The following is a 115,343-nucleotide window of genomic DNA, read 5'->3' as shown; positions in this document are numbered from 1 at the left end:
CAGTTTCCCGCGCGGGTGGAAGCCTCTACGCGCAGCAATTTGTCATTCCGTATGGCCGGGGAATTATTGGAGCTCAATGTGAGCCCCGGCCAACGGGTGAGTGAGGGTGAGGTGATTGCGCGCATTGATGATCGGAATGTCCAAAGTGAATTGGACAGCGCTCGTTCGCGCCTGCAGCTAGCTGAGGCAACGCTGGAACGCATGCGCTATACCCTGCAGCGTGGAGCGGTCAGCCAATCTCAGTTTGACCAGTCAGAAAGTGAGTGGCGGGCTGCTCGGGCTACCTTTGAGCAGGCCCAAGAGCAGGTCGAGCACACAAAGTTACGCGCTCCTTACGATGGTGTGATTGCCCAAGTACCTGTGGATAACCGTCAGATTGTTCAGGTGCAAGAAACGGTTGCGGTGATTCAGCAACCAGGGCAGTTAGACGTGGTGTTTCATCTGCCCGAACAGATCGTGCAGCGCATACCGCGAAGTAATGGAGCCCCCTTCGGTGATGCGTTGGCATTTGAAGTACGTTTTGGCAAGAGCGACAAGCCTTATCTCGCCCAGCTAGCGTCTTACACCACCCAAGCCAGCGCACAGAGTTTGGCGTATGAAGTCACTTTAACGCTTCCCCAGCCGGACGATATCACTCTTTTAGACGGTATGAGCGCCAACGTGCGCTTGGATTTGAGCGCGCTGCAAACCGCTCAAACTGCCCCGCTTTGGCGCCTTCCTCCGGATGCCGTGAGCTATTCTGGCGACAATCCCGAACAGGCCCAAGTATGGCGCTTCATTGAACCCCATCGGGTAGAGGCGGTGCCTGTTGAAGTAGGTACCTTAACCTCCCAGGGGCTTGAAGTGACCGGTGATTTATCTGCAGGTGACCGTATTGTGGCGGCCGGCGCCCACCGTTTAACCACGGAAACCAGGGTAACCCCGTGGGAAAAAGAGCAGGGGCTTTAAAATGGTCGACTACTTTCTACGCCATCGAGCGGCCAGCTACTTAATGACCGTGGTACTGCTGGCGGGCGGCGCGCTGTCTTTTTTAGGCATGGGGCAACTGGAGTTTCCCGAATTTACCATCCGTAATGCGCTAATCACCACGCAGTACCCCGGTGCGACGCCTGAAGAAGTCGAGCAGGAAGTTACCTCGACCCTGGAAGAGTCGATCCAGGCGATGCCATCGATCAAGCGGGTAAGCTCGGTGAGTTCTGATGGTCTATCGCAGATCACCGTTGAGCTCGAAAGCACGGTGCAGAACGAGGAGTTGGAGCAATTATGGGATTCGCTGCGCCGTAAAGTACAGGATGCCCAGGCCGCGCTTCCGCCAGGGGCGAGTCAATCCCGCGTTAATGACGACTTTGGCGATGTTTTTGGCTTTATGGTCAACCTGACGGGCGATGGCTATAGCATGCCGGATCTGGCTGACCACGCTGACTTTCTCAAGCGTGAGCTTGCTTTGGTGGATGGCGTCGCGAAGGTATCGTTAAGCGGTGAGCATGAAGAGCGCATCTATATCGAAGTTGATCGCGAACGCCTGCGCGCGCTCAATATTCCGCTAAACCGGCTACAGCAGCTGCTGGATACACAAAATGCGGTGGCGGATTCTGGGCATCTCAAACAGGATGGTCGTCGCTTCCGCATCACGCCGACGGGCAGTGCAGCGAACATTGACGATCTGCGCGCCCTGATTGTCAGCGAGGGTGATGGAGAGCTGGTGCGGTTGAGCGATATTGCCGATGTGAGCCGCGAGCTGGCGGAGCAGCCCCAGCAGCTTTACCGCGATATGGGCAGGCCAGCCATCTCGCTGGGCGTCTCCTTTGAAAGCGGTGTGAATGTGGTCGAAGTGGGCGAACGGCTACAGCAGCGTCTGGATGAACTGCAAACCCGCACGCCACTGGGCATGGAGTTAAACGTCGTTTATAACCAGCCCCAGGTGGTCGATGACGCGGTATCCGGTTTTCTGGTCAGCTTGATCCAGGCGGTGGCCATCGTGATCGTAGTGCTGATGCTGTTTATGGGTTGGCGCAGCGGTCTGTTAATGGGCTTTATACTGCTAATCACCATTATCGGCACCTTTATGCTGATGCGCTTTCACGGTTTGCAGCTGGAGAAAATCTCGCTGGGAGCACTGATTATTGCTCTCGGCATGCTGGTGGATAACGCCATTGTGGTTACCGAAGGCATGCTGGTGGGGTTAAAGCGCGGCGGCACTATTCGTGATTCTGCGCACCAAGTGATTCGCCAAAACGCCTGGCCGTTGCTGGCGGCCACGCTGATTGCGATTGCCGCCTTTGCGCCCATCGGTTTATCGCCAGACACCACTGGTGAGTTTATCGGCTCGCTATTTTTCGTGCTGCTCTACTCGCTGCTGTTGAGCTGGATCACGGCGCTGACGCTAACGCCGTTCTACTTCAAAATGTTTTTCCGTAACGTCGCCCCCGGCGATGGACAGGATGATCCCTATAAAGGCGTAGTTTATCGTTTTGTAGGCCGCGTCATTATCGCCGGTATTCGTTGGCGCTGGTTAACCTTGGCGCTGATGGTGGCAATATTGGCCAGCGCGGTGGTCGGCTTTGGTTCGGTCAAAAATGCCTTTTTCCCAGCCTCGAATACGCCGATCTTTTTTGTCGATTACCGCACGCCGGAAGGGACCGATATTCTCGAAACCCAACGTCGCATTAGCGAGCTTGAAGAGAGCGTGATGGCGATGGAGGGCGTTCGCCACCTGACCACTACCGTGGGCGGCGGGGCGCAGCGCTTTACTCTCACCTACTCACCGGAAGACCGCTACGCAAGCTATGCGCAGTTAATTGTCGAAACCGACAATAAAGCGATCCAGCAAGCGCGTATGGCCGACGTTGAGCAAGTGCTTGAGCGCGACCACAGCGATATTGACTTTAAAATCGCCCCGTTGGAGGTCGGCCCTGCGCCCAAAGCCAAGCTAGAGGCGCGCTTCTACGGCAGCGACCCGGCGGTACTGCGCCAGTTGGGCGATCAGGTTGAGGCCATGTTCCGCGATACACCGAATATGACCAGCGTGCGCACCAGTTGGCGTAACCGCGTGCAGGTGATTGAGCCCGTCTTTCTTGAGGATACCGCGCGTAGGTTGGGCGTAACCCGCGAAGACCTGGCCAGCACCCTTGCGCTGAGCACCAGTGGCAGCCAGGTGGGCGTTTACCGCGACGGCAGCGATCTGATTCCGATAGTGGCGCGGGCGATTTCTGAGCAGCGCCACGATGTGGATAACCTTGGCTCACTTAACGTATGGAGCGCAGAGCAAAACCGCTACATTACCGCCGACCAAGTCATCAGCGATATTACCTCACAGGTGGCGGATCCGCTGATTATGCGCCGCAACCGCGAACGTATGCTGGCGGTGTACGGTGAGCCCGACCCGCTAAGTGGGGTGACCGCAGCCAGTGTATTGACCGACATTCGCCCAAGGGTGGAAGCCTTGGATCTACCTTCAGGCTATCGGTTGGAGTGGGGCGGTGAGTTTGAGACCGCTGGCGAAGCGCAGAGTGGACTCTTTTCCTCACTGCCGCTGGGCATAGTGATGATGTTTATTCTCACGGTGGTGTTGTTCAATAACTTCCGCCAGCCGCTGGCCATTTGGTCGCTGGTACCGCTAACGATTATTGGCGTAGTTGGCGCGTTGTTGGTTACCGGGATGCCCTTCTCATTCATGGCGCTGCTGGGCACGTTGAGCTTGATCGGTATGGTGATCAAAAATGCCATCGTACTGGTGGAGGAGATCAACGTGCAGTTGCCGCTGCACCAAGACCGCTACCATGCGGTAGTGCGAGCGGCCGTCAGCCGCGTGCGTCCGGTCGCTATGGCTGCGTTAACCACCATGTTGGGCATGATCCCGCTGATCAGCGATGCCTTCTTCGCCAGCATGGCGGTCGCGCTGATCGGCGGCCTGGGCGTCGCCACGCTGTTAACTCTGATCGTGCTGCCGGTGGTTTACTGCGTGCTGTACCGGATTCGCATACACCCCGATAAATAATCAAACGCCTTCCTTCGTGTTCGCCGTGGCTTGGTCAAGCCGCGGCGAGGGCGCGCTTCAACTATACCCAAAACGTCCGCTGGTTACTGCCGCTTGCAAATCATTTCTATTCTCACGATTGAAAATAATTTCCATTCTAGACTAAAGTCTACGCCTCCCAGGCCGATAGAAATTCTCGTAAAGAATATTGGTCGATTTAATCTAAAGCCGCTGGAAGTGCTCTAGCTAGATTCTATAAATTGCCAATAGCTAATAGAACTGGCCTGGAGGCTTTCCCGCACTATGAAACGACTACTTAATAATCTATCAGTAAAACTAGGTTTAACCCTTGTCTTAGCCATTTTTGCATTATTAATCATCATCATTGCTTTTCTTGGCTATCAGGCAGGCGAAGAGGGTAGCTCTTCGCTTAGAGAGGTTGACCGTGCGGCAGATCAAATGCGCTCGGTCAACCGAGGGCAGCTGTCAATTGCAAACGCACAGCTTTTTTACGTCAATAGCTTTGTCGCGGATTATGAAGGCGATGCCAGTTCGGCCCGTGATTACCTGGTCGCAGCACAGGGCATGCAGGAGGACGCTCAAGAGTATTTCTCGGCGTTTGAGTCAATCGCTACACAGACGGTCCTTGTGGAAGCCTTGATGGCCAGCTTTCAGCGTTTGATGGAGCAGGGGCTGAGGCCCCAGGAAGCGGCGTTGGTCGCCGGTGATGAAGACGCATTTCGCAACGTAAGAGAGGCGGCAAGCGATTTAAATCAGCAATTCATAGAAGCGAGTACTGCCTACAACGATTACATGGCAGAACAAAACGGGCTCATGATTGCCGATTATGAAAATGATATGCAACTGATTGGTTACATCGATATCGCCGTGTTGATACTGGCGGCGTTAATGGTGTTGTTCGTACGCATTGCCATGGTGGGGTCGATTGTAAAACCGCTGAACGAGGCGGTAGGGCACTTCGAACGTATCGCCCAAAATGATCTTTCAGGTAAAGTTGACTCACGTGGCCAAAATGAAATTGGCAAGCTGTTTAGCGCCATGCAGCACATGCAGGGCAACCTGGCTAAAACCGTCTCTGAAGTACGCAACAGCAGCGGCTCCATTCATATTGGCGCGCGTGAAATTGCCTCCGGCAATGCAGACCTTTCATCGCGGACCGAGCAGCAGGCTGCCTCGTTACAAGAGACCGCTGCTAGTATGGAGCAGTTAACCGCTACCGTTAAACAGAACGCGGATAATGCTCGTCAGGCTAGCCAGTTAGCGAACGATGCCTCAAGCACGGCAACTAACGGTGGTGAAGTGGTTGAGCAGGTGATTACCACTATGCACGGTATCTCCAACAGCTCACAAAAAGTGACGGATATTATTACTGTTATTGACTCTATCGCCTTCCAAACCAATATCCTGGCGCTTAATGCCTCGGTGGAAGCAGCGCGGGCAGGTGAACAAGGGCGTGGCTTTGCCGTAGTGGCCAGCGAAGTGCGTAACCTGGCGAGCCGCAGTGCGGATGCCGCTAAAGAGATCAAAGCATTGATTGAGGCGTCATCAACCCAGGTAAAAGAGGGCTCGGTGCTCGTTGAAAGCGCCGGCGAGACGATGCGTGAAGTGGTTGCCTCTGTGCGTCGCGTGACTGACATTATGGATGAAATCTCTGCGGCTTCTCAGGAGCAGAGTTCGGGGATCGAGCAGGTGAACCAGGCCATTACCCAGATGGATGAGGTGACGCAGCAGAACGCCGCGCTGGTCCAAGAGGCATCTTCGGCGGCGAGCTCGCTGGAAGAGCAGGCGGCCAAGCTGGAAAGCGTCGTTTCGACATTTCGTCTGGCGGAAGGTGAAACCCGTACCCAGTATGCCCCGCTGACAACGCCCCAAACGCAACCGGCGCTTATGCGACCTGCCACCCTGACGGATAAAAAGTCGAAGGCAGCGGTAACCGCTGATCAAGAGTGGGAAGAATTTTAAGGATCAAGCCCGCAGGCTGCCTGATGCAGTCTTCGATTAAGGCGCCTCGCGCTGGATAACGATTCACGGCGACAAAAACGCCACCGCCCTCACTCTGTGGGGGCGGTGGCGTTTTATAGGGCGTTAATCAAGAAGCCGCGCGGAAAGGATTGCGCGGATCGTCATCCCAGGCCAGGAAGGGCTTGCCGGTTTCCTGCGGCACCATGGTGATGCAGTTTTCCACCGGGCAGGTGATCTGGCACAGGTTGCAGCCCACGCACTCTTCCTCGATCACTTCGTAGCGGCGCGCGCCGTCCTTTTCGGTGAGCTTGGCGATCGACTGATGGGAGGTATCCTCGCAGGCGATATAGCAGCGGCCGCACTCGATACACAGGTCCTGGTCGATCTTGGCGATGGTCTTGAAGTTGATATCCAGATGTTTCCAATCGGTGGTCTGGGGGATCGCCTTGCGCGAGAACGCCTCGATCGAGTCGTAGCCCTTTTCCGCCATCCAGCGGGAAAGCCCATCTTTCATCTCCTCCACAATGCGAAAGCCGTTGAGCATCGCTGCTGTGCATACCTGCACGCTGCCCGCCCCCAGGGCGATAAACTCCGCCGCATCCCGCCAGGTGGAAATGCCGCCAATGCCGGAAATGGGCAGCGTTGGCGTGGCCGGGTCGCGGGCAATTTCTGCCACCATGTTCATCGCGATGGGTTTGACGGCGCTGCCACAGTAGCCGCCGTGAGTGCTCAGGTGGCCGACGGTGGGTTTGGCGACCATATTATCCAGATCAATACTGGTGATCGAATTGATGGTATTAATCAGCGACACCGCGTCGGCCCCGCCGCGCAGCGCTGCCTGGGCGCCCACGCGAATATCGGTGATGTTGGGCGTGAGTTTGACGATCACGGGCTTGGAGTAGTGCTTCTTGCACCAGTAGGTGACTTTCTCGATCAGGTCCGGGTTCTGCCCTACCGCCGCGCCCATGCCGCGCTCCGGCATGCCGTGGGGGCAGCCCAGATTGAGTTCAATGCCGTCGGCGCCGGTGGCTTCCACTAGTGGCAGAATGTACGCCCAGGCTTCTTCGTTGCAGGGCACCATAATGGAAACGATCAGCGCTCGGTCGGGCCAATCCTTCTTCACCTGGGTGATCTCTTTAAGATTGACCTCCAGCGAACGGTCGGTAATCAGCTCGATATTATTAAAGCCAATCACTTCGCGGTTTTTGCCGTAGTGGGCCGAGTAGCGGGAGGAGACGTTCACCGCGGGCGGCTCTTCGCCAAGGGTTTTCCACACCACGCCGCCCCAGCCGGCTTCATAGGCGCGTACCACATTGTAGGCTTTGTCGGTGGGCGGGGCGGACGCCAGCCAGAAGGGATTAGGGGCTTTGATACCGGCAAAGTTCACCGATAGGTCAACACCGTTGACCACGCTATCGCCGCTGTTGTGCTTGCCCGGTGGGGTAAAGTTGAGGGTGTTCATGCGGCCTCCTGCTTGGCGACGAGCGCCTGATGAATGGCGTGGGCGGCAAGCTTGCCGTGCTGCACGGCCTGAACAGTAAGGTCCTGGCCGGGTTTTACACAGTCACCGCCGGCGTAAACGTTAGGCAGCGAGGTGCGCAGCATGTTATCCACCTGGATACGCTCGCCGTCGCGGGCGAGCTCGGTGGCTGTGGCGTCGCGAAGGCTTGCTTCCTCAAAGCCCTGACCAATCGCCTTGAAGATGGCGTCGGCGGCAATCTCGAAGGTGTCGCCGGTAGCCGTCAATTGCCCCGCTTGTTCCCGGGTCTTGGCAAAGCGCATGCCAGCCACCCGGCCTTGGCTGTCCAGCAGGATGTCGTCGGGCTGCGCCCAGGTGATCATGCGTACGCCGTTGGCTTTGGCAATCTCTTGTTCATGGTCGGTGGCGGACATCTCCTCGACACCGCGGCGGTAGACCAGCGTCACCTCGGTGGCACCCAAGCGAGCCATCTGGGTCGCCATGTCGATGGCGGTATTACCTGCGCCAATTACGATACAGCGCTTGGCGACCGCAAGGCTGCCCAGATCATCGGTTTGGCGCAGAGTCTTGATGTAGTCCACGGCGGGCATCAGACCTGGGGCTTCATCACCGGTAAGCCCCAGGGCGCGGCTGGCGCCCAGGCCCAGGCCGAGAAATACGCTGTCGTACTGCTGGTGCAGGGCGGCCAGTTCCAGGTTGTCGCCCAAGCGCTGGCCGTACTGAATGTCGATGCCACCGATCTCCAGTAAAAACTCGACTTCCTTGCGGGCGAAGTCATCGGTCATCTTGTAGCGGGCGATGCCGTATTCGTTCAGCCCGCCGGGCTTTTGCTCGGCCTCGAAGATGGTCACCTGATGGCCGAGCATCGCCAAGCGGTGGGCGCAGGAGAGCCCCGCGGGGCCTGCGCCGACCACGGCCACATGACGGCCGGTGGAGGCCGCGCGTGTGAAGGGGTGGCTATCGAACTGCATATGGTCGGTGGCGTGACGCTGCAGCAAACCGATCAGTACCGGCTGGCATTCGGCGTCGTGGTTGCGCACACAGCTGCGCTCGCAAAGGATTTCCGTTGGGCATACCCGAGCGCAGCTGCCGCCCAGGATGTTGGCTTCCAGGATGGTTTCCGCCGCGCCGTTGATGTTGTTTTCGCTGATCTGGCGAATGAAACTGGGGATGTCGATCTCCGACGGGCAGGCCTCCACGCAGGGCGCATCGAAGCAGTAGAGACAGCGCTGGCTTTCGATCATCGCCTGGCGATGGGTCAGTGGCGGGTGTAGATCGCTAAAGTTGCTTGCCAGCGTATCCGGGTCGTAGGTGCCGACCTCTTTTGCGCTGGGTAGGTGATTCAGTGGGCTAGTCACAGTAGAGCCTCCGCTGTTGTTATGGGCACAGCTGTTATCTTTTTACGGCCATCGGCGCATTCAGCTCGGCGCGCTTGGCCAGCAATTCGAAGACACCGGGGTAGGCGGGGCGCTCCAGGTAGCGGCCTGCGCCACGCTCGGCGCGTAGGTCGCCGTCGCGCCATACCCATTTGCCGTGGCTGATGGTGTGGCGGGCGATACCGCGCACCGTCTTGCCTTCGAAGATATTGAAGTCGACGTTCTGGTGGTGGGTCTTGGCGGAAATCGTCCGCGTGCCGTTGGGGTCCCACACCACGATATCGGCGTCGGCACCCACCTGAATGGCGCCCTTGCGGGGATAAAGGTTGAATATCTTGGCGGTGTTGGTCGACGTCAGTGCGACAAATTCCTGGGGAGATAGCTTGCCGGTGTTGACGCCTTCATCCCACAGCACGGCCAGACGGTCCTCGACCCCGGCGGTGCCGTTGGGAATCTTGGTGAAGTCATCCTTGCCCGCGGCTTTTTGATCGGCGCAGAAGCAGCAGTGGTCGGTGGCGGTGGTTTGCAGGTTACCTGACTGTAGCCCGTGCCAGAGCGCTTCCTGATGGCTTTTGGGGCGGAAGGGCGGGCTCATCACGTGGGCGGCGGCTCGCCCCCAGTCGGTATCCTGGTAGACGCTGTCGTCGATCAGCAGGTGGCCGGCCAAGCATTCGCCGTAAACCGGGTGGCCCTGCTGGCGGGCGTAGGCGATCTCATCCACCGCATCCTTGGTGGATACGTGAACCAGATAGATCGGCGCGCCCAAAGTGCTGGCAATGCGGATCGCTCGGCTGGCGGCTTCGCCTTCCACCTGGGGCGGGCGCGAAAGTGGGTGGGCTTCAGGCCCGGTCATGCCTTGGGCGAGCAGTTTCTGCTGCATGTGATAGACCAGCTCGCCGTTTTCCGCGTGTACCGTGGGAATCGCCCCCAGCTCCAGGCAGCGCGAAAAGCTTTCCACCAGAATGTCATCGGTGGCCATGATGGCGCCCTTGTAGGCCATGAAATGCTTGAAGCTGTTAACCCCGTGTTCATGCACCAGGGTGCCCATTTCTTCCCGCACGCTATCGTCCCACCAAGTGATCGCCACATGGAAGGCAAAGTCGGTGGCGGCTTTTTCCGCCCAGCCCTGCCATGTCTCGAAGGCTTCCAGTAGTGACTGGCCGGGCTGCGGGATCACGAAGTCGATGATCGAGGTGGTGCCCCCAGCCAGGGCTGCGGCGGTGCCGGTATAGAAATCCTCGCTGGCCACGGTACCCATGAAGGGCAACTGCATGTGGGTGTGAGGGTCAATGCCGCCGGGCATCACCAGCTGGTCGCTGGCATCGACGATTTCACACCCATCCGGGGCCTCTAGGTCGGTGCCAATCGCTTGGATTTTGCCGTCCACACACAGCACGTCGGCGCGGTAAGTGTCGGCGTGGGTGACGACGGTGCCGCCCTTGATTAATAAGCTCATCATTCGCTCCTGTTATTTTTTAACCAGCAGAATCATTCACCATCGGTGAGGCGGGTATAGGTTTCCGGGCGGCGGTCGCGGAAGAACTGCCAGTTGTTGCGCACCTCGCGCACCATGTCCAAATCGATCTCGTGTACCAGCAATTCGTCTTCGGTTTCGCTGGCCTGGGCCTCGATCTTGCCGCGCGGATTGACGATATAGCTGGAGCCATAGAAATCCCCGATATTCCAAGGCGCTTCAGTACCTACACGATTGATCGCAGCGATAAAGCAGCCGTTGGCGGCGGCGGAGGCGGGCTGCTCAAGCTCCCACAGATACTGGGAAAGCCCGGCCACGGTGGCAGAGGGATTGAAGATCACTTCGGCACCATTGAGTGCCAGCGCCCTCCAGCCTTCGGGGAAGTGACGGTCGTAGCAGATGTACACGCCGATCTTGCCGTAGGCGGTATCGAACACCGGCCAGTTGGATTTACCCGGCTTGAAGAAGAACTTCTCCCAAAAACCGGCCACTTGGGGAATATGGGTTTTGTGATACTTGCCCAGGTAGCTGCCGTCGGCGTCGAAAACTGCAGCGGTGTTGTAGTAAACGCCGGTTTCGGTCTCTTCGTACACGGGCACGATGATCACCATGCGGTGCTCGGCGGCCAGTTTCTGCATCATCTGGCAGGTAGGACCTTCCGGCACCCGCTCGGCGGCGGCGTACCATTTGCCGTCTTGGCTGGGGCAGAAATAGGGTTGATTAAACACTTCCTGGAAACAGAGCACCTGCACACCTTGGTCAGCCGCTTGCTGAATCATCGGCAGGTGCGCCTCGTTCATGGCGTCGCGAATAGCCTCAGGTTCAAGATCGGTGCTGGTTTTAAGGCCCATCTGAATAAGCCCAATTTTCATCTTCTGCATGAGACGCTCCCACTGATTGTTGGTGTGTGGTGCATATTTGTAATGTGTTCAGAATGAGTTTTGTAAAGCTGACGAAATAGACAGCTTTTGTTGAAAGTAGCGCTGGGCAGGTGGTTTTAGCAAGTCTTTAATGGCGATTTTTAAAACTGCATTTAACTCTTTGAGTTTGTTTGGTTTTATTATTCTAAGAAGCGGCTTTCACTCTTTTGGTGAGTCTTTGCACTATTTTGGATGTATTTTTTATCCTTTTAAAATCATATATTTGATGTATTTTTAGTGAATTAGTTTGGTTATTTTTTGTTTTATATTGGTGCAAATATTTTTTTTGGCCTAGCTTTGTTTAATTGGTTTTTGTTTGAGGGGAAAATGATCTAAAGGTAACAAGCTAACAATAATATTGTTGTCTAGAAAGGCAGCTTTTTAATCAATGAGTTAATTGCCCTGATTTTATAAGTAGGCACACTTATTGCTTTAATTCTGTCTGGGAAGCTCCATTGGCCGTGGAAGTTAGCTTTCAGATATAGCCTAGATGGGCAACACAATGCTGAGGAGATAAAAAATGACCGAAACAACCTCTCAGATGGTAGATCGAGGTGGGCTGATAGAGCTTGATGTAGGGGACGATGTACGCAGTAGTGCGCGCTTTAATGAGGATATTGCGCCTACCCAGGCCAGCGAGCGTACTTGGAGTAAGTGGAATATTGCGGCACTGTGGGTAGGCATGTCGATCTGCGTACCCACCTACACGCTAGGTGGAGTATTAACCGCCTACTTTGGGTTGAGCGTAGGGGAAGCGCTGTTTGCCATTCTCTTGGCCAACGTGATCGTGTTGATTCCACTTACCTTAAACGCCTTTCCCGGAACTAAGTTTGGTATTCCATTTCCGGTGGTTTTACGCTCTTCGTTCGGTATTTTAGGTTCCAATGTACCCTGTCTGGTGCGCGCCTTAGTCGGCTGCGGCTGGTTTGGTATTCAAACCATGTTTGGCGGTTTGGCCATTCACCTGTTGCTCTCCGAGTTGATTCCCGCTTGGGCTGCGATAGGAGGTGTTGGTGAAGTGATTGGCTTTTTTGTCTTCGGTGCGATGAATCTCTATGTGGTGATTCGTGGGGCAGAGTCGATTAAATGGCTGGAAACCCTCGCCGCACCTTTGCTGCTAGCCGTTGGTGTGGGGCTAATGATATGGGCGTGGCCAAACATGTCGATGACCGAGCTATTGGCCCAGCCGCCGTCGCGGCCTGAAGGGGCGTCGGTGTACGGCTACTTCTTCGCGGGTTTAACCGCCATGGTGGGCTTTTGGGCCACACTGTCGCTGAATATTCCCGATTTCAGCCGCTTTGCCAAAAGCCAAAAAGATCAGATCGTTGGTCAGGTGATCGGTTTGCCGCTAACGATGTTCTTCTTTGCCGCGTTGGGTGTGGTGTTAACTGCTGCTTCTGAGACGTTGGTAGGTCAAACGATTGCTGATCCTGTGAATCTGATTGGGATGATCAATAGCCCTTTCTGGGTAGTGCTAGCGATGCTGTTGATCATCATTGCTACTCTCTCTACGAATACTGCCGCTAATATTGTCTCTCCCACCAACGATTTTCAGAATATTGCCCCTAAGTTAATTAACCAGACCCGCGGCGTGCTGCTGACCGGCGCGGTAGGCGTGCTGCTAATGGGCTACGATTTGCTGCAAAAAGCGGGTGTTATTCCGCCAGGGGTTTCCCTTGAGCAGATGTACTCCAACTGGTTGTTAGGCTATTCAAGCTTGCTAGGGCCAATCGCGGGCATAATGGCGGTGGATTACTTCCTGATTAAAAAGCAGCGCCTGGATGTGCCCAGCCTGTATATGGATAACCATGCTTATCCTGCGGTGAACATTGCCGGTTTTATCGCCTTTGGGGTGCCGGTAGCGCTTACTTTGTTGTCGCTGTTAACCGGCACTATGGACTGGTTCTATGACTACGGCTGGTTCACCGGCTCGGCGCTGGGGGCAATTGTTTACTACGTGGCAAGTAAAGTGTTGGCGTCATCGCCCCAGGCAGGGCCAGCGCCGATAATGGCCAATGAGGCAACGGAGCAGCGTTAAACAGTAAAAACCCGGCATTTATGCCGGGTTTTTTACCTTAGCTGCTTTTGATTAAGCGCAGAAATGCATCAACGACGCGGTTAGGGCGTCGGTCATGGCGGGTAATGAGTACAAACGGAATGCGGTAGTGCTGCGTGGCGGTATGCAGCGCTCGCATCTTGCCCGCTGATACCCACTGAGCAGCTACGTGTTCGGGCAGAAAGCCGATAAAACGCCCGGTAAGAATCAAAAAAGCGGCGCCTTCGCGGTCGGATGCTGAAGCCCGCAGGCTTAGCGCATCATGCGCCTGGCGCGCCTCAACCGGTAGCGGATAGCGCGGCGCAATAGCGGAGTGTAAGGCGATATCTGCACCACTGAGCGTGTCATCGTCCTCTGTAAACAGTGGATGGTCAGCCGCGCAGTAAAGGTACGAGGGCTCATCATAAAGGTGCCGCGCTTCCAAGCTGGTGGGCAAATTCACTGAAGGCACTACGCCGACGTGCAAGTGACCGTCCATCACCCCACGAATTACCGCGTCAGAAGGCTCCATATGAATATGCAGCGTGACCTCATGCTCCGGCGCGCTAAGCTCAGCCAATGCATTGGTCACGTGCATGGCGGGGAGCGTTACCAGGTTATCGGTGATGCCGATATTCAGCTCGCCCTTGATCGTCTGATGCAGAGCGTTAACGTCGCTTTTGAAGGTTTCAAGCGCGGTTAGTAACGTCAATCCTGCCTGATAAATCTCTTTGCCCTCTTCGGTTAAACTAAAACCGCCACGCCCCCGCTGGCAGAGCGAGAAGCCCAACCTCCCCTCCAAATCGTTCATGTGCTGGCTAATCGCCGAGCGGCTAATACCCAGCGTGGTTTCCGCAGCGGTAAAGCCGCCGCACTCAACGACCGTCTTGAAAATACGGATGAGACGTATCTCGTAGTCGCTCATTTGGCCCAGCGATGCCATAACAATTTCCTGGTAAGTTGGCTATCAATGCTTAACATGACGTTTTTCAACGCATTAACGGCGATAAAAACTGTTATATATCACAAAAGCACCGCGGTACTATCGGATAAAGACGCGTGTTAGCACGTGCCAAGTATTATTTATGGTTACTTTTTACACTGTATCAGGTGCACCTGTGGGTTACCTGAATAAGGCTTCTGCGCGATGTCCGCTACCTCGAATGACGTAAATGATGATGTATTGAAAACTACCAAGACTTACCACCAACAACGCCGTCAGGTAATTGCGTTATATCTGTTAGCACTGTTAGTCATGGCGGTCCTGTTTGGTTGGCTGCTGAGCGAACAGTACGAGCAAGAAATTGAGGCCGCCGAGTCGCGGATTACCGCCCGCGCTAATGTGGTCACTGAGTGGGCGAAAGGCGTGTTCGCACAAAGCGGGCAAGCGCTGTTTGGGCTTGCGGAGTTGGTAGCGTTGCAAGGAGCGCCAGAGAGAGGCGGTGTCCAGGCGCTTCAGCGCGCATTAGAAAACGTGACCCTGTATGTCTCTATAGTGGACGAAATCGCTGTTGTGGGCTCTGATGGGCGTTTACTGGCGAGCGGTCGCAGCAACCGAAGAGCGAATGTGGATATCAGCGAGTCAGCGTTTTTTAATGCCTTCAAGCAAGCCGGGCAGAAGGAGCTGATTACCCCGCTTTACTGGTCTGACATGGATCAGCGCTACTATCTGTACCATGGCCGACGATTAGAGACCTCGGGCGGCGAATTTGCAGGGGTGGTCATTTCTAGCATTGTTCCTGAGGTATTTGCTGACGCGCTTGAGCAGATGCATGTGTATGAGGGCGAGAGCATTGCGTTGATCGATTCTGATTCTAAGTTAATTGCTAGGCATCCCACTCCAGAAGAGCAATTTCCTATCGGTATGAGAGTTGAGAGCGCGCAAGCTTCTCAGGAGGAGGCAAGAGAGCTGGCGAACGGGGAGGTTGCCTGGTCATTAAAAGCGCTCTCGCCCATTGATGGTCGTGAGCGCCTCTTTCGCATGCAAAGGGTAGGTGAGTATCCCATGCTGGCCGTGGTCGGCGTTGATTTGCACCAATTGCTGGCTGCTTGGCGCCAGCGTGCTTTGATTTTAACGCTGGTGATGGCCGTTATTGCCCTGCTGGGTGCCTGGGGGGCGCGTCACTACTTGAACCGTTTAGCGTTGGCGCATCAATTGCGCCAGCGTATCGAAGAGCGTGAACAGGCGCGCGCCGAGGCGCAAATCGCTGCTGCCGCCTTCCAGACTCACTTGGGCATTCTGATTACCGATCCACGGGGCACCATTCTCAAGGTTAATGAGACCTTCAGCCGCATTACCGGCTATAACGAAGCCGAGATAGTGGGTAATAACCCGCGTATGTTTAGCTCTGGCCTACAAAATGCCACCTTTTATCGCCGCTTATGGAAGCGTGTTAGCAAAACCGGCAGTTGGGAAGGCGAGATTTGGAACCAGCGTAAGAATGGTGAACTGTTTCCCGAGTGGCTAACCATCAGCGCGGTGTACGGCGCAGATGGCATATTAACTCACTACGTGGCCACCATGAGCGATATCAGCGAGCGCAAAGTTGCTGAGCAAGAGATTCATCAACTGGCGTTTTATGACACCTTAACCGGATTGGCAAACCGACGGCTGTTTATGGATCGCATCGGTACTGCCCTCAAAGAGCTTCAGCGTCATCAGCGTTGTGGTGCGCTGCTATTTATTGATATCGATAACTTCAAACAGATTAATGACACTTTGGGTCACTATGCGGGTGACCTGGTGTTACAGAGCGTTGCCCGCCGGATGGGCCAGATGCTGCGCGATACCGATACCTTAGCGCGGCTGGGGAGCGATGAATTTGCGGTATTAATTGAGGGCGTGGATAGCAATTACGCTCAAACCACTCGGCTGGCGGAGCGTATCGCGCATAAGTTGCTGGCAGTGCTTAACGAACCAATCACCCTGGCTGAAGAGAGCATCACTGTGACGGGGAGTATTGGTATTGCGATTATGGCGAGCAATGAGTACGGCGTTGATGACTATCTGCAGCAGGTCGATATGGCGCTCTTTCAGGCTAAGAGCAACGGTCGCCATGGTATGTGCTTTTTTGACCCTTCAATGCAGGCGGCGCTACTGGCTCATGTGAAACTAGAGGCTGATCTGCGCCAAGCGCAGGCAAGTCAACAGTGGCAGCTCTATTACCAGCCCCAGGTGGATCACTACGGTACGATCACAGGTGTAGAGGCGTTGCTGCGCTGGCATCATCCTGAGCGCGGCATGGTCTCTCCAGGCGATTTCATTCCACTGTTGGAAAGCAGTGAGCTGATAAACGATGTGGGCGAATGGGCTCTGGAAGATGCCTGCTATCAATTGGCTCGCTGGGCGCAGCACCAAAGGCTTAGCAAATTGTCCGTCTCGGTGAATATCAGTCCGCTACAGTTTCGCGATGAGCACTTTCTGACCCGTGTAGAGGGGGTATTTGCGCGTACCCAGGCGCCGCTTCAACGGCTAAAGCTGGAAGTGACAGAGTCGTTGTTTGTGGAAGCGCGAGATGACGCTAGGGAGAAAATGCTCGCCCTTAAAGCGCGCGGCGTACGCTTCTCTTTGGATGATTTTGGTACCGGCTACTCGTCCCTGGCTTATTTAGCTCACTTGCCGCTGGATCAGCTAAAAATCGACCAATCCTTTGTGCAGCAGGTGCTCGAAAGCCAGGCCAACGCGGCGATTGTCGAGAGTACCATTGCCCTGGCAGAGAGCCTCAATCTAGAGGTCATTGCGGAAGGGGTAGAGACCAAAGCGCAGCAGGCGTGGTTACTGGCGCACGAATGCTACGCGTATCAAGGTTATCTGTTTGGGCGTCCGGTCACCGTAGAGGCCATTGAGAAATTGGTGACGGGCGATTAATCCAGTATCAGCGAGCGGATTCGGCCTTCGATATTGATATCGAGAGCGGGACTCGTATCGGGAATGATCACTTCCAGCCGGGAGTCTTGACGCCATGCGCTGCTTTCAACGCTAAGCGTACCGCCGGCGCGGTTAAGGCGTTTCCAGCCGCTATCGGTATGAAACACGCCTTTAATGCGCGCCTCGCTGGGAAACTCTCCCAAACAGGCGGCCAAGTTATCCAGTTCGAAGCGCTCGCTTGGATGCCAACGTAGTCCCGTGCTGGTGTAGCCCAGCGAGGTGGCGGTTTCACGCTGGGGCTGGCCGGGCGGGGGTGGGAAGTCAAAAAACGCCCCGGCTATGCTGGGCGCTGCCGCCAGCTGTTGATGGTTGGCGGGCATGCTTATATCGCTTGCTTCGGCGCTTCCGCTTTGGGTCAACAACGCTATCGGTAGTTCGCCCTGCAGGGCTTCCTGCACCCATTTACGCGGCGGCCAGCGCTGCGCCACAAAGGTGTGGGCGGCGCTGAGCTGTTCGGGTGTGCTCTGGTCGAGCATGGTGAGCGCTACGGCGTCGGCCATATCGAGCTGATCACGGAAGGTGTCGTGCTGTCGCGCGCGGGCGTCATCTAATCGGCGGGGGTCGAGGGTGGCAATAATATCGCGTACCTCGACCACCTCAAGAAAGGCTTCGCCACGCAGTAGATCCAACAGACCCGCCGGGTGTCCAAGGCCTGAGGGTTCGATGATGACGCGATCAGGCTTGCTGCGCGCGAGTAAATTCACCAGTGCCGCTTGCAGTACAAAGGCGAGCTGGCAGCACAGACAGCCGCCGGGCAGGCCTTTCACCACCACATCGTCACGGGCGTCAAACATGGCCTGATCGATGCCGATTTGACCAAACTCGTTGACCAAAATGGCCCAGGTTTCATCCACAGGCTTCTGCTCGATGAGGCTGTGGATAAGCGTGGTTTTGCCGCTGCCAAGAAAGCCGGTAATGATATGCACCGGCACTTTTGCCAAGCCTGCCAACCTCTAGCCCCCCGTCATATTCATAAAGCGTACTACCTGGACATCGCCATCGGTGGTGAAGTGGTGGCGCTCGGGCTTAAGCGGCAGAGCATTGATGATCGCCTCTTTGAGTGCCTGCATATTGCCGGGGTGGCGGCGCAGCACGGCGCGCAGATCCACCGAGTGTTCGTTGCCTAGGCAAAGCAGCAAACGGCCTTCCACGGTCACGCGCACCCGGTTACAGGTATCGCAAAAGTTGTGGCTATGGGGGGAAATAAACCCAACCCGGCTGTCGCTGTCGGCCATTTTGAAGTAGCGCGATGGGCCGGGGGTGGTTTCGGTCGTAGGGATCAGCGGATAGCGCGTTTCGATCAATGCTTGAACATCGTCACTGGAGTAGAAGGTTTCCGCCCGCGAATGGTCGGAAACATCGCCCAGCGGCATCTCTTCGATAAAGCTAATATCGAGATTTTCCTGGCGGGCAAAGGTGACCAGGTCGATCACTTCGTCGTCGTTGCGACCTTTTAAGATCACCGCGTTGAGCTTGATGCGTTTAAAGCCTGCTTCTTTAGCAGCACGAATGCCGTCGATGACTTTGGCCAAATCACCGGTGCGGGTGAGCTGCTTGAAGCGCTCCGCATTCAGCGAATCCAGGCTGATGTTCAGCCGCCGCAGACCGCTGGCGTAAAGCTGCTTAGCGTGCTTGCGTAGGCTGGCACCATTGGTGGTCATGGTGAAGTCGTTAAGGCCTGGCATCGCACCGATCTCATCAACCAGTTGCTCAATGCCACGGCGCACCAGCGGTTCGCCGCCCGTCAGGCGAATCTTTTCAACCCCAAGCTCGGTGAAGGCGCGCGCCACCATGGCGATCTCTTCAAGTGTCAGTACCTGGGCGCGGGGCAGAAACGTCATCTCCTCGCTCATGCAGTACACGCAGCGGAAATCGCAGCGATCGGTGACCGAGATGCGCACGTAGCTAATGCGCCGACCAAAGTCGTCGATCAATTGCTGGTCAGCCTCTGGCTGGACAGATCGCTGTTGATTAGCGTGTGGTTGTGCGGGTCGTTGCTCGGTCATAGCCATCCCGTTAGTGGTTGTATGCTGACTACCTCGCCCGGTTGCGCGCCTGCCTGGTCGTCGGCAAGCTCAATCAAACAGTTCGCAGCCACCATCGAGGTTAAAATGCCAGAACCCTGGGCACCGGTACTGCGCACGAGTAACCGTCCTTCGCTATCAGTATGGTAAACGCCGCGGATAAAATCAGTACGCTTCAAGCGGCTTTTTAAGAGACTTTCGGTAACGGCATAAAGACGGTGTGGTGGCGCCAATGGTTGCCCATTAAGCCGATCCAACAGCGGCGAAACAAACTGTAGAAAGGTTACCATGACCGCTACCGGATTGCCGGGCAAGCCAACAAACGGTGTGCGCTTTTTACCCAGCCAACCGCAGGCCATCGGGCGGCCAGGTCGCAGCGCTACCCGCCAAAAGGCCAGTCGGCCCAGTTGTTCAAGGGCGTCGCGGGTAAAGTCAGCCTGGCCGACGGAAACGCCGCCGCTAGTGATCACCAAGTCGCTTTGCGCCGCAGCGTCTTCAAGGGCCGTTTTAATAGCGTTTAAATCGTCTGGCAGGATGCCCAGGTCAATGACGTCGGCGCCGTGTTCGGCCAGCAAACCCATAAGGGTGAAACGATTGGCATCATAAATGCCTGCCTGGGGCAGCGGTTCGCCGGGGGCGGTCACTTCATTGCCAGTGGAAAAAATCGCGACCTTTGGGCGCTGGTTCACGCTGATCTCGGCATAACCCAGTGACGCCAAAAGCCCCAGCGAGGCGGCATCGAGCCGTGCTCCCGCAGAAAAGGCTGTGTCACCGAGGGCAATATCCTCACCGGCCTGGCGGACATGTTGGCCGTGCTTGAGGAGCTCTGGAGACTCGATGGTCACATGCGCAGGCTTATCATCTTCTATCGGTTCGCGCAGTTGTTCACTCATTACCACTGTATCGGTGCCCGGCGGCAAGGGGGCGCCGGTGGTGATGCGCACGCAGTGACCGGCAGGTACTAATTCGCGACGATACTGCCCGGCCAATACCTCACCGGCAAGCGGCCAGTGGGTTTGCTTGGCCCCAACACCTTCTCTAGGCAAGGCTAGTGCTACGCCGTCCATGGCCGCATTGGTATTTTGTGGCACGTTAATGGGTGCCTGGACGGCGGCGGCCAAGCGGCGGCCGAGAGCCTGCGCCAGCGGAATCTGCTCGCTGCCCAGCGGGCGTTCAATCAAGGTGGCGAGCGCCTGGCGCGCTTCATCCACGCTAAGCATCTGCTCGCCAAGATCAAAGCAGGAGAGGGTCATCGGGCCTCCTTGGCTGAGGAGTTAAACAGCGTCGTTTCCAGACGAAGCTTCTCCTCCTCAGTATTAAGATTGGCAAACGCATCGGTGCAGTCCGACATATCGACTCGGCACCAGTCGTGGCGGGCATACCAACGGTCGATTTTACGTTCGCCCTCGGCCAGGGTGGCGGCCAAATCATCGGCTAGAGACGTGCGCAGCAGCGCAACCACCGGGTGCAGCCGTTCGCCGTCAAAGGCCACGGCGATATCATGATGGCCAATACCTTTTATCATGCGCGCCACTAAATCGTCTGGCAGGGCGGGGGAGTCGCAGGGCGCGACCAGCAACCATGGCGTTTTTGCAGCCCTTAGTCCGCTATAGATCCCCATCAGCGGGCCTTTAAAGCCGCCTTCAGCGCCGTCCATTACAAGATCCGCTATAACGCGATCTGCGAAAAAACGGTAGGCGTCAGCATTGCGATTGGCGTTGATCAGCAGCTCGCCCACCTGGCCTTCAAGGCGCTTCACCACATGGCCGACGAGGGGCAGGCCTGCGAAAGGTTCAAGCCCTTTGTCACGGCCACCCATTCGGCGCCCTTCGCCGCCCGCGAGAATCATGCCGGTGAGTTCGTGAGTGGGGATCATGAGCTTGCCTCTTTAGATGAACGGGCATGGGATGGCCGCGGTGGAATAGCGTCCAGGACTAAACGGTTTTGGGTGTTGATCGCTTGGAAATGGCGCCCTTTGGCGCGGGCGATTAGCATCACGCCAAAGCGTTCGGCCAGTTCGACGCCTTTTTGGGTGACGCCCGAGCGAGAGACCAGCACGCTAATGCCCATTTGCGCCACTTTGAGCACCATCTCGGACGTCAGTCGGCCAGTGGTGTAGAAAATGTCCGCATTAGCGCTGTCGGCCTGTTGTAGCCATTGACGCCCCGCCAAGGTATCGACTGCATTATGTCGTCCTACGTCTTCTACAAAGTCGAGCACGTCGGTTTGCTGGCACAGCGCGCAGCCGTGAACGGCGCCAGCGCTGCGGTAAGTCTCGTTGTACGCATTGAGGTTTTGCAGCAATTGATAGAGCGTGGATTGTGCCAGTTGAGTATTAGGCAGCGCCGTTAGCGCGGTTTGGTCGAGCAGTTTGCCAAAGACCGTGCCTTGGCCGCAGCCGGTGGTGACCGTGCGGGTGCTTAGACGTACTTCTAAATCTTCGGGCAGATGGCGTGTAATCACGACCGCCGCTTCTACTTCCCAATCGACTTGGACGGCTTCTAAATCAGCCGCGGCGCTTAGCAGCCCTTGGTTGCGCAGATAGCCGACCACCAGTGCCTCTGGGTCGTCGCCCAAGGTCATTAAAGTGACAATTTCGCGCTTGTTGAGGTAGACCGTCAACGCTCTTTCAGCGGCGATCGCCTGCTGGCGTGCATCGCCGTACTCATCGACGATACTGATCTCGGTGGTGGCCGGTAAGCGGGCTCGGCTTAACTGAAGAGCGTGCATCCGCAATCCTCGCTACTAAAATAAAATACCTGAGTAAAAAAGTCTGAGTTGACGATGATGGCGCTGGAAAGGCTTACTTGTCTAGCTATTCAGGGCTATCCGTTCAAGGCCTACGTTATTTCGCTAGGGGCTAATGCAATGTCTGATAATTTACGTGCACTGAGCATCACCCTGGTCGCCGAACCGAAGCAGGTGAAAAACTTTACGCTAACCCAGTGGCGTATAGCCGAGCTTACCCTGGGTGACCAAGGTCCTATCGTGCTTAATCTGCAGCTGTCGATGACCGAACGTGCGGCCTACCGTTTCAACCTAACGTCTACTACCCCAAGGCTATTTGTGCGGTCGGGTTTTACCGGACAAACACCCAAACCAGATGCGATCACCGCCAGCCAGGACGTGGCGGCTGGGTGGATGGATGGCGAGCAGCAGGTGCTCGAAGCGCCGATGCCTATGGCTATTCAGGTCTGGATTGAGAGCTACCTCGCACGTCATGGCGAGGCGCCGATGGAGATGCGCAAGAAAAAACGTAAAGGGGCGGGGCGAGCCAAAGAGACCCCCACCAAGGAGCAGCCGCAATGAGCCGCCTAGAGCGCTGGTCGCGACTAAAACGCAACGTTCCCCAAGAGCAGGATGCGCCGCCAACGTCACTGCCTGCTGAAAAGTCCGTTGATGAACTGGCAGTCGAGCCGAATGCTTCGCCACACGAAGTAGAGCCGCCAAACAATGGCCCCGACGCAACACAGGCACCGCCAGAACCAGGCAGTCTCGACGACACCTTGCCTGACCCCGAAACGCTGGAGGCAGGCAGCGACTTCAGTGCCTTTATGGTGCCAGGAGTCAGTGGAGCCCTGCGGCGGCGTGCTTTAAAACGTCTGTGGGCCACCGGTAACTACAACGTTCGCGACGGCTTGGATGACTATGATGCCGACTATAATAAGCTGTTAAAGCCCATGGACTCCGAGCTCGCCAGCAAACTGCGCCGCTGGACGCATAAAGTGGAAGAGGCGGTTGATAAGTCACTAGACGAGCCCGAGTCCCCAAAAGGGGTAGAAGAGAACGAGCAAACAGATGAGAATCCGGTCGCACTTGAGGAAGAGACCTCAACGCCTGACGCTGAAAGGGAAACAATTGTAAAAAAAGCGCCGCTAGACGACCAGTCTGATTATTTATCTGACTCTAATGCGAAAACATGAGGTAGACAATAAATTTAACAAAGTCAACGCTTTAGGTGTTTTTTTGGTCGCCAGCGTTGGCAGCGTTGACGGCAATCAGGTTGGCAAAATACGCATTTCGCCATAGGCTGAACTTAGCTTCAACGCATTGTTATGCCACAATAGTTAATCATTATGACTCAAAAATATAATAAGAATTATTCACTGACCGTGAGAGCGCATGAACCAACGAATCCAACTGGCGTCGCTAGACGACCAGCGCAATGCCGAGGCTCGGGAGACGGTACGTCAGCGTATCTCCTGGCCCGCAAATCTAACCCCTGCCAATGTGACCTATCACAGCCGTGGTCATGCGCTGCTGCTTGGCTGTGAGCGGGATACCCGACAAGCAGCGCGCATTCTGCAAGGGCGTGGTTTAGCTTCATTGACGCTGGTTTTTACCGCGCCCAACGCCGCAGACGTTGACGACGGGGTTAATGATAGCGACTTGCTCGCTGCCACCGAGATCCTCACCACCCAGGCGCTAACCCGTGCCCAGGCCGAAAAGCTGCGTATTAGCGGTCATCTAGGCATGTTTAAAACGCTGCTTGAGGGCGATGAACCGCTTGATCTTGCCCAGGCACTGATCGAGCGAGAGGCGTTTGATTTAATCCTGGACTTAAATACTACACCTGTCCTTTCGGTGGAATTATCACCGCCTGGCTATGTGGTAATGCAGTGGCAGAACGTTGAGCAGCGCAGCGATATCCTTGATGACTTTGTGGGACTGGTGGGCGAATTCGACAAGCCGCGCTATTTTCAGGTCAACAGCGACTTATGTGCCCACTCCACCAGCGGCAATATTGGCTGTACCCGCTGTTTGGATGTTTGCCCGGCGGATGCCATCTCCAGCATCCAGGGGCGGATTGAATCTCATATCGAGATTGATCCCTTTCTCTGCCAAGGCGTGGGTAGTTGCACCAGCGCTTGCCCCACTGGCGCAATCGAATTTCGCCTACCGGAAACGCGCCGCCAGCAGGATACACTCTCTGCTTGGCTGGGCGCCTACCGCGAAGCGGGTGGTCAAGCGCCAGTGCTGCGCTTTATTACCCATGATTCCCAAGACGCTGAGCGCGCAGCGGGTGTCGTCACCGCAGGCCATATCATCGACGCACCGCTAGAAGAGCTGGGCGCAGCGGGCCATGACCAGTGGCTAACCGCTCTGGCCGCCGGTGCCGCCGAAGTGCGTATCCAGTTGCACCCCAATATGCCCGCCCGCTTAAGTGCCTTTTTGACCGATCAAATCGCCCAAGCGCATGCCTTGTTAGACGCCTTAGGCCATGATCGCGCTCGCGTAAAGCTGGTCGATATAGCCGATGCAGCAGGCCGGGATGCGCTACCGGCGCTAACGCCGTTGACAGAGTCACCACTTAGCCTGCCAGAGCCAGAAAAACGTGCGCGTTTGAACCGCGTGCTGGCCCGGCTTGCTGAACTGGGCAACCCCAGCGGCGAGCGAGTTGGCGTGCCAGCGGGCGCTGCCTACGGCGCTATTGACGTCGATAGGGATGCCTGCACGCTCTGCCACGCTTGTGTCAGCAACTGCCCGACTCCGGCATTAAAGTCAGGCGGCAACACGCCCGCGCTGAGCTTCCTTGAAGCGGACTGTGTGCAGTGTGGTTTGTGTGAGCAGGCTTGCCCGGAAAATGCGATTACTCTGATGCCCGGCTTCCTGGCATCCGATGCCCGCGAAACGCGCCACATCTGTCACGAAGAAGCGGCTTTCGAATGCATTAACTGCGGCAAGCCGTTTGCCACCGTCAGTACGGTCGCTACTATTAAACAGAAGCTGGCTAACCACCCCTACTTTGCTGGAGAGGCGATGATCCGCTTGGAAATGTGCGAAGACTGCCGGGTAAAAGATGTCTGGAAAACCATGATTCGCGATCCCGACGCGCAACTGAAGGTATAAGCCGATGACGGATGCACTGCCCACGCTTAAAGAAGCGGATGCGCTACGCGCCGATATCTACCGGCTGTTAGCCACGCTGCTGCGCCAAGCGCCGGATACCGAGTTGCTCAACTGGCTGGCTGAGCTGGCTATCGAGCAGGACGGCAGCCGTCTTGCAGAGTGCTGGCAGTCGTTGGCTGTCGCTGCCGCCGATACAGAACAGGGCGGCGAGGACGTTGAGCGACTACAACGCGCCCACTTTCGCCACTTGGTGGGGGTGATTCAAGGTGATGTAGTGCCTTATGCCTCCTGGTACCGCAACGGCGAACTGATGGAAGCGGCGCTGGTGGCACTGCGCCAAGACTTAAAAGTACTCGGCTTTGAACGCAGTGAGCATACGCGGGACCCTGAAGATCATTTGGCAGCTCTGTGTGAAGTCATGGCGATGCTGATTGACGCTGAAAGTTCTGAGCAGGGCTATTTCTTTAGCCAACATTTAGCCCCTTGGGCGGCCAGCTGTTTTGCCGATCTGGGGCAGGTAGACACCGCTTTCTATGCAGCGCTGGGGCAGTTGGGTAGCGCTTTTATGGAGAGTGAGCAGGCTCGCTTAAGCATAGATGCGGGCCACACACCGGTGCGGATCGTTGAACCTTAGCGAAGGCTCCATAAAAACATTAGTAAAGAGCTAAAATCAGTATAAGAAGCTGCATAAAAGACCCTGGATAAGAGCATGCTAGAGGAGAATCTCATGCACAAATCACATAATCCTGAGCGCCGCCGGTTTATGAAAACCGTTGGTTTGGGAACCGCCGCTGCTGGCGCCGCAGCGGCAGTCGGTCATGTCACTCTGGCACAGGCTGACGCTGCCCCGGTGAAAAACGAAAAACCAACGGTTAACTACCGTGAGACTGATCACGTCCGTGCTTATTACGCCTCGCTGCGTGACTGACGGCGGAATGCCAGGAGATTTGCCATGCGCTTAACTCGCAAAACAGACACCCCCAAGGCCTCCGGGCTGGGTATTTCCCGTCGCCAGTTCCTCAAGCGCAGCGGTGCTGCCACCGGCGGTGTGGCCGCCGTTGGCTTTATGGGTGCGCCCATGATGCAGCGCTCGGAAGCAGCCGACAAAACCCCCGTGCTGGACTCGCCGGTCGAGACCAAACGCACCATCTGCTCCCACTGTTCAGTGGGTTGTGGCGTTTACGCCGAAGTTCAAGAGGGTATTTGGACCAAGCAAGAACCCGCTTTTGATCACCCCATCAACCGCGGCGCGCACTGCGCGAAAGGCGCTTCGCTGCGCCAGCACGGCCACTCCACGCGACGCCTCAAGTACCCGATGAAGCTCGTGGCCGGTGAGTGGGAGCGCATGAGCTGGGAAGACGCCGTTAACGAGATCGGCGACAAACTGCTCGAGCTGCGCGAAGAGCACGGCCCGGACAGCGTTTACTGGCTGGGGTCGGCGAAGTTTAACAACGAGCAAGCGTATTTAATGCGCAAGCTTGCCTCGCTGTGGGGCACCAACAACACCGACCACCAGGCACGTATTTGTCACTCCACCACCGTGGCGGGTGTAGCAAATACCTGGGGTTATGGAGCGATGACCAACTCGCTCAACGATATGCATAACAGCAAGGCGATTCTGTTCATTGGTTCTAATCCCAGTGAAGCGCACCCGGTGGCAATGCAGCATATCCTGATCGCTAAAGAGCGCAACAATTGTGACATTATCGTCGCTGACCCGCGCTTTACCCGTACTGCCGCCAAGGCCAACAAATACGTGCGTCTACGTCCCGGTTCGGACGTCGCCTATATTTGGGGCTTGTTGTGGCACATTTTTGAAAATGGCTGGGAAGATAACGAGTACATCAATCAGCGCGTTTACGGTATGGATGAAGTGCGCGCCGAAGTCGCCAACTTCCCGCCCAGTGTCGTTGAAGAAGTCACCGGCGTTCCCGAAGCCGAGATGTACGATGTCGCCAAACGCCTCTCCGATAACCGCCCAGGCTGTGTGGTCTGGTGTATGGGCGGCACCCAGCACACTACTGGCAACAACAATACCCGCGCTTACTGCATTCTTGAGCTGGCGCTGGGGAATATTGGTGTGGCGGGCGGCGGCGCTAACATCCTGCGCGGCCACGATAACGTACAGGGCGCAACGGACCTTGGCCTTGGCTGTGATTCATTGCCGGGTTACTACGGTTTGTCGGAAGGCGCCTGGCAGCACTGGGCGCAGGTGTGGGATCTCGACTACGAGTGGCTTAAAGGCCGCTACGATGACACCGAGTATGCCGATGGTAAGCCCATGTACAGCGCCGGTATTACGGTGTCGCGCTGGGTCGATGGCGTGCTCGAAGAAGACGAGAACATCTCCCAGCGTACCGCGCTGAAAGCGATGTTCTACTGGGGCCACGCGGTTAACTCCCAGACCCGCGGCGTCGAGATGCAAAAAGCGATGCAGAAGCTTGAGATGATGGTCATCGTTGACCCTTATCCCACCGTTGCCGCCGTAATGCACGACCGCAGCGATGGCGTTTATCTGCTGCCAGCGGCCACCCAGTTCGAAACCACTGGCAGTGTTACCGCGACAAACCGTTCGATTCAGTGGCGTGACCGCGTGATTGAGCCGCTGTTTGAGTCCAAGCCCGACCACGAGATCATGTACCTGTTTGCCCGTAAACTGGGCTTCGGTAATGAACTGGTTAAGAACTACCAGATGAACGGTGACGAGCCGCTCATCGACGACATTCTGCGTGAAATCAACAGCGGTATGTGGACGGTCGGCTACACCGGGCAAAGCCCCGAGCGCCTTAAAGAGCACCAGAAAAACTGGCACACGTTTAGCTTCGAGAACCTACGCGCAGAGGGTGGCCCGGCTGATGGGGATTACTACGGCTTGCCGTGGCCCTGCTGGGGTACGCCCGAGTTCGGCCACCCGGGCTCGCCCAATCTTTACGACACCAGCGTACCGGTGATGGAAGGAGGCATGGGTTTCCGCGCCCGTTTTGGTATCGAGCGTGACGGCGTCAACCTTCTGGCGGAAGGTTCAGCGCCAGTGGGCGGCGATATCGATGACGGCTATCCAGAGTTCAACGACCAACTGCTCAAAGACCTAGGCTGGTGGGACGACCTGACTGCCGAAGAGAAGCAGGCGGCGGAAGGCAAAAACTGGAAAACCGACCTCTCTGGCGGTATCCAGCGTGTCACCATCGAGCATGGCTGTGCGCCCTACGGCAACGCCAAGGCACGCGCCGTGGTCTGGACTTTCCCCGACCAGGTGCCGAAGCACCGTGAGCCGCTCTACACCACGCGTCGCGATTTGGTTGAACGCTTCCCCACTTGGGACGACTTCGACTCCATCATGCGCCTGCCGACCATGTACAAAACCATTCAGGATCGCGATAACAGCGGTGAGTATCCAATGATTCTCACCTCTGGGCGACTGGTTGAGTATGAAGGCGGCGGTGAAGAGACGCGCTCCATGTCGTGGCTTGCCGAGCTGCAGCAGGAGATGTTTGTCGAGATCAACCCGGCGGACGCCAACGACCTCAGTATCAAAGATGGTGACGATGTTTGGGTTGAAGGGGCAGAAGGGGGCCGTGTGAAGGTCAAAGCTCTGGTCACTCCTCGCGTCGATCGTAACGTGGCCTTTATGCCGTTCCACTTTGGCGGCATGTTCCAGGGCGAGAGCCTGCGCGACCGTTACCCGGATGGGTCGGACCCGTACATCATTGGTGAAGCGGCCAATACCGCCACCACGTATGGCTACGACCCGGTGACACTGATGCAAGAGACCAAGTGCACCATTTGCCGCATTGAGCGGGCTTAAGCCCCGACCGACCTGACAGCATTACGGTGCGGGAGCCATCCCGCACCGGTATGAGGAGAACACCATGGCTCAAATGAAATTTATGTGTGACGCCGAACGCTGCATTGAGTGCAACGGCTGCGTCACCGCCTGTAAAAATGCCAACGATGTCGAGTGGGGCATTCAGCGTCGCCGTGTGGTGACACTAAATGATGGCGAAGCGGATGAAATGTCCATTTCCGTCGCTTGCATGCACTGTGACGACGCCCCCTGCATGGCGGTGTGCCCCACCGACTGTTTCTATAAAACCGATGACGGGATCGTACTGCACGACAAAGACCTGTGTATCGGCTGTGGCTACTGCCTCTACGCCTGCCCGTTTGGCGCCCCGCAGTTTCCCCAGCAAGATGCCTTTGGTGAGCGCGGCAAGATGGACAAATGCACCTTCTGCGCGGGCGGCCCGGCCGAAAGCAAAGAAGAAGAGTACGAGAAGTACGGCTCCAACCGCATTGCCGAAGGCAAGCTGCCGCTATGTGCAGAAATGTGCTCTACCAAAGCACTACTGGCGGGTGATGCACAAGACGTTGCCGACATCTTCCGTCAGCGCGTTGTCCATCGCGGCCATAAAGATGGCGGCTGGTCCAACAACCCCCAGGCCAGTGCCGACAACCTAGCCTATGATGCTGCCCACAAAGGGTAAGGAGGCGTGTCATGAACCTGTTGACTGCACAGGCACCCGGTGGGGTGCCGCGCTCAGGTAAAGGGCTCGCCCTGGGCATTTGGCGCTTTATGTTGGTGGCGCTTGCTTTGGTGCTAAGCCTCGGCTTCACGCAAGTGGCGGTGGCCCAAGCAGATCCTGACCGCGAAATGACCACCGCTGCTCCTGGTATTACCGCCGACCAGTGGCGCCAGGTGCGTAGTGGAGAAACCGGGCCTAATTACCGCGACTCCCGCTTTGATAGCAACTACAGCCTGATCAATTCCAGCGGCGAAACCTGGCGGGAAATCCGTAACCGCTGGGTATCGCCGTTTGGTTTGATCGTGGTATTTGGCATGGCGGCGCTGATTGCGCTGTTCTACTTCATTGTAGGACGTAAGGAGCTTGAAGCACCGCGTACGGGACGCCTGCTCTTGCGCTGGACGTTAATGAAGCGCGCGCTGCATTGGACGGTAGCAACGCTGTTTATCATTCTGGCGTTGACCGGGATGACGCTGCTATTTGGCAAGTTTGTATTCCGCCCACTGTTTGGCGATGGGGTTTGGGCCTGGATGATTGCGGCCACGAAAGTGCTGCATAACTACCTTGGGCCGATCTTCGGCATTCTGCTGGTTATCCTGCTGGTCAGCTTGATCAAAGACAATATTCCTAAAAAGCACGATTGGATATGGTTCAAGAAAGGCGGCGGCATGATTGGTAAAAAGCATGTGGATGCAGGCTTTGCCAACGGCGGTGAGAAGGCTTGGTACTGGATATTGGCGACGGTCGGTATTCTCGTTATTGCCAGTGGCTTGGTGCTCGACTTCCCCAACTTCGATCAGGGGCGCGACACCATGCAGTGGGCCAATATTATCCACGCAGTGGGTGCGCTAGGACTCACCGCCATCTCCTTAGGCCATATCTATATCGGCACGCTGGGTACTGAAGGCGCGCTAGAGGGTATGACCACGGGCTACGTGGATGAGACCTGGGCCAAAGAGCACCACAATTTGTGGTACGACGAGGTCAAAGATCAAACGCTATCGGAAGAAGAGGTGGCGGCGCGTAAGTCATCTGGCGGCAGCAGTGAACCGTCGGCAACACGAACCAGTTGATACGTGCTTGATGGTAGCGAAGACACCGCCTTTTGGCGGTGTCTTTTGTTATGCTTCACCTTAAGTTATTAAAGAACCAAACGTCATTTTAGGAGAGCAACGGTTATGTCAGCATTTGATCAGTTAGACCCAGCTACGCGCACTGAGCTGGAAGCCGCCGCATTTCGTCGCTTGCTCCAGCATCTGGACGATAACAAAGATGTCCAGAATATCGACCTGATGATTCTGGCGGACTTTTGCCGTAACTGCTTATCGAAATGGCTGGTGAGTGCCGCGGAGGCTCGGGATGAAAGCCTCAATTACGACGAGGCCCGTGAGTACGTTTACGGTATGCCTTACAGCGAGTGGAAGGAGCTTTACCAACCGGAAGCAACGCCAGAGCAAATGGCGGCTTGGGAAGCGCATCACGCCAAAAAGAAAGCAGCCAAACAAGGGTGACGTCGATGAGTGAGCCAATGGTGCCCCTCAACATAGCCGTACTCACGGTCTCGGATACTCGCACAGAAGAGACGGATCGCAGTGGTCAAGCCCTTGTCGAGCGTTTAACCAAGGCTGGCCACACGCTGGCTGAAAAACGCATCGTGCCTGACGATGTCTATCGTATTCGCGCGGTGGTCGCGAACTGGATCGCCGAGGCGGATGTGCAGGTGGTGATCACCACCGGTGGCACCGGTTTTACTGGCCGAGACTCCACGCCTGAAGCTATTTCGGTGCTGCTGGATAAGCGCATTGAAGGCTTTGGCGAACGTTTTCGTCAGCTAAGCGGTGAAGAAATTGGCAGCTCCACCATTCAGAGCCGCTGCCTCGGCGGCTTAGCCAACGCCACGGTAGTGTTCTGCTTGCCGGGCTCAACCGGCGCCTGCCGCACCGGCTGGGACGGCATTCTGGCCGAGCAGTTGGATAGCCGCCACAAACCCTGCAACTTTGCCAACCTGGTCATCCCAGGCCGAGGTCAGCATGGCTGATTTACAGCCGATATCAGCCGCGCTTGAGGCGTTACTGGCAGACGTCAGTGCACTCGGCGCAGAGAGTATCCCGCTGGAAGCTGCCGGTGGGCGTGTGTTGGCCGCAGCCGTCGCCGCTCAGCTGGATGTGCCGCCGTTTGATAACAGCGCGATGGACGGCTACGCCTTGCGCGCCGCCGATGCGGGGCAGTGGCTGCCGGTAAGTCAACGCATTGCCGCCGGCACGCAGGCGAAAGCGCTTGCGCCTGGAAGCTGCGCGCGTATTTTTACCGGGGGTGAGATTCCTCCCGGTGCTGACTGCGTGGTGATGCAGGAGCGCGTAGAAGTTGACGGCGAACGTGCGCTGCTACCTGCCAATATTCCAGCGGGCGATAATGTCCGCTGTCAAGGACGCGACGTGCGCCAGGGCAGCGTGCTGTTAAATGCCGGAGAGCGGCTCGAAGCAGCGGCCCTTGGCCACTTGGCAGGCCAGGGCATTACCCAGGTCAGTGTGCGTCGGCGGCCCCGTGTGGCGCTGCTCTCGACGGGCGATGAGATTATTGATCCCGGCACTCCGCTCAAGCCTGGTCAGCTCTACAACTCCAACCGGCCAATGCTTAGGCGCCTGTTAGAGAACTTTGGCGCTGAGGTGGTGAGTACCGTTAGCGTGCCGGATGACTACGCCCGCACCGTGGCACTGTTAACGGCCGCTGCTGCTGAAGCAGATCTGGTGGTCACCACCGGCGGTGTGAGCGTCGGTGAGGAAGACCACGTCAAAGCCGCGCTGGAAGCGATTGGCCAGCTCGATATGTGGAAGCTGGCGATTCGCCCCGGTAAGCCATTAGCGCTCGGCCGCTTGCCACGCGATGACGGCAGCCCGGCGCGGTTTGTTGGCCTGCCGGGCAATCCAGTATCGGGATTTGTCGGCGCCTGGCTGTTTTTACGCCCCTTGCTGGGCGCAATGCTCGGCTGTCCGGCGTTAAAAATGCTGCCGAAAGTGACCGCGAAAGCTGGCTTTGCCACCTCTACGGGGCCCCGGGAACACTATATGCGCGTGACGCTTGAATTCACGCCCAGCGGCGTCACGGCGAAGGCCTTTGATGATCAGAATTCTGGCGTGCTTTCGTCATGTATCAACGCCGACGCCTTTGCGGTGATTCCGGCCAATAGCGACATAGCCGAGGACGATGCCATCAGCTGTTTGTGGTTGGCTGGTTAAGATCAGGGGCTTGAGAAAGTTAAGGGCCAAGCTTGCGTGCATCCAGTAGCAGCACCAGCTGCTGCTGGTCGAAGGTGCAACCGCATAGTGCCGTTGAAAACCGTCGCGAAAGCAGCAGTTTAGGCAGTGGGTAAAGCGAATTGGCTGGCAGTTGCCGAAGCGTAATGTCACCGCTTACGCCCAGTTGCCAAGTGTTTTGGTTGTCACTGGCTGTTTGAGCGTCGCGCAGGGTGAGCCAACGGGTAGGTGGGGCATGGTCGCCATCTTCGTCGAGCAGCGATTGAGCATTGGCTGTGCGCAATGCCGTAGGGTGATCGGTCATGGCGAGCACATGGCATGCTTCCAGGGCAGCACGATAAGGCCCTACGCGAAACAGCACCAACGCAACCTGGGCCTGCTCATGCTTGTCTAGCGGCTGGGGCACCTTAACCCAACCCCTGCTGGTAGGCGTCGAACAGCGCCTCGGGGTCAAGCAGGGCAAGCGCTTGGCGCTCATCTATCTGCCACAGTGCGCTGACATAAGGGCGCAACGTGCCGGGAAGCGTTTCGGGCGGAGCTTGCAGCATGCTCTGGGTGACCTCGCAGACATCGTCAAGCTGCTCAATACGCACGCCACTCGTCACTCCCGCTGCGCGGACTAACAAAATCATACCCTTAGAGGTGACTTCCGGCGTAGGTAAACCGAGTAGCTGATGCAGGCTAATGACGGACTCAATTTTGCCGCGTAGATGCAGTACGCCTTCGGTAGAGGCGGGCAGCCCTGGTACATAATAGACGGGCTGGTCGCTGGGTAAAATTTCGCTCACTGCGCTACCGGGCAGCGCAAACCGCTGGTCGTCAAGACGAAAGAGCACTAGCTGCTGGGTGGGCTCATCAACATCCACCACCGTTTCACTATCGCTTTGTGCCGCTAACGCCTCGTCCAAGCTCAGAGTGGTCGACGACGTGTCATTCGCCTCGCCGTCGCGGGGATGTTCAGCGTTCATCGGTTAGCTCCGTCGCTAGCACTACTTGGTTGCGCCCTTGGTGCTTGGCACTGTAGAGCGCTTGGTCGGCGCTTAAGCGCATGGACTCGGTAGAGGGTTGCGCGGGGAAACTGCTTATCCCCACGCTGAAGGTGCAGCGAAAGCGAACGTCACCGGCGTGAAAATCGACCAGTGCAAAATCCTTGCGCAGGCTGTCGATTAAGGTGGCGGCTTTTTCTGCCGTTATGCCTTTCAGCAGAACGACAAACTCTTCACCGCCGTAGCGGCCGATAATGTCGGATAGCCGCAGGCGGGTTTTCAAAAGCCTTGCCAAGGTGATAATCACCTGGTCGCCCGCCAAGTGGCCGTGGGTATCGTTAACATGTTTAAAGTGATCGATATCGATCATTGCCATGGCGTGCTGGCTATCTTCGCGGTGGGCTTGGGCGAGGGTTTTATTGATCAGCTCGGTGGTGGTGCTGTGGTTATACAGCCCGGTCATGCTGTCGCGGGTCATTAATGAACGCAGCAGGCGCAGGCGTTCGGCGCGAAGCCGAACAGCAGAGACTAGCTCTTCGGGCTGTACGGGTTTGGTAAGAAAGGCTTCAACCCCCGCGGACATGGCGGAAATCTGCTTTTGGCTATCGGTTTCGCTGGAGAGATAGATAATCGGTAGCCCCAGGTGTTCCGGCTGCTGGCGAATAATCGTCGCCAGCTCTTCACCAGAACATACTGGCATATACACATCGACCAGCAGTAAGTCGGGGCTAAAGCGCTCCATTATAGTGAGCGCATCGGCGGGATGGTGAACCTGGTGAGTCAGCATACCGCCTTCTTCAAGTAACAGAGCGTGGTAAGCAGCTGCTTCGGGCTCATCATCCACCACCAATACCTTCAGTGGTTCTTCTGCAGCCGGAGCGGTCAGTTCATCCACTGCCAGCATCAGATCTAGCGGTTTTACCGGTTTGGTAAAGTAGCCGCTGCAGCCGGCACGAACGGCGCTTAGGCGCGAATGAAAGTCGTGATGAGCTGACAAAACGATGGCGGGGAGAGGTTGGCCGGTCAGTTTATTCAAACTGGTCAAGGTTTCAGTGCCTGCCGTCTGGCCCTGGGGGAACTGCACGTCCATGATGACTGCATCAGGGCGACGCGCGAGCGCGGCGTTAAAGAATGCTTCAGTATCGATAAATTGAACGACTTCATGACCGAAGCAGCGTAGGTGATGGATTAATTGATCGACCTGTTCGGGCTCATCGTCACACAGATAAATTAGCCGCTGTCGCTTATTTCGCAGTGGTTCAGCCTGACTGGAAAGCTCGAAGCTATTGACGGCCGCCAGTGCTTGCTGTTGGCCATGGTGGGAACGCAGGTGCTGCTGTTCGTGACCCAACTGAAAAAGCAGTTGGGTGATAAACGTATCAATATCGGCGCGGGCGGGGAAAGTAGTTAGTGCCTCCTCTGCCTGATCTGCCAACAGGGCAAGCCGCTCAAACCCCAGCGACCTCCCGGTTCCCTTCAAACTATGAAAGAAACGGTGCAGCTCTGGCGCAAGCCTCGCCTGTTCCTCGCTCGACGTTCGACTCTGCTGCCATAGCTCGGCGGTTTGCGCTAAGCGGGATGGAAGCTGCTCAATAAAACGCGCACGCAGGTGTTGTAGCTTATCGTGCAGCGAAGGGGCGGGCTTAGACATCGAACTACCTACGTAAGTGATCGAAAGCGGCGGTCCATTCCGTCAATTGTACATTCCATCGTATTAAGCGTTGCTTAGCTGTCGAGAGCCTGTTTCACGGCAGCTTCCAGGGTCCAGGCCAGCTCGGCATCTTTACACAAACAGGCGTCAAGGCCCGGTGTCTGGCGTAGGGAAGCGTCCGGGGTGTCGCCGGTGAGTAAAATAAAAGGCAAGTGATTATCTTGCTCGCGCAGCATCGCCAACAGGGCTAATCCACTGACAAGGGGCATATGCATATCGCTGACGATCAGTTTGATATCGCTATGAGTGTCTAACTGCTCGACGGCCTCCATCGCGTCATTGGCCAACAGAGGCTCATGACCCTGAGACTCAAGCAGTGCCGCTGTCATTTCTCCGGCAAGCGGATCGTCGTCTACGACCAGGATATGCATTTCTTGACCTCATGATTGTTGCGTCATTAACGGTGGTGTTCATAACGTTTCTCGTTAGCCCAATAGGGCCTGGAGCGTCGCTACTAAATTGTTTTGATCAAAACTGCCCTTGACGATATAGGCGTCGGCACCGACTTCAATGCCACGACGCCGGTCCGCCTCTTTTTCCCGCGAAGTGATAATAATAATCGGCCGATAACGATAAAGCTCATTTTCGCGCAGTTGGGAGGTCAGCGCAAAACCATCCATTACCGGCATCTCGACGTCGGTAAGCACGGCATCAAACGGTTCTGCCAGTGCTTTTGCTAAGCCGTCACGACCATTTTCGGCCAGCGTGACGTGGTAGCCCCATGCTTCGAGCACATCTTTTTCAATTTCACGGGTATTTAGTGAGTCATCGACCACCAAAATACGTTTCGCGAGAGTGGGGGACGCCCGCTCATGGCTAGGACGCGGGGCATTTTGCCGGGTGGCTTCCAGTAACGCGGGCACATGCAGCAGGCTTACCAGCGCATTGCGGCCCATGGAAACCATGCCCGAGACCAAGGGTAAATAACTTAGATGCACGGGCAGTGGTTTTATCACCATGTCGCGTTCATCAATCAGTGAATCGATAACCAGGGCGAGTTTCTGGTGCCGCTGGTGGACAACCAGCAGGAGGGTGTTATCAGTGGCGGCAGTGGTCGCGGGTAGCTCAAGCAGTTGAGCAAGCGATACCACCGGCACGAATTCGTTGCGTAAAATCAGCGTGCGCTGTCCGGCGGCATCAATGAATGATTGCGATGAGCACTCCACCAATTCTGATACGTAAGGCGCGGTGACGCCTAGGTTGACACCGCCGACGCTGACTAGCAGTACCCGCATCATCGCCAGCGAGAGCGGCAGGCGAAGAGTAAAGCGCGTGCCGCTGCCGCGTTCGCTGGCAAGCTGTAAGTCGCCATTGAGCTCGTCCACCACGGTGCGTTTGACCACATCCATCCCCACGCCGCGCCCAGAAAAGTCGGTAATCATGCTTTTAGTAGAGAAACCGGGTAGAAAAATAAGCTCCAATGTCTCCTGTTCGCTCAGCGCATTCAGCTGCTCTTCGCTGATCAGCTGTTTGGCGAGCGCTTTCTGACGCACCGCGTCCAGTGCGATACCTGCGCCATCGTCACGCATCTCAACCACCACCCCATCAGCGTCTTGCCAGGCTTCGATAATCAGCTGCCCGCGGGAAGGTTTGCCCGCTGACTGGCGTTCGGCAGGAAGCTCTAAGCCGTGATCCAAGGCGTTACGCAGCAGGTGAATAAGTGGGTCTGACAGGCGATCAATCATCTGGCGATCGAGTTCGATTTCGCTACCCCGCACGCGGCAGTCGACCTGTTTGCCGAGTGACTGGGCCAGCTCTCTGGACATATGCGCTAGCGGATCAAACACCACGCTTAGCGGTAGCATGCGCATTTGTAATGCTCGGTCGTGTAGGTCGCTCATCAACGACTCGTGGCTTAACACGCTATCTTTCAGCTCATGGTGAAAGGCATGAAAGGGGCCCTGCTGCTCGGTAGGGAGCGTGGCGCTTAGCTCACGGGCTTGGTCAACTAACCCATGTAAGTGGTGGTGGCCGGAAAGCACTTCACCCATCAAACGAATAACATCGTCTAGCCGATCCAAGCGAACTCGCACGGTGTCACTAAGACGTAGTTCGTTCTCGGTCACCAACGTAGCGGAGGACGTTGGCGTTGATGAGGACGAAGGTGTCGTAGGCGTGGGAGTGTCTGAGTGGTTTGGCTGGGTTGGGGTTTGGCCCTGAGCAGCACTTTCAAGGGCGCTACACAATGCCTCATCGGCTGCGGGTAACTCGTCGCCTGTCGCCCCGTCGGCTAGCCGACTGACCAAGTCCGAGAGCCCGTCAACTGCCTGGCTGAGCAGGCTGGTAACCGGTGGTGTTGCGTTTAGAGTGCCCTCGCGCAGCGCGCTAAGCAGCTCTTCAGTGCTATGGGATAGGGCCGTAATCGGCACCAGTTTAAGCATTCGCGACGAGCCTTTCAGCGTATGCGCTGCGCGGAACAACTCGTTTATCTGTTCGCGGTCAGCGCGGCCTTGTTCCAATGCGCTGATCCCTTCGCGCAGGCGGGGCAGGAGGTCGGCTGCCTCTTCCACAAAGCGCTGTATAAAGCGGCTAATATCCAGCGCCATATTAACCCACTCCCTGTGTGGTACTGGTCGATGCCAGTGTGGTGTTGGCCGCTTTTAGATAACGTTCGGCTAGAAAACGCGCATCGCCTGGCGGTAACGGCGGGGCGATAATGTCTAGCCCACCATTTGAGGTGGGCGCGGTGGTCAGCAAACGAACCACCGCAGCATAGCGCTGTTTGCGCTGTAATGGCTCGTCGGTCAGTTCACCCTGGCGATAAAGTTCAGCTAAATAGAAGTGTGCTGGCCAACACTCCGGCGCAACGTAAATGGCCCGCTTAAAATAGTCGTAGGCCTGATTGGGCTGCTGCTGCCAACGGGCGACCAGCCCGGCCAATACCAGCGCATCGATCAACCACGGCTGCTGCTTAAGCAGCGCCTCTAGCAGTGCAGCGGCATCGTTAAAGGCGTTTTGATCGAGCAACTGATGGGCGGTGTGTAGTTGGTGGGTAATGCTGTCCGGTTGTTCATTTGCCGCTGCGGGCTCAAGAGGCTCCTCGGGCGCTAAATCAGCTCTGCTGCCTAGCGCTAGCTTTTTATTTACGCGCTCACCGACGTGAATACTCTCATCAGCTTTGGTGTCTCTGGTGGGCAACGGCGGCTGAAGGGGAGCCGCTTGCACAGCCGTGGATTGCTCTGCATGGCGAAAGTAAAATACGCCCTGGGCTTCGACCAGTTCGAACACGCCGAGATCGTTACCCAAGGTTTCGGTGACGCCGCAGAGTAAAATGCCGTTCGGAGCCAGTAACTGGCCAAGCTGCTGATGAATACGGCGCCGCGTCTGCTGATCAAAGTAGATCGACACATTGCGAAACAGAATTACATCAAAGGGGCCGCCTGCACTGCTCTCATCGGCGTTTAATAGATTAAAGGGGCGAAAGGTTACCCACTGACGCAGAGACTCGTGAAGTTTGTAGCGGCCCTGGTAGGGGCTAAAGTAACGCGCTTTAAAGTTGGGAGAGAGCGCGCGAAACGCCATCCCCCCATAAACCGCTTGGCGTGCCTTTGTAAGAACTTGGTGGTCCAGGTCGCCGCCGGTGAGGGTAAACAACGCTTTGGCCCGCTCGCCAAAGCGCTCAAACAGCATCATCGCCACGCTATAGGGCTCTTCGCCGGACGAGCAGCCTGCGCTGAAGATAGAGAGCGGCGGTTGCCCTGCCGCTAAACGTTCAGGCAAGTAGGTGCTGACCAACCAGTTCAGCGCGTCCGGTTCGCGACAAAAATAGGTTTCATTCACCGTTAAGTGACTGACAAACTGATCGAATAGTGCTGGGTCGCTGGTTAATTTCTTGAGGAGTTGCGTGTTGTCGGTTAGCCCCGTTGAGGATTGTAAGCTGGCCACCGCCCGGAATAGCCGGGCTTCGGCTAAGCCCTCAAGGTATAAACCACAACGCTGATGTACCAGGGCTTTAAAGGGGGCAAGCTCGCTCATGCCCGAGGCTCCGGTCGGCTATTTAAGTAGCCACGCACATCGCGCAGTAGCCTATCTGGAAGGCTATCAAGCGGTAATTCATGCTGTACGACGCCCGCTTTAACCGCTTCCTGATTCATACCGTAAATAACCGAGCTGGCTTCATCTTGTGCGAAAGTGCTACCGCCAGCCTGGAAAATAGCTCGAATGCCATTCACTCCATCGCGGCCCATACCGGTCAAAATAATGCCGATGGCATCGCGGCCATAGACCTCCGCGACACTCTGTAATAGTACATCGCAACTGGGATGGTATAGAACTGTCGCGGGGCTGGGTTGAAGCTGAAAACGATGGCGAGGAGTCACACATAAATTCTGCTCGGAAGGGGACAAATAGATATGCCCAGGTCGTAGCAGCTCACCCTCCTGGCCCACGCTGACTGGCATGGCACATAGCGATCCCAGCCATTGTGCCATGCCATTGATAAATCCATGGCTGATGTGCTGGGCGATCACAATAGGTGCTGGAAACCCGGCAGGTAGCGTTCGCAGCAGACGCACTAAGGCTTGTGGGCCTCCGGTGGAGCAAGCGATTGCGACCACATACTGAAAGTCTCGCGGCACTCCCCGTGGGGCAGCGGGTAGGGGAGGCGAGGTAATGAATGGGGGTGACGTGGTGACACGTCGGCGTAGGCGAGTGATCACCGCGACACCAGCTAACAGGCGTACACGCTCCACAAGGCGCTCGGCGTCTGCGCCTTCTAACGTGGGCTTCGGCATTACTTCCAACGCACCCACCTCTAAGGCTTGATAAGCCGTTTGCGCATCGGAGCGGTCGCTGACCACCAGAATGGGCACCCCTTTGCTGTGCATGATCTCTTCGATGGCGCTCAAACCGTCCATCACCGGCATGTTGAGATCCATGGTGATCAGCTGCGGCGCAAGGCGCTTGGCTAGTTCCACCGCTTCGCGTCCATTAGTGGCTTCCCCGACGATTTCAATATCATCGTCTCGGCTGAGGATATCGCGTAGCACGTCGCGGGCTACCTGGCTGTCGTCGGCAATGACTACCCGAATTACACTCATCCGGTATCCTTATCAGCGGTCTTTATTTGTTAGGGTGAACTCCTGCACCAGCGCATTAAGTTCCGCCGACATATTGATCATGTCCTGGCTGATGTCGGTAATACTGCGCACTGAGTGTGCATTGCGCGAACTGGCCGTATCGATATCTCGCAGCGCCATTACCACCTGACTACTGGCGGTTTTTTGTTGCTGAGTAGACAGCGATATTTGCTGAGCCGCGCTGCTGGTTTGACTCGCCGCCTTGAGCAGCGCCTCCAGATCCTGGGCGGTACTCATGCTTGCTTCAACGCCCTGCTCGATTGAGGAGGCGCCTTTTTCAGAGGCGACCACCAAGCGATTAATGGCCGTCTGAATATCATCGGTATGTGCTTCAATCTCTTGGGTGGAGTCGGTTACGCTGTCAGCCAATCGGCGTATCTCGCTGGCGACGACCGAAAAGCGTCGCCCCGACTCTCCCGCGCTAGAGGCTTCCAAGGCGGCATTGAAAGCGATCAGCTTAGTCTGGGCGGCCAGGGTGTTGATCAATTCCATCACCTTGTTGATCTGTTTGGATTTCGCCCCCAGCGTCATGATCTCGGTCAGACTCTGCTCGCTGTCGCTACGGATGTCCTGCATTTTTGACTGTAGCAGTTGCATGGCCGAACTGCCTTTGCGGCTGCGCTCCAGAGTTTGATTGGCAACGTCGACCACCGACTGAGAGTGGTCGGCGATTTGGGTTGACGAGGTAGAGAGCTCTTCCATGGTGGAGGTGATCTCAGCCACTGAAGAGGCCATCTCCTCGACTGCGGCGGCCATGGTTTGGCTTGCTTCATGATCAATATCGCTACCGTGCACGCCCGAAAGGCCAGCGGTTTTCCCCAGCCGGTCGGCAACGTGGGTGAGTGCCAGAGCATTTTTGGCTACCGCCGCAATAGCGCGTGAGAGACGCTCAAGGAGCTCGTTTGTTTGATCAGCTAAGTCGCCAAGCTCGGCCTTGTCGTCGGTGCTGACCCGCCGCGAAAGATCCAGGCTGAGGGTGATATCTTTCAACTGGCGCTGGAAATCAATCAGCGGGCGGATGAGGCTGCCGGTCAGCGGGTAAAGAACGAGTAACCCGGCGAGCAAAATGAGCAAGCCTATACCGCTAGACTCCAGGAAGCGCTCACGTGAGGACGCCAGGTAGGTCTCTTTATCGACCTCCACCATCAGGTAGCGCTGCAATTCGGGTAGCCAACGTGTGCTAATCAAAAGAGTCTTGCCGTCGCGCTCAACTTCTTGTACCTGGAGCTGTTCATCACGCAGCAGGCGCTGCGGCGTTTGCGTGGGTAAGGGCTCGGCCGCTGTCTCGCCATTAGGCGCGGCTTCAACGCTATATTCACCAGCACTGTACCCATCGCTCCGAATGAGCAGTTCACCTTCGGCGCTGAGCAGAGAGGCGTGGCCTGTGTTACCTAATCGGAAATCAGCAATCAAATTGGCCATTTGGGAGAGATCTAGACCCGCGCCAGCGACCACCAGCGGTCGCCCGTTGGCTGCATTTACCGCGCTGCGGTAATTGACGTACACAAAAGCATCATCGGGAGAAAAGGTGTCGCTATCTAAATTCAGCTCGTATGTGTTATCGCTTTCAGTAAAACGGTAGTACCAGTCGTCTTCGCTACCGGGCGGCTGGATAGTACGCTGCAGAAATTCACCGTTGCGCAGCTGAAAATAGTAGCCCTGCCCCTGCGCTTGAGCAGCGATAAACAGCAGCTCGGTATCTAACTGTTCCATCAGGCGGGCAAGGTAGCGGTTAATGTCATCTTGCCGCTCTTCAGGCAGCCCGTCTCGAATCCACTGCTCAATAAAGTAGCTATTGGCTAGGCTTTCAGAAATGGCGAGATCTTGGCTAAGGTTAAGGTTTATATGCGCGGCCAGTCCTTCGACCTGTGCCGGTAGCTCTTCATTAAGCAGGTTATTCAGCCGCGCTTGGCTGTGAGTACGCGCTTGAAGATAGAGCGCCAGGAGCATGGCCAGCGCCAAGACGATCCCAAAGGAGAGAAATAGCCGAAGCCGTAGAGGTAGGGATTTCCAGCGCGCCATCATGTTCGCCGTTGCTCCAAAGTAAACGGTGGCCCTGAAGACGCAACGACATCTAGGCTTACAAACCCTAGTGTTAATGCTGTTGGGTAATATTCAGGATAAAAAAGTGAAGGGTGATGCCCCTCTGCTCAAAAAAGTAATACGGATGATTTCAGCTTTTTTAGGGAGCAATGTCCAGCGCTAATAAGCGGAATTTGGTACGTATGTTTAGACAATTGCGTGGGGCACAAAGCAGGAGGAGTCTTTGGTGATGCGGCCAACGTCTTCACGAATGCCCATGCCGCAGGCGCGGTCACCCACTACCCAACTGCCAATTAAGGCGTGGTTATTACCAAAGCGTGGCATCGGGTGGTAGGCCTGACGGATCCATGGGCTGTCGGTATAGGGGCCATCAACAGCTTCTCGTTGCCCTGCGGGAGTAATCAGTTCTACGTTACTGCCTTCCCGGGAAAAAAACGGTTTGCGCACCCAGCCTGCTGGCAGCGGCGGGCTATTGGCATCCTCGAAAAACGCCGGTAGCAGATTGGGGTGGCCCTCAAAATGCTCCCATAGCAGGGGCAGAATTCCCTTGTTGGAGAGGATCGCTTTCCAGGGCGGCTCAAACCAGTGAGTGTTTAGCTGCGGGATATACTCGCCAAACGCATCGTCGGCCATCTCTTCCCAGGGGTAGAGTTTGAAAAGTGCGTGGATGGGTTGATTATCCAGATCAACGAAATGCTCGGCACCGGGCCGCAGGCCAATATCTTCAGTGTAGATAAACGGCGCCTTGAGTCCCGCCTGCACCGCCACATCCTGTAAGTAGTGCACGGTGGCACGTTCTTCGGGGTTATCTTTGATGCAGGAGAAGTACAGCGTGCGCGCTTCTATGCGGTCGCCGAGGTGCGCCATGGCATTGATCAGGCGCTCTTGAATCGAGTTGTACTGATCCGCATGGCGGGGCAGGATGCCTTGCTGGATAGCTTGCTCAAGCCATACCCACTGAAAAAAGCCCGCTTCGTAGAGCGAGGTAGGGGTGTCGTAGTTGAGCTCCAGCAGTTTCGCCGGGCCATCGCCAGAGTAGGCAAAATCCATCCGCCCGTAGAGATGCGGCTGACCCGACTTCCACGAGTTGTGGATGATGTCCCACATATGCTCGGGCAGCGCCAAACGCTGCATAAGCGCATTGGAGTGGCAGACCTTATCCACCAGCTCCATGCACATCTCATGCACCGCCTCGGTAGGCCCTTCAATGTCACGCTCTACCTGCTCTAGGGTGAACTGGTAGTAGGCGTCCTCTTTCCAGTAAGGCTCCCCCTCGATGGTATGAAAATGAAAGCCCAGCTCATGGGCCAGGGCTTTCCAGTTGCTTCGTTCAGGGATATCGATTCGCAGCATAGTAATGTTTGCCTAGGGGTTATGAGCCCCAACCGCCGCGGGCAGAAGAGCGCGAGCCAAAGCCTCGGCGCTGAGAGGTCGCCACTGAGCTGCGCATTGCATCATTACGCTGAGTAACGCGCTGGGTCGCCTGATTGGTCGCCGTATTCCAGTTGCCCTGGTTTTGACGATTGCGGTACACCGGCTCTTGGTAGACCCGCTCGAAGGAGCGTCCACGGTTGGTGTTGGACATCATGCTGCCGACCATATAACCCATCATGGCGGGCATAAACCAACTACCACCGGTGCTACCTGTTGCCGCTTGTGACTGCTCGTCGGTTGGCGCGGTACAAGCGCCTTCACCATTCTCAGCTTCGCACTCTTCCAGGGTGCTATAGCGCGGCACCGCTTCCAGGGAAGCTTCATAAGCGTCTTCGCAGGCGCTACGGGTATAGACATTCTCAGCAACGCAATCCTCAACGCTCTGAAAGCTGCGCGGCTCGTCGAATTCGATCTCGGTGATTTGCTCTTCCTGGGGCGGCTGGCCACAGGCGGTAAGACCAAAGGCGCTAGCGCCCATCATCGCTAATGACAAGCGTCCGCTGCGCTTGCGGCGGGGCAAATGGGGAGTGTGATCGTGTTTAGACATGCGGGCTCTCCTTTACCACGTCATCGAAGCGGCGTTGAGTAAGCCGACTGCCACGGCCACGCTGGCCATTAAAATGCCGTAGGCCTGGTGGCCTTCGGTGATGTGCTGCGACAGACTTTCACCCTGCTTGCGCAAAAACAGCTTAACCGCGAAGAAGGTAGCCAATTGAACGATAAAGGCGACGATGCCCCAGAGCACAAAATCGATTAAGCTGATCGAGTGCGCCATCGCGCTATATAGCGGAATGGTAAAGCCTAAAATGGAGCCGCCGTAGGCCGAGGCAGCCGCTGCGTTGCCTTCACGAATCAACGTCCACTCGTGGTGCGGAGTAATGCGGCTGTAGCAGTACATAAAGGCGGCGAGCAGTAAAATCGCAGTCACTAGGTAGGCGATAAATGACGGCAAGCCGTACAGGTAGTTCACCATGGTGGCGGTTTCCTTTTGTAGTAGATAAAACGTATTTAAAAAGCGGCGGTAATGATTACATAGCGTCGATATCGACGGAGGCTACATCGACCCCCACGTTGTGCACCACCATAAAGCTGCCTTCGTCATCATTTTCAGCGCTCATCAGCAGGTACTCCATGCGCTCGGTGCCTTCGATGGTACGCTCATAGAGCATTGCATGGTGGGTCACATGGCGGGCTGACACGCTCTCGGTGGTCATTACCTGCTCTTCGAAAACCACCGGCGGCGACCACAGGCTGTCGCCATCCCCCCATACTCGCTGATAGGTGCAACTGCGCGCTTCCTCAGTGGTGGAGGTGAGCGAGACAGTTTGGGCGCCGATGCTATCGGGCTGCTTATCTTCACCGTTGATCAAATTATCAAATTCGACATCCGAGAGATGGGCAACACGGTAAAAGTCAAACAGCTTATATTCAAGCACCTGGCCGTTCTCAATGTTGGCCTGCAGCCAGGTGTCGTTATCCAGATAGAAGCGTACCAGGTGCGCTCCTTGACCAAGATCGACGTGCCCCACGGCGGCAATATGATGGTAGGCATCGTCGTCCCAGCGAAACAGCGCGTCGGGATGGGCACGCAGGCCGATCAGCTTAATATTGACGCGCCCATCCAGTCGCAGGCCCTCAAGGTCTTCCTGGCTGACGCTTATGGGCAGGCCCGCCGCTACCGGGCGGCCCGCTGCCTGCTCAGGCTGCTTCTGCGTGGTAGCGCGAAAAAGTGCTTTCAGGTTGTTAAGCATGGCCTGCCTCGCTAATGAGCTTGTTGAAGAGAGAACTTACTCTTGTGGAGCGCTTTTCTTTGCTTTCAGGCGCGCTAACACATCGTCTGCTTTGCGCTGCGTGCCGCCGATGCCCGCTGATTTCAAGCGTGCTTCGAGCGAACTACCGCTCTCTTCAGCGGCCATCTCGTCGGCGGCCTGCATTTGCGCCGAATTAAGCTGCTGACGCTCTTTGATTCGATCGAGTGATTCCATGGCGCTGCTCATCGCGCTGTTCTGGCCCGAGTGGCGAGACGCTACGGCAGATTGGGCCTTTTGCGCTGACTCGGTGGCTTTCACCACGCTCACCTGCTGTTTGAGCTGGCGAAGCTGGTTGTCGGTGCCGCGAATGGCGCTGCGCAGTTTTTCAATGCTGGCATCGTACTCGCTCACAATCGCCCGCTCGGCTTCCAGGTCATCCTGCAACGCTACCATGCGCTCTGCCACTTCCACCGCCAGTGCTTCTTCGCCTTTATCCAGCGCAGCTTCTGCGCTTTTTTCCAACTCGGCAATTTTGCTTTCCAGCGTGTCGGCTTTATTGCTGTTCAACTGGCGTTGGCCCATCAAGCGGGTGAGCTCGGTTTTAGACTGGCTCAGGTGATTTTCCGAGTCGCGGATTTCCTGATCTAAAATGCGCAGCGCCTGGGAGTCTACTACTGTTTGACCGGTTTCAGTCGCTTTGCCCCGCAGGGCGGTCATTATTTTGCTTAACATAAATAATCTCGCTTATACGTCACCTGGGTGGTGACACTAATTGATAACGGTGTTTGGGAGAATAGACGAACAATGGGTAAACGTTAGGCGAAGTGCGTTTGTATCAGTTCGGCAACGTCCATGGCCGCACTGGCCGTGGCGTGCAGTTCTGCACAAATTGATTCAAGTTTGGAGTCGCCAAACAGTTGCCCATAAGCCACATAAAAGTCGTGCCCGTCGATTTCGACAATACCCACGGAAGCCAGCGGTAACGAAATGCCCTGGCGCAGTAAGACGTCGTTAAGTTCGGCGGCGTTTTTGACGCTGTCCACGGCCACTATGGGCGACATGGCGATCCACTCATTTTCACTGCGCGAGAGGGTAATCGGCAAGTTGCCGTAGTCGTTGAGCTCCCAGATCAGCGTCTGATTCGTCTCATCCAGGCTAATGGTCGCTTCGGGCCATTCAAGGGTCGCATTTTCGCTGCTGGTGGAGGCGGGTTGGCTGACCAACTTATAGAGTTCGCTGGCAGTGATGCCGCTCGTGACGGTAGGCGTAGTCAAGGTGATTTGCTCCATCGTTCGTTAAGTAGTTTCACCTTAACACTTAGGAGAGCAAATGGTTCCTTTTCCCAGCAAAGCCCTGCTAAAAGCCCCGCACGCGGCGGGGCAAAAAAGGCAAGAAGAGTATGCTGGCAGGACGGGCAACTAAGAATTTCGATAGGTATCGTTAAACTGCTTGCGAAGCTCATTTTTCTGCACTTTGCCCATGGTATTGCGGGGGAGTTCATCGACAAAGAAGACCCGTTTGGGCTGCTTATACTTGGCTAGCCGACCGTCTAGATGGCTGATCACCTTATCTTCATTAAGCTGATTTTCAAGGGCACCTTGCTGGCGCACGACTACAGCGGTCACCCCCTCACCAAAGTCAGGATGGGGTAGGCCGATGACCGCGGATTCAGCGACTTGGTCGAGCTCGTCAATCACTTGTTCCACCTCTTTGGGATAGACGTTGTAGCCGCCGGAAATCACAAGGTCTTTGTCGCGACCTACAATATGCACATAGCCTTGCTCGTCGACCATGGCGAGATCGCCGGTAATGAAAAAGCCGTCGTCTAACAGCTCCTCGCGGGTTTTTTCAGGCATTCGCCAGTAGCCGATAAACACATTCGGGCCGCGAATCTGCAGCATGCCAATCTCACCCAAAGGCACTTCATCGCCGGTTTCGCGATTGGTAATACGCATCTCCACGCCGGGCAGCGGCATACCTACGGTGCCTGCTCGCCGTGCGCCTTCATAAGGGTTGGAAAGGTTCATATTGGTTTCGGTCATACCGTAGCGCTCAAGAATCGCATGACCGGTTTTGGCTTCAAACGCTTCGTGGGTCTCGGCGGTGAGCGGAGCAGAGCCGGAGACGAACAGCCGCATATTGGCGGTAACATCAGTCGTCAGACGCTCATCCTGAACCAAGCGCGTATAGAAGGTAGGAACGCCCATCATCACACTGCCACGGGGCAACTCTTCAAAAATGACATCGGCATCAAACTTGGGCAGGAAGAGCATGCTGGCACCCGCCATCAGGGTGACGTTGCAGGCAACGAACAAACCGTGAGTGTGAAAGATCGGTAGCGCATGGATCAGCCGGTCATCGGCGCTAAAGTGCCAGGCTGTTACCAAGGTTTCAGCGTTTGAGGCGAGGTTCTTATGCGTGAGCATGGCACCTTTCGAGCGTCCGGTGGTGCCGGATGTGTAAAGAATAGCGGCCAGATCGCGCTCGCCAAGTTCCACGATATCCTCTCGCGGCACTGCCGTGCGAGCGGTTTCCATTAGACTGCCATCACCAGCGCTATCCAGGGTAGCCACCGCAGGGCAGCCGGTTTCAGCGGCAAGCGCCTGGGCCTCGTTGAGTAATTTAGGGCGGCAAACAAACAGCGCGGGCTCGGCGTCGTTCAAGAAGTAGCGAATCTCATCGCCGGTATAGCCTGTATTAAGGGGCAAGTAGACGCCGCCAATGCGCAGGCAGGCCAGGTAAAGCAAAATGGCTTCAGGGCTTTTATCTACCTGCACGGCAACGCGGTCGCCTTGCTTAACGCCTAACTCGGTTAGCGCGCCAGCAAGCTGCGCACTGATGGCCAGCGCATCGGTGTAGCAATAGCGGCGGCCATCGCGGGTGGTAATGAAATCGGCCTCTGCGCGCTCGTGCATTTTGGCAGCAAAGGTTTCAAATAGGTTATGGCTCATTTGGTGGTCTCTCCCTTGGCCAGCTTGCGGGCGCGTTTGGCGAGGTCACGCACCTCATTTGAGCAAGCAACTGTCGCCTTGGCGGTATAGTTTTCGTGGTTGCGTTCGATATCGTCCAGCACATAGAGGTAGTTGACCATCAGGCCTGCGGCTTGTTTAAAACCTTTCTCGGAGATATCGCCTAACCAGTTAATGCGGTGGAGCTCGGCGCCGTTACCGAGGTGAAAGCGGGCCACCGGGTTGAGCGGCAGGCCGTGGCGGTTCTTCTCCTCGACCAGGTAGCGGGCAGCCAACGGGCGAATGGCGGCTTTGAGCTGCTCTTCACGGGTTTTATCTTGATGCCATCCCGGTGTTTCAAGTCCTTTGAGCGATTGACGCAGGGACTCGGGAAGCTGCTCATCATTACGCTGCTCCTGCAACCACTGGGCAAAGCCGGGCACCGGCGAGAGGGTGACGAAGTATTTCAACTGCGGCAGCTCCTGGGAGAGCTCTTGCACTACCTGCTTGATCAAAAAATTACCGAAGGAGATGCCGCGCAGGCCGGTCTGGCAGTTACTGATACCAAAGAACGCCGCAGTATCGGCCTCCTCGGCCTCATCAATACCTTTTTTGCTATAGCTGCTTTCGCCAGAGAGGATGGGCTGAATTCGGCTTGGTAAACCCTTGTGGAGGGCCACCTCTACAAAGATTAGCGGCTCGTCGCCAATCGCCGGATGGAAAAAGGCGAAGCAGCGCCGATCACGTGCATCCAGCCGTCGACGCAGATCGTCCCAGTCCTGTATCTCGTGTACCGCTTCGTAGCGGATGATCTTCTCTAGAATCGAAGCGGGGGTGTTCCAGTCAATACGCTTGAGCATCAAAAAGCCGCGATTGAACCAGGAGCCGAAAAGGTGAGCAAAGTCGTCGTCAATGGCCGCCAGTTCCGGCTGCTCGCGCAGCAAACCCAACAGGTCTTCACGCATTTTAACCAGCTCATAGGTACCGTCGCTGGCTAGATTTAAACGCCGGAAGAGCTCCTGACGACGCGGCTCGCAGGCTTCAAACAGGCGCTGTAGTGATTGGTTATCGCGAACCTCCTGATATGCCAGATAGGCCGCATCAATGGGACCGGGCTCGGCCGCAAAGTCCGTCATTAGACGAGCAAAAAAGCTGCTTTTCTCCGCCGGAGAAAGGCGCTGATAAATCGCCAAAGCGCGGCTTGCCAGCGCAATGCTTGAAGCTTCGCCATCACTTTCCAGCAGCTTCCGGCAGGCTTTTACCAACTGCCCATGGTCGGGCGTTAACGTCTCCGGCTGGCGTCGCCGTAACAAGGCATCACGCTGGGTGATGTTGTTAAATACTTCCTGCAAAAACAGCATGTTCATGGTCAAACTCCTTACCCCATGATCAAGTTAGGTAGCCAAAGCGCGATGCCTGGGAAGAGACACAGCAGCAAGATACCCAGCACCATGCACAGCGCGTAGGGCAAGCTCCCCATCAGAATGTCGCGCAGCGAAATATCCGGCGCGATGCCTTTGATAATGAACAGATTGAGACCCACCGGTGGTGTGATCAGGCCGATTTCCAGGTTGATAGTCAAAATCACCGCAAACCAGTAGGGGTCGAAGTTAGCCGCCAGGATGATGGGCAACAGAATCGGCGCAGTCATCACGATCACGGCCACCGGCGGCAGGAAGAAACCGGCCACTAGCAGGAAGAGGTTAATCACCCCCATTAGCGCCCAGCGGTTAATCTCCAGATCAGCAATCGCGCCCGCCACGGTTTGGGTGATAAACATGGAAGAGAGCGCATAGGCGAACACTTCAGCGGTGGCGATGACCAGCATGATCATCACACTTTCGCGCAGCGAGTCGCGCATGATCAGCTTGATAGGCCCCAACTGCCACATGCGGTAGATAACGATCGCTAGCGCCAAGCATAGAAAGGCGCCAACGCCCGCCGCCTCGGAAGGCGTTGCCACTCCGCCATAAAGGGCAAACAGAATGCCCGCGACCACGCCCAGAAAGGGGAGTACCCGCACTAATGCTTTTAGGTTGCTATCAACATTTTGCTTAACGTTCTCTTTTAGCCGTTCGACGGACTCCGCCATCGGGTTGTTATAGCCACCGGCCATCTTGCAGGCGATCATCGTCCAGATCATAAACAGGCCTGCGAGCATAAAGCCCGGCACCAGCCCGGCGATAAACAGCCGACCAATAGAGGTTTCTGTGGAAATGCCGTAAATAATCATGGTGACCGACGGCGGAATCAGAATGCCTAGAGTACCGCCTGCGGCAATACAGCCTGCCGCCACGCCATCGGGGTAGCCGCGCTTGCGCATTTCAGGAATGCCCATTTTGCCGATGGCCGCGCAGGTGGCGGGGGATGATCCCGAGAGCGCAGCAAAGATAGAGCAGGCACCGATATTGGAAACCGCCAAGCCCCCGGGCAGCTTGCCCATCCATAGATCCAGCGAGCGATACAGATCACGCCCGGTGGGTGAGGAGGCCACCGAAGCGCCCATCAGAATAAACATCGGGATAGCGACAAAACCAAATTCCGCAATGCGGTCAAAAAAGGTTTCCCCGAAGTAGGTGAGCTCGGAAAGACCACGGTCATAAAGCAGTGCCAGCAGCGATACACCGCCCAGGGCAAAAGCGATAGGGGTACCGATGGCCATGAGCACAATCAATGCGATGGCCACAATAATGCCTAAGGTAATGGGATCCATGTTTAGCTCTCCCCACGCAGGATTTCAGCCACATACTGCAGCGACAGAAGAGTGGAACCAACGGCCATAGGCAGTAAGGCTGGCCACAGTGGGGGATTCCATACCGAACCCGTGGTCCACTCGCCATGGAGCGCCTCAAAGACGTAAATCCAGCTGGCATACGCCAACGCGGCACAAAAACCCAACCCAAACAGCGAAGCGATCAAACGCATGATGGTGCGGGTAATACCGCCCAGCGCATCGGGCACAATAGTGATAGCCACGTGACCACCGGTCATCAGTACATAAGGACTGCCCATCAACATCGCCGCCGTTACTGAAAAGATGGTGAACTCGGTTTGCCAGCTGGTGCTCATTCCAAGCAAGTAGCGAATAAATACCATCTGGCAAATCACTAATACGCCCGCAATAAACATGGCGCAGGCCAAATAGGCGGAAATTCGCGAGAGCTTATCCATGACGCGAATGTAGCCGCCAATGATGCCCCTGCGTGCAAGGGCATTGTGAGTCGTTGCAGGTGCCATAATTCCCTCGTCAAGCTGGTTATTTCACCAAGCTAAGCAAGCATCTGTAGAAAGCGGCCATTCCGGGAGGAATGGCCGCGCCGTTAGGCGATTATGGGTTGCTTACTCGACGGCCAGCGCTGCATCGATAATGGCTTGGCCATTGGGAACATTGTCGGCAAAGTTTTTGTAGGAAGTCTCCTTGGCGATATCAAGCCAGGCGTTGTAGTCGTCTTCGCTCATACTGACGACCTCGACGCCGTTCTCTTCGTAAAGGTCGACCATCTCCTGATCAATGGCGGCAGCTTCTTCAGCGAAGAATGCTTCGGCGGCTTCACCGGCTTCCATCAGCGCTGCTTGCTGCTCTTCGTTAAGCCCCTGCCACACTTGCTCCGAGATCAGAATCGGCTCGTACATGTACCAGAGCGCGAAGTCGCCAGGCTCCGTCAGGCACTCGACCTGCTCGTAAAGCCGATAGGAGATAAATGACATCGACGAGGTGTTGGCGGCGTCCAGTACGCCGGTTTGCATGGCGGTGTAAACCTCAGAAGAGGGCATTGATGCGATAGACGCACCAGCGGCTTCTAGCATCTCCTCAAACGCTGGACCGGCTGCACGAAATATCTGACCTTCGACCGTATCGGGGGAGGTAATGCATCCCTCGCTAGAGGCAAAACCGCCCGAGAGCCAGGCATCCGCAAGCACGCGGGCGCCGCCTTCGCGAATGACTTCTTTGATCATCGTCATGTATTCGGAGTCATTCAGCCGCTGGGCATGCGCTTGGTTGCGTACCAGCCCCGGCATTAGCGTGGCCGAAAACTCTGGATGCCGACCACTGGCGTAGTCCAGTGGTAGAGAGGTGATATCGAGGCGACCACGAGCGATAGCGCTCCACTGTTCACGCGCTTTGAACAGCGATTGGCCCGGATAAACTTCTACGGTTAGCCCTACATCCGCATCGGCTACTTCGCGGGCCATCATTTGCACCATTTCGTCGCGAACATCCCCTTGGCCTCCAGGGAATTGATGCGACGCGCGTAGCACGGTATCGGCAGAAGCATGGGAAGCCGCAATGGCGAGACCGAGGGCGGCAGCAGTTGAGATTAAATAGCGTTGCATGTGGCGTCTCCAACAGTTGTTGTTGTGTGTTTGGATGGGCTATAAGTATCTATCAGTCGAGCTGATATATATATCAATAGGCGTTGCGTATGCTAATGTCAACTATATGACAGCATTAAAACGGCTAAGACGAGTCGCGACCCAAGGAGGTAAAACATGACGGGCACTAAGCGTTCAAACGCTCAGCGATTAAGAGATTCTCTTGAGAATGACATTATTAATGGCCGTCGTGTGCCAGGAGAACGCCTGGACCCTGAAGCCTTGGGTCGTGAGTTTCAGGTTTCGCGAACACCGGTACGCGAAGCCTTTCAGCAATTGGTGGCTAGTGGCTTGGTCACCGTTTCGCCGAAGAAGGGTACCTTCGTTGCAAAAGTGGGGATTGATCAACTGATCGAGATGTTCGAGGTGATGGCCGAGCTTGAAGGCATGTGCGGCCGCCTGGCGGCTCGACGAATCACCGAGTCCGAGCTGGCTGCATTACGCGAAGCCCACCAGCGCTGCGAAGCGGCGGCCATGGCTGGCGACAGCGATGAGTATTACTACGAAAACGAAGGGTTTCACGACTGTATCTACACCGCTAGCCACAATGCCTTTTTGGCCAGCGAAGCGCGTCAGTTGAAGCAGCGGTTAAAGCCTTACCGACGCCTACAGTTGCAGGTTCGCCAGCGGGTGAATAATTCGCTCAGTGAGCACCAAACCATTGTGGAAGCCATCGAACGGGGCGACCCCGTGGCGGCCCAGCAAGCACTGAGCGATCATGTATTGATTCAAGGCGAGCGCTTTAGTGATTTCGTTTCCAGCGTACGCAGGATGGAGGCGCCGTTAGAAAGGACGGGCTGATGCGCATGTAGCGTTTTTTATAAGATGTCCGAATCGGTGGGGTAATGGTCCTTGCCGACATGGGGCGCAGCGCTGACACTCTCTCTAATGCTTAGATAGCCCGTTAGCGGAGTGAGACAGTGACTCGCCATATTGCTCTATTTGCCTACCCCGACTGCCAACTGCTGGATATCAGCGGCCCCTGGCAGGTGTTTGCCAGCGCCAATGCGTTAAGCCCCCAGCCGCTTTATCAGTTAACCCTAGTCGCCGATGCCATCGGCCCGGTAGCCACCAACGGCGGCCTAGCCGTGCATGCTACGCACACCTACCATCAGCTTCCTCATTTACTGCCCCTGGATACGCTGTTGGTGGCAGGCGGCAGTGGCGTGATGCAGCAGCGTGAAATAGCCGTGGTGAAGCAGGTGCTTTGTGACGTCGCCCCAGAGGCGAGACGGCTTGGTTCTATCTGCTCCGGGGCTTTTTTGTTAGCCGCTGCAGGGTTGCTGGATGGCTGCCGCGTCACTACCCACTGGCGCCATGCACCGCAACTGGCCGATGAGTACCCCGCGCTTAGCGTCGAGCCCGATGCGCTGTATATCGAAAGCAATGGCCGCTACACCAGCGCCGGAGTAACGGCGGGGATTGATTTGGCGCTGTCGCTAGTAGAAGCGGATCACGGTGCTGCTCTTGCCGGACGGGTGGCACGCGAACTCGTCGTGTTTCTGCAGCGCCCAGGTGGGCAGTCGCAGTTCAGCGAGATACTGCGGCATCAACAAGAGGTGGGGCCACTGCGCCGCTTGCTGGATCAGCTCCACGCCGACCCCTGCTTGGATCACGATATTGAGAGCATGGCGGATATAATGGCGGTCTCCCCGCGCCATTTAACCCGGCTATTTAGACGCTACTTAAATACCACTCCCGGCGCTTACCTGACCCAGTTACGCCTTGAACAAGCGCGCCTGGCTCTGCTCCACGAGCGTGAACAGTTCTCCCTTGAACGCTTGGCACAGCGATGGCGTTTGGGTAGTGCAGAGCAGCTGCGACGCCAGTTTCAGCGCTACTACGGGGTATCGCCTTCGGTCTATCGCCAGCGCTTTGCGTCTTCCCATACTGATGATCCTATTCAGGAGAACGTTTCATGCCTTTAATCGTCACCCTATTGTCACTCTGCCAGGCGCTGCTGGTTACCGGTAATGTCTTACTGATTGCCGTCTCGCCGTTAATTGGTGCGTCTTTGGCGCCAAGCGCGTCATGGTCGACCGCGCCGGTCGCTATCCAGTGGCTGGGTCTTATGTGCGCCACCATTCCCGCCTCGTTAATCATGGCCAGGTTGGGCCGAAAACGAGGCTTTATACTGGGCAATATCGTGGGATTGGTGGGTGCGCTGGTCGCCGTGCAGGCGCTGATCAGCGAGAGGTTCGGACTGTTTTTGCTGGCAACCTGGTTGATCGGTATCGGCATTGGCTTTGGTCAACTGTATCGCTTTGCAGCCGTGGAGGCCGCCCCTGGAGCACTGCGTGATCGGGCGATTGGCTTGGTAATGGGGGGCGGTGTGCTGGCCGCGTTTGCCGGGCCGTGGCTGGCCAGGGTCAGTCGTGAGCTGGGCGAGGTACCGTTTCTGGGCAGCTTTGTGGGTTTAGCCGCGCTCTACGCGCTGGCCTTGGTGGTGCTGATGCTGACGCAACTACCGCCCGCCTTCCGCACCCAGGGCGAAGGTACCGCATTGCCGTTGGGTAAGATACTTCGCCAACCTGCGTTTATTCTCGCAGTAAGCGCGGCGATGGTCGGGTACGGTGTGATGAACTTGGCCATGACCGCCACACCACTCGCCATGGCGGGGGCTGGGCACCACTTTAACCACGTTTCAATGACCATCCAGTGGCACGTGGTAGCGATGTTTTTACCCTCGTTCTTTACTGGCCATTTGGCTACCCGCTTCGGCGCCAAGCGTGTCATTGGGGCTGGCTCCCTGCTGTTGGTGGCCAGTGCCTTGGTCGCCCAGTGGGGTATCAGTTTAGCCGGTTTCAACGTGGCGCTGATTTTGCTGGGCTTGGGCTGGAACTTTACTTTTCTGCCCGCCACCGGGCTGCTCACCGAAAGCTACCGACCGGTGGATAAAGCGCGCACCCAGGCCGCCAACGAGTTTTTAGTCTTTGGCACCGCCGCTATCACTGCGTTGCTCGCCGGGCCCTTGGTCAGCGGCTTAGGCTGGGCGACGCTTAATCTAGTGTTGATCCCCGTCGCGCTGGTGCCCTTGGCGGTGTTGTTGTGGCAGCGACAGCTACAACTACAACAACGACATGTTAGCCTATAGATCTAAACAGTTCTTAGCCAAGGGGCCTTCTCTCAATGCTTGAAATGTTCAGCCATAGTGCCCTGGCTGGCCAGCTCTGTGGCTTGGTGGCCCTGGTTATATGCGTCATGGCCTTTGCCAGCAAAAACGACGATCGCCTTCTGCTGTTACTGATTTCAGCCAATGTGGCCTTTGCGCTGCAGTTTGTCTTTTTCGAGAGCTGGACAGCGGCTGCATTAACAGTGCTGGTGATAGTGCGGATTGTACTGGCCCGCCGTTATCTGGGAAGTAAAGCCGTGATGGCGGGGGTCTTGCTGGCCAGCGGTGTCGCCGCAGCCGTCACGTGGCAAAGCTGGGTGGATCTTCTGCCGGTGGCGGCCATGGTGCTGGGAACCGTTGGGATGTTTCTAATGCGCGGCATTGCCATGCGGGTTTTTCTGGGGCTGGCTGCCTTAGCATGGATGCTGAACAACCTGCTGATTGGCACCATCGGCGGTACTATTGCCGAAGGCTTGATTGTGGTCACCAATATCATCACTATTATTCGCTTAGTGCGGGCTAGGCGAATATACCCCGAGGTGTTCGAGGACGTTGAGCAAAACGATCCGCCCACCTAGCTGCTATGCTAAAAGGAGTTTCACCTTAGCGAGGAGCGCGACAATGGCCGGCGGATGGGCAAAAGATGGTGCCGAGCAAGAGCAGATGGAGAGCACGCTGGAAGATGCAGTGCAGCGAGCCCGTAGCCAACTGCCCAGCGGCGAGAGTCTTGAGTTTTGTGAAGAGTGTGGCGACCCTATTCCTGAAGCGCGTCGTAAAGCAATTCCTGGCGTTCGGCTCTGTGTGGCTTGTCAGAGTGAGCTGGATAAAAAACAGTCGGCCTATAGTGGCTACAACCGTCGCGGCAGCAAGGATAGCCAGCTACGTTGAGTGGCTTGTCTTTTCAACTAGGCATCTTGATTGGTGTCCGGCAGCCGCTTGAAATAGATATAGCGATGCAGACGAATCGCCGGGCGCAGCAGTAACTGCACGCTGCCAATCACGAACAGCCACACGCCCAGCGTCCTGAGGCTGCCTTCGTAGAAAAAGCAGACGCTGCCGATGGTAAACCAGATCCCCAGCATGAAATCATTCAGAATGCTCAGTGCTTCATAGCGTTGGTGCACCACCAGTTCCCGATGTCCCAGTGTGAACGTCCAGTCCAGTGTCTTGGGGTCCTGTTCGCGCTGCATGTCTTCTCTCCTTATCCATAGCGGTTGCTTACTTGATCAGTGAGGTGGGGGCGTTTGCCTTCGCCGGGACGCCGATGATTGGTTCATACAAATGTATGATCTTTCGTTTAATCAGCAACGGAGTATTCATTATAACTTGATGCTATCGTGACAGTTTATAGCCGTCTTCAAAGTAAAGTCGTCTGCCCACTACGCGGCATTGAAGCGAAAGGCGAGCTGATTGGGTCATAGGGGTAGGGCATGGTCAATGACGCGTTGCTCAAAGACGTCGAAGACGAGCTTGGCAGAGGTCCCTGGCGGTTACGCTTTGCCAATCATGTAGAAGCACATTTCGAGGCCGATACGCAGCGTCAGCGCAGCCGTAACATGGTGGCGGCAGGGCTGATATCGGCGCTCATCTACAGCCTGTTTCTGGTCAACGATTTCAGCTTTCGTCCCGATGCGTTTACCACCGCGGTGGCGTTGCGAGCGGGTGTAATGCTGCCCGTCGGGCTGTCTATCCTGTGGTGGGTGTATCGAGGAGTGTCACCGCCCGTTCGCGAAATCCTAATGGCCAGTACGGTAATTTGCGCCACGGTTATTTCCTGCGTGATTTTCGCGTCTTCCACCGCGCCCTATTCATATCTGGATGTGTTCTCGTTTGGGCTTATCCTGGTGGTGGGCAATATCGTGTATCCGTTGCGTTTCGGCTATGCGCTGGTGTCTTCTGCGCTTAGCATTCTGATCGCCTCGGCGTTTGTGGTGACCTACGACCCCATGCCGACGGAAGCCAAACGGCTGGCCATCTTTACCCTTCTCGCCAATGCGGTTTTCACTCTGGTGGCTAACTACCGTCTCGAGCGTAGCGAGCGACTCTCGTATTTACATGTGTTGCGGGAAAAATTACGGACCGGTAACTATCTGAAAGACAATGAAGTGCTCTCCCAGCTGTCGTTGACCGACCCGCTGACGAACCTTGCCAACCGCCGGCAGTTCGATGTGGAATTTGCGACTCGCTGGCGTGAGGCCGTTGAAAAAAACACATGGATAGGGCTGATGGTGATCGATATCGACCACTTCAAGGCCTATAACGATCACTATGGGCATCCTCAGGGCGACGACTGTTTGCGTCAGGTGGCCAATGCCATGCGACTGCATAGCCGCAGCGCCGATCTTGTCGTCCGCTTTGGCGGCGAGGAATTCGTGGTGCTTATGGCAGAGGCGTCGCCGGAGGCCGCCGAACCCGCAGCCGAGCGTATCCGTTGCTGCATCGAAGCCCTGCAGATAGCCAATGCCGGCCTCTCGTCCGGGGCGGTCGTCACGGTCAGCGTAGGCGTGGCGGTGTTACCACCGGCAATGGGAATGACCGCTGACGATATACTCTCTCATGCCGATCAGGCGCTTTACCAAGCCAAGCGCTTGGGCCGCAATCGTATCTGGATGACTAATCCCGCCGATGATTCAACCGAAGATGACGCAACTGGTGGCTCAGATAGCGCCTATCAGTAAAGCCATGGCGGACGCTGGTTTAACTGTTTTGCTCGGTTTCCTGATGCGTCAGAATGACGTTCAGAAAGCCTTCGCCGTAATCCGCCAGCTTGCGCGCGCCGATGCCGGAGATCGCGCCTAGTGCCGCTAGGCTTTGGGGTTTCTGCTCGACCAGTTCGGCCAGGGTGGCGTCGTGGAAGATCACATAGGCAGGCACGCCCTGGGCTTCGGCCAGTTCCCGGCGGTGCTGTCGCAGGGCTTCCCAAAGCGGGCCGTGGCCCTGGGGCGCAGAGGCGCCGCTGCTTCCCCGTCGGGCAGTTTTGGCTTTGCTGGGTTTGTTGCTTGGCTTGCGTAGAGTGAGGGTCTGCTCGCCGCGCAGCACCGGCTTGGCACTGGCAGTGAGCTTGATGCCACCGTGGCCCTCCATATCCACGCTTAAAAAGCCGCTGGCAATCAGTTGGCGAAAGAGCGCTTTCCATTCGCTGGTCGCGAGATCTTTACCAATGCCGAAGGTGCTGAGGCGGTCGTGGCCAAAGCGGTTGATGCGCTCGTTACTTTTGCCTAGCAGCACGTCCACGAGGTAGGTCACGCCGAAGCGCTGTTCTGTGCGGTAGACGCAAGAGAGCGCTTTTTGCGCCGCCACGGTAGCTTCCCAGGTCTCGGGTGGGGTCAGGCAGTTGTCGCAGTTGCCGCAGGGGGCGTCCAGTTGATCGCCAAAATAGTGCAACAGCGCCTGTCGGCGGCAGCTGATGATCTCGCACAGCCCCAGCATGGCATCTAGCTTCTGCTGTTCGATGCGCTTTTGCTGGTCAGCAGCGCTGGAGTCCTGCTGCATCTGGCGCAGCGTGATCACGTCCTGTAACCCATAGGCCATCCAGGCATCGGCGGGCAGGCCGTCACGCCCGGCGCGGCCGGTCTCCTGGTAGTAGGCTTCGATGCTCTTGGGCAGGTTGAGGTGGGCGACAAAGCGTACGTCCGGCTTGTCGATGCCCATGCCGAAGGCAATGGTCGCCACGACGACCACACCATCTTCACCTAGAAAGCGGGTCTGGTGGTGCTGGCGCTGCTCGGGGGGAAGCCCTGCGTGGTAGGGCAGAGCCGTCAGCCCCTGGCGTTCCAGCCAAGCGGCGGTCTCCTCCACCTTGCGCCGGGAAAGGCAGTAGACGATACCCGCCTCGCCGTTGTGATGCTCGCGGATAAAGCGCAGCAGCTGCTCCTTGGCGTTGCCCTGATTTTCAGCGATATGGTAGCGAATGTTGGGCCGGTCAAAGCCGCTGTTGTAAAGCGCCGCCTCCTGAAGCTGCAGATGCTCCATGATGTCGTGCCGGGTGGGCACATCGGCGGTGGCGGTCAGGGCGATGCGCGGCACCTGAGAAAAGCGCTGGTGTAGCTGGGAAAGCTGGCGATACTCCGGGCGAAAATCGTGGCCCCACTGGGAGACGCAGTGGGCTTCATCAATGGCGAACAGTGCAATCTTGGTCTGCTCTAGCAGCATCTGCATACGCGACGTGGCCAGTCGTTCGGGCGCGACATATAACAGATCCAGCTGCCCCCCTCGCAGGCGATTTTCTATCTCGACCGCCTCGTGATAATCGAGGCTGGAATTCAGGTAAGCCGCTCTGACCCCGTTCTGCTGAAGCGCTGCCACCTGATCCTGCATTAGCGCGATCAGCGGCGAGACCACAATCGCGGTGCCTTCTCGCAGCAGCGCAGGGATCTGATAGCACAGCGACTTGCCACCGCCGGTGGGCATCAGCACCAGCGCATCGCCACCGGCCATTACATGCTCGATGATGGCCTGTTGCGGGCCGCGAAAGCTGTCGTAGCCAAATACCTCCTGCAGTACCTTGAGGGCTGCCGGGTGAGGGTCGCCGTGCATCAATGCTCTCCTTGTCGCGTACTTGAGGGCGAATTGTCGCACGAAAAACCCGAGGGGCGTCTGCCTAGCGAATCCCCGCCCGTAAAAACGACTGAACGAACTGGCGCTGGAATAGCAGGAAGGCGACCAGCAGTGGGGCGATGCTGAGCAGTGTTGCGGCGCTGACGGTGGCCCAGTTAACGCCGGTTTCGGGCGCGGAAAAAACGCCTAAGCCCACCGTGAGCGGGCGGCTCTCTACTGAGTTGGTGACCACTAACGGCCAGATAAAGTTGTTCCAGTGGTGGCTAATCGAGACCAGCCCGTAAGCCAGATAAGTGGGCTTGGCTAGCGGTACGTACACCTTCCACAGAATTTCCAGCCAGTTGCAGCCTTCGATGCGGGCAGCGTCTTCCAGCTCACGGGGGATGGTTTTGAACGTTTGGCGGAGCAGAAAAATACCCAAGGCGCTGGCCACATAGGGCAGACCAATCCCGGTGATGGTGTTGATCAGCCCCAGCTCGCTGGCGATGCGGTAGTTCTCGACAATCAGCACTTCGGGGAACACAAATAGCTGAATCAGCACCAGCATAAACAGAACGTTCTTGCCGGGAATCGGGAAGCGCGCAAAGGCAAACGCCGCCAGGGTACAGACCACAAACTGACCGATCACCACCCCTGTCACCAGCGCAAAGGTGTTCAGGTAGTAGCGGGCAAAGGGCGCTTGAGACCAGGCGTTAGTGAAGTTCTCCAGCGTCAGCGGGGCGAAGAGCTCAAAGTTCACCATAAACTCGCTGGGGTGGAAGGCGGCCCAAAAGGCGTACAGCAGCGGGAAAATCCAGATAATCGCCAGTAGCCACGCAGCCACGGTTTCCAGCGCTGGAATTGAGAAGAAGCGGGCGCGGGGCGCATAGACAGTGGTCGTATTCATTGATAGTGCGTCCTGCGATCTAAAATCGTGAACTTCAGCGTGGCCACTACCGCAAGCACCAGCAGGATAACCACCGTAATGGTCGCCGCCGTGGTGCGGTCAAAGAACGAAAACGCATTCTCGTAGACGTAGTAAAGCAGCAGGTTGGTGGCGTTGTTGGGCCCGCCCTTGGTCAAGATAAACAGGTGATCCACGACCCGCACCGAGTTAATCAGCGCATTGATCAGCACAAACAGCGTGGTGGGCATGAGGAGAGGAAAAGTGACGCGCCAAAAGAAGCTCCAGCGGCTAGTGCCTTCTAAGTCAGCCGCCTCTTTCAACTCGGGTGGCATACTCTGTAGCGCGGCCAGATAGAAGATCATGAAAAAGCCGGCTTCTTTCCACACCGACATTACGATCACCGAGCTTAACGCAACGCTTGGATCGCCCAGCCAGTTCACCCCTGAAAACCCCAGCATGCCGAGCAAGCTATTGAACAGGCCAATCTGCGGGGCGTAGAAAAACATCCAGATATTGGCCGCGGCGATCATGGGTAGAATCGTCGGCGTAAAGTAAGCCATGCGCACAAAGCCGCGCCCGCGAAGCTTGCCATTGACGAACAGCGCCATACCCAATGCCAGCGCGATAGAGGTGGGAATGGTGCCCAGTGCGTAGAGCAGGTTATTGCGGGCTACCTGCCAAAATGTCGGGTCATCGAACAACACCTGATAATTTTCAAGGCCTACGAATTCAGTGGGTGCACCGCGAAAGCCGGGCAAAAACAGGCTATTAATGACCGTTGTCACGGTCGGTAAATAAGCAAACGTCGTCAGTAGTAGCGCAGCTGGCAGCAGCAGAAGCGAGCCGTAGAGCTGCATTTTGCGGTGATTGGTGAATGACATAGAGACGTACCGCACGTTGGAGAAGCCGGGGCATGCCCCGGCGAACAGTAAAATGCCTAACGATTAGCGTGCGTAGCGGCGAAGCACGCTGTCGGCCTCTTGCTGCGCCTGGCTAAGCGCTTCTTGCGGCGTCATTTGGCCGGTCAGCGCCGCTTGTACGGCGTTATCCAAGGCGCGGCGAATGCGGCCACCTTGATAGGTGGAAAGCTCCGCCGTGCCGTGTTCAAGCTGGTCGCGGGCGACCGCGGCGGGTGGGAACTCTTCCACATAGCCTTGTAGCGCGTCGGTTTCGTAAGCGGCGGGGCTAACGCCCATGTAGCCAGTCTCAATCGACCAGGCAGCGGCTCGCTCGGGAGCGGTCATCCAGCGAATAAAGGTCATCGCCGCGCGCTGTTCTTCTTCCGTCGCATCTTCAAAAATGTAGAAGTTGCCGCCGCCGGTGGGGCTACCGCGCTGGGTTTTCATAGGCAGCATGGCGACGCCAAAATCAAAATTGGCTTCGCTGCGTACGGCGGTCAGGTTGCCCGTGGTGTGCCACATCATTGCCGTGGACTCTTCCAGGAAGTTCTGGCGCAGGGTGCCCCACTCGATGGTGCCGTCGGGCATGGCGTTATGCTCGGTGGCCAGTGACACCCAGTACTCCAGCGCTTCAACCGCTGCGGGGTCGTCAAAGTAGACCTCGGTGCCATCTTCGCTCATTAGCCGGTGGCCGTTCTGAAAGGCAAAGGCCTGGAACATCCAATAGGGGTAGCCAGTCGACGGCACCATCACGCCCCACTGCTCGCCATTGGAGGCTTCGCGCACGGTCGCGGCCATCTCGGCCATCTCTTCCCAGTTTTCTGGGGGTGTTTCGGGGTCTAGGCCGGCGGCTTCAAAGGCGTCTTTGTTCCAGAACAGTACAATGGTGGAGCGCTGGAAGGGAATGCCGTAGGTTTTACCATCCAGTTGGCCATTTTCCATCAGCCCAGGGTAGAAGCCATCAAGCCATTCGCGCTCTTCATCGGTTTCAACCAGGTCGTCAAAGGCGACGATGGCGTTCTGCTCAATCAACTCGTACAGGTCAATGGAGAACATGACCGACAGCTGGGGCGTATCACCCGCTTCCATTGCCGACATGGCTCGCACGCGGGTGTCGTCGTAGTTACCGGCGTAGATCGCTTCCACATTGATATCGGGGTGTTCGCTTTCAAACTCTTCCACCAGGTTATCAACGACGTCGGTGAGTGCACCGCCCACCGCGACCGGGTAGTACATGGTCAGATCGACGCTATCCGCGTTTACCTGGGCGGCGCTTAACAAGCCCGCTGCCAGGGCGGTCATTGCAAAAGGGGTACGCAAACGCATAAGAGACTCCGCAAGTATCAATACTGCTATCAGTGTTGGAAAGAGCCCACCGCCGGTGGACGAGGAATGCTTCGAGATGAGCTGGGTAAGGGGGTCGGCGTCAGGTCATCCCGCCGCAGGCCTTCGGCATCGAAAAGGTGTGTGTTCTGTGACGTCCAATAGAGGCTGCATGGCTGGCCTGTCAGTGCCTGCTTGCCGCTAAGCCGCACGCGTAGGGTGTGCGACCCCACCGCGACATAAGCAATGGTGTCCGCTCCCAGATACTCTTCACTTAATACGTTAGCGGGTACGCCGGAACCGGGTGCGATTCGCAGCTCGACATCTTCCGGGCGGATGCCCAAGTGCCCACCAGCGGCCTCCAAGGGGGCTACGGGGGTACTTGCTTCACCTTCGATAACGGCGCCATTCTCACCGGCCACTAATGGCAGCAGATTCATGGCGGGGCTGCCAATAAAGCTGGCGGCAAAGGCGCTAGCGGGGCGGTTATAGAGCTCGTCCGGGGTGCCGTCCTGCACGATTTTGCCGTGCTGCATCAGAATTACACGATCACCCATGCTCATGGCTTCCACCTGGTCGTGGGTGACGTAAATCACCGTCATGTTCAGGCGGCTCTGTAATGCTTTTATTTCCCGGCGCATATCGCTACGCAGCCGGGCGTCCAGGTTCGAGAGTGGCTCGTCCATCAAGCAGATCGGGTGTTCGGAGATCACCGAGCGCGCCAAAGCCACCCGCTGGCGTTGGCCACCGGAAAGTTGGGCAGGTTTGCGGTTTAGGTAATCGGTTAAATCGACCAGTTCAGCGACCTTGGCTAGCCGCTGGCGCTGTTCATCTTTGGGTACCTTGCGGCTGCGCAGGCCAAACACGATATTGTCGGCAACGCTTAAGTGCGGAAACAATGCGTAGGATTGAAACACCATGCTTAGTCCACGGTCGCCGGGCGGCAGGCGCGTGACGTCGCGTTCGCCAATATGAATTTGGCCGTCGCTGGCTTCTTCCAAGCCTGCAATCATGCGTAGCGTGGTGGATTTACCGCAGCCTGAAGGGCCGAGCAGAATGACAAACTGCCCTGGGGTAACATCAAACGAAATACCATCCACAGCCGCAGAGGCGCCCCAGCGTTTAGTGACGCCCTCTAAACGTATTCGTGATTGGTTGGACATAGCACACACATCACCGGCTGTTGGTTGTTATTGGTTCAGCTTGTGTTGAAGGTGTTGCCGTTTCATGACACTTACATGGATGGTTGATGACAGCAGTTGTGTCAAGCAGAAAATCACTTGGCGACTTTAATGCCATAACGCTGCAGCCTGCGCACCACGCTGGATTGGCTGATGCCCAGACGCTCGGCAATGGCGTAGGTGCTTGGGAGCTTATGGCATAGCATTTCAAGCGTTTCTCGCTCCAGCCGCGCTAGGTACTGCTTGAGAGTTTCCTGGGGCTCGAGTGCTACTGTCGACGATGCTGGCGGAACACTTGGCAAGTTGGTTGGGTGCTGCTCGGCGTGAGGGAGTGCGGCGGGCACCTCTATTTGATCGGTGGGACTGGAAAGCCAAGCTCTTTCTAGCCAATTTTCCAGCTCTCGGACATTCCCCGGCCATTCGCTGCCCATCAGGGTCGACCAAACGCGGGTGTCGAGGATTTTCTGCCGCCCATAGCGCTGGTTCAGCCGGTTTAAACACGCTTCAACCAGGTCGGGGATATCCTCCCGGCGGTCACGCAGCGGCGGCAAGGTCACGGGTATTACGTTGAGGCGGTAGTAAAGATCCAGACGGAAAAGCCCGGCCTCTACTTGCTTGCCCAAATCCTGATTGGTCGCCACAACCAAGCGAAAATTGACCTTGCGAGAGCGAGTGTCACCCAGTCGGGTCAAACTTCCGTCCTGGATTACCTTGAGCAGTTTGGTTTGCATTAGCAGCGGCAGCTCGCCGATTTCATCCAAAAATAGCGTGCCGCCCTCGGCCTGCTCTAACAGCCCGGCTTTGCCCTGCCGGGCGGCACCGCTGAAAGCGCCGGGCTGGTAGCCAAACATTTCGGACTCAAACAGATTCTCTGGAATCGCCGCGCAGTTAACGTCAATAAAGGGGCCGCCACAGCGCTGACTCCAGCGGTGTAGCTGTTTGGCGAAGGCAGTTTTACCCACACCTGATTCACCCAGCATCAGCACATTGGCATCCGAAGGGGCGACCCGCTTAAGCAGTAGCGCAATTTCGCGCATTACGCTGCTGCGCACCTGCAAATTGTCCAGGGCGTCATCCAACGCCTGCTCTTCCGCGTCTGGCGCTGCCTGACTGCGCTTTAGGTGTTCGCTAAAGCGTTTTTGCAGCAGCGCATATTCGTCCTGCAATAGCTGCAAATCGGTTAAATCCCGCGAGCGGCTGATAATGCGTTCCAGTTTACCGTCGACGAACACCGGGTAGGCTTCGGCAATCACCCGGCGGCCAGTTCCGGTGACCTGCATAAGCTGCGCAGGTCGGCGGGTGCGCATCACTTCCATGGTGATGGAAGGTTTGAGCACTCCGGCCGCTTGCAGTTGCTGCACACTGCTGGAAAGCAGTTCTTCTCGCGATACACCGTAAACCGCCTCAGCCCCTGGGCTGATGTCGACTATTTGCCCATCGCCACTGACGATAAAGAAGTGATCGTTAGCGGTCTCAACAATCGTTTGCAGCACACGTCTGTCTATTTCACTCACTGCAGTCGACTCCTCTAAATAATTCATTTTTGAATCTTTGATTCAAAAATGAATTGATTGAACGTCAGATTGATTCATTTTTGCATCGTTTGGGCGGTATTCCCACCTCTTTACAGGCATCTACGACTTGGCATGATCTATGCAATACCTAGAGGAAATAGTTAAGGCTGAAAGTTAGCAAAGATGCTTAGAGCACACTAAAGCGTCACAACAAATCCAAGGAGATGTGTATGTCGGAGTTCAACCAGCCGTTGGGCGGCAACACCATGCCACGCTTTGCAGGCCCCGCCACCATGATGCGCTTGCCTACCCAAGACACCGCCGAAGGTTTAGATGCGGCGTTTATTGGCATACCCATGGATATTGGCACCTCGAACCGCCCCGGCACGCGGCTTGGGCCGCGCCAGATTCGTGACGAGTCGCGCATGCTGCGCCCTTACAACATGGCGACACGCGCCGCGCCCTTTGAAAGCCTGCAGGTGGCAGATATCGGCGACGTACCCATCAATACGTTCCACCTGCCGAAAAGCGTCGACATCATTACCGCCTTCTACGATGAGGTGCTGAAACATAACTGCATTCCGTTGACCCTAGGCGGAGAGCACACCCTGACGCTGCCGATTCTTCGCGCCATGGCCAAAAAGCACGGCCCAGTGGGATTGATTCATATCGATGCCCACGCCGATGTGAACGAGCACATGTTCGGTGAGCCAATTGCCCACGGCACGCCGTTTCGTCGTGCCCAGGAGGAGGGCTTATTAGCCCACGGCAAGGTAGTACAAATCGGTCTGCGCGGTACCGGCTACGCCGCTGAAGATTTTGACTGGTGCCGTGATCAAGGTTTCCGCGTCGTGCCTGCAGAAGAGTGCTGGTACCGCTCGCTAGCGCCATTAATGCAGGAAGTACGCGAGCAGATGGGCGATATCCCGGTGTACATCAGTTTCGACATCGACGGCTTGGATCCCTCTGTTGCTCCCGGTACCGGCACGGTAGAGATGGGAGGATTGACCTCTAGCCAAGGGTTGGAGCTGGTTCGCGGTGCCGCTGGGCTCAATATTGTCGGCGGCGACCTGGTGGAAGTATCCCCGCCTTACGACCCCAGTGGTAACACTGCATTAATGGGCGCCACGCTGCTGTATGAAATGCTCTGCGTACTGCCGGGCGTTAAACATAGCGAGTGACGTCGACCAAATAGCTATCAAAGAAATAGTGACTAAATAAAAAAGTACTGACCTAGCCACGCCGCCAGTCCACCTCCAATAATCACTTCCAATGGGTGAACCCTATGTCGTATAGCAACGTTAAATCGGAACAGCCGACCTCGTCGGCACCGATACCCCGCGCGCACTTACTGAAATTTATCATTCCCTCGCTAATTGGGGTGCTGCTGTTTCTCGTCCCTTTTCAAGTGGGCGATACCATTAACATCGGCATGGGGCTCATGGCCGATAGCTTGCAAGCCTTGCTAGGTTCGGCGCTGCCAGCCATTGCCGTCGTTGTGCTCTGCCTGTCGGTGGTAGCGACGATTTACGCCAAGTTAGCTACCCCCGCCTGGGCCAAAAAAGGCATGCTGCACGAAATGTTTCATGTCGGGCCGGTGTGGCTTGCGATGCGTGGTTTAGGCGCGCTGTTTGCCGTGATGACCTATTTCCAGTTCGGGCCTGAGTTCGTGACCGCTTCTTTTACCGGTGGCGTGATGCTCAATGATCTGGCGCCAGTACTATTAACGTTCTTCTTCTTTGCCGCACTGCTGCTGCCGTTTTTGGTCGAGTTCGGATTTATGGAGTTCATCGGCAGTATGGTACGTAAGCCGTTTCGGGTGATTTTTAACTTGCCGGGACGCAGCGCTATCGATGCCACCGCCTCATGGATGGGCTCGGGCACCGTCGGCGTACTTATCACCACGCAGCAGTATGAGCAGGGTTATTATAATGGTCGTGAAGCTTCGGTCATTGCCACCAACTTCTCCGTGGTGTCGATTGCGTTTGCGCTGCTCGTTACCAGCTTTGTCGATATCAACCACCTATTTGTGCAGTTCTACTTCACGGTGGTGGTCTCCGGGTTGATCGCGGCGGTGATAGTGCCGCGCCTGCCGCCCCTGTCGCGCAAATCCAATGACTATTACGAACCGGTGGGCTGCCAACTGAATGAAGAACGGACGGAGAAAGTGGGTCTGTTCCGTTACAGCTTGATTCAGGCCACCAATCGCGCCGCTGGAGCTCCTGGGCCCCGTGAGCTGGTGCGTTTGGCGCTGCTCAACGTGATGGATATTTTCCTTGGCCTGCTTCCCTTGGTGTTTGCTATTGGCACGGTGGCGCTAATTCTGGCGGAATTTACCCCGCTGTTTACGTGGCTCTCTTACCCGATGGTGCCGGTGCTGGAACTGCTGCGGATTCCTGAAGCAGAAGCGGCAGCGCCTGCCACGCTGGTGGGCTTTGCTGATATGTTCCTGCCTGCGGTGCTGGCGACCAATATTGAAAGCGAACTCACCCGCTTTGTGATTGCCTGCCTGTCGCTCACTCAACTGATCTACATGTCGGAAATCGGCGCGCTGCTGCTCAAGTCGAAAATTCCCATCAAGTTCTGGGAGCTGGTCGCCATCTTCTTACTGCGTACCGCGATTACGCTGCCGATCATCGCCTTTATGGCCCATACGTTTTTCTTCTAAGGGGCCAGAAATGAACGTTGAAGCAACACGCAAACAACCAGATATAACCTGTGCCGAGCTACTCATTCGGCTACTGCGGGATACTTACGGGGTAAACGCCCTGTTCGGCATCCCCGGTGTCCATACGGTAGAGCTTTATCGCGGGCTGGAAGGCAGCGATGTGAGGCACGTTACGCCACGCCATGAGCAGGGCGCGGGGTTTATGGCCGATGGCTATGCCCGGGCCAGCGGGCAGCCGGGAGTGTGCCTGATTATTACCGGACCGGGCATGACCAACATTGCCACCGCCATGGGCCAAGCCCTGGCGGACTCCATTCCCATGCTGGTGATCTCCAGTGTGAACCGCCGCGATACCTTGGGCTTAGGTCAAGGGCGGCTGCACGAGCTGCCCAGCCAACAGCAGATGATCAGCGGTGTGGCGCGGTTTAGCCACACGCTGCTGGACGCCAATACGCTACCCGACGTGCTGGCGCGTGCCTTTGCCATCTTCAATGGGGCGCGCCCAGGCCCGGTGCATATCGAAATCCCCATCGATCTGTTTAATGCCCCGGTGGATGTGCCGGCCAGTTGGCAAGCGCCCACGCTTTACCGCGCGGCGCCTGATCCAGAAGGCTTGGCCGAGGCTGCACGCTTACTACAAGCGGCGAAGCAGCCCCTGGTGCTATTGGGCGGAGGCTGCGTTTCAGCGCCAGAAGCAGCGCGAGCCTTGGTCGAAAAGCTCGATGCTCCCACGGTAACGACCATTAACGCCAAAGGGCTGCTAGGCCGTGACCACCCGCTGGATTTAGGTGCCAATGCCGCGCTGCCCGCAGTGCGCGAGCTGTCGGCCAATGCCGATGTGATTCTGGCCGTCGGCACCGAGCTAGGTGAGACCGATTATGACGTCGTTTTTGACGGCGGCTTTCGCCTCAACGGCACGCTGATTCGTATCGACATCGATCCAGAGCAACTGGTGCGCAACCAGCGCACCACGCTTGGACTGGTGGGTGACGCCGGGCGCAGCTTGGAGCTTCTGTCTGGCCACTTCCCCGAGCTGCTGAAGCGTCAAGGCATTGAGCGAACCGCCGCAGCGTTGGGTGCGCTTAATTTGGTCAACGACTCTGCCTTTGCCGACTTTGTACCGCTTTATAAAACGTTGGCTGACTCTCTGCCCGAGGCCATTCTGGTGGGCGACTCCACCGCACCGGTATATGCCGGTAACCACTTGGTCAGTCAGCCCGCGCCCAGGCGCTATTTCAATGCCTCAACCGGTTACGGCACGCTGGGCTATGGGCTTCCGGCGGCATTGGGAGCTCAGTTGGCTCGGCCTGATTTGCCTGTGGTGGCACTGGTGGGCGATGGCGGGGTGATGTTTACGCTCTCGGAAATGGCAACGGCCGTAGAAGAGCGCCTGCCCGTAGTGATCGTGCTCTGGCACAACGCCGGTTACGAAGAGATTCGTCGCTATATGGATGCCAACGGCGTGGCGCGCCTGGGCGTGGATATTCAAGCACCCAACTTCCTCACCTTGGCCGAAGGCTTTGGCTGTCCCGGCTTACTGGTAGAAAGCCCCGTCGAGCTTGCCAAGGCGCTCGCCAACCGTGAAGCGAACGGCCCTCTACTGATCGAAATTGACGCCGCTGCCTGGCAGAAAAACCTGATGTTACCAGGAGATAACAATGAAGAATAATCATGTGCTCGGCCAGGACACCCTGTCAGCCGACGACGTTGAACACAGCCTTGGGCTGCCGGGAACCTTTGCGCTGTGGCTCGGCGCCAACGTGGTGGTGACCACCATCCTGACCGGCATGTTTTTAGTCCCTGACCTGACCTTCCAGCATGCCATGCTGCTGATCTTGATTGGTTCGGCGATCGGCATCATTCCGTTGGTATTGATCGGGGTGATGGGTCAGCAAACCGGCATGACCACGATGGTACTGGCGCGGGGCACCTTCGGCAGAAAAGGCGCTAATTTCCCCGCCTGGGTGAATTTATTAGCCCTGATTGCCTGGAGCTGGATTCAGGCGCTGCTAGCAGGCATGAGTCTGGACTACGCCGTGGAAAGCCTGACCGGTTACTCCAATGTGGCGCTCTTCACGGTTATCTGTGAATCACTGGTGGTGCTGATTGCCCTGCGTGGTCACCTGGGGATCGAGAAAGTCGAGAAGATAGCAGCACTGCTGATGCTGGTGCTCTCGGCGGTGGTGCTGTTCGCGCTCAATCGGCATTACGATCTGCCGAGCATCACCCAGCTGGAGCCCGAAGGCGTGTTGGGCGGTGGCGTGATATTCGATATCGTGGTCGCCACGGCTTTTTCCTGGATTCCATTGGCCGCGGACTACAATCGCCATTGCCGATCGCTAAAAGCTGCCGTTGTGGGCACCTGGGGCGGTTACGTGGTGGCAACGCTGGTAGCGATGGGTCTGGGCGCTACGGTGTCAGCGCTTTCGATCAGCGTGGGCATGGAGCCCACCTACGACCCGACGACCCTGCTCAGCGGCTTCGGTTTCGGCCTGCCCGCCGCCCTGGTGATTTTCTTCTCGGTGCTGACCACCAACGTGATGTGTGTCTATAGCGCGACGCTTTCATTCATGAGCGTGCGCCCTAAAGTACCGTTTTGGAAACCCGCATTAATCATTGGTGTGGTTTCGGTCATGGGTGCGCTCATCCCCGGTATTCTTGATCAGTTCCAGACCTTTTTATTAATTATTGGCAGCGTCTTTATTCCAGCATTTTCGCTGATGATCGTTGATTACTACATGTTGGGCCGGGAGCGCTACACGTCGTCACAGCTCATTCAAGATGAGCATAAGCTGCCAGCGTTTAACTGGCTGGCGTTAGGCAGTTATGGCGTGGGTGCATTGCTGGCTTACTACTGGAACTGGGTCGCGCCGTTGGATTTTGGCGCTTCGCTGCCGGTGTTCGTGATCACCGGCGCGCTCTATTTCGTGGTCAGCAAGATCGCGGTTGCCAAGCGGGTGCCCGCATGAGCCTTGAGCGCATCAGTGCACAGCAGTGGTACCGTACTACCCCCAAGTCGGACGGTATCACCCTGATCGACGAGCCGCGGATCAAGCCGTTTTATCGCTGCAATATCTGGCATGTTCAGGGCAGCAAGCGCGGCATGGTTGTGGATTTTGGTCTGGGCGCGGTGCCGCTGCGCCAGCACGTGGCGCAGCTTGCCGAGCGTGACCTGCTGGCGGTGGCCAGCCACACGCACTTTGACCATATCGGCGCCGCTCACGAGTTTGGCTGTTGCCATGTGCATGCCGCTGAGGCGGACATCCTTGCTTCACCCGACAACACGCGTACCCTGGCCGACCAGTTTCTCAGCGACGATATGTTCGAAGCGCTACCCCCAGAGCCTTATTCGCATGATCGCTACCGTATTCAGGTGCCGCAAATGGTGTCCCCGCTAAAGGATGGCGAAATACTGGACTTGGGAAATCGGCAGTGGGAAGTGATTCATACGCCTGGTCACTCCCCTGGCGGCATCGCACTTTGGGAGGCGGCCACCCAGACGCTGATATCGGGTGATTTGATTTACGATGGCCCGCTCATCGAAGACCTCTGGCACAGCGATCTTACCGACTACGCCGCCAGTATGCGGCGGCTGCGCAACCTGCCTGTCCGCACCGTGCACGGCGGCCATTTCCCCAGCTTTAGCGGCCAGCATCTCACAAAGCTTATCGATGATTGGCTTCGCCAACACGACCTCTAAAGGAGCCACGATTATGCCCATGACCTCCCAGACCGACTTCCCTTCGGTTGTTGACCACCAATTCATCAACAACCAGTGGGTGCCCTCGGCGGGCATCCGACTGCTTGATGTGATGAACCCCTACCGCGAAGAGCGTATCGCACAGGTCACCGCTGGGGATGCGGCCGACGTTGATGCGGCGGTACAAGCCGCACAGCAGGCGCAGCCTGATTGGCAGGCGTTGGGTGGGGCAGCTCGCGCTAAGTTTCTGGAAGGGTTTGCCGATGCATTGGAAGCCCGTCGGGATTCGATCATCACGCTTTCAGCAACTAACAACGGTAAGCCGCTAGCAGAAGCAGGGATTGACCTGGACGATGCGATTGCCTGCTACCGCTACTACGCAGGGCAGGCCAAGGCACTGGATGATCGCCAAGGCGAGTTGGTGAGCGTAGAAATGGAAGGCGTTGAGGCGCGCACTTACCACGACCCTGTGGGCGTCGTGGGGCTGATTGCACCGTGGAACTTCCCATTAGTGACCAGCGCTTGGAAGCTGGCACCCGCGTTGGCTGCGGGCTGTACTGCGGTACTCAAACCGTCAGAAGTGACACCGCTCCCCGAGCGAGTACTGGCAGAGATTGCCCTGGAGATAGGCTTGCCTGCTGGGGTGCTCAACCTGCTCAATGGCGACGGCGAGGGCATCGGTGCGCCACTAACCAACCACCCTGGCGTGGATAAAATTTCCTTTACCGGCAGCAACCGCGTCGGTGAAGCGGTGATGCAGGCGGCCGCCGCACGCACTGCGAGCGTGTCTCTGGAGCTGGGCGGAAAGTCGCCGATCCTGGTGATGGAAGATGCCGACCCCGAACAGGCAGCCGACTGGGTGATGGCGGGTATCTACTTCAATGCCGGGCAGATCTGCTCCGCGACCTCGCGTTTATTGGTGCACGAGGATGTAGCAGAAGCACTCTACGCTGCCCTTGCCGAGCGTATGGATGCGCTGACGCTGGGTGACCCGCTCGCTGAAGACACGGATTTAGGACCCCTAACCAGCGCCAAGCAGCGTGACGCCGTGCAGCGCTATTTAGATCTTGCCGAACAGGAAGGTCTTACCGTCGTGCGCGATGGGCAACACCGCACGCTGCCCGCCCAGGGCTACTTCCTGGCACCCACGCTTTATCGCGATGTGCCAGTGGAAAGCCGCTTGTGGCAGGAGGAAATTTTCGGCCCGGTGCTTTGCGGCCGCAGTGTGGCAAGCGAAGCCGAGGCGATTCAGCTTGCCAACGACAGCGTCTTTGGTCTGGCAGCCACGGTGATTAGCGGTGACCCAGAACGCGCCAAGCGCATTGGCCGCCAACTTAAAGCCGGCAGCATCTGGTTCAACAGCGAGCAGTTAGTGCTGCCTGAAACCGCCTGGGGCGGCTTCAAGCGAAGCGGCATTGGTCGTGAACTCGGCCCTTGGGGGGTGAGTGCGTACCTTGAAGTGAAGCATGTGATTGGACCCGCGTAACGCTCAAGCTTGAGCATTAGGCATCGCATAACGCCGGGTCGATTTTCCGGCCTTGACCACCTGCCCCGGCACATCGTGACCGATAAGGGCGGGGAGGGTGGCGGCGACTTCCAGCAGTGCATCCAGATCGACACCGGTATCGACGCCCATGGCTTCAAACATATGCACTAGGTCTTCGGTGCATACATTACCGCTAGCGCCGGGGGCGAAGGGGCAGCCGCCCAGCCCACCTAATGAAGCATCAAAGCGAGTGATGCCCGCCTGCCACGCCGCCAGGGTGTTGGCCAGCCCCATTCCGCGGGTGTTGTGGAAGTGAAGTGTGAACGGCGTTTCCGGCCAGCGCTCAAGCACGGCTGCGCATAGGCGTTTGACCTGGGCAGGGTTGGCCATACCGGTGGTATCGCAGAGCGTGACGCCCTGAATGCCAAGGTCGATAAGTTTCTCAACCAGTTCCAGCACCCGCGCTTCGGGCACCTCGCTTTCAAAGGGGCAGCCAAAGGCAGTGGAGAGCGAGGCGTTAATAAACACTTCGCTATCTTTGCTGACGTCCAAAATCGCCGCGAACTGCTCTAGCGACTGCTCCGGTGTCATGCGCAGGTTGGCCAGCCCATGGCTGTTGCTGGCGGACATCACCAGATTGATTTCATCCACCTGGCAGGCAAGCGCCCGCTCGGTGCCTTTTACATTGGGCACCAGCACGGTGATATCGACCCCTTCCCGACGCTGGATGCCGGTCACCACATCAGCGGCATCGCGCAGGTTGGGAATCGCTTTAGGCGACGTAAACGACGTTGCTTCGATTCGCCGCAGGCCAGTGGTGGAGAGCGCATCGATCCAGCGAATTTTCTCTTCCGTAGGCACAAAAAGCGCCTCAATCTGCAGGCCGTCCCGGGGGGCAACTTCGTTGATCTCGATCTTGGTGGGGCAAGGTGTTACCAAATTCATAAAAACACTCCCTAAATAATGCCCGCTTGGCGCAGCTTTGCGCGGGTTTCGTGATCAATGCCCAGCTCATCCAACACGTCGTCGGTGTGCTGGCCAAGCGCGGGGCCGCCGTCGCCGATTCGCCCTGGGGTAGCGCTCAGCTTGGGCAGTACGCCGGGCACTTTTAACGGTTTGCCGTTAGGGCGGGTAAAGGTTTGAATCATCTCCCGCGCTAGGTAGTGGGGATCAAAGGCAATATCTTCGGCCGTGTAGGGGTAGCCTGCGGGCACGCGGGCGTCGTCCAGGGCTTGCAGAATGGCATCCCGTGGGCGCTCTTCGGTCCACGTTTGAATCGCGGCATCAATCATCTCGGCTTGCTGGCTGCGCCCATCGTTATGAGCCAGCGCCGGGTCGTTGGCGAGATCATCACGACCAATCACTCCCATCAGGCGCTTGAAGATACTGTCGCCATTGCCAGCAATCAGCACATAATCGCCGCCCTGGCAGCGGTAGGCGTTGGAAGGGGTAATGCCGGGCAGGGCGCTGCCGCTGGGTTCGCGAACCTGGCCGCTGGCATCGAACTCCGGCAGCAGGCTCTCCATCATCGCAAACACCGACTCATACAGCGCGACGTCGATCTCTTGGCCCAGGCCGCTGCGGTTACGTTCTTGAAGGGCCAGCAGGGTACCAATGACAGCGTAGAGGGCGGAAAGCGAGTCGCCGATGCTCACGCCCACGCGTACCGAAGGCTCACCTGGCTGGCCGGTCAGGTAACGCAGCCCGCCCATGGCTTCGCCAATCACCCCAAAGCCGGGCTTATCGCGGTAAGGCCCCGTTTGCCCGTAGCCGGAAATATGCACCATGATCAGCCGTGGGTTGAGCTGAGAGAGCGCTTCCCAGCCCAGCCCCCAGTTGTCCAAGGTGCCGGGGCGGAAGTTTTCCACTACCACATCGGCCTCGGCGGCGAGTTGGCGAACCAAGCCTTGGCCTTCTTCACTGCGCAAATCAAGCGCTACCGAGCGCTTGTTGCGGGTCTGAACGTGCCACCAGAGCGAGGTGCCCTCCTCTATCATTCGCCATTTGCGAAGTGGGTCGCCGGTGCCTGGCGGTTCGATTTTAATCACATCAGCGCCGAATTCACCCAGCAGTTTGGTGGCGAAAGGTCCCGCAATCAGTTGACCAAGCTCAAGCACTTTCAAGCCTTGGAGCGGAAGCTGGCGGGCTTCGGGAGCATTCATTAAGGCTTTCCTCTATTTATCGTTATCATCATTTATTGTCAGCATGCGTGAGCCGATCCAGGGCGACAATTAGGCAATCGGTAACAATGGGTTCGTGATTAGCGAAGGTGTGCGTTAGCATAATCCGCCTGTCTTATGGGAGTCATGTGTCATGCGCCGCTTCGATTTTGTCACCCTCAAGCTGTTTATTTCCGTGGCGGACGAAGGCCGCCTGACCGCCGCTGCCGAGCGAGAACACTTGGCACTCGCGGCAGTGAGCAAGCGAATAAGTGACCTGGAAGCGCTGGTCGGCACGACGCTGCTGTATCGCCGCCCCCGTGGTGTGGAACTTACTCCTGCGGGCCAGGCGTTTTTGCACCATGCCCGACGTATTATGGATAACATTGAGCGTCTGCACGCCGAACTCAGTGAGTACGGCGAAGGCGTGCGCGGCCATGTACGTATCCACTCCAATACCTCGGCGATTATTGCCTTTCTTCCCCAGGATCTCAGCGCGTTCTCTCGGCTTTATCCTGAAATCAAGATCGATCTTCAGGAGCGGGTCAGTAGCGAAATCATTGCCGCCGTTCGCGACGGGCTGACCGATATCGGTATTTTCGCTGGGCATGTGGCGGCGCCTGATCTCCAGCAGCTCTCCTATCGGCATGACCGACTCGTGCTAATGACGCCCATTGATCACCCGCTGGCAGAGCGTGAAAGCATCGCTTTTAATGAGGCGCTGGCCTTCGATTTTATTGGCTTACAGCAGGATGCCTCGCTGCAATCGCTGTTGAATGAGCAAGCCAACCTAGCAGGCAAAGCGCTGCGTATGCGCATTCAGGTACGTAGCTTCGACGCTATTTGCCGGATGATTCACCACGGCATGGGGGTTGGCGTACTCCCCGAGCAGACCATCTATCGCGATCTGGGCGATTTGCAGCTCAAAAGTATTCCGCTTAGCGATCCTTGGGCTCAGCGTGAGCTGGTGATTGGCATGCGCCGATATGCCTCGCTGCACGTGACTGCGCGACACCTGGTTGACCACCTGACCCAGAACGCAACCGAAAGCTAGCTGACAAAGCCTGCCCATGGCTTCGTGCTTTGTGAAAGCTAGCGAGCACATGCATTCGATAAGCATGGTTGGGGCATACCGTTTATAAATGCGCCGTTGCTGCCGAAAAGGAGAGCAGCGGAGGCAGCTAGGTATTCATCTTTGGTCGTATGACGGCAAGCTTCTCAGGCAAAATGCGCGTCATACCAGCGTTTCTAGCCATCGTATTTGACGAAGTCATCCTTCTTGAACGTCGATTTGAGCCCTTCGTCCGCTTGTTTCAAGATCAGATAAGCGACATCAAGCTCTTGCCTACAGGAGCTACCCAAGAACCACACCCAATAACGACAACCGTAGAGAGTCATCCCATGCGGAAACAACTGTTTGCCACGCTGGCTACCCTAGGCATGCTAACGACGGCCCCGTTCGTTTTAGCTAACCCCATCGAAATTCAAGTTAACAACACCATGAGTGAAGGCGGCTCGGAAAGCGCCGCGGTGGAACGCTTTGCTGAGTATCTGGAAGAGCAGGCGCCCGGCCGCTTTGAAGTGCGTCCCTTTTTGGCGGGCTCTTTGGGCGGTGAGAATGCCGTGTTGGAGCTGCTTAACCTGGGCCAAACCCAGCTCTCCCTGACCGGTGGTAACTGGCGTCAACAGTATGCGCCTGAGTATGACGCCATTACGGTTCCCTTTGTCTTTACCACCTGGGACGAAGTCGACGCCTATATGGAGAGTCCTTCCGGCCAAGCGCTGGTTGAAAAAGCCGAAAACCAGGGCGGCCTGAAGTATTTTGGTCTGCAGCACCGCGGGCCCCGCCACATGACCGCTAACAAGGAAATCCACACCCCGGCGGATCTGGAAGGTTTCCGCTTGCGTCTGCCTTCGCTGCCGGTATGGCTGGAAGTGTGGGAAGAGATCGGCGCTCAGGTAGTCAACGTGCCAGCGCCAGAGATTTATCTCGCCATGCAGACCGGCCAGGTAGATGGCCACGAGAACTCGCTTTCCTCACCCTATACCCGTCGTTTATGGGAAGTGCAGGACTACCTGATCATGACCAGCCACGTTCAGTTTCCGTGGAGCTGGGTGGCTAGTTCTCGCTGGTGGGAGGGTCTAGAAGAGGAAGATCAAGCGCTGATCGAAGAGGCGATCGACGTAGCTCGTCAATACGGATCAGAGCAGGAGCGTGAACTTGATGAGTTCTATCTGGAAGCGCTTCAGGACGAGGGCATGACGGTCATTGAGCCGGATGTTACTCCTTTCCGCGAAGCGGCGTTGCCAGCCATCGATCGTGTCATGGCTGAAATGGCCGACGGCGTTCGTGAAGATGCGCTGGGTAACGACAGCGAGTAATACGCACCGGCCAGACGCAACGACGGCCTATCGGGCCGTCGTTGTTTTTCATGTCAAGAAAGCTTTCATGACCAATAAATTTTCATACACGACCAAGAAGACGTCAGGGTAAGGAGTCCTCCTGTGGAAGACGCGGTAGCGCCCAACAAGGGCCTGGATCGAATTGCTTTCTATACGCTGCGCGGCGTTACTCGTCTTTGTGACGGGGTGGGCGTGGCGCTCATGGCGGCCATTCTGCTGTTGATCGTGGCGGCCGTTGTTGCCCGTGACCTGCTCGGAATCGGTATGCCCTGGACCGAGGAGATGGCGTCTATGCTGGCCATCTACGCAATTGGCTTTGGATCACTGTCGGCCTGGGTGCGCAGCGAGCACCTGGCGGTGGATCTGTTTAGCCATAAGCTTTCTGGTTTAGGTAAAAATATCCAATACCGCCTCATTACCCTAATCTCATGCGGCTTTTTCGCGCTTGCCGCCTGGGGCGCGTGGATCATGTCGGACATGAGTGCCAACAATAAAACCGTCTCGTTAAGTATCAGTTTCAGCTACCTCTATTACGGCATCTTTTTCAGCTTTGTGGGCATGGCGTTGATTGCCCTGTGGCAATGCCTGCGTGGCCCAGTGGCGTGGTTGGAAGTATCCCATGAAGAGGAGACCTCTCAACCATGACCGAACTTATGATCTTTGTCGGTGGCCTGTTGGTACTGATGGCCATTGGTTTGCCCGTAGTGGTCGCCATCGGCGTGACATCGTTTATCGCCCTGGTGGCAACCGGCACCGGCGGGCTGCCAGTCGAACTTCTCCCGCTGCGCATGGTGCAAACCCTCAATAACTTTACGCTGCTGGCAATTCCGCTGTTCATTCTGGCCGCCAACATCATGAATATCGGCTCTACCACCACGCGCATTTTTGACTTTGCCACTGCGCTGGTGGGCTTTACCAAGGGCGGCCTGGGCCACGCCAACGTGGTGGCCAGCTCCATTTTTGCCACCATGTCGGGTACCGCCGTTGCTGATGCGGCAGGTCTTGGCAGCATCGAAATCAAGGCCATGAAAGAGCGTGGCTACGAGCTGGGTTACTCAACCGGCATCACTGCCGCTTCCAGCGTGATAGGGCCAATTCTTCCGCCCAGTATCGCGCTTGTGGTTTATGGCTGGCTGGCCAATGTGAGTATTGGCGGGCTGTTCATGGCCGGGCTTTTGCCGGGCATATTGATGGCGCTGTTACTCATGGGGATGACCGTTCTGTTGTCTGCCAGTGGCAAGGTGGTGATGCCCAAACCCACGCCTTTTGACGCCTGCGAAGTCGTCCGCACCGGCAAGCGTGCCATTCTGCCCTTGATGATGCCGGCGATTATCGTTGGCGGTATCTGGGGTGGCTTTTTCACCCCGACGGAAGCCGGCGCTATTGCATCGCTTTATGCGGTGATACTGGGCGGCCTGGTTTATCGAGATCTGAATTGGCGAGATCTATTCAATGCCTTTCGGCGTACGCTGATGTTCAGTGCGGTGATCCTGCTGATTATTGCCGTCTCCAGTTTCTACGGTTGGATTCTGGTACGCATGGGCATTCCTCAGGCGTTGGCGGGCCAGGTGGCCAGCATTGATATGCCCATGTTTGCACTACTTCTCTGTTTTGCACTGTTTTTCCTGCTGATCGGCTGCTTTATGTCGGTGATCGAAAGCATCCTGATATTCACCCCGATTGTGGTGCCGGCAGCGCTGAGTGCGGGGCTTGATCCTGTGCACTTCGGTATCGTGATGGTCATCACGCTATCGGTAGGGGTCATTACCCCACCCTTCGGTACGGTGCTGTTTCTCATGGTTGGGATCACGCGGCTACGCTACGGCCAAGTGGTGACCGCGATACTGCCGTTCCTGCTGCCGATCATTGCGACCATTTTGCTGTTGATTGCCGTGCCGGGACTGGCCACTTGGCTGCCCGATATCATGGGGTATTGATCCAGAGGAGCCCGTATGAAAATGCTGCACAACGCGTTTAAGCAACAGCTTCTGGCGGGCCAACCCCAAACGGGGATCTGGCTCGGCTTGACCAGTGCTTATACGGCTGAGATAGCCGCCACGGCAGGCTTCGACTGGTTGTTGATTGACGCGGAACATACGCCTAATGATTTAGCCAGCCTGCTGGCACAGCTGCAGGCGCTGGCCCCCTATCAAAGCCACCCCGTGGTGCGCCCGCCCACCGGCGATCCGGTGTTGATCAAGCGCTACCTGGATATTGGCGTGCAGAACCTGCTAATTCCTATGGTAGAAACGGCTGAACAGGCGGCTGAACTGGTAGCGGCCACGCGCTATCCTCCCCGCGGTATTCGCGGCGTTGGCCATGTGCTGGCACGCGCCTCGCGGTGGGGGCAGACAGAAGATTACCTCTCTCGCGCTGATGCCGAAGTCTGCCTCATGCTACAGGTGGAGAGCCCCCAGGCACTTGCTAACCTGGAGGCTATTGCGGCAGTAGACGGTGTCGATGGGGTGTTTATTGGCCCGGCGGATTTATCGGCGTCTATGGGGCATCTCGGCAATGCCAGCCACCCGGAAGTGACAGACGCGATTAGTGACGCCATTAATAAGATACGCGCTGCGGGCAAGGCAGCGGGTATTGTCACGGTGGATGAGCAAGCAGCCCGCGGCTATCTTGCAGCGGGCTGCACCTTTGTTGGCGTTGGCATCGATACGTTGCTTTACGCCAATGCGCTGCGCGGACTGGCGGAGCGCTTCAAGCAGTCATGAACCAAAGAGTGGTAAACCACGCTGGGGATTACTCCCCAGCAGGCAAAATCCTGCCTGGATTCATCAGGCCCTTAGGGTCAAACAGCGCTTTAACACCGCTGACCATCTCTCGCTCAATCGACGATAGCCGCGCCAGGTAGGGCGCCTGCTTGGTGCGGCCAATGCCGTGTTCAGCGCTGATGCTGCCGTGAAAATCATCGAGCACTTCAAACAGCCGCTCCTCCAGGTCGTGCAGGTGGGCTTTCTTATCGCTATCCGCCATTGCCGTGGGCGGTAGTATATTGAAGTGCAGATTACCGTCGCCCACGTGCCCGTAGGCAATAATTTCGCACTCGGGTGAGGCGGCCATGACCACGTCGCTGGCTCGGCTGACGAAGGCGGGTATCGACGAAATGGGCACCGAGATATCGGTGCGCAGATGCTCGCCGCGCCGCCGCTGGCCTTCCAGCATGCTCTCGCGGAATTGCCACAGCTGGGCGGACTGGGTATCGCTGGATGCCAGCGCGCCATCCAGCACCAGTTCGCGCTCCATGCCGGTTTCCAGCAGTTGTTCCAGCATCGAACCTAAATCCACCGGACCTGTGGCCGCAACTTCCATCAACACGTACCAAGGGTAGGCGTTTTCCATCGGGTCTCGTAGTTCAGGCGTTGCTTCAATGGCCAGCTCGATACAGCGGCGGGGAATCAGCTCGAAAGCGGTTAGCAAATCACAGCAGTCGCGACGGGCCAAACCGTAAAGGTCAATCACCGCCTGAACAGAGGGCAGACCAAGCAGTGCGGTACGGTTTTGGGTGGGGCGAGGTGATAGTTTTAACACTGCGCCCGTCACGATGCCCAGGGTGCCTTCACTGCCTAGAAACAATTGCTGAAGGTCGTAACCGCGGTTGTCCTTGTGCAGGGCGTTCAGGCTTTCCCAGATGCGCCCGTCGGGGAGTACGACTTCAAGGCCCAGCACCAGCTCGCGCATCATGCCGTAGCGCAGTACATTCAGCCCGCCTGCATTGGTGGCGATATTGCCGCCAATCTGGCAACTGCCTTGAGCCCCCAGCGAGAGCGGAAAATCGCAGTCATGATCGTAAGCCGCCAGCTTGACGTTCTCGAGAATACAGCCAGCGTCTACCGTGATGGTGAAGTTGACCGGATCAATGGCACGTACGCTGTTAAGGCGCTCTAGACTTATTACCAACTCCTGACCGTTGGTGGCGGGCAAGGCGCCTGCCACCAGGCCGCTATGGCCACCTTGAGGCGTCATCGCGATTCCTTGGGCGTAGCAGCGCTTTACCACCTCGGCGACTTCTTCTGTGCTAGCCGGGCGCGCTACCGCCAGCGGCGTGCCCAGCGTGTCGCCTGCCCAGTCGCTGGTGTAGCGTGCCATGGCATCGGGCTCACGGATTAGCCCGCGCTCACCGAGCAGGCTGGTGAGCTCATTTAAAAAGGCTGTGTTAGCGGTCATCAGTGTTCTTCCTGCCAAGCAGCACCCTCAGGGAAGCGGTGCTGTGCCTGGGACTCTGCGTGCATGGCGATGCTGTACCCCGGCGCCTCTGGCACCTGATAGCGGCCACGCTTGATGACTACCGGGTCAACAAAGTGCTCGTGGAGGTGATCGACATACTCAAGCACTCGACCTTCAAGGCTGCCGGAGACTGCAATGTAGTCGAAGAGTGAGATATGTTGAGTGTATTCGCAAAGCCCAACGCCACCGCCATGGGGGCAAATTGGCACGCCGAACTTAGCGGCCATCAGCGTTACTAAAATCACTTCGTTAAGCCCACCCAAGCGTGCCGCATCCAACTGGCAGTAGTCGATGGCATCGGCCTGGAAGAACTGCTTGAACATCACTTTGTTGTGGCAGTGCTCGCCGGTGGCGACGCCAATGGGTGCCACGCGGTGGCGGATCTCGGCGTGGCCGAGAATATCGTCTGGGCTGGTGGGTTCTTCAATCCACAGCGGATCGAATTCAGCCAGACGGCGCATTTTGGTCACCGTTTCGTCGACTTCCCACACTTGGTTGGCATCCATCATCAACACGTTGTCCCAACCGATCTCTTCGCGCAGCAGCGCTGCCCGACGGGCGTCCTCTTCGATATCGCCGCCAATCTTCTGCTTGAAGTGCGTCCAGCCCTCGGCAAGCGCTTCACGCGCCAGACTACGCACTTTCTCGTCGCTGTAGCCCAGCCAACCGGCCGAGGTAGTGTAGCCGGGGTAGCCATCACTGCGCATTTCGGCTTCACGGGCTGCTTTGCCAGGGGCTTGGCGGCGTAGTAGGCAGATCGCTTCTTCCGGCGTTAGCGCATCCGTCACAAAGCGGAAGTCAAGGCAGCGAACCAACTGCTCCGGCGTCATATCCACCAGCAATTTCCACACCGGTTTGCCTTCACGTTTTGCCCACATATCCCATACGGCGTTGACGATGGCGGCAGTGGCCAGGTGAATCGCGCCTTTATCGGGACCAATCCAGCGTAGCTGGCTGTCGCCGGTGATTTCCCGCCAGAAGGTGCCCATGTTGTCGGTAATCGAGGCCAGCGTACGTCCCTCAATGAGTGGCGCCAGGGAGTGCAAAGCAGTGACAACGATCTCGTTGCCGCGGCCAATGGTAAAGGTCAGGCCGTGCCCTTCGGGACTGCCGTCATCGGTGTGTAGGATGACGTAAGCGGCTGAGTAGTCCGGCGCGGCATTCATGGCATCTGAGCCATCCAGCGAGCGCGAGGTGGGGAAACGGATATCTTGAATATCGATGCGAGTAATCGTTGTCATTGTGCTCTCCTTGGCGTTGAGTGGGGGTGAAATTTAACGCCGTGCCAGGTGGCGCATCAGCTCACGGATACCGTAGGTCCAGGGCGGCAGTTGATCGCTTCTGCCTACTCGGTTGACCAGCGCGCCCAGCGCCGGTGTGGCGATGGTGACGCGGTCATTCATATGATGGGTGAATCCTTGGCCTTTACCGTCGCGATCCTGAATCGGCGAGAACATGGTGCCCAGGAATAGCATGAAACCGTCCGGGTATTGATGGTGGTCGCCGATGGTCTGGTTGACCAGATCCAGCGGGTCACGGCTGATTTCACGCATATCGCTTTCACCTTGGAGCAGAAAGTCGTCATCTTCGCCCTCGATACGCAGCGATACCTGGCAGTTGCGCACGCTGTCTATGTCGAAGTGATCGTCAAACAGGCGGATGAACGGACCGATTGAGCAGGAGGCGTTGTTATCTTTCGCCTTACCGAGCAGCAGGGCGCTGCGCCCTTCAACGTCACGCAGATTGACGTCGTTGCCCAGCGTGGCGCCGCGCACCTGGCCGCGGCTGTCGACGGCCAGCACGATTTCGGGTTCAGGGTTGTTCCATTGCGATGACGGATGCAAGCCCACTGGCGTTCCGAAGCCCACCGATGAGAGCGGCTGCGCTTTGGTAAACACTTCGGCATCGGGACCGATGCCGACTTCCATATATTGTGACCACCCACCGCGCGACTGGAGTGCCTTTTTCAGCGACAGCGCTTCTTCAGAACCCGGCTTAATCTTGGAAAGATCGCTGCCAATCAGTGCCTGAAGGTCGCTCCTTAGCTCATCCGCACGTGCAGGGTCGCCGCCCGCCTGTTCCTCTATCACTCGCTCCAATAGGCTGACGGCAAAAGTGACGCCGCACGCTTTAACGGCTTGCACATCGCAGGGAGCCAGCAGGTAGGGCGCCTGGGGTTGGGGCAGTTGAGAGTTTTCCAGCAGTGCCTCGACACTGCCCAGGTTAGGACCTTCCGCCCGTCGCACGACCTCTTGTAGGTCATCACGTTCCAGCAGATCTGCCATGGTCGGGCCAAACGCGGTGATGTCGATCACCTGGCCGTTATTGACAGTCACCAGTGCGGGACCAGAATGGCTGCCGTCCAGCCATACCCGGCCAACCAGCAGCGCGTTCCCCAGATCTGCGGGAAGTGTGTCTGTCGATGAAAGTGGGTTCATGCGTTTCTCCATTCGTTCTTAAAGGTGGTTATTAAAATTAGTTCTGCAAATTAGCTCTTCAAATTAGTTCTTAAAATTAGCTGTTTAGACTGGGTTATTAAACGTTAGTAGCGATATGCGACTGGCGGTTAATACACCATCGCCTATCATGTTATAGATGTCGTGTTGTATGACAGGTATGCCAGCTCATGGCTTACTTTAGCGCACCGCTCCATTTCGGGTCGATAGTTAAATCTATCTGGTTGAAGACGGTATCGCTAAGCAGCGCTCTCACAATAAAACAAAAAGTGGTAAGGAGAATTTCATGTTAGACGAGTGGAAAGGTAAACGCGTGCTGATCACCGGTGCCAGTCGTGGCATTGGCGCGGCGGTTGCGAAACAGCTGGGAGCGTTAGGAGCGCACGTAGCCGTGCACTATCACAGCAGTGAAGCCCCCGCTGAAGCCGTGGTTAACGCTATTTGCGATGCGGGTGGAAACGCTTTTGCCCTTCAAGCAGACGTCAGCCGCACTAGCGAGACCCAACAACTTGTCGATGATGCCGCCGAGCGTCTGGGCGGTTTGGATCTGCTGATCAATAACGCGGGGGACATGATGGGCCGTGTTGGCTTAGATGAGATGGACGATGACCAGTATGACCGGGTCATGGATCTCAATGCCCGTTCAGTGATCATGGCCAGCCGAGCGGCACTGCCCCATTTCCGGCGCGCAGGCGGGGGTAATATTATTCACACTACCTCGATTGCCGCGCGCAACGGCGGTGGGGGAGGTGCCGGTTTGTACGCCTCTGCCAAAGGCTTTGTAAGTACGATCACCCGTAATATGGCTAAGGAGCTGGCAGGGGATAATATCCGCGTCAACGCCGTTGCCCCTGGCACAATTGCCACCGATTTTCATGATCGCCACTCAAGCGAAGCACACTTAGCAGCTGCTAAGGCATCAATTCCCATGGGGCGGCTGGGAACGGCGGAGGAGTGCGTGGGCGCGTATGTTTTTCTGGCGACCGATACGCTCAGTGGCTACGTCACGGGTCAAATTATTGAGGTCAACGGCGGGCAGTTGATGCCATGAATAACTCCCCACGCTGTTATGAAATTGCGATCACCATGGGCGATCCTGCTGGCATCGGCCCTGAGATCATCTGCCGTGCACTGAGTGCTATGTCCGCCACCGAACGCGCCACCGCGATGGTCATCGGTGACCCGGCTATTTATCGCCGTGCAGCGGTGAGTGTTGGTGCCGCGCTGGAGTTCGTGCCATTGGAGCAGGCAGAAAGTGGTCAGGATCATGTGGCGGTCGGCGTGGTCGAGGTGCCGGAAGGCGTTGAGATTCCCGATGGTCAAATCAGTGCCGGGGCGGGTGACATGGCGTTTCGCTGCGTCCGCAAAGCCGTGGAATTGGTACAGGCGGGGCGGGCGCAGGTGATTGTCACCGCACCACTGAACAAGGCGGCGCTGCATGCGGCCGGGCACCATTACGATGGCCACACGGGGATGCTGGCATCGCTGACCGGTGCGTCCTCGTCGTTTATGCTGCTGGCATCAGAGACACTTTCGACACTGCATGTTTCCACCCACGTCTCGTTGCGCGATGCGATTGATCGGGTCACCCCCGAGCGCATTATTGCTACCGTTGAGGCGGGGTATGCGCACTTGGTTGCGCTGGGGATGCGTGCCCCGCGTATCGCCGTCGCCGGGCTTAACCCTCACTGTGGTGAAGGGGGGATTTTTGGCGATGAAGATAGCCGCTGTATCGCCCCGGCGGTGGAGCACTTACGCCAGCGCGGTTTCGATGTGAGCGGGCCTATATCCGCAGACACGGTGTTTTACCGTGCCTCAAAAGGCGAGTTCGACCTAGTGATTGCCCAGTATCACGACCAGGGGCATATCCCCGTCAAGCTAATCGCCTTTGATACCACGGTGAATGTCAGTCTCGGCTTGCCGCTTCAGCGTACCTCGGTGGATCACGGCACCGCCTTTGATATTGCCTGGCAGGGCAAAGCCGACGCGACCAACATGGGGTCAGCGATTGCCTACGCCCGGAGATTAGCCAGTGGCGCAAAGGAATGAGTCGCTGCCGGTTGGCGATTATTGCCGACGACCTATCAGGCGCGCTGGACACTGCCGCCCCGTTCGCCGCGCGGGGCGCAGATGCACGCGTGGTGATCAGCCTGGAGGCATTAGCGACAACGCTAGAGGCGTGGCAAGGCCAATGGCCAGAGGTCATTGCCGTGAATACCCAATCCCGCCATCTGCCACCCGATGAGGCTGCGCTTCGGGTGAGTGAAGCAGTGCGTTTACTCAAGCGAGTAGCGCCTCAGCAATGGTTCAAGAAAGTCGATTCAACCTTGCGTGGCCAGGTCGTCGCAGAGTGCACGGCACTGCGGGAAGCGCTTGGTTTGCCCCTGCTGCTGGCTCCCGCGGTACCGGCCCAGGGGCGAACGGTGCGTCATGCCGAAGTATGGGTGGACGGCATTCCACTGGCCGATACCACCTACCAACAGGATGCTCTCTCAACGCCCCTGATCGGCCCCATTGATCAGGCGTTTGCCGTCAGTGGTTTGCCGCTGCAGCGCTATCAACCTGAGCGTGACGTTCAACTCCCGAACGGGGACTGCATCGCCGATGCCGAAAGCGACGAGGAGCTTTCGGCGCTCTATCAGCTGGTGTCGAGTGCGGGTTACCACCGAGCGATGGCGGGGGCTGCGGGGCTGGCAACGGCTATCGCCCAGCACTTTTTCGGGTGGCCTGATGCACCGCTTCGAGCGTTGAGTAGCGTCAATGCAGTGCTCTATGCCATCGGTTCCAGAAGCCCTCGTGCTGCCGGACAGTTCCAGCAGTTGCGTCAACATGTGCCCGGCTTGGCCGTGATTAAAGCGTGTACCACTCCCTCTGCTACTTCCTGCCATCCCAGTAATAGCAGCCCCGCTTTAAATGCGTGTGCGGTCGTGCCTGGAGAGAGCGACGAACACACGGCAAACCAAGTCGCCGAGTCGATAGCGGCCAATGTGGCCGACATTACATCTGCCTGGCGGGACGATGATGCGTGTTTGCTATTTTTAACCGGCGGGGATATCGCCATGGCCGTGTTGACCCAACTGGGGATGAGTTATATCTCTGTCGAGACGGAGTGGTCACCCGGGGTGGCACTAGGGAGTATGGATGGCGATAGGCGAAAGCGAGTGATGACTAAAGCGGGTGGCTTTGGCGATCCTCAGTTGCTGGTGCGCTTACACCATCAGGTCGCTATGGCTTGAATCATCATCTTCACTACGAAAATCGTTACCTGGATAGTTGCGCGATTGCGGCTAGCCAACTAAGTTTGAAGCTGGTGGTATGACACGTATACAGCACTATGGTCGGTTATGTTGTTTGCCGCCGCTTAAAAAATAACCAATACACCACAATAAATAGCAGCAAATCACACTACCCAAAAATAAATCCAATGGTTGTGAGGAGTACACGATGAGTCACAAACGCCAACACTCGCTTAAGATGGCCCGCCTGCTGACCGCTACGCTTATCGCCGGTGGTCTCTCAGTGACCGGTGCTGTGCATGCGCAAGAAGAACTCACCTTTGCTCACGTCTATGAGACATCCGAGCCTTACCACGAGTGGGCACTGTGGGCGGCAGATGAAATCGAGGAGCGTACTGATGGCCGTTATTCGATCGGTGTCCACGCGGCGTCGTCGCTGGGTAAGGAAGCGGACATCAACGAAGGCCTACAGCTTGGCACGGTTGATCTGATCTACACCGGCAACCAATTTGCCGGACGTTTCTATGGCCCGGTGGGTATCGCTGGCGCGCCCTATATGTTCCGCGATTTTGATCACTGGCAGGCCTATGCCGATAGCGACCTGTTCAAGGAAATTGCCCAGGGCTACCAGGATGAAACCGGTAACGTACCGCTGGCCATGAACTACTACGGGCGCCGCCATGTAACCTCCAACAAACCGATCAATACGCCGGAGGACATGAAAGACCTGAAAATTCGTACACCCAATGCGCCAATGTACATGATGTTCCCCGAAGCGGTGGGCGCCAATCCCACTCCGATCGCTTTCTCTGAGGTTTATCTGGCGCTGCAGCAAGGTGTGGTGGATGCGCAGGAAAACCCACTGCCGACCATTCGCGCCAAGGCGTTCCATGAAGTGCAGGACTATATCAATCTGACCGGGCATATCACTGATTCGCTAATCACTATCGCCGGTGGCCCGCTGTGGAATCGTCTCTCCGAAGAGGATCGCGAGATTTTCCGTGAGGTCTACACCGAAGCCGGCGAGCGCATCACTCAAGATATCCTGGCCTCCGAGGAAGAGCTGGTGGCTTGGTTCGAAGAGCAGGGTGTGACCGTCAACGAAGTGGACATCGAACCCTTCCGCGAAGCCACGATTCCTGCCCATAACGGTGAAGCGGCTACTTGGGATCAGGAAACCTATGATCGCCTGCAGGCTATCGGCCTGTAATACCGTGAGGCCTGAGTTTTCCAGAATCCGTACGTTTCCGGGATCGTTTTTTTCGTAGACCAAGACTCGCCCCGCCCAATCCTCGGGTGGGGCGAGGCGGGAGCCTTCCATGAGCCAAACTGACTCTACTGACGAGACCAGCCTTGCAGGTCTCGACGATGATTCCTTCAACATTCACGACTATGCCCTGGAAGATTTCCTGACGCTTGGGATCTTCTGGCTGCTGGCACTGGATGTCTTTATGCAGTTTTTCAGCCGCTATGTGCTGGGTAATTCCATCGCCTGGACGGAGGAGATGGCGCGTTATCTATTGGTCATGGTGGGCTTTATGGGCAGCACCATGGCCGTGCGAAAAGGGTCGCATATCGCAGTGGAATTTTTCTATCGCTACATGCCGGGGTGGCTGGGACGCTTGATGTCGACGCTGGTAGACCTGATCAATATTGCCTTCTTCGCCAGCATGGCCTGGATCACCTTCAAACTGGCTGACCGTACCAGTGCCATGATGACCTCGGTGGATATCCCTAAAAGCTGGCTTTACTACCTGGTGATGGTGGGCTTTATCGTAATGCTGGTGAGAGGGGTGCAGGTGGCTATTCGTCACTGGCGCTCGGGCACCAGTGAACTGCTCAATACCCAATAACAACACGCCAACACGCTACTCTCTCGGAGATCACCCCAATGCCTAATATTCTGGCTGTGAGGCGCGGCGGTGCGATAGTGCCGCCATTGGTCGCGGCTGTCGCGATACTCGGCTGTATCGCATTGGCCGTCACCCAGCACTATCTACTGTTCCTGTTTGCAGCACTCTTTACCCTGCTGGTGATGGGAGTGCCGATCGCCATTAGTCTTGCTGGCTCGTGCCTGCTGTATGTACTGCTGACCGGCAGAGTACCCGATGTTGTCGTGATGCATCGCATGATCAACGGTGTCGACAGCTTTCCCCTGTTGGCGATTCCGTTCTTTATACTCGCCGGTAACCTGATGAACAACGGCGGCATTACCGTACGGATATTTGATTTTGCCAAGGCGTTGATGGGCTGGATGCGTGGCGGTCTGGGGCACGTTAATGTAGGCGCCAGTATCGTGTTTTCCGGCATGTCAGGAGCCGCAGTCGCCGATGCTGGGGGGCTAGGCACCATTGAAATCAAGGCCATGAAAGATGCCGGTTACGACGAGGAATTCTCGGTGGGTATCACTGCGGCATCTTCGACCATCGGCCCGATTATTCCGCCGAGCCTGCCGATGGTCATCTACGGCGTAATGGCCTCGGTGTCGGTCGGCCAACTGTTCGTCGCCGGCCTGGTACCGGGCCTGTTGATGGGGCTGGTGTTAATGGCCATGATCACGATCATTTCACGTCGGCGCGGCTATACCCGCGATGCGGTGTTCTCGTTTCCGGTGCTTGGTCATACGTTCAAGCGTGCCTTCCTATCGCTTTTGACCCCGGTAATCATTGTTGGCGGCATCATGAGCGGCGCTTTTACCCCCACGGAAGCCGCCATCGCTGCGGTGGTGTATGCACTGGTGCTGGGTGGCTTGGTGTATCGCAGTTTGACGTGGCGTCGCTTGCTCAAAGTCAGCATGGAGACGATTGAGACCACCGCGGTTATCCTGCTGATCGTTGCGGGTGCCTCGATATTTGCCTGGATATTGACCAGCAACCAGGTCACCCAGCATGTGGTCACCCTGCTTGGGCCATTTGCCGACAATCCCATCGCCACGCTGATCATTATCAACTTGGTACTGATCGTCGTGGGCTGCTTTATGGAGACCATTGCGGCGATCACCATCCTGGTGCCGGTATTGTTGCCGGTGGCCATTACTGCGGGTGTCGATCCGGTGCACTTCGGCGTGATCATGGTGCTTAACCTGATGATCGGCTTGTTAACACCACCGGTTGGCATGGTGCTGTATGTACTGTCGCGAGTATCCGGCATTTCCTTTGAGAAGTGCATGCGTGGCACGCTGCCGTTCCTAGTGCCGCTGGTCATCGCCTTGCTATTGGTTACCTTCATTCCAGCCATCTCGCTGTGGCTGCCGACACTGATTTATCGTTAAGCATTACCAGGGCTGGCCAATGGTCAACTAATAGCCCGACTGGCACCAGGAGCTATTGATTAATGAAAGATACATCGTCAAATTTTCGCGTCGCTCGTGAAGACCTTGCCCGCTTCATGCAAGCCGTTCTGAAGGCGGCAGGTGCCGATCAGGCATCAGCAAACTCGGTCACTCGCGCGTTGATTACCGCTTCACGTATGGGAACCGACAGCCATGGCTTGCGACTGCTGCCCCATTATCTACAGGCGCTCAAGGGCGGGCGGATCAACGGCGCGCCCGACATGCAGTTCCACCAGCGCCTGGCGGCGACCGGATTTCTGGATGCTGATAACGGGCTTGGCCACTTAGCGGGTTACACCGCCATGGAACACGCCATGGCGATGGCAGAAAAGGTGGGGATGGGCGCTGTGGCGGTGGGCAACTCTTCGCACTTCGGCGCGGCGGGTTGCTATGCATTGGCGGCGGCTGAGCGCGGTTATCTCGGCATGGCGTTCTGTAATTCGGATCCTTTTGTGCTGTTGCATGAGGGCGCCAAGCCCTTTCACGGTACTAATCCCATCGCCTTTGCGGCACCCGTAGAGGGTGAGGCGCCATACCTGCTGGACATGGCGACAAGCTCGGTGCCCTGGAATCGCGTGCAGCAGTACGGGGCGATTGGGCGTGAACTGCCTGATCAGGTCGCGGCGGATGCTGCCGGGCAGGTAAGCCGCGTTCCCGGTGACGTGGCCGCACTGTTACCGCTGGGTGGTAGTGGTTTCGGCTTCAAGGGCGCGGGGTTGGGGGGTATGGTTGAAGTTCTGAGTTCGATGCTGTCGGGCATGCAGCATGGCTTCAAGTTACTGCCCATGGGCGGGCCTGACATGTCGACCCCACGCGGGGTAGGGCACTTCTTCCTGGTCATGAAACCGGATGCGTTTGCGGATGCAGGCACTTTTACGCACGCAATGGCCGAGTATCTAGCCGACCTGCGCGCGCAGCCCGCTGCACCCAATGCCCAGGTAATGGCACCTGGGGATCGCGAATGGCGTTGCCAAGCCAAGCGCGACGCCGAAGGCATTCCGCTCGATTCTGCCAATCAAATAGCCTATGCCGAAATTGCCGATCAGTACCACATAGTGCCGCTCTCTCGACTGGATTGAAGGATAATGACCTGAAATGCAGTAAAATGGCGGAAAATTCCAGGTTAACCAGGGGTGACTGCCTATGAGCAGATACCGGATTGAGCGTAAAACGCTGTCCGAACAGGTCGCTGAACAGCTTGAGGCGGAGATTCTCGAGGGGCGGCTGAGTGAGAATGATCAACTGCCTTCAGAGAGGGAGTTGATGGAGCAGTTTGGTGTTGGCAGACCCGCGGTGCGTGAAGCACTGTTCCACCTGCAACAGCTAGGGCTTATCGCTATAAACAGTGGTACCCGCGCCAGAGTTATTCGCCCCACCGCCGAGGCAGTGATGGCCAGGCTTTCCGGGGTTACGCGGCAACTGCTTGCTAAGCCTGACGGCCAGCAGTATTTCCAAGAAGCGCGAGCCATGTTCGAGATTTCGTTGGCTCGCTACGCTGCTAGCCATGCCAGTGAAGAGGATTTGGCCAGGTTACGGGGCGCCTTGGAAGACAATCGCGATGCCATCGGCGATGAAGCACGCTTCAAACGTTCCGATAACGACTTTCATGGCGTGTTGGCGAGCATTGGCCGCAATCCCATTTTCGATGCCATCCACGTGGCGCTATCGGAATGGTTGGATGACCGACGTGCTCAGGTGCTGCAACAGAAGGATGAAGATAAAGCCGCCACCGCCGCGCATACTGAGATTATCGAGGCCATTGAGTCGCGTGATCCAGACGCGGCTGAAGCGGCGATGCGTCGTCATCTAGATCGTCACTATGGCACCTACATGCAGCTTAAAAAGCGCCTGGCACCCACGCCTGATTGATATAGTCTGCCCAGGCGTCGCCATGCGAGCTTTGAACACAAAACACCACGGCCTACTTTAAGGCGGGCCGTGTTTTATGTTGTAGCGATACCCCACACTTCCAGGGAATGAAATCGTACCGAGCCAGCCTCACTGCACGTGGCCGGTAGCGCCCGGACGCTGTTTCGATGCACATTTCTAGCAAGCGGTCGGCCAGCTCACCGATCTCTACCTCACCCCGAATGATCGAACCTGCATCGAAGTCAATAATGTCGCTCATGCGCATGGCAAGCAAAGTGTTGCTGGCGATTTTGAGTACCGGCGTGACCGGGTTTCCTGTTGGCGTACCAAGCCCCGTCGTGAACATGATCAGGTTGGCGCCGTGATCAAGAGCCACGAGAGTGAACTTGTGTTTGTGGCGAACCGCCTCGGTGAGAGTAATGCGCTGTCACTGGCGATGGTTTGGCTCATGACAGTGCTCCCGATATGGATTGTTGAGACGTGTCGTTGATTTCGATCATAGCTTTGACTACACCGGTGGCAGGCGCGCACCAAGTAGGCATCCGCTCGGGGACATCGGCCAGTTCAGCACGGTGAGTGATCATCGCATCGACCCTAAGGCGCCCGCTTTCCATCAATCGGGTCACTTGATCGAAGTCGGCACGCGTCGCGTTGCGGCTGGCTAGCAGGGTCATCTCTTTGCGGTGTAAGTCAGGGTCGTGGAAGCTGATATCAGCCTTGACGATACTCACCAGTACGTAACGCCCCGCTTGCCCCACTAGGTCGAATCCGGCCTGCATGGCAGCGGGACTGCCGGTGGCGTCGAATACCACATCGGCGAGCTCATCATCGCTCATGGCCTTGAGGGCGGCGTCGATATCATCCTCGTTGGGGTTCAAGGTCAACTCAATGTCGAGTTTTTCCCGACAGAAGGCCAGGCGCTCGGGGTTGGTGTCGACCACTACTACCCGCGCACCACGTTCACGCGCAAACTGGGCCACCCCCATGCCAATAGGCCCAGCGCCGGTCACGACCGCCAGTTCGCCCTGGCCTAGTCCACTACGGCGCACCGCATGGGCGCCGATAGCCATGCACTCGACCAGCGCCAGTTGGTCAAGTTCTAGGGTTTCGGAAACCACTAGATGATCGAGGGGGACCGCCAGGGTGTCGCACATGCCGCCATCCCGATGAACCCCGATAACTTGTATCCGTTTGCAGCAATTGCTGTGCCCTGTGCGACAGGCACGGCACTGACCGCAGTGCAGATAGGGAATCACATAGGCGCGCTGCCCAATCAGCTTGGGATCACCCTCGCTACCCACCTCAATGATCTCGCCGGCCAGCTCATGGCCCAGTACGCGCGGATAGCTGAAGTAAGGCTGGTTGCCGCCGTAGGCGTGTATATCGGTGCCGCACACACCGATACGACGAATACGCAGCAGCGCTTCCCCTTTGCCGCAGCGTGGGGGATCGCGCTCTTCAAGAACCATGTAACCCGGTTCGGCACATACGACAGTTCGCATCTTGGCCTCCTGGCTCAGCGTTTCTGGTCGGCTACGACGGTCTGGTGTTGCTCACCTAGCCCCTGGATGCCCAGGCGCATACGTTGACCGGGCTTGAGGTAGACCGGCGGCTGTTGCCCCATGCCGACACCGGGCGGAGTACCCGTGGAGATCACATCACCCGGCTGCAGGCTCATAAAGCGGCTCAGGTAGCTGATCAGAAACGGGATCTGATAGACCATGGTGCGAGTGTTGCCATCCTGGTAGCGCTTACCATCTACGTCGAGCCACATGTCGAGCTGATGGGGGTCTGTTACCTCGTCGGGCGTGACAAGCCACGGGCCCAGGGGCCCAAAAGTATCGCAGCCCTTGCCTTTGTCCCAAGTGCCGCTGCGTTCGAGCTGGAATGCGCGTTCTGAGACATCGTTGACCACACAGAAACCGGCAACATGCTGCATGGCATCGGCTTCGTCGATGTAGCTTCCGGCCTTGCCGATCACCACCCCAAGTTCCACTTCCCAGTCGGTTTTCTCAGAGTCACGCGGAATGATCACCTCGTCATTAGGGCCGCAAATGGCACTGGTCCATTTATTGAAAATCACCGGCTCTGGGGGAACCTGTGCGCCGGTTTCGGCGGCGTGGTCGGAGTAGTTCAGGCCAATGCAGATGAACTTACCCACGCCGGCAACGCAGGGACCCAGGCGCGTGTCGGTGGGCACCTCAGGCAGACTCGATGCATCCAGCGCAGCAAGACCTTCCAAAGCGTGGCGGTCGAGAGACTCTCCGGCCAGATCGGTGACATGCGCTGACAGGTCGCGAATCACTCCGTTGTCATCTAGCAGGCCGGGTTTTTCATGGCCGCGCGGGCCGAAGCGTAACAATTTCATTGGTCGGTTCCTTGGTTGTCCAGAAAGCGAGTGTTTACGAGCTGGTTTTTTAAGATCTAGCGGGTTTGAAAACAGGTGATTCTGAAAGCCAATAGTTTTGAGCGCTGGCGACAGACAGGGTGTCTAAAGTTGGTTCGGTGCACACGGGATCAGATCAGCCAGCCACCATCAATAACCTGGGCGGTGCCTGTGGTATAGGCGGACTCATCGGCGGCGAGGTAGGTGGCTAGGGCGGCAATTTCTTCCGGGCTGCCAAGACGCCCCTGAGGCTGCCTGGCGATGAATTCGGCATAGACATCATCTTCTTTACGTCCCTGGCGCTTGGCTTGTTCGCCAATACGCTGGCGCAACGAAGGCGAGTCAACCGTGCCGGGGCAGATGGCGTTGCAGCGAATTCCCTGCCCGATATAGTCGGCGGCGACTGACTTGGTCAGGCCGAGCACGGCGGCCTTGGTGGTGCCGTAGGCGCAGCGGTTGGGCACGCCCTTGAGGCTTGAGGCCACCGAGGCCATATTGACGATGCTTCCGCCGCCATTATCGAGCATGGCTGGCAGCATGGCGCGAATCATACGCATCATTGCCATCACATTGAGTGATAGCGATAGTTCCCAGTCTTCATCGCTGCCGTCCAGCAGTGAGCCGTTGGCCACATAGCCAGCACAGTTGAAGAGGATGTCTACGGCGCCTATCTCAGCGGCCAGTGTGTCTATAGCGTTGCTATCCAGAACATTGAGCTGGCGCGTGTTGATGCCTGGGGTGGTGGCCAGTTCGTTGAGGCTTTGGATATTGATGTCGGTGGCAATGACGCGCGCGCCCTCGGCGGCGAAGCGCAGCGCTGTGGCCCGACCAATGCCTTGGCCTGCAGCGGTAATTAGAGCCGTCTTGTCTTTAAGTCGCATGGCGGTTCCCGGTGTGGTTGTTGTTGATCCGGTACTGCTGGTGATCCAACGAGGATCGCTTGATGGTTTACTTCAATCGCCACTGCACTGGTGGCGGTTGTCACCTAGATGACAAAAAATTTATCTGGTATGACAGGATGCTAGCATGATGTTTGTGTAAGTATGGCCTAGTCATCGAAAGTTGCCAATATTCTGAGTGGCACCATGAAACACAAAAGGGACAGCCTAAGCCGTCCCTGTGAGTGTTTTTTTGAATACTTTTTTTAAGCGGTTGATGAACGGGGAAAGTCCCAGCGTTGGAGTGATCAGTCCGTCATTGATGATTCAGCAATCCGCTGGAATTCCTCCACTAGATCTTCGCCAATGCGCGGCGCCCACTCCTCGTAAACTGGCTGCACGGCTTCCTGGAAAGCGGCAATCTGTTCGTCATCAAGGCGGGTGATTTGCATGCCGCGCTCTTCAAGCTGATCCCGCGCCCAGTCGTCGTACTCGCTGGAAAGCTGGATTTCGTAATCGGCAGCCTTCAGAGCGGCTTCCTGAACAAGTTCCTGATATTCAGGATCGAGACGGTCCCAGGTACGCTGAGAGATCATCTTGATAAAGGGTGTGTAAACGTGGCGGGTTTCGGAGCCGTAGTCCTGCACTTCATAGAAGTTGGAGGTCAGAATGGTGCTCCAGGGGTTTTCCTGTCCATCGACAACGCCCTGTTCCATGGCGGAGAAGAGCTCACCAAACGCCATCGGGGTCGGGTTGGCGCCCAGTGCTTCCCAAATAGCTAAGTGCACCGGGTTTTCCATGGTGCGAATTGAGAGGCCGCGAACGTCTAGGCCTGCCACATCTTCTGGAGAGGAGACTTCCCGAGCACTATTGGAGAGCTGACGGAAGCCGTTTTCAGAGAACGCCAGAGCCTTCAGGCCGGTGCCATCGAAGGCGTCGAGCATTTCCTGAGCGGCATCGCTACGCATAGCCTTAATAGCCGCTTCCCGAGTAGGTAACAAGAAGGGGAGGTCGAAAACCGCCAGCTCCTCAACGTAGCCGGTAGCGGGTGAAGAAGAGGGGTAAGTCATATCCAGCGTACCGGTCTGCAGCATTTCCATCATCTGCACATCGTCGCCAAGCTGGCTGTTCGGGAAGATGTCAACGCTAATGCGGCCTTCGCTGCGCTGATCAAGAATATCTGCGAAGTACTGGCTAGAGATGTATTGAGGCGAGCTTTCCGCTAAGCCAAGTCCCATACGCAGGGTGACGCTGCCGTGGTCACCCACGGTACCGCCGTCAATCTCTGGCGGGTCGGAAAGGTCAGGCGTTTGCGCGTAGGCGATACCTGAGCTGAGCAGTGTAGCGCCGGTCATTAATAGGGTGCGTTTCCAAAGATGGTGCATAGTCGTCACTCTCCTGGCGTGCTGCAAATCGCTATGCTAAAGGGATATTCCTAGCGAGCTGCAGCGTGGTTGATTGTTGTTGTGTGTAAACGGCACTCGCTTATTTAGCGGAGTAAGTGCCGCTCCTTAGGTGAATGTCTAACGTTTTTGGTATATGTTCAACATATACTTTTGTATGTGTCGACCTTATAGCAAAGAAAGCGTACCTTGCTTGCTAACTTTTATATCTATTCTTCAATATTCACTCTAGGCGTGGAGCAACCCCATGGCCAATTTTCATCGAATAACCCCCGATCAACTGCGTTCACGTTACTGGTTCGATAACCCTGATCACGCTGGTACCACGGCGCTGTGTATCGAGCGCTACCTTAATTACGGCATTACCCTGGATGAGCTGACCAGCGGTAAGCCGATTATCGGCATCTGCCAGTCGGGCTCGGATTTAACCCCATGTAATCGCCACCACATCGACTTGGTCAAGCGGGTAAAAGATGGAATTCGCTCAGCGGGTGGCGTGCCGTTTGAATTTCCCATGCATCCTATTCATGAGAACGTGCGGCGACCTACGGCGGCGCTGGATCGTAATCTTGCTTATTTAGGCATCGTGGAAGTGCTGCACGGCTACCCGCTGGACGGCGTGGTATTAACCACCGGCTGCGATAAAACTACCCCTGCCGCGCTGATGGCGGCGGCAACGGTGAATATTCCCGCCATCGTGCTGTCCGGCGGGCCGATGCTCAACGGTTGGCGCGGTGCGGAGCGGGTGGGCTCAGGCACCATCATCTGGGAGTTGCGCAAGCGCTTGGCAGCGGGCGATATCGACTACGCAGAGTTTCTCTCCCGCGCCAGCGATTCGGCGCCTTCGATTGGCCACTGCAATACCATGGGCACCGCCTCCACCATGAACTCCATGGCCGAAGTGCTGGGCATGAGCCTGCCAGGTTCGGCGGTGATACCCGCACCCTATAAAGAGCGCGCGATGGTGGCCTACGACACTGGTACACGGATTGTCGATATGGTCTGGGAAGACCTGCGCCCACTGGACATTCTGACCCGCGAAGCATTCGAAAACGCCATTGTGGCCTGCTCGGCATTGGGCGGCTCTTCCAACGCGCCGGTGCACATCAATGCCATTGCTCGCCATGCGGGTATTGAACTGGATAACGACGACTGGCAGCGCCTGGGCCATGAAATCCCGCTGCTGGCCAACGTGATGCCTGCTGGCGCGTTCCTGTGCGAAGAGTTCTATCGCGCTGGCGGCGTTCCCGCGATCCTTCATGAACTGCAAACCGCTGGGAAACTTCACGGCGATGCTCTGACGGTAAATGGACGCACGATAGGCGATAATCTACAGGGTCGCGAAACCCAGGATGTCGATGTTATTTGCCGCTATAACGATCCTCTGGTGAACCACGCAGGCTTCCTCAATCTCAAGGGCAATCTTTTCGACTCGGCGTTGATGAAAACCAGCGTGATCTCGCGGGATTTCCGGGAGCGCTTCCTGAATGACCCCAACGACCCGGAAGCCTTTGAAGGCAAAGTCGTGGTGTTTGATGGCTCCGAGGATTACCACGCCCGTATTGATGACCCCGCGCTGAATATAGATTCGCGCACCATTCTGGTGATGCGCGGAGCAGGCCCCGTAGGCCACCCAGGAGGTGCGGAAGTGGTCAATATGCAGCCGCCAGAGGCGCTGATCAAACAGGGTATCGAATCGCTACCGTGCCTGGGCGATGGCCGCCAGTCGGGTACGTCCGGTTCCCCGTCGATTCTTAATGCCTCCCCGGAAGCGGCTACGGGTGGTGGGTTGGCGCTGCTGGAAAGCGGCGACCGGCTGCGGGTAGATCTTAAACGCGGGCAAGTGCAGCTACTGATTGAGGATAGTGAGCTGGAAGCGCGCCGTGAGCGTTTAGCACAGCAGGGCGGCTATCGTTACCCAGGCCACCAGACCCCTTGGCAGGAGATCCAGCGCAGCATGGTCGAACCGCTGGATCGCGGTATGACGTTGGAGCCAGCGACTAAGTATCGCGATGTAGCCCGTCGACATCCGCCCAGGGATAATCATTAGCATCAGTCGCTTGGGGCAGTGTGCAGTGCTGGAAGGGGTGCAAGTACGTTATGATTGGCAGGAATTGAAATAGGGTCTTATCGCAGTGACGTCATCTCTCATTAAGCCAGCAGCTCGCCCCAGTATCGCCGAACATCTCGCCGAGGAGATCTTCGGTGGTCGCTACCACCCAGGTGACCTCGTACCCCGTGAAATGGATCTATGCGAACGCTTTGCTATTAACCGCTCTGCGGTGCGTAGCGACCTGCGCCAACTGGTCGATGCCGGTATTATCGAGCGTATCTCCGGCCATGGCTCTAAGGTGCGCGAGTACTCGGAGTGGCATATTCTAGACGCTCAGGTGACCGACTGGTTAACCCGTTACGCCGCGCCCAACCCGGATATTCAGCGCGAAATCCTCGCCTTCCGCCTGGACGTTGAACCCTATGTGGCGATGACCGCCGCAAAGCGCGCCAAAGCGCGTGATCTGGTGGCCATCGAAGAAGCCTTTGAAGGGCTAGGGCAGAATCTGCGCAACGCCACCTGCGAAGAGGAGCGGCGGCTGCACAGCGAGTGCGATTTCGCCTTTCATGAGGCGATCTTCAAGGCAACTCACAATATTGTCTGGGCGCAGCTATCACATATCCTGCGGCCCTCCATCTATATGTTGATATCCATGTCCAACGAGAACGCCCCGGACCCTGAAGAGAGTCTGGAGCGCCATCGTCAGTTGATGGAGAGTATTCGGCTGCGCCGCCCCCGGGAGGCGTTTTTAGCCTCACAAGCAGTATTAGCGGGCACCGCCGCCGCATTGGGGCTTGAACACAGCGTCAGTTCATTAGGGCGCAGCGTTGAGCTGCCCCACACCACCCCCTGAACCCATGTTTAATGGCAAAAAACAAAGGCAAGCGTATGTCTGACTTCAGCTCTGGCTTTAAGCTCGGCCTAGTAGGCGTGGGTAAAATTGTCCGCGACCAGCACCTCCCAGCAATAGCCGCCACCCCGAATTGCCATCTTGTCGCCACGGCGGACCCCTACGCCTCGCTGCCGGGTCTTCCCGCTTATCAAGGGCTGGAGGCGATGCTCGACGCCCACCCTGAAATTACCGCGGTATCGATTTGTACGCCCACCCACCTGCGCTACTCTCAGGCGCGGGCGGCGCTCTTGCGCGGCAAGCACGTGCTGCTTGAAAAGCCACCAGGGGCGACGTTAAGCGAAGTAGAGCACTTGATTACCTGCGCTAAGCAGCAGGGCGTTAGCCTGTTTGCCGCCTGGCATTCGCGGTTTGCCCCCGGCGTGGCTCGCGCACGGCAGTGGTTAGCCAATCGGCAGGTGCAGCGGGTTGAGATCGAGTGGAAAGAGGACGTGCGGGTATGGCATCCAGGCCAGGCGTGGATCTGGCAGCCCGGTGGCATGGGGGTTTTTGATCCCGGTATCAATGCGCTGTCAATTGCGACCGCTATTCTGCCGCAGCCGTTTTTCCTGCAACAGGCGCGGCTGCTGGTGCCGAGCAATGCGCAAACCCCGATTGCGGCAGAACTCTCTTTCACTGACCCAGAAGGCGCAGCGATTGAGGCAGATTTCGACTTCCGCCAGAGCGGCCCGCCCACCTGGGACATGCATATCGACAGCGACGGAAGCCGCTTGAGTCTCACCCAGGGCGGCTGTCGTTTAGTGATTGATGACGACCTTATCATCGCCGCCGAAGAGTGCGAGTATCAAGGCCTCTACGCGCGTTTTGGCGAACTGATCAAAAACAAGCACAGTGAGGTGGATGTTGCCCCGCTGCGCCAGGTCGCCGATGCGTTTCTATACGGTCATCGTGAGGCTACCGAAGCGTTTATCGAGTGAAGGTTTTTATACGGAAATATGAGGTAGCCAAGAAGCTCTCTTGGTAGCCTCAATTGCGCACTATTTTATTTTGCCTTATACAGCTGTCGTACGCTTGGGGAACGAAGCTATCTTCCCCGACATCGTCTCGAGCTAACGTAAGAAACTCGCAAAGCGGTGGCAGCATATGGGAGGCTAGCTGATAGGCGTTTAACGTTTCAGTCAGATAGCGCATATCTTTTTCAGCATTACCAAGACTGAACTGTAACTTCGAGCACTCCTTCTGCAGTACCCACTCCATAACGGGAGCAAGCATCGCGCTGTTGGCTCCCCCTTGTGAGCAAATTTCCAGGAGTTTGTCTTGTGAAACGTCCATGCCCGCCGCCATAGTGGCCGCTTCACTGGCTAGGGCAGCAGCCCCTAACGAGAGAAAATTATTAATCAGTTTCAATTTATGCGCTGAACCAACCTTGCCCACATGAAAGATGTTTTCCGCGAAACTTTTCATGACCGGCGTAATACGCGCCATTGTGGAGACATCGCCCCCCACCATAACATTTAGTCGTCCCGCTTTGGCTTCACGAGGTGTGCGTGCTAAAGGCGCGTCAACGAGTATCACTCCTTGATGCTCTACGGTTTTCGCAAGGCGTTCAGTTGATTCGGGATGTGCCGTAGAGCAGTCGACAATAATAAGCCCTTCATGGCTTCCGGCCATTAAACCGTTAGCCCCGCTGACGATTTCGCTAACTTGTTCGGATGTCTTCACGCAGATAAAAACAATATCGCTATTTCTTGCCATCTCTGCGGGAGTGCTGACTTCTGTCGCGCCTTCCTTGCATAGCGTTTCAAGGGGGGATCGATTCCTATGGGCCATAACCGTTAGCGGATAATCGTTTCGTACGATATGTCTGGCCATTTCCTTGCCCATTAAGCCGAGCCCAATGAATCCGATGCGTTCATGTTTCATAGTCGCCTCTGATAAGTTGGTTCACCACACCTGAAATATCGCCCACTAGACCTATGTAGGAGCGGTTGTTATGACAGCACCCGAGGGAAAGTAACCCCCAGACGTTCCGACCAATCGGCAAGAGCTTCGGGGACACCGTCTGGAAGAGGTACGCCCTCCTGCGCATAACGCTTATGGAGGGCAAGCCCACGCTCGCCTGGGATCCGTACTGGAGGGCTACCTTCCGCAACAGGATTGTTACGGCAAGCATCCACCAAAGCGCCGGTTTCGCGTTTGAAGGCGTCAAGCCCACCAAAGGCTTCTGGATCCATGATCTGCACCATGACCGAGGCACCCCATTGTGAGGGCGCCTGCACTCGACCAAATCCAGCGAGCCCAGACGTTAAGGCTTCCACCATCAGCCCCAGCGCATATCCCTTGTGGCCATGGTCAAGCCCTCCAATTGGCATGATGCTCCCCTTAGGCTCATCGAACAGCACGCTAGGTTGATCGGTCGCATTGCCCTGGTGATCCTTAAGCCACGGATATGGCAGTTGGCTGTTTTGTTTGTGAAGTCGGCCAACCATGCCATTAGTGGTAATGGATGTGCTGACATCTAATAGAACCGGGCCTGAAGCCGTCGGGTAGCCCACAGCGATAGGATTAGGGGTGTGGGTCGCTTGCAAACCGCCATACGGGGCAACCGATTTAGTCGCCGGATCGGATGATTCGATCACCACCACGAGGTTTTGATCAGTGGCTCGTTTCAGATAGGCCGCCAAGCAGGCGATATGATTTGAGCATCGAATCACGACCGTCCCTGTACCGCAGGAGCGAGCCATTAATTCGGCGGTTTCCATAGCTTTAATGATTAGCCAGGGGCCGGGAAGGTAACGACCATCCCATGTCTGCACGGCGGCGCGTTTGGAGACTACCTCATATTCACCTGACATAGGCATTCGGCCAGACTGAATCTCGCCAAGGTAAGGGGAGAGTAGCTGAAGCCCGTGAGTCGTGTGTCCCATCAAATCGCCTTCGACGAGTATTTCGGCAACGGCTTGCGCTTTTTCTTCATCGAGCCCGGCTGCTACAAGTAAAGCGGTGCTGAATTGGGTGATTTCATGAACGTCGTAATGGTGGCTCATTGTTTTTATTCTCCTAAATTTGTTGTTGTCAGGCTCTCTTAATCATTGCGCCGTCTGAGTTGATTGATTAAAGCGCTATGGTCTAACTCGCCATCCCCTTGATCGACGAGTTCCTCAAAAAGTGTGTTGACCAATGACGAAACCGGTAGCTTAAGATGTAGCGTGTCGGCAAAAGCCATCGCGGTCTGGGTATCTTTCAATTGCCATTTCGCTGGCCCACCCGGGGTAAAGTTTTCCTGAATCATGCGCTGCCCGTGTATACGCAAAATGGTCGAGTCAGCAAACCCACCTTCAAGCGCACTGAGCATTCGCTCGGGGTTTGCCCCGCCCTGTTCTGCCAATAGTATGGCTTCTGCCACGGTAGCAATGGTGTTGGCCACAATCATTTGATTGGCGAGCTTAGCAAGTTCCCCGCTACCTGCAGGGCCAACATGGACGGGCCTGCCGAGAGATAAAAGAATGGGTTCTACCGCTTTAAAACTTATGGCATCGCCGCCCACCATAATGGCTAGCGTGCCGTCGATCGCTCCCTGCTCACCGCCGGAAACCGGCGCATCAAGGTAATGAATCTGGCTCTTGGCGGCTTCTTCTGCTTGACGGCGAGCGGTTTCGACAGGTATTGAACTCATGACAATAAGTGTGGCGTCACGCTGCATGGCATTGAGTAGGCCGCTAGGGCCCAACAGCATTTCATCACACACAGGCCCAGAGCTAAGCATAACGATAACGACATCGCTTTCGGCAACGGCTTCTTCGGGCTTTTCTAAGATGGTGGCACCTACCGACTCTAAACGGTTGGCTTTGCTTTTTGTTCGATTCCAGACAAGCACTTGGTGTCCTGCATGTGCCAAGCGTGCTGCCATCGGCGCACCCATAATGCCCGTGCCAATAAATCCGATAGTACGTGACGTTGTCATTATTCGTTCCTCTATCTAGATGAGCCCGTCAAGGCTTCCCGAAACTTTTGCTTTACAGGTCGATACATTGCTTGAATTGAAGATATGGGGTTTGGTTATTAGCGTAGGTAAAGCGGTATATTGATTTCACCTGATTCTCGGAAGTTAATCAGCCGGTCGAGTACCTTCGATTCTGAACGCTCTAAATGAGTCGCCAAAGCGTTGCCTGCTTGCGCAGGTTGTTGCAGGCGCATTTTTTCAAATATCCATAAATGTTCATCGAAGAAAGGGTCTTGATCGGGAAGCTTTAGTACTCGTCCAAGCAGGTGTTTACTGACTAATAAGATAGGATGAGTGCGCCGGAGCATATTCATGACCTCCTGGTTATCACCTAAACTAACGGCGGTATGATGGAGATCATTTTCTAACTCATCTAGTAGCTCACCCTTTATGTCAGGATAGCTTTCAGCAGCGTGTTTGAGTTTGTTGATATAGCCTTTAATGGCGCTTTCAGGCATATATTTTGTGGCCCGCGCAATCATATAAGGTTCTAATTGGCGACGTGCTTCATAAAGATTATGTAACCGCTGATCATTCAGAGGCACCACGCTCCAGCTATTGTATTTAATCTTCTCGACTAAACCGATAGACTGTAAATAGAGCAAAATTTGATGAGTGACCGTACGGCTGACATTAAGCGTTTTGGAAAGCTGCAGCTCATTGAGTTCAAATGCACCCTTAATCGAACATAAAACGATGTCATGTTCAACGCTGTCGATATGCGCCCGCCAAGACACGATACGGTCTACTTTTGGGGCATGGCCACGTTGTTTGAAATCATGTTCACTGAGCGCACGCCGCACTACCTCTTTAGGCGATGCGCCTACTAAATAGCCGCGCCCCTCAAAACGGCAGATATACTGCTCTTCGTGCAACCGACTTAATGTTTGTCGAACGGGCGAGCGGCTAATACCAAACAGCTCCGCTATATTTCCCTCCAGCAGTACTAAACCGGGTTCAAGACGTTTCCCAACAATACTCTGCTTAAGAGCTGTGTAGAGTTGGTCACGCAGCGTTTGTGTCATAGTCAGTTGACTGCTCTCTAATGGAAATTTAGGTAACGGCGCCTACCAGCCAGGGAACGAATTCATTATTACCGTAACCCAGTGATTCGCTGGCGCTCATATCGCCTGAAGCGATGGCAATAATACGCTCAAAGATTTGCTCTCCAACACTTTCTACACTGTCAGTGCCATCAACAATAACGCCACAGTTTATATCCATGTCTTCATGCATTTTCTCATACATGGAGGTATTCGTTGCGAGCTTGAGGCAGGGAGCGGGTTTAAAGCCTGAAACTGAACCTCGCCCAGTAGTAAAGCAAACTACGTTAGAACCTGAGGCGATTTGGCCCGTGACCGAAATTGGGTCATAGCCAGGGCTATCCATAAAGTTAAAGCCGCGCGTTGTGATCTTCTCAGCATACAGCAGCACATCATTAAGACTCGACGTACCGCCTTTCGCTACCGCGCCCAATGATTTTTCCAGGATAGTTGATAGCCCACCCGCTTTATTGCCTGGGGAAGGGTTGTTGTTTAACTCAGCCCCATTTATCTCAGTGTAATGTTTCCACCAAGTGATCCGATCGAGTAGTTTCTGGGCGACGTTCTCATTAATGGAGCGGTCTATCAGGAGGTTTTCAGCGCCATAGATTTCGGGGGTTTCTGCGAGTATAACGCTGCCTCCATGTTGCACGATAAGATCGGCAGCATGGCCCAAAGCGGGGTTGGCGGTAATACCAGAGTAGCCGTCTGAACCGCCGCACTGCAAGGCAACCACTAAATGTTCAATAGAGGCGGGGGCACGTTGCTGTTGGCCGTGTTGGGTAGCCATTTGCATGATCTGATCACAGGCCTTTTTGATACTAGTGCGTGTTCCTCCCGCGTCTTGAATATTAAAGTAAGCCAGCCGTGTGGCATCTTCCAGCCCCTTTCTTTTGACTAATGTTTTGACTTGGTTGGTCTCACAGCCAAGGCCAATAATGAGTACAAAGGCAAAGTTGGGGTGCTGGGCATACCCGGCTATAACACGCTCAAGAAAGGAAAACCCTTCTGAGTCAGTATTCATGGCGCAACCCGAACCATGGGTAATGGCCACTACACCATCGAACCCCATTTGGCTTAATTCCCCAGACTGATTGAGCACGTCTGCCGCGGCTTTAGCCACTGTGGCAGAACAGTTCACAGTAGAGAGAATACCAATATAGTTACGCGTTCCCACATTACCATCAGCCCGTTGGAAGCCCTGGAACGTCCGTGAATGGCTAACGGCGGCGGTTTTTTGATGGGGTTGAAAATCTTCCAAAGAAGAACTGAGTTCAATCATGGTGAGATTGTGGGTGTGTACATGCTCACCAGGATCAATATCCCGTGCAGCGAGCCCAATCAGTTGGCCATATTTAAAGATGGACTCGCCATTTTTGATATGTGTGAGTGCAACTTTATGTCCCGCATCAATATTTTCTTGGGCAAGCGTGCCTTTTTTATCAATGGGAATATTTTTTGGAACTGCTTTTGAGGCAACGCCGACGTTATCCCGCGGGTTGAGATGAATAATTACTGACGGGGAATTAATGAGATTCATCGTTTACCTCAAGCTGATTATTGGGCTTTTGTGGCAAGGGCTAGGCACAAGCGCAAAAGCGATCATTGTGGATGCACTCTAGCAAGCCATCCGCGTACGTCGATTAGACTATTGTTCTATATAATGTTCATTGAGCGCAATGGTCATTTGATCTAGATTGCTTTCATACACGCGGCCCACAACGCTAATTGCCGATTGCGGCACAGCGGGAAGCCAGCTCAGCTATTGCTATGCTGGAACGCAAGGCGGGATGAATTCTGGACAACGACTGGCCTACGGGTGTGGAAGTGTGCAATGCCATGGTGCTTGAAGGCCCATTCCCGGCGGCACTGGATATGCGCACCACCTCCGAAGGCAGCACAGCCATTCAGCGCTTTTTACGGCCTGTGTGTTACCAAGATATCCCCATGGTCTTGCTGACGGAGGCGCTGAAGGACAGCAACCCCCTGAAGGTAATCCGCGTGGTGGATGGGCAGCGTGAACATGTCGCCATTTGAGCCGCCGCTGACAGTTTTTAGGCGTTTTTTGCAAAGGCCTTGGCAGCAGTAAAATACATTACTAAGCTCTTATCATGCATGAATGCATTCATGCTGTATGATACCTCGATTAAAATGATGACTAGGTTCACGAGCAAAATAATAATGAGAAATTAAAATGCCCTATATAATCAATTATTTAACAAAAATTCAGTTTGGTGAAAGCGCTATTGCCGAATTAGCCAATGAGCTGCAATTGCTGACTGTAAAGCGACCGTTGTTTGTGACCGATAAGGGGCTCAGTGCTACCCCTCTCATCGCACACGTTATCGAGTCTGCTCAGCTTGATGATGGCGCCCATGTTTTTGATGATACGCCGTCAAACCCTACGGAAGTCGCGGTAGAGCAAGCGCTTACTTACCTGCGTGCAAACGAATGTGATGGCATTATTGCTGTTGGCGGTGGTTCCAGCATTGATTTAGCTAAAGCGGTCGCCTTACTTTTTAATCATCCTGGCCCGTTACGCCAATACGCTGCGATTGAAGGCGGCGTAACAAAAATTAAAGCCGATGTGCTGCCATTAATCGCAATACCGACAACGGCGGGAACCGGTAGTGAGGTGGGAAGAGCCTCATTGATTACCATGAAAGACAATCGCAAACTTGGCTTTCTTTCTCCTTACCTGATTCCCTCAGTTGCTATTTGTGATCCTCGTTTGACGCTGGGTCTACCACCCTTTTTGACCGCCGCCACGGGTATGGACGCGATTGCTCACTGCGTTGAAACCTTTTTAAGCCCCAAAGTGAATCCTCCGGCTGAAGCAATTGCTTTGGATGGGCTGACGCGTGCTAGCCGATATCTTATTGAGGCCGTTGAAAACGGCGAGAACTTGACCGCTAGAAATGAAATGATGATGGCCGCCCTTGAAGGTGCCATGGCTTTTCAGAAAGGACTGGGAGCGGTGCACTCCTTATCCCATGCATTAGGCGGCCTGCATGAGTTAAAGCTTCATCACGGCACGCTCAATGCCGTGTTGATGCCGACAGTTCTTAGATTTAACCAGCCTGGCTGTGAGGAAAAATTTGCTCGTCTCAAAGATGCGATGGGTCTCGACTCTAATGACGATTTAGCTGAAGCATTTGAAAAGCTCAATGTGAAATTGGGCATGCCTACTAGCTTGAGCGAAATGGGCGTCATGGAAGAGCACTTGGATCAACTAGCGCAGTGGGCATTGGAAGATCATTCCACGGCGACTAATCCGCGTATACCCTCTAAGGAAGACTTTTATAACATGCTCAAAGAAGTTTTCTGATAAAGAGAGTTCTATCCACTTAATAGTCCGTGAAGGAGGTTTTTAACAACAAAACGTAACGAAATAAAGCATACAGTTCCAAAAATGATAATCAATTGTAAGCAATACATTACTAAAGGAATATAAATATGATAATTACAAATCATTCCCTAAAAACTATTTTGGCTTCAAGTATAGCAGCAGCTGTTATGACAGCGTCTGGCTCTGCCCTTGCGGATTACCCCGAACGCCCCCTTACGTTAATTGTGCCTTGGGCTGCTGGTGGTGGCACTGATGCGACGGCGCGAACTATCGCTCGTGCTCTGGAAGAGGAGCTGGGCCAGAACGTCAATGTTGTCAATCGCACAGGCGGCAGTGGCGTTGTGGGGCATACCGCCATGATTAATGCTGAGCCGGATGGCTACACGATTGGCTTGGCGACAGGCGAAGTTAACATGATGCATTGGTTGGGTTTAACGAACCTTACTTATGAGGACTTTACGCCTATTGCTCAAATCAACTATGACTTTCCAGGCATACAGGTAGCAGCCGACTCTCCTTATGGAACTCTTGAAGAACTCCTTGACGCTATACGCTCTGAGCCTAAAGGCACGTTTACTGCTTCGGGTACTGGCCAAGGCGGGGTGTGGCATCTAGCCTTTGCTGGCTTTTTGATGGATCAAGGTATTCCCGCCGACAAAGTGATTTGGATTCCTAGTGAAGGAGCAGCACCAGCGATGACAGAGCTGGTATCTGGGGGTATTGATATTGTGCCAAGCTCGGTGCCTGAAGCCCGCTCAATGATTGAGGCAGGTCGCGTTAAAAGCTTTGCGGTCATGTCTCCAGAGCGTATACCCAGCTTTCCTGACGTTCCCACCACTAATGAGTTAATCGGTAGTAGCTATCAAGTAGGTGAGTGGCGTGGAATTGCAGGGCCTAAAGGCATGGATCCAGAGGTAGTCGCAACATTGGAGTCAGCACTAGAGGCTGCTTATAACAGTGATACCTATCAAGGATTTATGAGTCAGCAAGGTTTTGGTACCGAGTGGCGTAATGCGGAAGAGTTCGGCCAGCTCATGAAAGAGATGGATGGCGTATTCGGTGAAATTGTTGAACAAGTTGGCTTAGCTAACTGAGGAATGACAATGCGGGATTTTTTCGCCGGAATGGGGTTTGTTATTGCTGGGATTGTTACGATCATTACTGCCCAGCAGTTTCCTACTCTACCAAGCCTGCAGTATGGACCTTCGCTTTTCCCCTCCCTCATAGGAGGGGGATTTTGCCTCGGCGGGGCTGTACTTGCCTTTAATGCATTATGGCTTAGAAAAAAAGCTGTCGTGCAAGAAGTACACGATAATCCAGCCCTAGCTGATCCACCGTCTAAAAAAACGAATTGGGCAATGTTGTTGCCACCAATATCAATTGTCTTTTATATCCTGGCAAGCGAATACCTTGGTGCAATGCTGACGATAATGGTCATTTTGTTTTTGCTTATGTTATTAAGAAAAACATCGCCCTACATAGCATTGGCGACCTCTGTGGCAGTGTCATCAGCTATCTATTTTATCTTCTCTCGCTACTTGCTTGTTCCATTGCCGCAAGGTGTTCTATTGGGAGGTAGCCTGCCATGGATATCTTAATGAACGGGGTTGGGCTGGTTTTAAATTTTGAAACCATATTGGTTATTTTAGCGGCTTCATTGTTCGGTATATTTGTAGGGGCAGTCCCCGGCCTTACTGCGACAATGGCAGTAGCGCTATTAGTCCCTTTGACTTTCTATATGGATACTATCCCCGCTATTGCTGCCATTGTAACGACATCGGCGATGGCTATCTTTGCAGGTGATATTCCGGGCACCTATCTGAATATACCGGGTACGCCTGCATCCGCTGCTTATGTAGGGGAATCCTACGCATTAGCGAAAAAAGGCAGGGCGAGAGAAGCCTTAGGTATTAACTTAGTATGTTCCGTTTTTGGCGGTATTTTTGGCACTATTGTTTTAATTGTTGTGGCTCAATCCCTGGCTGAGGTAGCGCTGCAGTTCAGTGCATTTGAGTACTTTTGGCTTGCAGTGCTTGGGTTAAGCTGCTCAATTTTTATCTCAGTTGGTTCTAGAACAAAAGCATTTCTCTCACTGCTTTTTGGCATCCTGCTTTCAACCGTAGGGCTTGATATGATGAGTGGTGCTCCACGTTTTACATTTGGGGTGCCTGACCTTATGGCAGGTATTAATTTCATACCCGTCATGATTGGTATGTTTGCTCTCAATGAATTGATGAGCTATTACGGTTCAAAATCTGAGAAGAAACAAATCACTATCGTCGATAACGATAGTGTCTTCCACCATGTGCCTGGGTATATAAAACGTTACTGGCGTAATATGGTGCGTGGTAGCTCTATTGGCACGTTGATTGGTGCACTGCCGGGTGCAGGTGCAGATATTGCGGCCTGGATCTCGTATGGTGTAGGAAAAGGTAGGTCAAAAGAGAGTGCCAAATATGGCACCGGCAATATAGAAGGCATTGTAGATGCAAGCTCCGCTAATAATTCAGGTATCAGTGGTGCATGGGTGCCCGCTTTAGTCTTTGGGATTCCTGGTGATTCCATTACCGCCATCGTCATTGGCGTTTTATATATGAAAGGAATGAATCCGGGGCCCACTATCTTTATGGATGGGAGTGGATTGATCTATGCGCTATTTATGGTGTTTATCTTAGCTAACTTGATGATGCTACCTATTGGCTATATGGCTATCCGACTTTCAAAATTTTTCATTCTTACACCCAGCCGTGTGCTAATGCCCATAATACTGTGCTTTTGCATTGTGGGGGCTTTCGCTATTAATAATAGTGTTGTGGATATTTGGTTAATGCTCATCGTAGGGTTCGTGGCCTATGTGTTAGCGGTCAATGACTTCCCAATGGCGCCTGCTATTCTTGGTCTAGTGTTGGGGTCCGTTGTTGAAAATAATTTCATGAGCGCAATGCTGCGAACCGGTGGTGACTTAACGAGCTTCTTTGCGAGACCGATTAGTGCTGGGCTTGGCATTGCGGTGATTCTGCTATGGTGCTCACCGCTATTGATCAAAGCTTATCGCTATCAGCAACATAAATCAGGACGTGCCTATTAGTCTGCCAGCTATGGGCTTAATGACGCCATCATCATGCTTTAAGAGAGCTTATGGTGGCGTTATTGCATAAAGAGCATTCACCCATAGGCTGCGTGTATGTGAAGAGGGTAACGGGTTTCAGGATAGAGATAAAAAATGGCATGAAATAAGTGCAGCGAGGCAAACATGGCCTCGCTGCGCTTAGTCGTGAGTCTCTGTTTTATAAGACTATCATGAAGCCATCGCTGGCTTTATTACACGTTATTCACGCTTACCATCGACCAGGCGTGATACCCCACAAGGGTTACCGTCACGGATCGCTTCAGGCAGTAATCCTTCCGGCAGCGCTTGGTAGCACACTGGGCGCAGGAAGCGGAAAATGGCCGCGCTACCTACTGAGGTCGTGCGTGAATCCGAGGTTGCTGGGTAAGGGCCGCCATGTACCATGGCGTGGCACACTTCTACACCCGTCGGCCAGCCGTTGGCCAGAATACGGCCCGCCTTGCGCTCCAGCGTCGGCAGTAGTTGCTTGGCTGTCGCCAAGTCACCGTCATCCATCTGTAGCGTAATGGTGAGCTGACCTTCCAACTGAGCAGCCACCCGTGCCACTTCCAGAGCGTCCGCACAGGCGATCACCAACGAAGTTGAACCAAACACCTCTTCTTGAAGGGCGGGGTCATTGAGGAATGCCTCGGCCTGGGTAACGAACAGTCCCGCTTGGCAAGGGTTCGCTGTTTCACCCGCTTGACCACGTGCGACCTCGGTGACCTTGGCGTGTTTGGCGAGCCGATCAACACCCTGCTGGTAAGCGTCGTGAATGCCTGGCGTCAGCATGGTTTGCGCAGCGCTGCCCTTGACCGCTTCACCGGCCGCTTCAACGAAGGAATCCAGCTCCGGGCCCTGAATCGCAATCACCAACCCAGGGTTGGTGCAGAACTGCCCGGCGCCCATGTTAAGTGAGCCGACAAACCCTTCGGCGATGGCTTTGCCGCGTGCCTTGAGGGCTTCCGGCAGCAGAAAGACCGGATTGATCGAGCTCATCTCGGCGTAGACGGGGATTGGCTGTGGCCGCGCTTGGGCAGTGGCCATGAGTGCCGTGCCCCCACTGCGCGAACCGGTGAAGCCCACCGCCTGGATGCGCGGGTCAGCGACCAGTGCCTGGCCGATGTCGCGGCCTGAGCCAAACAGCAGTGAGAAAACGCCTTCAGGCAGGTTGCACTTGGCAACGGCGCGTTGAATGGCACGACCCACCAGTTCAGACGTGCCGGGGTGGGCAGAGTGGCCCTTGACCACTACCGGGCAGCCAGCCGCCAGTGCGGAGGCAGTATCGCCACCGGCCACACTAAAGGCGAGCGGGAAGTTGCTGGCACCAAACACCGCCACCGGGCCCAGCGCAATATGCCGCTGGCGCAGGTCGGCACGCGGCAGCGGCTCACGGTCCGGCAGGGCGGGATCAATGCGCACATCGAGCCACTCGCCAGCCCGCACTACGTTGGCAAACAAACGTAGCTGACCGCAGGTGCGGCCACGCTCGCCCTGCAAGCGAGCTTCGGGGAGGCCGGTTTCGGCTACGCCACGCTCGGTTAGCTCTTCGCCGATGGCCTCGATCTCGCTGGCGATGGTTTCGAGGAAAACGGCCCGGTCTTCAAGCGAGGTTTCGCGGTAAGTGGCGTACGCCGCTTCGGCAAGTTCACACGCTTGCTCGACTTCCGCTTTGCTGCCGCCGGGGTAGGCGGGCGCGAGGGTCTCGCCGGTGGCGGGATTCACCGCTTGAATGTCAGCCTGTTGGCCGCTGATGGCCTGCTGGCCAATAAGTAGTTTGCCTTCCAGAGTCATACAACCTCCTGCTGGTGTAAAAATGCGGGTGTTAAAGCGATTTTACGCTGATGGTCTGAGTGTCTGTTTCCACCCGTAGCGGGTTGCGCAGTGCGCGGCCAAATTCATGGATATTGATCTCAAAACGATCACCTTCGCGCACCTTAATGCCGTCGGCGAAGCTGAGTGTCGCGGTACCGAAAAAGTGCACATGCACATCGCCGGGGCGGCGGAAACCGGGGTATTTAAAGTGGTGATACTCCAGATTAGCCAGGCTGTGAGCCATATTGGCCTCGCCGGTTAGAAAGGGCTTCTCCCAAACCGTTTCGCCA

At 56.2% G+C, this 115,343-nt stretch carries 101 protein-coding genes and 1 pseudogene (2 of these 102 running past the window's edge); 49 read left to right on the top strand and 53 right to left on the bottom strand.

What is annotated here, in order from left to right:
• The 3 genes from QEN58_RS17115 to QEN58_RS17105 all read left to right on the top strand — a co-directional run.
• On the top strand, window positions 1–948 hold the 3' portion of the coding sequence (locus tag QEN58_RS17115) for an efflux RND transporter periplasmic adaptor subunit (protein ID WP_280104800.1). The gene continues 147 nt to the left of window position 1, outside the view; only the last 948 of its 1,095 coding nucleotides appear in the window; the start codon falls outside the window, past its left edge; its stop codon occupies window positions 946–948.
• 1 nt (window position 949) lies between these two features.
• Entirely contained in the window at window positions 950–3,997 is a 3,048-nt protein-coding gene (locus QEN58_RS17110; protein WP_280104799.1) for an efflux RND transporter permease subunit, read from the top strand.
• A gap of 282 nt (window positions 3,998–4,279) precedes the next feature.
• The gene (locus QEN58_RS17105) at window positions 4,280–5,959 is read left to right on the top strand and encodes a methyl-accepting chemotaxis protein (RefSeq protein WP_280104798.1); all 1,680 of its coding nucleotides are present in this window, start codon (window positions 4,280–4,282) and stop codon (window positions 5,957–5,959) included.
• Window positions 5,960–6,086: 127 nt separating this feature from the next.
• Here QEN58_RS17105 and preA read toward each other — a convergent pair whose 3' ends face one another.
• Genes preA through QEN58_RS17085 form a run of 4 tightly spaced genes read right to left on the bottom strand, consistent with a single transcriptional unit; the run spans window position 6,087 to window position 11,170 of the window.
• Window positions 6,087–7,421 carry an NAD-dependent dihydropyrimidine dehydrogenase subunit PreA gene (preA, locus tag QEN58_RS17100; protein WP_280104797.1) on the bottom strand — a complete coding sequence of 445 codons (1,335 nt, stop codon included), beginning with the start codon at window positions 7,419–7,421 and terminating at the stop codon, window positions 6,087–6,089.
• Window positions 7,418–8,797, bottom strand: a complete 1,380-nt coding sequence (locus tag QEN58_RS17095; RefSeq protein WP_280104796.1) for an NAD(P)-dependent oxidoreductase — start codon at window positions 8,795–8,797, stop codon at window positions 7,418–7,420. The genes preA and QEN58_RS17095 overlap by 4 nt, the downstream gene beginning before the upstream one ends.
• 34 nt (window positions 8,798–8,831) lie before the next feature.
• Window positions 8,832–10,271 (bottom strand): dihydropyrimidinase, encoded by a 1,440-nt coding sequence (gene hydA / locus QEN58_RS17090; protein ID WP_280104795.1) that lies wholly within the window; start codon window positions 10,269–10,271, stop codon window positions 8,832–8,834.
• 32 nt (window positions 10,272–10,303) lie between these two features.
• The gene (locus tag QEN58_RS17085; protein WP_138799335.1) at window positions 10,304–11,170 is read right to left on the bottom strand and encodes a nitrilase-related carbon-nitrogen hydrolase; all 867 of its coding nucleotides are present in this window, start codon (window positions 11,168–11,170) and stop codon (window positions 10,304–10,306) included.
• Window positions 11,171–11,729: 559 nt separating this feature from the next.
• Here QEN58_RS17085 and QEN58_RS17080 point away from each other — a divergent pair.
• Complete coding sequence (locus tag QEN58_RS17080) at window positions 11,730–13,247, top strand: NCS1 family nucleobase:cation symporter-1 (protein WP_280104794.1); 1,518 nt, start codon at window positions 11,730–11,732, stop codon at window positions 13,245–13,247.
• Window positions 13,248–13,284: 37 nt separating this feature from the next.
• Here the strand turns inward: QEN58_RS17080 and QEN58_RS17075 are convergent, their stop codons facing one another.
• Window positions 13,285–14,187 (bottom strand): LysR family transcriptional regulator, encoded by a 903-nt coding sequence (locus QEN58_RS17075; protein WP_280104793.1) that lies wholly within the window; start codon window positions 14,185–14,187, stop codon window positions 13,285–13,287.
• Window positions 14,188–14,391: 204 nt separating this feature from the next.
• On the opposite strand from QEN58_RS17075, the gene QEN58_RS17070 reads away from it, so the two are divergent.
• A complete protein-coding gene (locus QEN58_RS17070) occupies window positions 14,392–17,112 on the top strand; it encodes a bifunctional diguanylate cyclase/phosphodiesterase (protein ID WP_280104792.1) in 2,721 nt (906 codons plus the stop codon).
• On the opposite strand, the gene QEN58_RS17065 is transcribed toward QEN58_RS17070, so the two are convergent.
• The 5 genes from QEN58_RS17065 to QEN58_RS17045 are packed head-to-tail and all read right to left on the bottom strand — an operon-like array spanning window position 17,109 to window position 21,926.
• Window positions 17,109–18,122 (bottom strand): CobW family GTP-binding protein, encoded by a 1,014-nt coding sequence (locus tag QEN58_RS17065; RefSeq protein WP_280104791.1) that lies wholly within the window; start codon window positions 18,120–18,122, stop codon window positions 17,109–17,111. The genes QEN58_RS17070 and QEN58_RS17065 overlap by 4 nt on opposite strands.
• 3 nt (window positions 18,123–18,125) lie before the next feature.
• Entirely contained in the window at window positions 18,126–19,178 is a 1,053-nt protein-coding gene (moaA, locus tag QEN58_RS17060; protein WP_280104790.1) for a GTP 3',8-cyclase MoaA, read from the bottom strand.
• The gene (gene moeA / locus QEN58_RS17055) at window positions 19,175–20,449 is read right to left on the bottom strand and encodes a molybdopterin molybdotransferase MoeA (RefSeq protein ID WP_280104789.1); all 1,275 of its coding nucleotides are present in this window, start codon (window positions 20,447–20,449) and stop codon (window positions 19,175–19,177) included. Before moeA ends, moaA begins: the two co-directional genes overlap by 4 nt.
• Entirely contained in the window at window positions 20,446–21,072 is a 627-nt protein-coding gene (mobA, locus tag QEN58_RS17050; RefSeq protein ID WP_280104788.1) for a molybdenum cofactor guanylyltransferase MobA, read from the bottom strand. The genes moeA and mobA overlap by 4 nt, the downstream gene beginning before the upstream one ends.
• Complete coding sequence (locus QEN58_RS17045) at window positions 21,069–21,926, bottom strand: formate dehydrogenase accessory sulfurtransferase FdhD (RefSeq protein WP_280104787.1); 858 nt, start codon at window positions 21,924–21,926, stop codon at window positions 21,069–21,071. Before QEN58_RS17045 ends, mobA begins: the two co-directional genes overlap by 4 nt.
• A 138-nt stretch (window positions 21,927–22,064) precedes the next feature.
• Between QEN58_RS17045 and QEN58_RS17040 the strand changes: the two genes are divergently transcribed.
• The 11 genes from QEN58_RS17040 (at window position 22,065) to QEN58_RS16990 (ending at window position 32,805) form a co-directional block, all read left to right on the top strand.
• Window positions 22,065–22,505 carry a DUF3305 domain-containing protein gene (locus QEN58_RS17040; protein WP_280104786.1) on the top strand — a complete coding sequence of 147 codons (441 nt, stop codon included), beginning with the start codon at window positions 22,065–22,067 and terminating at the stop codon, window positions 22,503–22,505.
• Entirely contained in the window at window positions 22,502–23,119 is a 618-nt protein-coding gene (locus QEN58_RS17035) for a DUF3306 domain-containing protein (RefSeq protein WP_280104785.1), read from the top strand. Before QEN58_RS17040 ends, QEN58_RS17035 begins: the two co-directional genes overlap by 4 nt.
• Before the next feature lie 199 nt (window positions 23,120–23,318).
• Complete coding sequence (locus tag QEN58_RS17030; RefSeq protein WP_280104784.1) at window positions 23,319–25,046, top strand: 4Fe-4S dicluster domain-containing protein; 1,728 nt, start codon at window positions 23,319–23,321, stop codon at window positions 25,044–25,046.
• 4 nt (window positions 25,047–25,050) lie between these two features.
• Window positions 25,051–25,680: a TorD/DmsD family molecular chaperone gene (locus tag QEN58_RS17025; protein WP_280104783.1), complete on the top strand. Its 630-nt coding sequence runs from the start codon at window positions 25,051–25,053 to the stop codon at window positions 25,678–25,680.
• A gap of 93 nt (window positions 25,681–25,773) precedes the next feature.
• Window positions 25,774–25,974, top strand: a complete 201-nt coding sequence (locus tag QEN58_RS17020) for a twin-arginine translocation signal domain-containing protein (protein WP_280104782.1) — start codon at window positions 25,774–25,776, stop codon at window positions 25,972–25,974.
• A gap of 24 nt (window positions 25,975–25,998) precedes the next feature.
• Complete coding sequence (locus QEN58_RS17015) at window positions 25,999–28,851, top strand: molybdopterin-dependent oxidoreductase (RefSeq protein ID WP_280104781.1); 2,853 nt, start codon at window positions 25,999–26,001, stop codon at window positions 28,849–28,851.
• 64 nt (window positions 28,852–28,915) lie between these two features.
• Window positions 28,916–29,530, top strand: a complete 615-nt coding sequence (gene fdh3B / locus QEN58_RS17010; RefSeq protein WP_008959355.1) for a formate dehydrogenase FDH3 subunit beta — start codon at window positions 28,916–28,918, stop codon at window positions 29,528–29,530.
• Window positions 29,531–29,541: 11 nt separating this feature from the next.
• Window positions 29,542–30,642, top strand: coding sequence for a formate dehydrogenase subunit gamma (locus QEN58_RS17005; RefSeq protein WP_280104780.1), 1,101 nt, complete (start codon window positions 29,542–29,544; stop codon window positions 30,640–30,642).
• A 105-nt stretch (window positions 30,643–30,747) separates the two neighbouring features.
• Window positions 30,748–31,080, top strand: a complete 333-nt coding sequence (locus QEN58_RS17000) for a DUF1244 domain-containing protein (RefSeq protein ID WP_101148115.1) — start codon at window positions 30,748–30,750, stop codon at window positions 31,078–31,080.
• 5 nt (window positions 31,081–31,085) lie between these two features.
• Entirely contained in the window at window positions 31,086–31,607 is a 522-nt protein-coding gene (gene moaB / locus QEN58_RS16995; protein WP_280104779.1) for a molybdenum cofactor biosynthesis protein B, read from the top strand.
• The gene (locus QEN58_RS16990) at window positions 31,600–32,805 is read left to right on the top strand and encodes a molybdopterin molybdotransferase MoeA (RefSeq protein ID WP_280104778.1); all 1,206 of its coding nucleotides are present in this window, start codon (window positions 31,600–31,602) and stop codon (window positions 32,803–32,805) included. Before moaB ends, QEN58_RS16990 begins: the two co-directional genes overlap by 8 nt.
• Before the next feature lie 19 nt (window positions 32,806–32,824).
• On the opposite strand, the gene QEN58_RS16985 is transcribed toward QEN58_RS16990, so the two are convergent.
• From QEN58_RS16985 to dctP, 19 genes are all read right to left on the bottom strand, one after another.
• Window positions 32,825–33,229 carry a hypothetical protein gene (locus tag QEN58_RS16985; RefSeq protein ID WP_280104777.1) on the bottom strand — a complete coding sequence of 135 codons (405 nt, stop codon included), beginning with the start codon at window positions 33,227–33,229 and terminating at the stop codon, window positions 32,825–32,827.
• Between the two features lies 1 nt (window position 33,230).
• On the bottom strand, window positions 33,231–33,791 hold the full coding sequence (locus tag QEN58_RS16980; protein ID WP_280104776.1) for a chemotaxis protein CheW: 561 nt from the start codon (window positions 33,789–33,791) through the stop codon (window positions 33,231–33,233).
• Window positions 33,781–35,460 carry a diguanylate cyclase gene (locus QEN58_RS16975; RefSeq protein WP_280104775.1) on the bottom strand — a complete coding sequence of 560 codons (1,680 nt, stop codon included), beginning with the start codon at window positions 35,458–35,460 and terminating at the stop codon, window positions 33,781–33,783. The genes QEN58_RS16980 and QEN58_RS16975 overlap by 11 nt, the downstream gene beginning before the upstream one ends.
• Before the next feature lie 74 nt (window positions 35,461–35,534).
• Entirely contained in the window at window positions 35,535–35,891 is a 357-nt protein-coding gene (locus QEN58_RS16970; protein WP_280104774.1) for a response regulator, read from the bottom strand.
• Window positions 35,892–35,945: 54 nt separating this feature from the next.
• Complete coding sequence (locus QEN58_RS16965) at window positions 35,946–38,066, bottom strand: hybrid sensor histidine kinase/response regulator (RefSeq protein ID WP_280104773.1); 2,121 nt, start codon at window positions 38,064–38,066, stop codon at window positions 35,946–35,948.
• Between the two features lies 1 nt (window position 38,067).
• On the bottom strand, window positions 38,068–39,495 hold the full coding sequence (locus tag QEN58_RS16960; RefSeq protein ID WP_280104772.1) for a CheR family methyltransferase: 1,428 nt from the start codon (window positions 39,493–39,495) through the stop codon (window positions 38,068–38,070).
• Complete coding sequence (cheB, locus tag QEN58_RS16955; protein WP_280104771.1) at window positions 39,492–40,559, bottom strand: chemotaxis-specific protein-glutamate methyltransferase CheB; 1,068 nt, start codon at window positions 40,557–40,559, stop codon at window positions 39,492–39,494. The genes QEN58_RS16960 and cheB overlap by 4 nt, the downstream gene beginning before the upstream one ends.
• Before the next feature lie 12 nt (window positions 40,560–40,571).
• On the bottom strand, window positions 40,572–42,623 hold the full coding sequence (locus tag QEN58_RS16950; RefSeq protein ID WP_280104770.1) for a methyl-accepting chemotaxis protein: 2,052 nt from the start codon (window positions 42,621–42,623) through the stop codon (window positions 40,572–40,574).
• Between the two features lie 204 nt (window positions 42,624–42,827).
• Window positions 42,828–43,994, bottom strand: coding sequence for a glutathionylspermidine synthase family protein (locus QEN58_RS16945; protein WP_280104769.1), 1,167 nt, complete (start codon window positions 43,992–43,994; stop codon window positions 42,828–42,830).
• Window positions 43,995–44,013: 19 nt separating this feature from the next.
• Window positions 44,014–44,622 (bottom strand): DUF1190 domain-containing protein, encoded by a 609-nt coding sequence (locus tag QEN58_RS16940; RefSeq protein ID WP_280104768.1) that lies wholly within the window; start codon window positions 44,620–44,622, stop codon window positions 44,014–44,016.
• Between the two features lie 12 nt (window positions 44,623–44,634).
• On the bottom strand, window positions 44,635–45,048 hold the full coding sequence (locus QEN58_RS16935) for a DUF350 domain-containing protein (protein ID WP_280104767.1): 414 nt from the start codon (window positions 45,046–45,048) through the stop codon (window positions 44,635–44,637).
• Between the two features lie 55 nt (window positions 45,049–45,103).
• Complete coding sequence (locus QEN58_RS16930) at window positions 45,104–45,826, bottom strand: DUF2491 family protein (RefSeq protein ID WP_280104766.1); 723 nt, start codon at window positions 45,824–45,826, stop codon at window positions 45,104–45,106.
• A 36-nt stretch (window positions 45,827–45,862) separates the two neighbouring features.
• On the bottom strand, window positions 45,863–46,558 hold the full coding sequence (locus tag QEN58_RS16925; protein WP_280104765.1) for a PspA/IM30 family protein: 696 nt from the start codon (window positions 46,556–46,558) through the stop codon (window positions 45,863–45,865).
• 83 nt (window positions 46,559–46,641) lie between these two features.
• Complete coding sequence (locus tag QEN58_RS16920) at window positions 46,642–47,100, bottom strand: DUF2170 family protein (RefSeq protein ID WP_280104764.1); 459 nt, start codon at window positions 47,098–47,100, stop codon at window positions 46,642–46,644.
• A 144-nt stretch (window positions 47,101–47,244) separates the two neighbouring features.
• Window positions 47,245–48,777 carry a malonate--CoA ligase gene (locus tag QEN58_RS16915; RefSeq protein WP_280104763.1) on the bottom strand — a complete coding sequence of 511 codons (1,533 nt, stop codon included), beginning with the start codon at window positions 48,775–48,777 and terminating at the stop codon, window positions 47,245–47,247.
• Window positions 48,774–50,141: a malonyl-CoA decarboxylase gene (locus QEN58_RS16910; protein WP_280104762.1), complete on the bottom strand. Its 1,368-nt coding sequence runs from the start codon at window positions 50,139–50,141 to the stop codon at window positions 48,774–48,776. Before QEN58_RS16910 ends, QEN58_RS16915 begins: the two co-directional genes overlap by 4 nt.
• A gap of 11 nt (window positions 50,142–50,152) precedes the next feature.
• The gene (locus QEN58_RS16905; RefSeq protein WP_280104761.1) at window positions 50,153–51,487 is read right to left on the bottom strand and encodes a TRAP transporter large permease; all 1,335 of its coding nucleotides are present in this window, start codon (window positions 51,485–51,487) and stop codon (window positions 50,153–50,155) included.
• A gap of 2 nt (window positions 51,488–51,489) precedes the next feature.
• Window positions 51,490–52,011 (bottom strand): TRAP transporter small permease subunit, encoded by a 522-nt coding sequence (locus QEN58_RS16900; protein WP_280104760.1) that lies wholly within the window; start codon window positions 52,009–52,011, stop codon window positions 51,490–51,492.
• 102 nt (window positions 52,012–52,113) lie between these two features.
• Window positions 52,114–53,109, bottom strand: a complete 996-nt coding sequence (gene dctP, locus QEN58_RS16895) for a TRAP transporter substrate-binding protein DctP (protein WP_280104759.1) — start codon at window positions 53,107–53,109, stop codon at window positions 52,114–52,116.
• A gap of 156 nt (window positions 53,110–53,265) precedes the next feature.
• Between dctP and QEN58_RS16890 the strand changes: the two genes are divergently transcribed.
• The 5 genes from QEN58_RS16890 to QEN58_RS16870 all read left to right on the top strand — a co-directional run bounded on the left by QEN58_RS16890 (window position 53,266) and on the right by QEN58_RS16870 (window position 57,148).
• A complete protein-coding gene (locus tag QEN58_RS16890; protein ID WP_280104758.1) occupies window positions 53,266–53,949 on the top strand; it encodes a GntR family transcriptional regulator in 684 nt (227 codons plus the stop codon).
• A 119-nt stretch (window positions 53,950–54,068) separates the two neighbouring features.
• Window positions 54,069–55,076, top strand: coding sequence for a GlxA family transcriptional regulator (locus QEN58_RS16885; RefSeq protein ID WP_280104757.1), 1,008 nt, complete (start codon window positions 54,069–54,071; stop codon window positions 55,074–55,076).
• Window positions 55,067–56,242, top strand: coding sequence for an MFS transporter (locus QEN58_RS16880; protein ID WP_280104756.1), 1,176 nt, complete (start codon window positions 55,067–55,069; stop codon window positions 56,240–56,242). The genes QEN58_RS16885 and QEN58_RS16880 overlap by 10 nt, the downstream gene beginning before the upstream one ends.
• A 35-nt stretch (window positions 56,243–56,277) precedes the next feature.
• Window positions 56,278–56,838 carry a YgjV family protein gene (locus tag QEN58_RS16875; RefSeq protein ID WP_280104755.1) on the top strand — a complete coding sequence of 187 codons (561 nt, stop codon included), beginning with the start codon at window positions 56,278–56,280 and terminating at the stop codon, window positions 56,836–56,838.
• Window positions 56,839–56,881: 43 nt separating this feature from the next.
• Entirely contained in the window at window positions 56,882–57,148 is a 267-nt protein-coding gene (locus QEN58_RS16870) for a DksA/TraR family C4-type zinc finger protein (protein ID WP_280104754.1), read from the top strand.
• A 17-nt stretch (window positions 57,149–57,165) separates the two neighbouring features.
• Here the strand turns inward: QEN58_RS16870 and QEN58_RS16865 are convergent, their stop codons facing one another.
• The gene (locus QEN58_RS16865) at window positions 57,166–57,450 is read right to left on the bottom strand and encodes a YrhK family protein (protein ID WP_280104753.1); all 285 of its coding nucleotides are present in this window, start codon (window positions 57,448–57,450) and stop codon (window positions 57,166–57,168) included.
• 240 nt (window positions 57,451–57,690) lie between these two features.
• Between QEN58_RS16865 and QEN58_RS16860 the strand changes: the two genes are divergently transcribed.
• Window positions 57,691–58,938: a GGDEF domain-containing protein gene (locus tag QEN58_RS16860; protein WP_280104752.1), complete on the top strand. Its 1,248-nt coding sequence runs from the start codon at window positions 57,691–57,693 to the stop codon at window positions 58,936–58,938.
• A 19-nt stretch (window positions 58,939–58,957) separates the two neighbouring features.
• On the opposite strand, the gene recQ is transcribed toward QEN58_RS16860, so the two are convergent.
• The 6 genes from recQ to QEN58_RS16830 form a co-directional block, all read right to left on the bottom strand.
• Window positions 58,958–60,796 (bottom strand): DNA helicase RecQ, encoded by a 1,839-nt coding sequence (recQ, locus tag QEN58_RS16855; RefSeq protein ID WP_280104751.1) that lies wholly within the window; start codon window positions 60,794–60,796, stop codon window positions 58,958–58,960.
• A 64-nt stretch (window positions 60,797–60,860) separates the two neighbouring features.
• On the bottom strand, window positions 60,861–61,703 hold the full coding sequence (locus tag QEN58_RS16850; protein WP_280104750.1) for a carbohydrate ABC transporter permease: 843 nt from the start codon (window positions 61,701–61,703) through the stop codon (window positions 60,861–60,863).
• The gene (locus QEN58_RS16845; protein WP_280104749.1) at window positions 61,700–62,584 is read right to left on the bottom strand and encodes a carbohydrate ABC transporter permease; all 885 of its coding nucleotides are present in this window, start codon (window positions 62,582–62,584) and stop codon (window positions 61,700–61,702) included. Before QEN58_RS16845 ends, QEN58_RS16850 begins: the two co-directional genes overlap by 4 nt.
• A 63-nt stretch (window positions 62,585–62,647) precedes the next feature.
• The gene (locus tag QEN58_RS16840; RefSeq protein ID WP_280104748.1) at window positions 62,648–63,928 is read right to left on the bottom strand and encodes an ABC transporter substrate-binding protein; all 1,281 of its coding nucleotides are present in this window, start codon (window positions 63,926–63,928) and stop codon (window positions 62,648–62,650) included.
• Window positions 63,929–63,957: 29 nt separating this feature from the next.
• The gene (locus QEN58_RS16835; RefSeq protein ID WP_280104747.1) at window positions 63,958–65,088 is read right to left on the bottom strand and encodes an ABC transporter ATP-binding protein; all 1,131 of its coding nucleotides are present in this window, start codon (window positions 65,086–65,088) and stop codon (window positions 63,958–63,960) included.
• A gap of 113 nt (window positions 65,089–65,201) precedes the next feature.
• Entirely contained in the window at window positions 65,202–66,647 is a 1,446-nt protein-coding gene (locus QEN58_RS16830) for a sigma-54 interaction domain-containing protein (RefSeq protein WP_280104746.1), read from the bottom strand.
• 203 nt (window positions 66,648–66,850) lie between these two features.
• Here QEN58_RS16830 and speB point away from each other — a divergent pair, with 203 nt between their 5' ends.
• From speB to QEN58_RS16800, 6 genes are all read left to right on the top strand, one after another.
• Window positions 66,851–67,801 (top strand): agmatinase, encoded by a 951-nt coding sequence (speB, locus tag QEN58_RS16825; RefSeq protein WP_280104745.1) that lies wholly within the window; start codon window positions 66,851–66,853, stop codon window positions 67,799–67,801.
• Window positions 67,802–67,905: 104 nt separating this feature from the next.
• Window positions 67,906–69,288 carry a YjiH family protein gene (locus QEN58_RS16820; protein ID WP_280104744.1) on the top strand — a complete coding sequence of 461 codons (1,383 nt, stop codon included), beginning with the start codon at window positions 67,906–67,908 and terminating at the stop codon, window positions 69,286–69,288.
• Between the two features lie 10 nt (window positions 69,289–69,298).
• Window positions 69,299–70,957 carry a 5-guanidino-2-oxopentanoate decarboxylase gene (locus QEN58_RS16815; protein ID WP_280104743.1) on the top strand — a complete coding sequence of 553 codons (1,659 nt, stop codon included), beginning with the start codon at window positions 69,299–69,301 and terminating at the stop codon, window positions 70,955–70,957.
• Window positions 70,947–72,257 carry a purine-cytosine permease family protein gene (locus tag QEN58_RS16810; RefSeq protein ID WP_280104742.1) on the top strand — a complete coding sequence of 437 codons (1,311 nt, stop codon included), beginning with the start codon at window positions 70,947–70,949 and terminating at the stop codon, window positions 72,255–72,257. The genes QEN58_RS16815 and QEN58_RS16810 overlap by 11 nt, the downstream gene beginning before the upstream one ends.
• The gene (locus tag QEN58_RS16805; protein WP_280104741.1) at window positions 72,254–72,988 is read left to right on the top strand and encodes an MBL fold metallo-hydrolase; all 735 of its coding nucleotides are present in this window, start codon (window positions 72,254–72,256) and stop codon (window positions 72,986–72,988) included. The genes QEN58_RS16810 and QEN58_RS16805 overlap by 4 nt, the downstream gene beginning before the upstream one ends.
• Window positions 72,989–73,001: 13 nt before the next feature.
• Window positions 73,002–74,474 (top strand): aldehyde dehydrogenase family protein, encoded by a 1,473-nt coding sequence (locus QEN58_RS16800; RefSeq protein ID WP_280104740.1) that lies wholly within the window; start codon window positions 73,002–73,004, stop codon window positions 74,472–74,474.
• 3 nt (window positions 74,475–74,477) lie between these two features.
• On the opposite strand, the gene QEN58_RS16795 is transcribed toward QEN58_RS16800, so the two are convergent.
• Window positions 74,478–75,419: a hydroxymethylglutaryl-CoA lyase gene (locus tag QEN58_RS16795; protein ID WP_280104739.1), complete on the bottom strand. Its 942-nt coding sequence runs from the start codon at window positions 75,417–75,419 to the stop codon at window positions 74,478–74,480.
• Between the two features lie 11 nt (window positions 75,420–75,430).
• The gene (locus QEN58_RS16790; RefSeq protein ID WP_280104738.1) at window positions 75,431–76,636 is read right to left on the bottom strand and encodes a CaiB/BaiF CoA transferase family protein; all 1,206 of its coding nucleotides are present in this window, start codon (window positions 76,634–76,636) and stop codon (window positions 75,431–75,433) included.
• Window positions 76,637–76,787: 151 nt separating this feature from the next.
• Between QEN58_RS16790 and QEN58_RS16785 the strand changes: the two genes are divergently transcribed.
• The 5 genes from QEN58_RS16785 (at window position 76,788) to hpaI (ending at window position 81,759) form a co-directional block, all read left to right on the top strand.
• Window positions 76,788–77,687: a LysR family transcriptional regulator gene (locus QEN58_RS16785; protein WP_280104737.1), complete on the top strand. Its 900-nt coding sequence runs from the start codon at window positions 76,788–76,790 to the stop codon at window positions 77,685–77,687.
• Between the two features lie 347 nt (window positions 77,688–78,034).
• The gene (locus QEN58_RS16780; RefSeq protein WP_280104736.1) at window positions 78,035–79,015 is read left to right on the top strand and encodes a TRAP transporter substrate-binding protein; all 981 of its coding nucleotides are present in this window, start codon (window positions 78,035–78,037) and stop codon (window positions 79,013–79,015) included.
• A 123-nt stretch (window positions 79,016–79,138) separates the two neighbouring features.
• Window positions 79,139–79,681 carry a TRAP transporter small permease gene (locus QEN58_RS16775; protein WP_280104735.1) on the top strand — a complete coding sequence of 181 codons (543 nt, stop codon included), beginning with the start codon at window positions 79,139–79,141 and terminating at the stop codon, window positions 79,679–79,681.
• Window positions 79,678–80,973, top strand: coding sequence for a TRAP transporter large permease (locus tag QEN58_RS16770; RefSeq protein ID WP_280104734.1), 1,296 nt, complete (start codon window positions 79,678–79,680; stop codon window positions 80,971–80,973). Before QEN58_RS16775 ends, QEN58_RS16770 begins: the two co-directional genes overlap by 4 nt.
• Window positions 80,974–80,988: 15 nt before the next feature.
• Window positions 80,989–81,759 (top strand): 4-hydroxy-2-oxoheptanedioate aldolase, encoded by a 771-nt coding sequence (hpaI, locus tag QEN58_RS16765; protein WP_280104733.1) that lies wholly within the window; start codon window positions 80,989–80,991, stop codon window positions 81,757–81,759.
• Window positions 81,760–81,787: 28 nt separating this feature from the next.
• Here hpaI and QEN58_RS16760 read toward each other — a convergent pair whose 3' ends face one another.
• The 3 genes from QEN58_RS16760 to QEN58_RS16750 are packed head-to-tail and all read right to left on the bottom strand — an operon-like array spanning window position 81,788 to window position 85,710.
• Window positions 81,788–83,212, bottom strand: a complete 1,425-nt coding sequence (locus tag QEN58_RS16760; RefSeq protein ID WP_280104732.1) for an FAD-binding oxidoreductase — start codon at window positions 83,210–83,212, stop codon at window positions 81,788–81,790.
• Window positions 83,212–84,513 (bottom strand): L-fuconate dehydratase, encoded by a 1,302-nt coding sequence (locus QEN58_RS16755; protein WP_280104731.1) that lies wholly within the window; start codon window positions 84,511–84,513, stop codon window positions 83,212–83,214. The genes QEN58_RS16760 and QEN58_RS16755 overlap by 1 nt, the downstream gene beginning before the upstream one ends.
• A 33-nt stretch (window positions 84,514–84,546) precedes the next feature.
• Window positions 84,547–85,710, bottom strand: a complete 1,164-nt coding sequence (locus QEN58_RS16750) for a fumarylacetoacetate hydrolase family protein (RefSeq protein WP_280104730.1) — start codon at window positions 85,708–85,710, stop codon at window positions 84,547–84,549.
• Between the two features lie 304 nt (window positions 85,711–86,014).
• Between QEN58_RS16750 and QEN58_RS16745 the strand changes: the two genes are divergently transcribed.
• The 8 genes from QEN58_RS16745 (at window position 86,015) to nanR (ending at window position 94,164) form a co-directional block, all read left to right on the top strand.
• On the top strand, window positions 86,015–86,779 hold the full coding sequence (locus QEN58_RS16745) for an SDR family NAD(P)-dependent oxidoreductase (RefSeq protein WP_280104729.1): 765 nt from the start codon (window positions 86,015–86,017) through the stop codon (window positions 86,777–86,779).
• Window positions 86,776–87,777: a 4-hydroxythreonine-4-phosphate dehydrogenase PdxA gene (gene pdxA / locus QEN58_RS16740; protein WP_280104728.1), complete on the top strand. Its 1,002-nt coding sequence runs from the start codon at window positions 86,776–86,778 to the stop codon at window positions 87,775–87,777. Before QEN58_RS16745 ends, pdxA begins: the two co-directional genes overlap by 4 nt.
• A complete protein-coding gene (locus tag QEN58_RS19545; RefSeq protein WP_280104727.1) occupies window positions 87,774–88,964 on the top strand; it encodes a four-carbon acid sugar kinase family protein in 1,191 nt (396 codons plus the stop codon). The genes pdxA and QEN58_RS19545 overlap by 4 nt, the downstream gene beginning before the upstream one ends.
• 208 nt (window positions 88,965–89,172) lie before the next feature.
• On the top strand, window positions 89,173–90,174 hold the full coding sequence (locus QEN58_RS16730) for a sialic acid TRAP transporter substrate-binding protein SiaP (protein WP_280104726.1): 1,002 nt from the start codon (window positions 89,173–89,175) through the stop codon (window positions 90,172–90,174).
• A gap of 109 nt (window positions 90,175–90,283) precedes the next feature.
• On the top strand, window positions 90,284–90,817 hold the full coding sequence (locus QEN58_RS16725) for a TRAP transporter small permease (RefSeq protein WP_280104725.1): 534 nt from the start codon (window positions 90,284–90,286) through the stop codon (window positions 90,815–90,817).
• Window positions 90,818–90,855: 38 nt separating this feature from the next.
• Complete coding sequence (locus tag QEN58_RS16720; RefSeq protein ID WP_280104724.1) at window positions 90,856–92,235, top strand: TRAP transporter large permease; 1,380 nt, start codon at window positions 90,856–90,858, stop codon at window positions 92,233–92,235.
• Window positions 92,236–92,297: 62 nt separating this feature from the next.
• Window positions 92,298–93,374, top strand: a complete 1,077-nt coding sequence (locus tag QEN58_RS16715) for an Ldh family oxidoreductase (RefSeq protein ID WP_280104723.1) — start codon at window positions 92,298–92,300, stop codon at window positions 93,372–93,374.
• 64 nt (window positions 93,375–93,438) lie between these two features.
• Window positions 93,439–94,164 (top strand): transcriptional regulator NanR, encoded by a 726-nt coding sequence (nanR, locus tag QEN58_RS16710; RefSeq protein WP_280104722.1) that lies wholly within the window; start codon window positions 93,439–93,441, stop codon window positions 94,162–94,164.
• A gap of 52 nt (window positions 94,165–94,216) precedes the next feature.
• On the opposite strand, the gene QEN58_RS16705 is transcribed toward nanR, so the two are convergent.
• From QEN58_RS16705 to QEN58_RS16685, 5 genes are all read right to left on the bottom strand, one after another.
• Window positions 94,217–94,540: a UxaA family hydrolase gene (locus QEN58_RS16705; RefSeq protein WP_280104721.1), complete on the bottom strand. Its 324-nt coding sequence runs from the start codon at window positions 94,538–94,540 to the stop codon at window positions 94,217–94,219.
• A gap of 70 nt (window positions 94,541–94,610) precedes the next feature.
• On the bottom strand, window positions 94,611–95,666 hold the full coding sequence (locus QEN58_RS16700) for a zinc-binding alcohol dehydrogenase family protein (protein ID WP_280104720.1): 1,056 nt from the start codon (window positions 95,664–95,666) through the stop codon (window positions 94,611–94,613).
• Window positions 95,667–95,680: 14 nt separating this feature from the next.
• A complete protein-coding gene (locus QEN58_RS16695) occupies window positions 95,681–96,532 on the bottom strand; it encodes a fumarylacetoacetate hydrolase family protein (protein WP_280104719.1) in 852 nt (283 codons plus the stop codon).
• A gap of 149 nt (window positions 96,533–96,681) precedes the next feature.
• On the bottom strand, window positions 96,682–97,431 hold the full coding sequence (locus QEN58_RS16690; RefSeq protein WP_280104718.1) for an SDR family oxidoreductase: 750 nt from the start codon (window positions 97,429–97,431) through the stop codon (window positions 96,682–96,684).
• 305 nt (window positions 97,432–97,736) lie between these two features.
• Window positions 97,737–98,813, bottom strand: coding sequence for a TRAP transporter substrate-binding protein (locus QEN58_RS16685; RefSeq protein ID WP_280104717.1), 1,077 nt, complete (start codon window positions 98,811–98,813; stop codon window positions 97,737–97,739).
• A gap of 265 nt (window positions 98,814–99,078) precedes the next feature.
• Here QEN58_RS16685 and QEN58_RS16680 point away from each other — a divergent pair, with 265 nt between their 5' ends.
• From QEN58_RS16680 to QEN58_RS16670, 3 genes are all read left to right on the top strand, one after another.
• The gene (locus tag QEN58_RS16680; RefSeq protein ID WP_280104716.1) at window positions 99,079–100,881 is read left to right on the top strand and encodes an IlvD/Edd family dehydratase; all 1,803 of its coding nucleotides are present in this window, start codon (window positions 99,079–99,081) and stop codon (window positions 100,879–100,881) included.
• Window positions 100,882–100,966: 85 nt separating this feature from the next.
• Window positions 100,967–101,737 (top strand): FadR/GntR family transcriptional regulator, encoded by a 771-nt coding sequence (locus QEN58_RS16675; RefSeq protein ID WP_280104715.1) that lies wholly within the window; start codon window positions 100,967–100,969, stop codon window positions 101,735–101,737.
• 35 nt (window positions 101,738–101,772) lie between these two features.
• Entirely contained in the window at window positions 101,773–102,711 is a 939-nt protein-coding gene (locus QEN58_RS16670) for a Gfo/Idh/MocA family protein (RefSeq protein WP_280104714.1), read from the top strand.
• A gap of 49 nt (window positions 102,712–102,760) precedes the next feature.
• On the opposite strand, the gene QEN58_RS16665 is transcribed toward QEN58_RS16670, so the two are convergent.
• From QEN58_RS16665 to QEN58_RS16645, 5 genes are all read right to left on the bottom strand, one after another.
• Window positions 102,761–103,657 (bottom strand): NAD(P)-dependent oxidoreductase, encoded by an 897-nt coding sequence (locus tag QEN58_RS16665; protein WP_280104713.1) that lies wholly within the window; start codon window positions 103,655–103,657, stop codon window positions 102,761–102,763.
• 68 nt (window positions 103,658–103,725) lie between these two features.
• Window positions 103,726–104,781, bottom strand: a complete 1,056-nt coding sequence (locus QEN58_RS16660) for an Ldh family oxidoreductase (protein WP_280104712.1) — start codon at window positions 104,779–104,781, stop codon at window positions 103,726–103,728.
• Between the two features lie 38 nt (window positions 104,782–104,819).
• Complete coding sequence (locus QEN58_RS16655; protein WP_280104711.1) at window positions 104,820–105,698, bottom strand: NAD(P)-dependent oxidoreductase; 879 nt, start codon at window positions 105,696–105,698, stop codon at window positions 104,820–104,822.
• A gap of 98 nt (window positions 105,699–105,796) precedes the next feature.
• Complete coding sequence (locus tag QEN58_RS16650) at window positions 105,797–106,762, bottom strand: GntR family transcriptional regulator (RefSeq protein ID WP_280104710.1); 966 nt, start codon at window positions 106,760–106,762, stop codon at window positions 105,797–105,799.
• A 28-nt stretch (window positions 106,763–106,790) separates the two neighbouring features.
• A complete protein-coding gene (locus tag QEN58_RS16645) occupies window positions 106,791–108,320 on the bottom strand; it encodes a UxaA family hydrolase (protein WP_280104709.1) in 1,530 nt (509 codons plus the stop codon).
• A gap of 230 nt (window positions 108,321–108,550) precedes the next feature.
• Between QEN58_RS16645 and QEN58_RS16640 the strand changes: the two are divergent.
• The 5 genes and pseudogenes from QEN58_RS16640 to QEN58_RS16620 form a co-directional block, all read left to right on the top strand.
• Window positions 108,551–108,817, top strand: a pseudogene (locus QEN58_RS16640) (aldehyde dehydrogenase (NADP(+))); the annotation flags it as partial.
• Between the two features lie 157 nt (window positions 108,818–108,974).
• Window positions 108,975–110,108 (top strand): iron-containing alcohol dehydrogenase, encoded by a 1,134-nt coding sequence (locus tag QEN58_RS16635; protein ID WP_280104708.1) that lies wholly within the window; start codon window positions 108,975–108,977, stop codon window positions 110,106–110,108.
• Between the two features lie 188 nt (window positions 110,109–110,296).
• Window positions 110,297–111,223, top strand: coding sequence for a tripartite tricarboxylate transporter substrate binding protein (locus tag QEN58_RS16630; RefSeq protein WP_280104707.1), 927 nt, complete (start codon window positions 110,297–110,299; stop codon window positions 111,221–111,223).
• A gap of 9 nt (window positions 111,224–111,232) precedes the next feature.
• On the top strand, window positions 111,233–111,727 hold the full coding sequence (locus tag QEN58_RS16625) for a tripartite tricarboxylate transporter TctB family protein (RefSeq protein WP_280104706.1): 495 nt from the start codon (window positions 111,233–111,235) through the stop codon (window positions 111,725–111,727).
• Window positions 111,715–113,217 carry a tripartite tricarboxylate transporter permease gene (locus tag QEN58_RS16620; RefSeq protein WP_280104705.1) on the top strand — a complete coding sequence of 501 codons (1,503 nt, stop codon included), beginning with the start codon at window positions 111,715–111,717 and terminating at the stop codon, window positions 113,215–113,217. The genes QEN58_RS16625 and QEN58_RS16620 overlap by 13 nt, the downstream gene beginning before the upstream one ends.
• Before the next feature lie 240 nt (window positions 113,218–113,457).
• Here QEN58_RS16620 and QEN58_RS16615 read toward each other — a convergent pair whose 3' ends face one another.
• Together QEN58_RS16615 and araD1 are read right to left on the bottom strand one after the other, a co-directional pair.
• On the bottom strand, window positions 113,458–115,032 hold the full coding sequence (locus tag QEN58_RS16615) for an aldehyde dehydrogenase (NADP(+)) (protein ID WP_280104704.1): 1,575 nt from the start codon (window positions 115,030–115,032) through the stop codon (window positions 113,458–113,460).
• A gap of 31 nt (window positions 115,033–115,063) precedes the next feature.
• Window positions 115,064–115,343, bottom strand: partial view of an AraD1 family protein gene (araD1, locus tag QEN58_RS16610; protein WP_280104703.1) — the 3' portion only. It continues 707 nt past the right edge of the window; the window shows 280 of its 987 coding nt (coding positions 708–987); its start codon lies off the right edge, out of view; it ends in the stop codon at window positions 115,064–115,066.

It is taken from the genome of Halomonas alkaliantarctica, from assembly GCF_029854215.1.
GTDB lineage: Bacteria > Pseudomonadota > Gammaproteobacteria > Pseudomonadales > Halomonadaceae > Vreelandella > Vreelandella alkaliantarctica_A.
This window is presented reverse-complemented; position numbering and strand designations above follow the sequence as displayed.

Bases quoted from the DNA above. Each gene is read 5' to 3' on its own strand.
- QEN58_RS16720 (WP_280104724.1), top strand. From the start codon at position 90,856: ATGCCTAATATTCTGGCTGTGAGGCGCGGCGGTGCGATAGTGCCGCCA.
- QEN58_RS16830 (WP_280104746.1), bottom strand. From the start codon at position 66,647: ATGAATTATTTAGAGGAGTCGACTGCAGTGAGTGAAATAGACAGACGT.
- QEN58_RS16665 (WP_280104713.1), bottom strand. From the start codon at position 103,657: ATGAAACATGAACGCATCGGATTCATTGGGCTCGGCTTAATGGGCAAG.
- QEN58_RS16660 (WP_280104712.1), bottom strand. From the start codon at position 104,781: ATGAGCCACCATTACGACGTTCATGAAATCACCCAATTCAGCACCGCT.
- QEN58_RS17030 (WP_280104784.1), top strand. From the start codon at position 23,319: ATGAACCAACGAATCCAACTGGCGTCGCTAGACGACCAGCGCAATGCC.
- moeA (WP_280104789.1), bottom strand. From the start codon at position 20,449: ATGACCCTCTCCTGCTTTGATCTTGGCGAGCAGATGCTTAGCGTGGAT.
- QEN58_RS16980 (WP_280104776.1), bottom strand. From the start codon at position 33,791: ATGAACGCTGAACATCCCCGCGACGGCGAGGCGAATGACACGTCGTCG.
- QEN58_RS16695 (WP_280104719.1), bottom strand. From the start codon at position 96,532: ATGAAATTGTTACGCTTCGGCCCGCGCGGCCATGAAAAACCCGGCCTG.
- QEN58_RS16930 (WP_280104766.1), bottom strand. From the start codon at position 45,826: ATGCTTAACAACCTGAAAGCACTTTTTCGCGCTACCACGCAGAAGCAG.
- speB (WP_280104745.1), top strand. From the start codon at position 66,851: ATGTCGGAGTTCAACCAGCCGTTGGGCGGCAACACCATGCCACGCTTT.
- QEN58_RS16790 (WP_280104738.1), bottom strand. From the start codon at position 76,636: ATGAATGCTCCCGAAGCCCGCCAGCTTCCGCTCCAAGGCTTGAAAGTG.
- moaB (WP_280104779.1), top strand. From the start codon at position 31,086: ATGAGTGAGCCAATGGTGCCCCTCAACATAGCCGTACTCACGGTCTCG.
- QEN58_RS16925 (WP_280104765.1), bottom strand. From the start codon at position 46,558: ATGTTAAGCAAAATAATGACCGCCCTGCGGGGCAAAGCGACTGAAACC.
- QEN58_RS16680 (WP_280104716.1), top strand. From the start codon at position 99,079: ATGGCCAATTTTCATCGAATAACCCCCGATCAACTGCGTTCACGTTAC.
- QEN58_RS16940 (WP_280104768.1), bottom strand. From the start codon at position 44,622: ATGTCTAAACACGATCACACTCCCCATTTGCCCCGCCGCAAGCGCAGC.
- preA (WP_280104797.1), bottom strand. From the start codon at position 7,421: ATGAACACCCTCAACTTTACCCCACCGGGCAAGCACAACAGCGGCGAT.
- QEN58_RS16630 (WP_280104707.1), top strand. From the start codon at position 110,297: ATGACAGCGTCTGGCTCTGCCCTTGCGGATTACCCCGAACGCCCCCTT.
- QEN58_RS16685 (WP_280104717.1), bottom strand. From the start codon at position 98,813: ATGCACCATCTTTGGAAACGCACCCTATTAATGACCGGCGCTACACTG.
- QEN58_RS16615 (WP_280104704.1), bottom strand. From the start codon at position 115,032: ATGACTCTGGAAGGCAAACTACTTATTGGCCAGCAGGCCATCAGCGGC.
- QEN58_RS16910 (WP_280104762.1), bottom strand. From the start codon at position 50,141: ATGAACATGCTGTTTTTGCAGGAAGTATTTAACAACATCACCCAGCGT.
- QEN58_RS16795 (WP_280104739.1), bottom strand. From the start codon at position 75,419: ATGAATTTGGTAACACCTTGCCCCACCAAGATCGAGATCAACGAAGTT.
- QEN58_RS16785 (WP_280104737.1), top strand. From the start codon at position 76,788: ATGCGCCGCTTCGATTTTGTCACCCTCAAGCTGTTTATTTCCGTGGCG.
- QEN58_RS17015 (WP_280104781.1), top strand. From the start codon at position 25,999: ATGCGCTTAACTCGCAAAACAGACACCCCCAAGGCCTCCGGGCTGGGT.
- QEN58_RS16865 (WP_280104753.1), bottom strand. From the start codon at position 57,450: ATGCAGCGCGAACAGGACCCCAAGACACTGGACTGGACGTTCACACTG.
- QEN58_RS16700 (WP_280104720.1), bottom strand. From the start codon at position 95,666: ATGCGAACTGTCGTATGTGCCGAACCGGGTTACATGGTTCTTGAAGAG.
- QEN58_RS16950 (WP_280104770.1), bottom strand. From the start codon at position 42,623: ATGATGGCGCGCTGGAAATCCCTACCTCTACGGCTTCGGCTATTTCTC.
- QEN58_RS16650 (WP_280104710.1), bottom strand. From the start codon at position 106,762: ATGACACAAACGCTGCGTGACCAACTCTACACAGCTCTTAAGCAGAGT.
- QEN58_RS16690 (WP_280104718.1), bottom strand. From the start codon at position 97,431: ATGCGACTTAAAGACAAGACGGCTCTAATTACCGCTGCAGGCCAAGGC.
- pdxA (WP_280104728.1), top strand. From the start codon at position 86,776: ATGAATAACTCCCCACGCTGTTATGAAATTGCGATCACCATGGGCGAT.
- QEN58_RS19545 (WP_280104727.1), top strand. From the start codon at position 87,774: ATGAGTCGCTGCCGGTTGGCGATTATTGCCGACGACCTATCAGGCGCG.
- hydA (WP_280104795.1), bottom strand. From the start codon at position 10,271: ATGAGCTTATTAATCAAGGGCGGCACCGTCGTCACCCACGCCGACACT.
- QEN58_RS17020 (WP_280104782.1), top strand. From the start codon at position 25,774: ATGCACAAATCACATAATCCTGAGCGCCGCCGGTTTATGAAAACCGTT.
- QEN58_RS17040 (WP_280104786.1), top strand. From the start codon at position 22,065: ATGTCTGATAATTTACGTGCACTGAGCATCACCCTGGTCGCCGAACCG.
- QEN58_RS16915 (WP_280104763.1), bottom strand. From the start codon at position 48,777: ATGAGCCATAACCTATTTGAAACCTTTGCTGCCAAAATGCACGAGCGC.
- QEN58_RS17045 (WP_280104787.1), bottom strand. From the start codon at position 21,926: ATGCACGCTCTTCAGTTAAGCCGAGCCCGCTTACCGGCCACCACCGAG.
- moaA (WP_280104790.1), bottom strand. From the start codon at position 19,178: ATGACCGAGCAACGACCCGCACAACCACACGCTAATCAACAGCGATCT.
- QEN58_RS17000 (WP_101148115.1), top strand. From the start codon at position 30,748: ATGTCAGCATTTGATCAGTTAGACCCAGCTACGCGCACTGAGCTGGAA.
- QEN58_RS16965 (WP_280104773.1), bottom strand. From the start codon at position 38,066: ATGGCGCTGGATATTAGCCGCTTTATACAGCGCTTTGTGGAAGAGGCA.
- QEN58_RS16840 (WP_280104748.1), bottom strand. From the start codon at position 63,928: ATGCGTTTGCGTACCCCTTTTGCAATGACCGCCCTGGCAGCGGGCTTG.
- QEN58_RS16670 (WP_280104714.1), top strand. From the start codon at position 101,773: ATGTCTGACTTCAGCTCTGGCTTTAAGCTCGGCCTAGTAGGCGTGGGT.
- nanR (WP_280104722.1), top strand. From the start codon at position 93,439: ATGAGCAGATACCGGATTGAGCGTAAAACGCTGTCCGAACAGGTCGCT.
- QEN58_RS16745 (WP_280104729.1), top strand. From the start codon at position 86,015: ATGTTAGACGAGTGGAAAGGTAAACGCGTGCTGATCACCGGTGCCAGT.
- QEN58_RS16810 (WP_280104742.1), top strand. From the start codon at position 70,947: ATGAAGAATAATCATGTGCTCGGCCAGGACACCCTGTCAGCCGACGAC.
- QEN58_RS16850 (WP_280104750.1), bottom strand. From the start codon at position 61,703: ATGAATACGACCACTGTCTATGCGCCCCGCGCCCGCTTCTTCTCAATT.
- recQ (WP_280104751.1), bottom strand. From the start codon at position 60,796: ATGCACGGCGACCCTCACCCGGCAGCCCTCAAGGTACTGCAGGAGGTA.
- QEN58_RS17085 (WP_138799335.1), bottom strand. From the start codon at position 11,170: ATGCAGAAGATGAAAATTGGGCTTATTCAGATGGGCCTTAAAACCAGC.
- QEN58_RS16805 (WP_280104741.1), top strand. From the start codon at position 72,254: ATGAGCCTTGAGCGCATCAGTGCACAGCAGTGGTACCGTACTACCCCC.
- QEN58_RS17110 (WP_280104799.1), top strand. From the start codon at position 950: ATGGTCGACTACTTTCTACGCCATCGAGCGGCCAGCTACTTAATGACC.
- QEN58_RS16815 (WP_280104743.1), top strand. From the start codon at position 69,299: ATGAACGTTGAAGCAACACGCAAACAACCAGATATAACCTGTGCCGAG.
- QEN58_RS16635 (WP_280104708.1), top strand. From the start codon at position 108,975: ATGCCCTATATAATCAATTATTTAACAAAAATTCAGTTTGGTGAAAGC.
- QEN58_RS17080 (WP_280104794.1), top strand. From the start codon at position 11,730: ATGACCGAAACAACCTCTCAGATGGTAGATCGAGGTGGGCTGATAGAG.
- QEN58_RS16970 (WP_280104774.1), bottom strand. From the start codon at position 35,891: ATGCATATCCTGGTCGTAGACGACGATCCGCTTGCCGGAGAAATGACA.
- QEN58_RS16625 (WP_280104706.1), top strand. From the start codon at position 111,233: ATGCGGGATTTTTTCGCCGGAATGGGGTTTGTTATTGCTGGGATTGTT.
- QEN58_RS16880 (WP_280104756.1), top strand. From the start codon at position 55,067: ATGCCTTTAATCGTCACCCTATTGTCACTCTGCCAGGCGCTGCTGGTT.
- QEN58_RS17105 (WP_280104798.1), top strand. From the start codon at position 4,280: ATGAAACGACTACTTAATAATCTATCAGTAAAACTAGGTTTAACCCTT.
- QEN58_RS16725 (WP_280104725.1), top strand. From the start codon at position 90,284: ATGAGCCAAACTGACTCTACTGACGAGACCAGCCTTGCAGGTCTCGAC.
- mobA (WP_280104788.1), bottom strand. From the start codon at position 21,072: ATGATCCCCACTCACGAACTCACCGGCATGATTCTCGCGGGCGGCGAA.
- QEN58_RS16960 (WP_280104772.1), bottom strand. From the start codon at position 39,495: ATGAGCGAGCTTGCCCCCTTTAAAGCCCTGGTACATCAGCGTTGTGGT.
- QEN58_RS16905 (WP_280104761.1), bottom strand. From the start codon at position 51,487: ATGGATCCCATTACCTTAGGCATTATTGTGGCCATCGCATTGATTGTG.
- QEN58_RS17035 (WP_280104785.1), top strand. From the start codon at position 22,502: ATGAGCCGCCTAGAGCGCTGGTCGCGACTAAAACGCAACGTTCCCCAA.
- QEN58_RS16715 (WP_280104723.1), top strand. From the start codon at position 92,298: ATGAAAGATACATCGTCAAATTTTCGCGTCGCTCGTGAAGACCTTGCC.
- QEN58_RS16645 (WP_280104709.1), bottom strand. From the start codon at position 108,320: ATGAATCTCATTAATTCCCCGTCAGTAATTATTCATCTCAACCCGCGG.
- QEN58_RS16655 (WP_280104711.1), bottom strand. From the start codon at position 105,698: ATGACAACGTCACGTACTATCGGATTTATTGGCACGGGCATTATGGGT.
- QEN58_RS16935 (WP_280104767.1), bottom strand. From the start codon at position 45,048: ATGGTGAACTACCTGTACGGCTTGCCGTCATTTATCGCCTACCTAGTG.
- QEN58_RS16900 (WP_280104760.1), bottom strand. From the start codon at position 52,011: ATGGCACCTGCAACGACTCACAATGCCCTTGCACGCAGGGGCATCATT.
- cheB (WP_280104771.1), bottom strand. From the start codon at position 40,559: ATGAGTGTAATTCGGGTAGTCATTGCCGACGACAGCCAGGTAGCCCGC.
- QEN58_RS16620 (WP_280104705.1), top strand. From the start codon at position 111,715: ATGGATATCTTAATGAACGGGGTTGGGCTGGTTTTAAATTTTGAAACC.
- QEN58_RS16975 (WP_280104775.1), bottom strand. From the start codon at position 35,460: ATGTCTAAGCCCGCCCCTTCGCTGCACGATAAGCTACAACACCTGCGT.
- QEN58_RS16760 (WP_280104732.1), bottom strand. From the start codon at position 83,212: ATGACCGCTAACACAGCCTTTTTAAATGAGCTCACCAGCCTGCTCGGT.
- QEN58_RS16990 (WP_280104778.1), top strand. From the start codon at position 31,600: ATGGCTGATTTACAGCCGATATCAGCCGCGCTTGAGGCGTTACTGGCA.
- QEN58_RS16820 (WP_280104744.1), top strand. From the start codon at position 67,906: ATGTCGTATAGCAACGTTAAATCGGAACAGCCGACCTCGTCGGCACCG.
- QEN58_RS16780 (WP_280104736.1), top strand. From the start codon at position 78,035: ATGCGGAAACAACTGTTTGCCACGCTGGCTACCCTAGGCATGCTAACG.
- QEN58_RS17070 (WP_280104792.1), top strand. From the start codon at position 14,392: ATGTCCGCTACCTCGAATGACGTAAATGATGATGTATTGAAAACTACC.
- QEN58_RS16845 (WP_280104749.1), bottom strand. From the start codon at position 62,584: ATGTCATTCACCAATCACCGCAAAATGCAGCTCTACGGCTCGCTTCTG.
- QEN58_RS16870 (WP_280104754.1), top strand. From the start codon at position 56,882: ATGGCCGGCGGATGGGCAAAAGATGGTGCCGAGCAAGAGCAGATGGAG.
- QEN58_RS16800 (WP_280104740.1), top strand. From the start codon at position 73,002: ATGCCCATGACCTCCCAGACCGACTTCCCTTCGGTTGTTGACCACCAA.
- QEN58_RS16730 (WP_280104726.1), top strand. From the start codon at position 89,173: ATGAGTCACAAACGCCAACACTCGCTTAAGATGGCCCGCCTGCTGACC.
- QEN58_RS16755 (WP_280104731.1), bottom strand. From the start codon at position 84,513: ATGACAACGATTACTCGCATCGATATTCAAGATATCCGTTTCCCCACC.
- QEN58_RS17075 (WP_280104793.1), bottom strand. From the start codon at position 14,187: ATGGCATCGCTGGGCCAAATGAGCGACTACGAGATACGTCTCATCCGT.
- QEN58_RS16945 (WP_280104769.1), bottom strand. From the start codon at position 43,994: ATGCTGCGAATCGATATCCCTGAACGAAGCAACTGGAAAGCCCTGGCC.
- hpaI (WP_280104733.1), top strand. From the start codon at position 80,989: ATGAAAATGCTGCACAACGCGTTTAAGCAACAGCTTCTGGCGGGCCAA.
- QEN58_RS16860 (WP_280104752.1), top strand. From the start codon at position 57,691: ATGGTCAATGACGCGTTGCTCAAAGACGTCGAAGACGAGCTTGGCAGA.
- QEN58_RS17025 (WP_280104783.1), top strand. From the start codon at position 25,051: ATGACGGATGCACTGCCCACGCTTAAAGAAGCGGATGCGCTACGCGCC.
- QEN58_RS17005 (WP_280104780.1), top strand. From the start codon at position 29,542: ATGAACCTGTTGACTGCACAGGCACCCGGTGGGGTGCCGCGCTCAGGT.
- QEN58_RS16890 (WP_280104758.1), top strand. From the start codon at position 53,266: ATGACGGGCACTAAGCGTTCAAACGCTCAGCGATTAAGAGATTCTCTT.
- QEN58_RS16750 (WP_280104730.1), bottom strand. From the start codon at position 85,710: ATGAACCCACTTTCATCGACAGACACACTTCCCGCAGATCTGGGGAAC.
- QEN58_RS16875 (WP_280104755.1), top strand. From the start codon at position 56,278: ATGCTTGAAATGTTCAGCCATAGTGCCCTGGCTGGCCAGCTCTGTGGC.
- QEN58_RS16770 (WP_280104734.1), top strand. From the start codon at position 79,678: ATGACCGAACTTATGATCTTTGTCGGTGGCCTGTTGGTACTGATGGCC.
- QEN58_RS16835 (WP_280104747.1), bottom strand. From the start codon at position 65,088: ATGTCCAACCAATCACGAATACGTTTAGAGGGCGTCACTAAACGCTGG.
- dctP (WP_280104759.1), bottom strand. From the start codon at position 53,109: ATGCAACGCTATTTAATCTCAACTGCTGCCGCCCTCGGTCTCGCCATT.
- fdh3B (WP_008959355.1), top strand. From the start codon at position 28,916: ATGGCTCAAATGAAATTTATGTGTGACGCCGAACGCTGCATTGAGTGC.